Annotated in this window: 95 protein-coding genes and 1 pseudogene (1 of these 96 running past the window's edge); 57 read left to right on the top strand and 39 right to left on the bottom strand. The window is 64.1% G+C overall.

Annotation, left to right across the window (positions count from 1 at the left end):
- The 3 genes from BH683_RS09780 to BH683_RS09790 all read right to left on the bottom strand — a co-directional run.
- Positions 1 to 853 (bottom strand): DUF222 domain-containing protein (locus BH683_RS09780; RefSeq protein ID WP_143696027.1); only part of this gene is annotated, 853 nt, incomplete at its 3' end.
- 448 nt (positions 854 to 1,301) lie between these two features.
- On the bottom strand, positions 1,302 to 2,492 hold the full coding sequence (locus BH683_RS09785; protein WP_168187006.1) for an ABC transporter substrate-binding protein: 1,191 nt from the start codon (positions 2,490 to 2,492) through the stop codon (positions 1,302 to 1,304).
- A gap of 157 nt (positions 2,493 to 2,649) precedes the next feature.
- On the bottom strand, positions 2,650 to 3,279 hold the full coding sequence (locus BH683_RS09790) for a TetR/AcrR family transcriptional regulator (RefSeq protein WP_094647375.1): 630 nt from the start codon (positions 3,277 to 3,279) through the stop codon (positions 2,650 to 2,652).
- A 110-nt stretch (positions 3,280 to 3,389) separates the two neighbouring features.
- On the opposite strand from BH683_RS09790, the gene BH683_RS09795 reads away from it, so the two are divergent.
- The 10 genes from BH683_RS09795 (at position 3,390) to BH683_RS09840 (ending at position 18,676) form a co-directional block, all read left to right on the top strand.
- The gene (locus BH683_RS09795) at positions 3,390 to 4,574 is read left to right on the top strand and encodes a Rieske 2Fe-2S domain-containing protein (protein WP_084836075.1); all 1,185 of its coding nucleotides are present in this window, start codon (positions 3,390 to 3,392) and stop codon (positions 4,572 to 4,574) included.
- A 4-nt stretch (positions 4,575 to 4,578) separates the two neighbouring features.
- Positions 4,579 to 5,346 (top strand): enoyl-CoA hydratase/isomerase family protein, encoded by a 768-nt coding sequence (locus BH683_RS09800; RefSeq protein WP_084836076.1) that lies wholly within the window; start codon positions 4,579 to 4,581, stop codon positions 5,344 to 5,346.
- On the top strand, positions 5,343 to 5,978 hold the full coding sequence (locus tag BH683_RS09805) for a PaaI family thioesterase (protein WP_084836077.1): 636 nt from the start codon (positions 5,343 to 5,345) through the stop codon (positions 5,976 to 5,978). Before BH683_RS09800 ends, BH683_RS09805 begins: the two co-directional genes overlap by 4 nt.
- Positions 5,975 to 7,189, top strand: coding sequence for a CoA transferase (locus BH683_RS09810; protein WP_084836078.1), 1,215 nt, complete (start codon positions 5,975 to 5,977; stop codon positions 7,187 to 7,189). Before BH683_RS09805 ends, BH683_RS09810 begins: the two co-directional genes overlap by 4 nt.
- Before the next feature lie 214 nt (positions 7,190 to 7,403).
- Positions 7,404 to 8,945, top strand: coding sequence for an AMP-binding protein (locus BH683_RS09815; RefSeq protein WP_084836079.1), 1,542 nt, complete (start codon positions 7,404 to 7,406; stop codon positions 8,943 to 8,945).
- 21 nt (positions 8,946 to 8,966) lie between these two features.
- Positions 8,967 to 11,117 (top strand): molybdopterin-dependent oxidoreductase, encoded by a 2,151-nt coding sequence (locus BH683_RS09820; RefSeq protein WP_084836080.1) that lies wholly within the window; start codon positions 8,967 to 8,969, stop codon positions 11,115 to 11,117.
- Entirely contained in the window at positions 11,114 to 13,351 is a 2,238-nt protein-coding gene (locus BH683_RS09825) for a molybdopterin-dependent oxidoreductase (protein ID WP_084836081.1), read from the top strand. The genes BH683_RS09820 and BH683_RS09825 overlap by 4 nt, the downstream gene beginning before the upstream one ends.
- Positions 13,351 to 15,000 (top strand): FAD-dependent oxidoreductase, encoded by a 1,650-nt coding sequence (locus tag BH683_RS09830; protein WP_084836082.1) that lies wholly within the window; start codon positions 13,351 to 13,353, stop codon positions 14,998 to 15,000. The genes BH683_RS09825 and BH683_RS09830 overlap by 1 nt, the downstream gene beginning before the upstream one ends.
- Positions 14,997 to 17,156: a molybdopterin-dependent oxidoreductase gene (locus BH683_RS09835; RefSeq protein WP_084836083.1), complete on the top strand. Its 2,160-nt coding sequence runs from the start codon at positions 14,997 to 14,999 to the stop codon at positions 17,154 to 17,156. Before BH683_RS09830 ends, BH683_RS09835 begins: the two co-directional genes overlap by 4 nt.
- A complete protein-coding gene (locus BH683_RS09840; RefSeq protein WP_084836084.1) occupies positions 17,153 to 18,676 on the top strand; it encodes an AMP-binding protein in 1,524 nt (507 codons plus the stop codon). Before BH683_RS09835 ends, BH683_RS09840 begins: the two co-directional genes overlap by 4 nt.
- Before the next feature lie 99 nt (positions 18,677 to 18,775).
- Here the strand turns inward: BH683_RS09840 and BH683_RS09845 are convergent, their stop codons facing one another.
- From BH683_RS09845 to BH683_RS09860, 4 genes are all read right to left on the bottom strand, one after another.
- Positions 18,776 to 21,511, bottom strand: coding sequence for a branched-chain amino acid ABC transporter permease/ATP-binding protein (locus BH683_RS09845; protein WP_168187007.1), 2,736 nt, complete (start codon positions 21,509 to 21,511; stop codon positions 18,776 to 18,778).
- Complete coding sequence (locus BH683_RS09850) at positions 21,511 to 22,218, bottom strand: ABC transporter ATP-binding protein (RefSeq protein ID WP_084836086.1); 708 nt, start codon at positions 22,216 to 22,218, stop codon at positions 21,511 to 21,513. Before BH683_RS09850 ends, BH683_RS09845 begins: the two co-directional genes overlap by 1 nt.
- A gap of 73 nt (positions 22,219 to 22,291) precedes the next feature.
- Entirely contained in the window at positions 22,292 to 23,482 is a 1,191-nt protein-coding gene (locus tag BH683_RS09855; RefSeq protein ID WP_084836087.1) for an ABC transporter substrate-binding protein, read from the bottom strand.
- 167 nt (positions 23,483 to 23,649) lie between these two features.
- Positions 23,650 to 25,128 (bottom strand): acetyl-CoA acetyltransferase, encoded by a 1,479-nt coding sequence (locus BH683_RS09860; RefSeq protein ID WP_084836088.1) that lies wholly within the window; start codon positions 25,126 to 25,128, stop codon positions 23,650 to 23,652.
- Between the two features lie 420 nt (positions 25,129 to 25,548).
- Between BH683_RS09860 and BH683_RS09865 the strand changes: the two genes are divergently transcribed.
- From BH683_RS09865 to BH683_RS09900, 8 genes are all read left to right on the top strand, one after another.
- Positions 25,549 to 26,418: an SDR family NAD(P)-dependent oxidoreductase gene (locus tag BH683_RS09865; RefSeq protein WP_084836089.1), complete on the top strand. Its 870-nt coding sequence runs from the start codon at positions 25,549 to 25,551 to the stop codon at positions 26,416 to 26,418.
- 7 nt (positions 26,419 to 26,425) lie between these two features.
- On the top strand, positions 26,426 to 26,668 hold the full coding sequence (locus tag BH683_RS09870; RefSeq protein WP_084836090.1) for a ferredoxin: 243 nt from the start codon (positions 26,426 to 26,428) through the stop codon (positions 26,666 to 26,668).
- A gap of 7 nt (positions 26,669 to 26,675) precedes the next feature.
- The gene (locus BH683_RS09875) at positions 26,676 to 27,905 is read left to right on the top strand and encodes a cytochrome P450 (protein WP_084836091.1); all 1,230 of its coding nucleotides are present in this window, start codon (positions 26,676 to 26,678) and stop codon (positions 27,903 to 27,905) included.
- A 113-nt stretch (positions 27,906 to 28,018) separates the two neighbouring features.
- Positions 28,019 to 29,197, top strand: coding sequence for an SRPBCC family protein (locus BH683_RS09880; RefSeq protein ID WP_084836185.1), 1,179 nt, complete (start codon positions 28,019 to 28,021; stop codon positions 29,195 to 29,197).
- A gap of 31 nt (positions 29,198 to 29,228) precedes the next feature.
- Complete coding sequence (locus BH683_RS09885) at positions 29,229 to 30,176, top strand: hypothetical protein (RefSeq protein WP_084836092.1); 948 nt, start codon at positions 29,229 to 29,231, stop codon at positions 30,174 to 30,176.
- Positions 30,177 to 30,244: 68 nt separating this feature from the next.
- The gene (locus BH683_RS09890) at positions 30,245 to 31,408 is read left to right on the top strand and encodes an acyl-CoA dehydrogenase family protein (RefSeq protein ID WP_084836186.1); all 1,164 of its coding nucleotides are present in this window, start codon (positions 30,245 to 30,247) and stop codon (positions 31,406 to 31,408) included.
- A gap of 183 nt (positions 31,409 to 31,591) precedes the next feature.
- Positions 31,592 to 33,109 (top strand): AMP-binding protein, encoded by a 1,518-nt coding sequence (locus BH683_RS09895; RefSeq protein ID WP_084836093.1) that lies wholly within the window; start codon positions 31,592 to 31,594, stop codon positions 33,107 to 33,109.
- A gap of 200 nt (positions 33,110 to 33,309) precedes the next feature.
- The gene (locus tag BH683_RS09900; protein ID WP_084836094.1) at positions 33,310 to 33,915 is read left to right on the top strand and encodes a TetR/AcrR family transcriptional regulator; all 606 of its coding nucleotides are present in this window, start codon (positions 33,310 to 33,312) and stop codon (positions 33,913 to 33,915) included.
- 15 nt (positions 33,916 to 33,930) lie between these two features.
- Here the strand turns inward: BH683_RS09900 and BH683_RS09905 are convergent, their stop codons facing one another.
- Positions 33,931 to 34,734 (bottom strand): crotonase/enoyl-CoA hydratase family protein, encoded by an 804-nt coding sequence (locus BH683_RS09905; RefSeq protein WP_084836095.1) that lies wholly within the window; start codon positions 34,732 to 34,734, stop codon positions 33,931 to 33,933.
- Between the two features lie 146 nt (positions 34,735 to 34,880).
- Here BH683_RS09905 and BH683_RS09910 point away from each other — a divergent pair, with 146 nt between their 5' ends.
- The 7 genes from BH683_RS09910 (at position 34,881) to BH683_RS09940 (ending at position 43,266) form a co-directional block, all read left to right on the top strand.
- On the top strand, positions 34,881 to 35,204 hold the full coding sequence (locus tag BH683_RS09910; protein ID WP_084836096.1) for a hypothetical protein: 324 nt from the start codon (positions 34,881 to 34,883) through the stop codon (positions 35,202 to 35,204).
- A complete protein-coding gene (locus tag BH683_RS09915; RefSeq protein WP_084836097.1) occupies positions 35,197 to 35,628 on the top strand; it encodes a zinc ribbon domain-containing protein in 432 nt (143 codons plus the stop codon). Before BH683_RS09910 ends, BH683_RS09915 begins: the two co-directional genes overlap by 8 nt.
- Entirely contained in the window at positions 35,625 to 36,809 is a 1,185-nt protein-coding gene (locus BH683_RS09920; protein ID WP_084836098.1) for a transporter, read from the top strand. Before BH683_RS09915 ends, BH683_RS09920 begins: the two co-directional genes overlap by 4 nt.
- Positions 36,810 to 36,862: 53 nt before the next feature.
- Positions 36,863 to 38,314 (top strand): aldehyde dehydrogenase, encoded by a 1,452-nt coding sequence (locus tag BH683_RS09925; RefSeq protein WP_084836099.1) that lies wholly within the window; start codon positions 36,863 to 36,865, stop codon positions 38,312 to 38,314.
- Position 38,315: 1 nt separating this feature from the next.
- Positions 38,316 to 40,736 carry a CoA transferase gene (locus BH683_RS09930; protein WP_084836100.1) on the top strand — a complete coding sequence of 807 codons (2,421 nt, stop codon included), beginning with the start codon at positions 38,316 to 38,318 and terminating at the stop codon, positions 40,734 to 40,736.
- Positions 40,737 to 40,928: 192 nt separating this feature from the next.
- Positions 40,929 to 41,753 carry a mycofactocin-coupled SDR family oxidoreductase gene (locus BH683_RS09935; protein ID WP_084836101.1) on the top strand — a complete coding sequence of 275 codons (825 nt, stop codon included), beginning with the start codon at positions 40,929 to 40,931 and terminating at the stop codon, positions 41,751 to 41,753.
- A gap of 13 nt (positions 41,754 to 41,766) precedes the next feature.
- Complete coding sequence (locus BH683_RS09940) at positions 41,767 to 43,266, top strand: aldehyde dehydrogenase (protein ID WP_084836102.1); 1,500 nt, start codon at positions 41,767 to 41,769, stop codon at positions 43,264 to 43,266.
- Between the two features lie 72 nt (positions 43,267 to 43,338).
- On the opposite strand, the gene BH683_RS09945 is transcribed toward BH683_RS09940, so the two are convergent.
- From BH683_RS09945 to BH683_RS09955, 3 genes are all read right to left on the bottom strand, one after another.
- Positions 43,339 to 43,983, bottom strand: a complete 645-nt coding sequence (locus BH683_RS09945; RefSeq protein ID WP_084836103.1) for a TetR family transcriptional regulator — start codon at positions 43,981 to 43,983, stop codon at positions 43,339 to 43,341.
- A gap of 141 nt (positions 43,984 to 44,124) precedes the next feature.
- Positions 44,125 to 44,991, bottom strand: coding sequence for an alpha/beta hydrolase (locus BH683_RS09950; protein ID WP_084836104.1), 867 nt, complete (start codon positions 44,989 to 44,991; stop codon positions 44,125 to 44,127).
- Between the two features lie 39 nt (positions 44,992 to 45,030).
- Positions 45,031 to 45,810 (bottom strand): glucose 1-dehydrogenase, encoded by a 780-nt coding sequence (locus BH683_RS09955; protein WP_084836105.1) that lies wholly within the window; start codon positions 45,808 to 45,810, stop codon positions 45,031 to 45,033.
- A 115-nt stretch (positions 45,811 to 45,925) separates the two neighbouring features.
- Here BH683_RS09955 and BH683_RS09960 point away from each other — a divergent pair, with 115 nt between their 5' ends.
- The 3 genes from BH683_RS09960 to BH683_RS09970 all read left to right on the top strand — a co-directional run bounded on the left by BH683_RS09960 (position 45,926) and on the right by BH683_RS09970 (position 48,416).
- Positions 45,926 to 46,855 carry a PDR/VanB family oxidoreductase gene (locus BH683_RS09960; RefSeq protein WP_084836106.1) on the top strand — a complete coding sequence of 310 codons (930 nt, stop codon included), beginning with the start codon at positions 45,926 to 45,928 and terminating at the stop codon, positions 46,853 to 46,855.
- Positions 46,856 to 46,884: 29 nt separating this feature from the next.
- Entirely contained in the window at positions 46,885 to 47,727 is an 843-nt protein-coding gene (locus tag BH683_RS09965; protein WP_084836107.1) for an enoyl-CoA hydratase-related protein, read from the top strand.
- Positions 47,728 to 47,852: 125 nt separating this feature from the next.
- Positions 47,853 to 48,416 carry a dihydrofolate reductase family protein gene (locus tag BH683_RS09970; protein ID WP_084836108.1) on the top strand — a complete coding sequence of 188 codons (564 nt, stop codon included), beginning with the start codon at positions 47,853 to 47,855 and terminating at the stop codon, positions 48,414 to 48,416.
- 104 nt (positions 48,417 to 48,520) lie between these two features.
- On the opposite strand, the gene BH683_RS09975 is transcribed toward BH683_RS09970, so the two are convergent.
- Positions 48,521 to 49,333, bottom strand: coding sequence for an alpha/beta hydrolase (locus BH683_RS09975; protein ID WP_094647377.1), 813 nt, complete (start codon positions 49,331 to 49,333; stop codon positions 48,521 to 48,523).
- A gap of 229 nt (positions 49,334 to 49,562) precedes the next feature.
- On the opposite strand from BH683_RS09975, the gene BH683_RS09980 reads away from it, so the two are divergent.
- Positions 49,563 to 50,687, top strand: a complete 1,125-nt coding sequence (locus tag BH683_RS09980) for an acyl-CoA dehydrogenase family protein (protein WP_206186620.1) — start codon at positions 49,563 to 49,565, stop codon at positions 50,685 to 50,687.
- Positions 50,688 to 50,697: 10 nt separating this feature from the next.
- On the top strand, positions 50,698 to 51,852 hold the full coding sequence (locus BH683_RS09985; RefSeq protein ID WP_084836187.1) for a CaiB/BaiF CoA-transferase family protein: 1,155 nt from the start codon (positions 50,698 to 50,700) through the stop codon (positions 51,850 to 51,852).
- A 4-nt stretch (positions 51,853 to 51,856) separates the two neighbouring features.
- Here BH683_RS09985 and BH683_RS09990 read toward each other — a convergent pair whose 3' ends face one another.
- Positions 51,857 to 52,597: a GntR family transcriptional regulator gene (locus tag BH683_RS09990; protein ID WP_084836111.1), complete on the bottom strand. Its 741-nt coding sequence runs from the start codon at positions 52,595 to 52,597 to the stop codon at positions 51,857 to 51,859.
- A 202-nt stretch (positions 52,598 to 52,799) separates the two neighbouring features.
- On the opposite strand from BH683_RS09990, the gene BH683_RS09995 reads away from it, so the two are divergent.
- Genes BH683_RS09995 through BH683_RS10005 form a run of 3 tightly spaced genes read left to right on the top strand, consistent with a single transcriptional unit; the run spans position 52,800 to position 55,543 of the window.
- On the top strand, positions 52,800 to 53,645 hold the full coding sequence (locus tag BH683_RS09995; protein ID WP_084836112.1) for a CoA ester lyase: 846 nt from the start codon (positions 52,800 to 52,802) through the stop codon (positions 53,643 to 53,645).
- A 5-nt stretch (positions 53,646 to 53,650) separates the two neighbouring features.
- Positions 53,651 to 54,649 carry a MaoC family dehydratase gene (locus BH683_RS10000; protein WP_084836113.1) on the top strand — a complete coding sequence of 333 codons (999 nt, stop codon included), beginning with the start codon at positions 53,651 to 53,653 and terminating at the stop codon, positions 54,647 to 54,649.
- A gap of 57 nt (positions 54,650 to 54,706) precedes the next feature.
- Complete coding sequence (locus BH683_RS10005) at positions 54,707 to 55,543, top strand: enoyl-CoA hydratase-related protein (RefSeq protein WP_246833288.1); 837 nt, start codon at positions 54,707 to 54,709, stop codon at positions 55,541 to 55,543.
- 19 nt (positions 55,544 to 55,562) lie between these two features.
- Here BH683_RS10005 and BH683_RS10010 read toward each other — a convergent pair whose 3' ends face one another.
- On the bottom strand, positions 55,563 to 56,834 hold the full coding sequence (locus BH683_RS10010) for a benzoate/H(+) symporter BenE family transporter (RefSeq protein WP_084836114.1): 1,272 nt from the start codon (positions 56,832 to 56,834) through the stop codon (positions 55,563 to 55,565).
- Between the two features lie 253 nt (positions 56,835 to 57,087).
- Here BH683_RS10010 and BH683_RS10015 point away from each other — a divergent pair, with 253 nt between their 5' ends.
- From BH683_RS10015 to BH683_RS10030, 4 genes are all read left to right on the top strand, one after another.
- The gene (locus tag BH683_RS10015) at positions 57,088 to 57,978 is read left to right on the top strand and encodes a siderophore-interacting protein (RefSeq protein ID WP_084836115.1); all 891 of its coding nucleotides are present in this window, start codon (positions 57,088 to 57,090) and stop codon (positions 57,976 to 57,978) included.
- A 253-nt stretch (positions 57,979 to 58,231) separates the two neighbouring features.
- Complete coding sequence (locus BH683_RS10020) at positions 58,232 to 59,272, top strand: ABC transporter substrate-binding protein (RefSeq protein ID WP_084836116.1); 1,041 nt, start codon at positions 58,232 to 58,234, stop codon at positions 59,270 to 59,272.
- A gap of 77 nt (positions 59,273 to 59,349) precedes the next feature.
- Positions 59,350 to 60,420 (top strand): iron chelate uptake ABC transporter family permease subunit, encoded by a 1,071-nt coding sequence (locus BH683_RS10025; RefSeq protein ID WP_246833289.1) that lies wholly within the window; start codon positions 59,350 to 59,352, stop codon positions 60,418 to 60,420.
- Positions 60,421 to 60,485: 65 nt separating this feature from the next.
- On the top strand, positions 60,486 to 61,547 hold the full coding sequence (locus BH683_RS10030; RefSeq protein ID WP_210405191.1) for an iron chelate uptake ABC transporter family permease subunit: 1,062 nt from the start codon (positions 60,486 to 60,488) through the stop codon (positions 61,545 to 61,547).
- 38 nt (positions 61,548 to 61,585) lie between these two features.
- On the opposite strand, the gene BH683_RS10035 is transcribed toward BH683_RS10030, so the two are convergent.
- Positions 61,586 to 62,092 (bottom strand): DoxX family protein, encoded by a 507-nt coding sequence (locus BH683_RS10035; RefSeq protein ID WP_084836118.1) that lies wholly within the window; start codon positions 62,090 to 62,092, stop codon positions 61,586 to 61,588.
- Positions 62,093 to 62,224: 132 nt separating this feature from the next.
- Between BH683_RS10035 and BH683_RS10040 the strand changes: the two genes are divergently transcribed.
- From BH683_RS10040 to BH683_RS10060, 5 genes are all read left to right on the top strand, one after another.
- On the top strand, positions 62,225 to 63,577 hold the full coding sequence (locus tag BH683_RS10040; protein ID WP_084836119.1) for an aromatic acid/H+ symport family MFS transporter: 1,353 nt from the start codon (positions 62,225 to 62,227) through the stop codon (positions 63,575 to 63,577).
- 98 nt (positions 63,578 to 63,675) lie between these two features.
- Entirely contained in the window at positions 63,676 to 65,091 is a 1,416-nt protein-coding gene (benA, locus tag BH683_RS10045; protein ID WP_084836120.1) for a benzoate 1,2-dioxygenase large subunit, read from the top strand.
- 2 nt (positions 65,092 to 65,093) lie between these two features.
- Entirely contained in the window at positions 65,094 to 65,609 is a 516-nt protein-coding gene (benB, locus tag BH683_RS10050; protein WP_084836190.1) for a benzoate 1,2-dioxygenase small subunit, read from the top strand.
- A 10-nt stretch (positions 65,610 to 65,619) separates the two neighbouring features.
- On the top strand, positions 65,620 to 68,346 hold the full coding sequence (gene benC / locus BH683_RS10055) for a benzoate 1,2-dioxygenase electron transfer component BenC (RefSeq protein WP_084836121.1): 2,727 nt from the start codon (positions 65,620 to 65,622) through the stop codon (positions 68,344 to 68,346).
- Positions 68,347 to 68,386: 40 nt separating this feature from the next.
- Positions 68,387 to 71,050 carry a LuxR family transcriptional regulator gene (locus tag BH683_RS10060; RefSeq protein ID WP_084836122.1) on the top strand — a complete coding sequence of 888 codons (2,664 nt, stop codon included), beginning with the start codon at positions 68,387 to 68,389 and terminating at the stop codon, positions 71,048 to 71,050.
- A 99-nt stretch (positions 71,051 to 71,149) separates the two neighbouring features.
- On the opposite strand, the gene BH683_RS10065 is transcribed toward BH683_RS10060, so the two are convergent.
- Positions 71,150 to 72,412 carry an alpha/beta fold hydrolase gene (locus tag BH683_RS10065; RefSeq protein ID WP_246833290.1) on the bottom strand — a complete coding sequence of 421 codons (1,263 nt, stop codon included), beginning with the start codon at positions 72,410 to 72,412 and terminating at the stop codon, positions 71,150 to 71,152.
- Between the two features lie 177 nt (positions 72,413 to 72,589).
- Here BH683_RS10065 and BH683_RS10070 point away from each other — a divergent pair, with 177 nt between their 5' ends.
- On the top strand, positions 72,590 to 73,660 hold the full coding sequence (locus BH683_RS10070) for a glycerophosphodiester phosphodiesterase family protein (protein ID WP_246833291.1): 1,071 nt from the start codon (positions 72,590 to 72,592) through the stop codon (positions 73,658 to 73,660).
- A 428-nt stretch (positions 73,661 to 74,088) separates the two neighbouring features.
- On the opposite strand, the gene BH683_RS10075 is transcribed toward BH683_RS10070, so the two are convergent.
- From BH683_RS10075 to BH683_RS10090, 4 genes are all read right to left on the bottom strand, one after another.
- Entirely contained in the window at positions 74,089 to 75,372 is a 1,284-nt protein-coding gene (locus tag BH683_RS10075) for a lipase family protein (protein ID WP_084836125.1), read from the bottom strand.
- A gap of 185 nt (positions 75,373 to 75,557) precedes the next feature.
- On the bottom strand, positions 75,558 to 75,920 hold the full coding sequence (locus BH683_RS28380) for a hypothetical protein (protein ID WP_143696028.1): 363 nt from the start codon (positions 75,918 to 75,920) through the stop codon (positions 75,558 to 75,560).
- A gap of 51 nt (positions 75,921 to 75,971) precedes the next feature.
- Positions 75,972 to 77,264 carry an amidohydrolase family protein gene (locus BH683_RS10085; RefSeq protein ID WP_084836127.1) on the bottom strand — a complete coding sequence of 431 codons (1,293 nt, stop codon included), beginning with the start codon at positions 77,262 to 77,264 and terminating at the stop codon, positions 75,972 to 75,974.
- A gap of 24 nt (positions 77,265 to 77,288) precedes the next feature.
- Complete coding sequence (locus BH683_RS10090) at positions 77,289 to 78,950, bottom strand: alpha/beta fold hydrolase (protein ID WP_084836128.1); 1,662 nt, start codon at positions 78,948 to 78,950, stop codon at positions 77,289 to 77,291.
- A gap of 197 nt (positions 78,951 to 79,147) precedes the next feature.
- Here BH683_RS10090 and BH683_RS10095 point away from each other — a divergent pair, with 197 nt between their 5' ends.
- Positions 79,148 to 79,801: an FCD domain-containing protein gene (locus tag BH683_RS10095; protein ID WP_281492297.1), complete on the top strand. Its 654-nt coding sequence runs from the start codon at positions 79,148 to 79,150 to the stop codon at positions 79,799 to 79,801.
- Between the two features lie 46 nt (positions 79,802 to 79,847).
- On the opposite strand, the gene BH683_RS10100 is transcribed toward BH683_RS10095, so the two are convergent.
- From BH683_RS10100 to BH683_RS10110, 3 genes are all read right to left on the bottom strand, one after another.
- A complete protein-coding gene (locus tag BH683_RS10100; RefSeq protein ID WP_084836130.1) occupies positions 79,848 to 80,846 on the bottom strand; it encodes an NADP-dependent oxidoreductase in 999 nt (332 codons plus the stop codon).
- Between the two features lie 36 nt (positions 80,847 to 80,882).
- Positions 80,883 to 81,728: an alpha/beta hydrolase gene (locus tag BH683_RS10105; protein ID WP_084836131.1), complete on the bottom strand. Its 846-nt coding sequence runs from the start codon at positions 81,726 to 81,728 to the stop codon at positions 80,883 to 80,885.
- A 78-nt stretch (positions 81,729 to 81,806) separates the two neighbouring features.
- On the bottom strand, positions 81,807 to 82,697 hold the full coding sequence (locus BH683_RS10110) for an alpha/beta hydrolase (RefSeq protein WP_084836132.1): 891 nt from the start codon (positions 82,695 to 82,697) through the stop codon (positions 81,807 to 81,809).
- Between the two features lie 128 nt (positions 82,698 to 82,825).
- Between BH683_RS10110 and BH683_RS10115 the strand changes: the two genes are divergently transcribed.
- The gene (locus BH683_RS10115) at positions 82,826 to 83,410 is read left to right on the top strand and encodes a TetR/AcrR family transcriptional regulator (RefSeq protein WP_084836133.1); all 585 of its coding nucleotides are present in this window, start codon (positions 82,826 to 82,828) and stop codon (positions 83,408 to 83,410) included.
- A 51-nt stretch (positions 83,411 to 83,461) separates the two neighbouring features.
- Here BH683_RS10115 and BH683_RS10120 read toward each other — a convergent pair whose 3' ends face one another.
- Positions 83,462 to 84,103 (bottom strand): helix-turn-helix domain-containing protein, encoded by a 642-nt coding sequence (locus BH683_RS10120; protein WP_084836134.1) that lies wholly within the window; start codon positions 84,101 to 84,103, stop codon positions 83,462 to 83,464.
- Between the two features lie 108 nt (positions 84,104 to 84,211).
- Here BH683_RS10120 and BH683_RS28645 point away from each other — a divergent pair, with 108 nt between their 5' ends.
- From BH683_RS28645 to BH683_RS10130, 3 genes are read left to right on the top strand one after another with little or no spacing between them, the layout of a single operon-like run.
- Positions 84,212 to 84,388 carry a hypothetical protein gene (locus BH683_RS28645; protein WP_168187008.1) on the top strand — a complete coding sequence of 59 codons (177 nt, stop codon included), beginning with the start codon at positions 84,212 to 84,214 and terminating at the stop codon, positions 84,386 to 84,388.
- A complete protein-coding gene (locus BH683_RS10125) occupies positions 84,385 to 86,313 on the top strand; it encodes a hypothetical protein (protein WP_143696029.1) in 1,929 nt (642 codons plus the stop codon). Before BH683_RS28645 ends, BH683_RS10125 begins: the two co-directional genes overlap by 4 nt.
- Positions 86,310 to 87,194 carry an oxygenase MpaB family protein gene (locus BH683_RS10130; protein WP_084836136.1) on the top strand — a complete coding sequence of 295 codons (885 nt, stop codon included), beginning with the start codon at positions 86,310 to 86,312 and terminating at the stop codon, positions 87,192 to 87,194. The genes BH683_RS10125 and BH683_RS10130 overlap by 4 nt, the downstream gene beginning before the upstream one ends.
- 79 nt (positions 87,195 to 87,273) lie before the next feature.
- Here the strand turns inward: BH683_RS10130 and BH683_RS10135 are convergent, their stop codons facing one another.
- Positions 87,274 to 87,996, bottom strand: coding sequence for a hemerythrin domain-containing protein (locus BH683_RS10135; protein ID WP_084836137.1), 723 nt, complete (start codon positions 87,994 to 87,996; stop codon positions 87,274 to 87,276).
- 352 nt (positions 87,997 to 88,348) lie between these two features.
- On the opposite strand from BH683_RS10135, the gene BH683_RS10140 reads away from it, so the two are divergent.
- The 4 genes and pseudogenes from BH683_RS10140 to BH683_RS10155 all read left to right on the top strand — a co-directional run.
- Positions 88,349 to 89,251 carry a manganese catalase family protein gene (locus tag BH683_RS10140; RefSeq protein ID WP_084836138.1) on the top strand — a complete coding sequence of 301 codons (903 nt, stop codon included), beginning with the start codon at positions 88,349 to 88,351 and terminating at the stop codon, positions 89,249 to 89,251.
- Positions 89,252 to 89,404: 153 nt separating this feature from the next.
- Entirely contained in the window at positions 89,405 to 90,553 is a 1,149-nt protein-coding gene (locus tag BH683_RS10145) for a zinc-dependent alcohol dehydrogenase (protein WP_084836139.1), read from the top strand.
- A gap of 11 nt (positions 90,554 to 90,564) precedes the next feature.
- Positions 90,565 to 91,131, top strand: a complete 567-nt coding sequence (locus BH683_RS10150; RefSeq protein WP_084836140.1) for a hypothetical protein — start codon at positions 90,565 to 90,567, stop codon at positions 91,129 to 91,131.
- 67 nt (positions 91,132 to 91,198) lie between these two features.
- Positions 91,199 to 91,384, top strand: a pseudogene (locus BH683_RS10155) (P-II family nitrogen regulator); the annotation flags it as partial.
- A gap of 62 nt (positions 91,385 to 91,446) precedes the next feature.
- On the opposite strand, the gene BH683_RS10160 reads toward BH683_RS10155, so the two are convergent.
- From BH683_RS10160 to BH683_RS10170, 3 genes are all read right to left on the bottom strand, one after another.
- Positions 91,447 to 92,142, bottom strand: a complete 696-nt coding sequence (locus BH683_RS10160) for a GAF and ANTAR domain-containing protein (protein WP_084836142.1) — start codon at positions 92,140 to 92,142, stop codon at positions 91,447 to 91,449.
- Between the two features lie 190 nt (positions 92,143 to 92,332).
- Positions 92,333 to 93,826 carry a UDP-N-acetylmuramoyl-L-alanyl-D-glutamate--2,6-diaminopimelate ligase gene (locus tag BH683_RS10165; RefSeq protein ID WP_246833293.1) on the bottom strand — a complete coding sequence of 498 codons (1,494 nt, stop codon included), beginning with the start codon at positions 93,824 to 93,826 and terminating at the stop codon, positions 92,333 to 92,335.
- A gap of 202 nt (positions 93,827 to 94,028) precedes the next feature.
- On the bottom strand, positions 94,029 to 95,081 hold the full coding sequence (locus tag BH683_RS10170) for a ferredoxin--NADP reductase (RefSeq protein ID WP_246833294.1): 1,053 nt from the start codon (positions 95,079 to 95,081) through the stop codon (positions 94,029 to 94,031).
- 194 nt (positions 95,082 to 95,275) lie between these two features.
- Here BH683_RS10170 and BH683_RS10175 point away from each other — a divergent pair, with 194 nt between their 5' ends.
- From BH683_RS10175 to BH683_RS10190, 4 genes are read left to right on the top strand one after another with little or no spacing between them, the layout of a single operon-like run.
- Positions 95,276 to 96,205, top strand: coding sequence for an alpha/beta hydrolase (locus BH683_RS10175; protein ID WP_094647379.1), 930 nt, complete (start codon positions 95,276 to 95,278; stop codon positions 96,203 to 96,205).
- 28 nt (positions 96,206 to 96,233) lie between these two features.
- Positions 96,234 to 97,106 (top strand): SDR family NAD(P)-dependent oxidoreductase, encoded by an 873-nt coding sequence (locus BH683_RS10180; protein WP_084836145.1) that lies wholly within the window; start codon positions 96,234 to 96,236, stop codon positions 97,104 to 97,106.
- A gap of 2 nt (positions 97,107 to 97,108) precedes the next feature.
- The gene (locus tag BH683_RS10185; protein ID WP_084836146.1) at positions 97,109 to 98,035 is read left to right on the top strand and encodes a reductase; all 927 of its coding nucleotides are present in this window, start codon (positions 97,109 to 97,111) and stop codon (positions 98,033 to 98,035) included.
- Positions 98,032 to 99,537, top strand: coding sequence for an NAD(P)/FAD-dependent oxidoreductase (locus tag BH683_RS10190; protein WP_084836147.1), 1,506 nt, complete (start codon positions 98,032 to 98,034; stop codon positions 99,535 to 99,537). Before BH683_RS10185 ends, BH683_RS10190 begins: the two co-directional genes overlap by 4 nt.
- A gap of 227 nt (positions 99,538 to 99,764) precedes the next feature.
- Here the strand turns inward: BH683_RS10190 and BH683_RS10195 are convergent, their stop codons facing one another.
- The 3 genes from BH683_RS10195 to BH683_RS10205 all read right to left on the bottom strand — a co-directional run bounded on the left by BH683_RS10195 (position 99,765) and on the right by BH683_RS10205 (position 105,631).
- Positions 99,765 to 101,429, bottom strand: a complete 1,665-nt coding sequence (locus BH683_RS10195) for a thiamine permease (RefSeq protein WP_084836148.1) — start codon at positions 101,427 to 101,429, stop codon at positions 99,765 to 99,767.
- A gap of 95 nt (positions 101,430 to 101,524) precedes the next feature.
- Positions 101,525 to 103,537 (bottom strand): hydantoinase B/oxoprolinase family protein, encoded by a 2,013-nt coding sequence (locus BH683_RS10200; protein ID WP_084836149.1) that lies wholly within the window; start codon positions 103,535 to 103,537, stop codon positions 101,525 to 101,527.
- 42 nt (positions 103,538 to 103,579) lie between these two features.
- Positions 103,580 to 105,631, bottom strand: coding sequence for a hydantoinase/oxoprolinase family protein (locus BH683_RS10205; RefSeq protein WP_084836150.1), 2,052 nt, complete (start codon positions 105,629 to 105,631; stop codon positions 103,580 to 103,582).
- Between the two features lie 323 nt (positions 105,632 to 105,954).
- Between BH683_RS10205 and BH683_RS10210 the strand changes: the two genes are divergently transcribed.
- Entirely contained in the window at positions 105,955 to 107,058 is a 1,104-nt protein-coding gene (locus tag BH683_RS10210; protein ID WP_246833295.1) for a transporter substrate-binding protein, read from the top strand.
- On the opposite strand, the gene BH683_RS10215 is transcribed toward BH683_RS10210, so the two are convergent.
- The 8 genes from BH683_RS10215 to BH683_RS10250 form a co-directional block, all read right to left on the bottom strand.
- Positions 107,038 to 108,444 carry a helix-turn-helix domain-containing protein gene (locus tag BH683_RS10215; protein ID WP_168187009.1) on the bottom strand — a complete coding sequence of 469 codons (1,407 nt, stop codon included), beginning with the start codon at positions 108,442 to 108,444 and terminating at the stop codon, positions 107,038 to 107,040. The two genes, BH683_RS10210 and BH683_RS10215, sit on opposite strands and share 21 nt — an antisense overlap.
- Positions 108,445 to 108,909: 465 nt before the next feature.
- Positions 108,910 to 110,145: an allantoate amidohydrolase gene (locus BH683_RS10220; RefSeq protein WP_084836152.1), complete on the bottom strand. Its 1,236-nt coding sequence runs from the start codon at positions 110,143 to 110,145 to the stop codon at positions 108,910 to 108,912.
- 15 nt (positions 110,146 to 110,160) lie between these two features.
- Complete coding sequence (locus BH683_RS10225; RefSeq protein WP_246833298.1) at positions 110,161 to 110,724, bottom strand: XRE family transcriptional regulator; 564 nt, start codon at positions 110,722 to 110,724, stop codon at positions 110,161 to 110,163.
- Between the two features lie 89 nt (positions 110,725 to 110,813).
- On the bottom strand, positions 110,814 to 112,163 hold the full coding sequence (locus tag BH683_RS10230; protein WP_084836153.1) for an FMN-binding glutamate synthase family protein: 1,350 nt from the start codon (positions 112,161 to 112,163) through the stop codon (positions 110,814 to 110,816).
- 21 nt (positions 112,164 to 112,184) lie between these two features.
- Positions 112,185 to 112,913 carry a protein glxC gene (locus tag BH683_RS10235; RefSeq protein ID WP_094647381.1) on the bottom strand — a complete coding sequence of 243 codons (729 nt, stop codon included), beginning with the start codon at positions 112,911 to 112,913 and terminating at the stop codon, positions 112,185 to 112,187.
- A complete protein-coding gene (locus tag BH683_RS10240; protein WP_084836154.1) occupies positions 112,898 to 113,797 on the bottom strand; it encodes a glutamine amidotransferase family protein in 900 nt (299 codons plus the stop codon). Before BH683_RS10240 ends, BH683_RS10235 begins: the two co-directional genes overlap by 16 nt.
- 31 nt (positions 113,798 to 113,828) lie before the next feature.
- Positions 113,829 to 115,202: a type III glutamate--ammonia ligase gene (gene glnT, locus BH683_RS10245; RefSeq protein ID WP_084836195.1), complete on the bottom strand. Its 1,374-nt coding sequence runs from the start codon at positions 115,200 to 115,202 to the stop codon at positions 113,829 to 113,831.
- Between the two features lie 47 nt (positions 115,203 to 115,249).
- Positions 115,250 to 115,343 carry the 3' end of an FAD-binding oxidoreductase gene (locus BH683_RS10250; RefSeq protein WP_084836196.1) on the bottom strand. 1,097 nt of this gene lie beyond the right edge of the window, so 94 of the gene's 1,191 nt are visible here — the last part of the coding sequence; its start codon lies beyond the right edge, outside the window — the gene reads right to left on this strand; it ends in the stop codon at positions 115,250 to 115,252.

Raw genomic sequence — 115,343 nt, forward strand, 5'->3', positions numbered from 1 at the left:
CGGCGGCGGCTTCTTGCTCCCGAAGTGCTTCGTCGAGTTGGTCTTTGGTCATGGTGATGATCAACTGCACCGGCAACCCGCGATGAGTCTTGCCGAGCTGTCCGGACTCGAGCAGATACATGAGCATCGCCTTGAGAGCGTCATGATTACGCTGCGACTGCGTACGAAGATCATTGTCCGCCGCGGCCTGCAGAACCGCAGGATCCAGTGCCGGGTCATCGGCAGCCCCCGACGGGGACAACTCATCATCGGGATTGTTCATCCCCGGCGCCGCCCACACCCCCAACATCACTTCCATCAACGCCGTCGTCGTCGGATCCAGATGACCGGCCACCTTCGCCATGAAATCCGTCGCCGGCTTACCCAGATCGACACCCCGCTTCTTCGCGCGATCAACATCGTCAGCGAGTTTGCCGTCGGGATCCAAGTAGTCGACGATCCGCTCACCGATCGTCTTGACCTGCCCCGGCGGATACTTGCGGCACAGATCGGCCAACGCGACCTCGGTGTTCGCGCGCTGCTCGGCATCGATCTTGTGCGGGATATCCGCCATCACCTCGATCACCACCCCGACATGATCGAGGTCGATCACACCCGCGGCCAACAACTGCGCTGTTTCCGGGAACCGCGGACCGATCACCTCACCACTCGGAGTCACCGACGGCGTCAACGCATCCATCGCCTCCACCCGCGCCTTCGCAGCACCCGGGCGCATCCGCGTCATCAACGTCAACACCGCCGCCGGAGACGAACACCCCGCCGTCGAATATGCCCGCCGCACAGCAACTTCCCGCAACACCGGCAACGAGGCTGACTGCAACCGCCGCGCCGCGATCTCCAACCGCTCAGTCAACCGAACACAATCAGAATCAGAGAACGCCGTCAGATCCAACTCAGCCAACTGTGCGATAGCCGCATCAAGCCCTGCCACCGCGCCGACAACCGGCGAATCAACAACAACACCCTCCGACACGAAGACCCCCTCCCCAGGGAACCGAGAAACCAACGCAGACAACAACCACCACAAACAATGAATCGTCGTCAGGAAGTTTCTCTATCACTGATGGTACTCCGAAAAGTCTAATCTGTCGAACGTATGTTCCCCTCTTTTGCGACAAGTGTCGGACGGCGACAGGAAATCGGCCGAAGTCGCAGATCCGGAGACCCTGACTGCTGACATCGCGGCCAACAAGGGCAAGGTTCCCCGCCGCAACCCCCTGACAGTGAGTTGATTACTGCTCGTTCTGGCGAGGCGGCCGCAGTGACCGTTTCGCCAGAACGGGCTTCGTCACTCGAGGCGGCTATTGGACGAACAGCGGACTGAGGTCTTCGAACCCGCCGTCTTGCACGATCTTTCCGTCTTCGACGGTGGTGTAGACGACGTTGCGATTGAACACCCGGTTCAGCTCAGGCGCGGTGAACTCGACGGTGAAGTCGACCGGAGCCATCAGGCCGCCGGCGTTGATCTCCTTGGCGCCCTCCATCGCCTGCGTCACGGTGGCGGCGGTGATGTCGGTGTGGCCTCGCATGACGTCGGCAAGTACCTGATACGAAGCCCAGGTGTCCTGGTTGTAGACGCCGGTCCAGTCGACGTCATCGCTGGCCGACTTTGCGGCATCCCACGCGGGATCGCTCGCGACGACGAAATTGCTGGCCGAAGTCGCGCCGGCCATAGCCTCGCCGGCCTGGGACAACACCGTTTCGTTCAAGGCTCCGGTCAACGGGTAGTAGCGGGTGTCGACACCGACGCTCTCGCCGGCCTTGGCCACCGCGACCACCTGATCATTGGGGAGGCCGAGAATGGCGCAATCCGATTCGCCCGCGGACTTGGCGACACTCGTGAAGTCCGTTGTGGTCGTCGGTACTTTGATGACGTTGGCGGGCTGCCCGCCGGCGTTTCTGATACCCAAGTTGATCAGATCTGTGGAGTGCCCCGTGGCCGGGCTGTCGTACTGCACCGTCGAGATCGTGGAGCAACCATCTTTGACAGCCTTCGCGGCGATACCCGCGAATGATGTTCCGCCGGCCAGCAGCAGGTAAGAGTTCTTGTCCCCGAGTTCATTTGCCGAGAACCCAGGGGCGCCGATCCAGGGAATCCCGGCGTCTTCGAGGATGGGATTGATCGTTGCACCATTGGTGGTGAAGCCACCGAGAACGGCAACAGCCTTTTCCGATACCGCCCGCCGCGCACAATCGGCAGCCTTGTTGGTGTCATTGCCGTCGTTGCAGGTGATCAGCTTCACCTCGTGCCCACCGAGTCCGCCGGCGGCGTTGATCGTGGCGACCGCGGCTTTCGCTGATTCGTGGATCTCGGGCTGATTGATGGCAGCGGTATCGACGGGTGCGATCGTCATCACGGTGACGGGTACCCCCGTGAACGTCTGATCGGATGAGGATTCGCTGCTCGCGGTGTTGTCGTCGCCGCACGCGGTCAGCGCCAGCAGTAGGGCGGTGCCGGCGGCCAGCACAAAGGTTCCGGATTTCATGGACATGGTTTCGCTCCTCGTGACGCGGACGGATCGTCCGACGTGAATGGGCGTCATCTGGTGACGAGTGCGAAGCCTATAGGCATTAGATAAAACCGTGTGGCCGTTTTCGAAAAGCCCACCACGATATGGATTTACAACCGCCGGCAGCGACTACAAGAGGCTAGTGACCAGCCCGAGGGTTCTCGGCCTGACCCCGAGGGAGCAGGGCGGGAACGAAGAACTCTCTGAGCTTGGTCCGAAATCGATCGAGGTCGCCCGCCTCGTCGCCCTGGCTGATGTAAAGCATCTCGAGTTCGGAGATCCACTCGCAGAGCAGGGGTAGGTCCAGGTCGGCGCGAAGGTCGCCGCGCTCCTGCGCTGCGAGGAGAATCGGTTCCCAGAGTTCGCGGGTGAGCTCGACCGCTTTGCCGGACGTCACCAGCAGCGAGTTCGCCAGCGCCATTGCCGCCGGTGAGACCAGCATGTGCACCATGGGGTCCCGGAACCCGCGAGTGACGTTGTGGCAGATGCCTTCTACGATCTGTTCGCCGATGGTCGGCCACGCGGCGATGTGGTCCCGCGCGGGTCCGAAGTTCATCCGGGCGCGCCGGGCAACCGATGCCATGATCAGGCTGTCGCGATCGGAGAAGTAGCGATAGACGGTGGCGCGCGACAGGGTGGCTGCTCGTGCGACATCCTCCATCGTGGTCTTGCCGATGCCGAATTGCTCGAAGCACGATTCGGCCGCCACCAAGATCGTCGTTCGGATCTCGGCCGTCGGGTCGTTCTCCGGCTCCTTGTCGATGGTCACGGCCCTACGGTATCGCGAGTCAGGTCGACGACCATGAGACGAAACACGGAATATGTCTTATGTCGTGTGAAACAATAGACACCAGATGTCTTATGTGCCACTCTCGATGTATGCAACGGGAAGACAAGATCGAACTGACCCAGCGGCTGATCGCGCATGTTGACAACAACTCGACCGACTACGCGGACGACGTTCTGCGCGTGCCGTTCTCGGCGTTCAACGATCCCGAACTCGCGGAGTCGGAACGCCAGGTCGTGCGGCGGTTTCCGCATATCGTCGCGCACCTGGACGAGTTGCAGAAGGCCGGCGACTTCATCACCACCACTCTGATCGGCACTCCGCTGCTGGTTGTGCGGCAACCCGACGGCAGTGTGAAGGCCTTTTCGAATGTCTGCCGGCACCGCGGTGCGAAGGTCGAGTTCGCCGAATCCGGGTGTAAGCGCATCTTCGCGTGCCCGTATCACAACTGGTCATACGGCCGCGGCGGCGATCTTCGAGGAATGCCGCACGCCGAGGGCTTCGAGGGTATGGATCGAAGTGAGTACGGTCTGGTCGAGTTCCCCTGCGAGGTACGCCATGGGCTGGTGTGGGTGGTCCCGACGGTCGGTGCCGAGATGGATATCGCGGCGGTACTTGGTGACAAGCACGACGCGGAGGTCATCGATACCGGAATGGCCGACTCCTACCAGGTGCGCAAGGAAACCTGGAAACTCGACATGAACTGGAAGATCGCCGTCGACGGCGTCCAGGACTCGTATCACCTGTGCCAGCTGCACACCAAGACCGTCTGCAACTACCTCGAAGGCAACATCACAGCGCTCGATGTGGTGGACCGGTCATGGCGACTTGTGGTGGCACGCAAGTCGATCACCGAGGTGCGGGATGCCGATCCGGACAGTTTTGACGTCCGGGACTATTCGCTGGCGAACTACACCGTGTACCCCGGGACAATGCTGGTCACCGAGCCGAACCACTTCGAGATCTGGACCATCGTTCCTGACACCGACGATCCGAACGTCAGCTACTGCACCATTCGGCTGCTGTCCCCGAAGAAGCCGGAGACGCCTCGCGAGGTGCGAATCCTCGAGAAGAACTGGGAGCTGTTGATGGCGACCTTGCACGACGAGGATTGGTTCGTGACCAAGACGATCACGGACAACGCGGCACACGGTCAGGTGAAAGAACTGATCTATGGCCGAAATGAACTGCCCGGGCAGCTGTTCCACAACATGGTTGCGAGCGATGTCGTGGAACTGGAACGAGAGCGTTCGGCGCAGACCGCGTCCACCGGGTAGCGAGATGGCTGTCGACGAACACGGTCCATCACTGCTTGCGGAACGCCCCGCATCGGGCGTGCTCCGCCTGACCCTGAATCGCCCACAGGTTCACAACGCGATCTCGGTTGCGCTGCAGCGAGATCTCGACGACTCACTCCTGGCCGCGGCGGACGACGATGACGTGCGCGCGGTGATCATCACCGGCGCGGGGACAGACACGTTTTCTGCGGGTTACGACCTCAAAGAACTCGCTGAGATGTCATCGGAGCAGGCCGCCTCCGCGATGCTGGAGCGGGATGAGCTGCTCTGGCGTTATCTGACCTTTCCCAAGCCGACTGTCGCAGCGATTGCCGGCGCCGCGTACGGCGCCGGGACCATCATCGCCGCGTGCTCCGACCTCCGGGTCGGTGGGCCCTCGACCCGACTCACCTTGTCGGGCGCGCGGTATGGCGGGGCGAGTCTGACCTGGCTGCTGGACGACCTCGTCGGTGCGGGTCGTGCCCGGGATCTGCTCATGACATCGCGCACCGTCGACGGAGAAGAGGCTCACCGGATCGGGTTGCTCAGCCGCTACGGCAGCGACATCGCCGCGAAGGCACTCCAGGCGGCCACGGAACTGGCCGCGCAGCCGGCAGATGGTCTCCGCGACCTCAAGGCCCTGCTGCTGGACCGGCACGGCCGCGACCTCCGGGCTCGATACGACAGAGAGAACGCTCTCGCACGCAGCGCCCTCGGTAACCGGTCCGTGGCCGAGATGTTTGCGGGCTTCTTCGCCGGAGGCAGGGCGTGAACACGCCTGGCTGGGACGATCCCCTTGTGCCGTCGACTCCGATCGATGACGAGTTCGCCCAGTTGATCGAGGCACTTCGTGACGTTCAGGAGGCCATCACCCGGTCTAACCCCACCGCGTCCGGTGCGGCGGCGGCCGCCGAGTCGCTGCGAACGGTGGCCGCCGGCATGCGTGACTTCGAGGTCGGGGAGGACGAACAGGTATCGGGCAAGCGGTGGGACCTGCCGGGGAGTGGTCGTGCGTTGGGTCCACCTCTGTACCTCGACACCGTCACCGAGAACACTGCAGCGGGGCGAGTGACGGTCGGCCGCTTCCACTCGGGCCGCTATGCCCTCAACGGTGGTATCACGCCACTTGTCTTCGACGAGATCATGGCGAGGCTCGCGAACAGCTCGGGTCGGCCGTGGGCGCGCACCGCGTACCTGAACGTGAACTTCCGGGCGCCGGCGCCGCTGCACGCCGAGCTCTCGGTGACCGCTGAGCTGGTGAGCCAAGAGGGACGCAAGCGTCTTGTGCGCGGTGCCATCCACCACGGCGATGTGCTGGTGGCGGACGCCGAGGGGCTGTGGGTCGAGCTCAAACCTGAACAGACACACAATGTCTCGAACATCACGGAGGTAGGTGGACGATGAGCGGATTCTCGTTGCTCAACGGCGTGCGGATTCTTGAAGTGGCACAACTGGCGCCGGCGTCCCTGGGTGGCCATCTGGCCGATCTCGGGGCCGAGGTCATCAAGGTGGAGTCAGGGCCACTCGGTGATCCGGTCCGAGTGGGCGGAAGTCGTGCGGTCGGCGGGCCCGATGGCCCGGCATTCATGCATCTCCGGTGGAATCGGGGCAAGAAGTCGGTGGCTCTCGATCTGCGCACCCCCGAGGGTCGGCAGGCGTTCCTCGACATCGCCCGTCCTTGTGATGCCGTGATCGAGGGGATGCGCGGAGGCTATCTCGACTGGCTGGAGATCGGTTACGACGCTCTGCGGCAGGTCAATCCGAAGATCGTCCTGTGTACGGTGTCCGGGATGGGCACCGACGGGCCGTACCACGGTCTCGGCAGTGGAGGCCCCATGTTCGACGCATACGCGGGTCTTCGTGAGGTACGCACACCTGACGAACCCCCGACCGAGGGAATGGCCGGTTCGACAACTCCGCCGATTGCCATGTACGCACTCGGCGCGTATGGGGCGATGGGGCTACTCGCGGCGTTGCACAAGGCCGGAGCGACGGGGGAGGGGAGCCACGTCGAAGTCTCCGGAATCGACGTTGCGGCCGCCTGGATGCCCGATGGTGTTGATGCCGAGCTGAACCGAGAGCGTTCGATCCCTCGGCCCACCTGGCTCCCCGACGGTCGCCTACCGGATTGGCCGAGGCTCGAGGCCTACCGGACCAGCGATGGCGAGGCGATTCTCTTCGGATCCCACGTCGAGAAGTTCTGGCATCATTTTCTGATCGCGGTCGATCGAGAGGACCTCGCCGATGTCGACCTCTCGAGTGCCGACCGGGAGGCGCCGGGCCGGGCGAACCTGGTCTGGCGCGAGCTGACCGGCATTTTCGCTCAGCGGACCCGTGCCCAGTGGGTCGAGCTCTTCCTCGAACACGAGATAGCCGGGGGCCCGGTCAACAGCATCCCGGACATGCTCTCCGACCCGCACTTTCGGGCGCGGGACAACACCTATCGGGTCGACCACCCCGACGTCGGCGAGCTGGAGTTCGTCGTCAGTCCGGTGCGGGTCGATGGCGAGAAGTTCGATCCCGCTCTGCCGCCGACGATGGGTGCCGACACCGAAGAGGTACTGCGCACCGTCGCCGGCTACCGCCCGGCGGAAATTTTGTCCTTGGCTGACTGACAGTCGCGCCGAAGCGAAGCACACCCACACGGAAATGACTGTGTGGGTGTGTTTTTGGTGTTCGAGCCAGGAGCCTTGCGAGGCTTTCGAGTGTCTTGCCCCGGTTGCATCTCTTACCTACAGATGTTAGTTTTACCGAAGTGGAAGTGAGCACGGTCACAACCGCAGACGGGACGGCCGGATTGGATCGGCCGATGACGAGGAGTGCGCAGAAATGAACTTGGCAGACCTGACTCGGTTCTGGGGAAAGACGCGGTCTGCACAGCAGGCCATCGTGTTCGGAGACACTGCGCAGACCTGGGCCGAGGTCGACGCGATCACCGACGCGCTGGCTCGTGGTCTGGCGGCGCGAGGTGTGTGCAAGGGCGATCGTGTCGCTGTGATGATGCTCAATCGACCGGAACTCGCTCATGTCATCCTGGCAACTCTCAAGCTCGGTGCGATCAGTGTTCCGCTGAACTTCCGACTCACCGCAAGAGAACTCGCGCCGATGGTGGTCGATTCCGCGCCTCGGGTCGTGGTCATCGAAGACGAGTTCTCGCCCCTGCTCGAAGTCGCCGCGACGCAGACCGATTTCGAGATCTTTGCCATCGGCGGCAGTGCGCACCCGTCATACGACGTATTGATCGACCCCGGAACCGCGCCGGATGTTGCGATCGACGCCGATGACCCGGGCTTCATCTGCTACACCTCCGGAACCACCGGAGTCCAAAAAGGTGCCTTGATCACGCACCGGAACGCGATGACCCCGGGCCTGTCCCAAACCCTCACATTCGGATTCTCCTCCGCCGACCGGGTGCTGTGTTCCGCGCCTCTGGTGTACACCGGTTCGGTGCTGTCGGTCTTCATGCAGTTGGTCGTCGTGCCCGGCGCGACCATGGTGCTGCTGCGGGAGTACGACCCCCAGATCGCACTCGATACGCTCGAGCGCGAGCAGATCACCGCCGCCACAACCGTTCCGGTTATCTGGGAGCGGATGACCACCCTCCCGGGATTCGACGGGCGAAAGCTCGCCGACTTCACCTTCGCGGGAACGGGCGGCGCGCCGGTCAGTCTCGATCTCCTGGACTTTTACCGCTCCCACGGCATTCCTTTGACGCAGTGCTACGGCCTCACCGAGGCGTCGGGGATGGTGACCACCCTGCAGTACGAGGACGCTCGGTCTCGTCCCGGATTCGCCGGGTTGCCGATGGTCGGCACCCACGTCCGAATCGGAGATCCCAGCGTGGACACTCCGTCCGGTGACGTCGGTGAGATCCTCGTTCGGGGTGAGCATGTGTTGCGCGAGTACTGGCGCAAGCCCGAAGCGACCGCGTCCACCTTGGTCGACGGCTGGCTGCGCACCGGGGACCTGGGCCTGAAAGACGACGACGGCTTCCTCAGGATCGTGGACCGCAGCAAGGACATGCTCATCTCAGGTGGACTCAATGTCTATCCGGCCGAGATCGAGAATGCGTTGCACGGGATAGAAGGTCTGGTCGACCTCGCGGTGATCGGTGTCCACGACGACCGGTGGGGCGAGGTGCCGATGGTGGTCTTCCACAGTGACCGCTCCGCCGATGACATCGTGGCCGACATCGCAAAGGTCGCCGGCGAGCATCTCGCAAAGTTCAAGCAGCCGAAGCATGCTGTGGCCCTGGACGAGCCATTGCCACGCACGTTCTCCGGAAAGCTCGCCAAGCCCAAGCTGCGGCAGCGTTTTCCATCGGTTCCGGGTGAGGCGCTCGCGGTCCAGGGTGTACCGACGCAGGCCTGACGGCGTCGCCGAGAGGTCCGAATGCTGCCCAACACATCTCGCCACGTCTCTTACTGCCGACTGTGCGCCTCCTCGTGCGGGGTCCTCGTCGATGTGGAGGACGGGCGGATCGGCCGAATCCTCGGCGACACCCATCACCCGATCTCCGGTGGGTACACGTGTCCGAAAGGGCGCAGAGGCGGCGACCTGACCCACGGCCCAGGCCGTTTGACCACCTCGATGCGCCGAACTGACGGGACATCCTCCGACGGCGGCAGGCACGTTCCGGTTGCAGCGGCCGAGGCGGTCCGCGACATCGCGGCACGCCTCGGCGAGGTAGTCGCCCGGCACGGACCGGAGTCGGTGGCCATGTTCACCGGGACACAGCACAACTTCGCGGCACTCACCCCGTTGATGGCCCGAGCGTGGTTTCGCGGCACCGGATCCCACAAGCTGTTTTCCACGATGACGATCGACCAATCCGCGAAATGGGTTGTTGCCGAAAGAATGGGAACCTACCTGGGCGGCAGGCAACAATTCGAGGACGCTGACGTCTGGCTGCTTGCCGGGACCAACCCGGTCGTCTCGGCCAACGGAGGCGACGGGGATGGCGCTGTGGTCCAGAACCCGTCGTGGACCCTGCGATCGGCCCGGGCGCGCGGGCTCCGGCTCATCGTCATCGATCCGCGGCGCACCGAGACTGCCGCACTGGCCGATATCCATCTGGCCCCACGCCCCGGGACCGATGCGGTTCTCTTCGCAGGATTGTTGCACGTGATTCTCGCGGAGGGGCTGCACGACAAAGACTTCACTGCGCGGTATGTCTCGGACTTTCCTCAGCTGACCGGAACCGTCTCCCCGGTGACGCCTGCTGTCGTCGAACGAATCTGCGCCGTACCCGCCGAGCAGGTCATCGAGACGGCGAGGGTTTTCGCCGGTGGGTCACGGGGGATGGCGACCAGCGGAACCGGAGTGTGCATGGGCCCGCACTCGAATGTGGCCGAGCACCTGCTCGCGGCACTGAACGTCGTCTGCGGTAGGTACCTGCGCGAAGGCGAACCGGCTGACGACCGTGCGGTGCTCACGCGGCAGGTACCGGCGCGCGCAGAGGTCGCCCCGGCCGACCGCGCCTATCGCCGCGGCTTCCGCAGCCGAATCGGCGGGCTGCGAGCGATTCGCGGGGAGCTACCGTCGGGCATTCTCGCCGACGAGATCCTCGAACCGGCCCCCGACCGGGTCCGCGCGCTGATCGTCTCGGGCGGCAACCCGGCTGCCGCACTGCCCGATCGAGACAAGACGCTGCGTGCCTTGCGGTCACTGGACCTGCTGGTGTGTATCGACCCCTGGATGTCTGACACTGCACGACTGGCGGGTTACGTGATCGCTCCGACGACGATGTACGAGCGCGCAGACCACACCATGATCATGGAACCGTTCTTCCCGACTCCGTTTGCGCAGTTCACACCCGCCGTGCTGACGCCGCCGGACGGCGTCGTGGACGACTGGCGCTTCTTCTTCGACCTCGCGGCCGCGTCGGGTCAACCGATCAAGTTCGCCGGTCGCCTGCTCGACCCCGACAACCCGCCGACTGCCGAAGATCTGCTGGCGATGGCGGCCGAACGGGGCCGGGTTCCGATGAACGAGTTGGCGGCCGCGCCTCACGGGCGCCTCGCACCCCGCAGCGATTCGGTCGTCGGCCCTGCCGATCCGGAGCGGGCCGAACATCGCCTGACCCTGATGCCCGACGACGTCGCGGCTGAGCTGCGTTCGGCGTTGACCGAAAACCCCGCCTCCGCGCGGTATCCACTTCTGCTGACCGTACGACGCATTCGCGAGGCGGTGAACTCCACCGGCACCAGAGTTCCCGGGTTGGTCCATGGCGGGATCAATCCGATCTCCGTCCATCCCAGCGATCTGTCTTCCCTGGGGCTCCGCGACGGACAGCACGTCGAAGTCCGATCGTCGTCGGGGAAGCTACGGACCCGCGCGCGGAGCGATTCCACTCTCACTCGGGGGACTGTCACGCTCACACATTGTTTCGGCAATCTCGACAGCGGGGAGTCCGGTGCGAACGTCAACGCTCTCACCGGAGCCAGCAACGGTGTGCAGACCATCAACGCGATGCCCGCTCTGACCGCCGTGCCGGTCGTGGTTGCGGCGGCGCCCCAGTCTCGACGTCCGGAGACTCCGTGAGCGCACTCACCGAAAACACTGTCGGGCACCGGATATGTCCACTCTGCGAATCCACCTGCGGGTTGCTGGTGGAACTCGAGGGCAGAAGGGTCGTCGGTGTGTCGCCGAACGACGATGACCTGCTGAGCGGCGGCCACAGTTGTGCGAAGGGTTTGGGTCTGGGCCGGATCGAGGGCGACCCGGACCGGATCCGGTCGCCGCTGCTGCGCACTGATACCGGTGGGTTCCGGGAGGCCACCTGGGACGAAGCCTTCGCCGAGATCAACAGGCGCCTGCCTGAATTCGTTGCGGACGCCGGCAGTTGCGCCATCTATCACGGCAATCCCGCCGCGCACCACCTCGATGCCACCTTCTATCTGGGTGAACTGATCAGCGCGCTCGGTACCCGAAACATCTATTCGCCGGCCAGCGTCGACACCTGGCCGAAGAACTTGGCGCACATGTTGCTGTACGGCGGCGGACTGGGTCTGAGCCTGCCCGACATCGACCGCACCGACTACTTTCTGGTCTTGGGTTCGAATCCGATGGTGTCGAACGGCAGTACGGTGACCGCACCCGGCATGGAGCAGAGATTGCGTGTGCTCCGGGAACGGGGCGGCACACTTGTGGTGGTGGACCCGGTTCGCACCCGCACTGCAGAGGTCGCTGATCTGCACGTGCCGATCCGGCCGGGCACCGATGCCTTGTTCTTGCTGGGTGTGCTCTCTGCGATCGCGACCGAGGGGCTGACCCGGCGTGATCGGGTGCCGGAGGTGGTGGACGGTCTCGACGAGATGCTCACCCTCACTGCCGATTATGAACCGGATGTGGTCGCGACGGCGTGCGGCATCGACGCGGAGCTGATCCGTACGGTCGCGCGCGGTTTCGCCGGTGCACCTTCAGCTGTGGCACACAGCCGGATCGGTACGTGCATGCAGGAATTCGGAACCCTGGCCAACTGGCTTGTCGAAGTCCTGACCATCGTCACGGGGAACCTGGACCGACCAGGCGGTGCGATGTTCTCGCTCCCGCCGGCAGGCGGTCAGAATACCTGGCCGGTGTCGAGACCACCGAAGCTCATGTTCGACCGGTGGCGTTCGCGGGTGCGTGATCTCCCGGAGGCGATGGGGGAGTTGCCGGGTGTCTGCTTCGCAGAGGAGATCCTGACCCCCGGGCCCGGCCGGACCCGAGCTCTGATCACCCTCGCAGGTAATCCCGCGCGTTCGCTCCCCAACAGCGCCGCGATCGAGCGGGCCCTCGGCGCCCTCGATTTCATGGTGTCGATCGACTGCTATGTGAACGAGACGACGCGCTACGCCGACGTCATCTTGCCGCCGCCGCCGTTGGTGACCCGTGGGCACCACGATGTGACGCTGGCCCACTTCCAGATCCGGAATGTCGCCCGGTACACCCCGCCGTTGCTGGATCTCGCCGACGATGAACGCGCCGAGTGGCAGATCCTGCTGCGGCTGGCAGCGATAGCGAAGGGGACTCCGGAGCGGACGGTCGAGGAGATCGATGACGACGTGGCTGTCATCGCCACCCGCCGGGCAGCGAAGCTCGCCGGCTGCGAACCGGCCGCGGCGGCGATTGCCACCGGCTCACGCCGCGGTCCGCTTCGCCTCCTGGACCTTCGGCTCCGCAGCGGGCCCTACGGCGACCGGTTCGGGCTTGAACCTGCAGGCCTGACTCTCGAACTGCTGGAACAGAACCCGGACGGCATCGACCATGGTCCTCTGACTCCCCGGCTACCCGAGGTCCTGCGCACCCCGGATGGTCGGGTCAACCTGGTCCCGCCGATGATCACCGCCGACCTGCCGAGGCTGCGTGCGTCGATGGCCCGCCCCGTCGACAACCTCTTGCTCATTAACCGTCGGCAGCGGCGGGGGATGAACTCGTGGTTGCACAACGCGCTTCCGCAGCCGGACGGTGGGCAGTGCGCGCTGATGATGGACCCGCACGACGCCGCGATGCGCGGCCTGGTGGACGGTGACCGGGTGGCCGTCACGTCTTCCACGAACACTGTGCACGCCGAACTGCGCGTCGACGCCGCGATGCGCACCGGCGTGGTGAGCATGCCGCACGGATGGGGACACAGCGCACCGGGCCTGCGGACGCCACGATCGGAGGCCGTTCCCGGAAGCAACTACAACGCGTTGGTGGATGACTCCACCGAACTCGAGGCGCTGACCTCATCACCCATCTTCAACGGAGTCCCGGTCAGCGTGACCCGACTGAGCGAGGAGCGATCCTGATGGCCTACGTCGTCACCCAGAACTGCTGCAACGACGCCACCTGCGCCGCGGTGTGTCCGGTCGACTGCATTCACCCCACGCCCGCGGAACGGGACTATTCGCGTACCGAGATGCTCTACATCGACCCGGCCACGTGCATCGACTGCGGAGCCTGCGCAGACGTGTGTCCGGTGGATGCGATCGTGCCCGGGGACGCGATCGCTCCCGACGTCGACCGATACCGGGAGATGAATGCCGATTACTTCCAACGAAACCCACGAGCGACGGGGTCGGGCGCGCATGTGCAACCGCTACCCCTGACGCTCGCGACAGCGGTTGTCGCTGATCCACCCGCACTGCGGGTTGCGATCGTCGGGTCGGGACCGTCCGCGTTCTACGCGGCCGAAGAGTTGCTGGCCAGACGCGACATCGCCGCAGAGGTCACGATGTTCGAGCGGCTCCCGGTGGCCGGCGGGTTGGTCCGATTCGGTGTCGCCCCGGATCACTGGCACACCAAGACCGTGGACAAGGTGTTCAACCGCACCGCGAGGCGAGCCGGCTTCACGTTCCACCTTGGCGTCGACGTCGGACGGGACCTCAGCCTCGACGAGGTCTTGGCCCATCACCACGCGGTGATCCACGCATCCGGAGCATCGGGTGACCGACGGCTCGGCATCTCAGGCGAGGATCTTCCGGGCAGCGGCTCGGCGCGTGAGTTCGTCGCCTGGTACAACGGTCATCCCGACCAGGCCAACGCCTCTTTCGACCTGTCGACGAGGCGGGTGGTCGTCGTCGGTAACGGCAACGTGGCCCTCGACGTCGCGCGAATCCTGGTGTCCGACGTGGACGTTTTGCGGCGGACGGATATCGCCGACCACGCGCTGGCGACGTTGGCCGACAGCGCGGTCGAAGAAGTGATCGTTCTCGGCCGCCGAGGTCCCGAGTTCGCCGCCTGCACCACCCCGGAGCTCCTTGCTCTGGGCTCGCTGCCCGGGATCGACGTCCTCGTCGAGGGGCCGGTGACGGCAGAACCGGACTCGTCGATCAAGATGCAGATTCTCGCCGAGTACGCACAGCGGGAGCCAACACCGGGGAATCGGCGCATCATCATGCGTTTCGGGTCCACGCCGGAGGCCGTGATCGGCTCACAACACATCGAGGCGCTGGAGGTGAGAGCCACCGAGGATGGGTCCTTCGCCCGAATCGATTGCGGATTGCTGTTGCGGGCAGTCGGATACCGCGGGCGCCCGATCGAAGGGTTGCCCTTCGACTCTGCAACCGGCACTGTCGCCAACGTCGCGGGTCGCGTGGTCGAGCCGCTCACCGACAAGGCCGTCACCGGGCATTACACCGCGGGCTGGATCAAACGGGGCGCGACCGGGGTGATCGGCACCAATCGATACTGCGCAGCGGAGACGGTGGCCACCTTGCTCGATGATCACCGCCGGGGACTCCTCGAAACGCCGGAGGGATCCGAGGCTGACCTGGAAGAGCTGGTGCGGCAACGCTGTCCGGACGCACTCAGCGGTACGGATTGGCGAAGCATCGACCGGTACGAGCGAGCGCGCGGCCGGGAGGTGGATCGACCACGTATCAAGATCGTCGATGCGCGCGAGGCGGCAGCGGTCGCCTCTGCAAGCCGATCGTCGTGTCCGTCAGTCGCCGGATGAGCGTGTCCGACCCGGCGCAGGTGCACACCTTTTGCCGCATCTGCGAGCCGGGATGTGGACTGCTCGCCGAGGTGGCCGACGGTGCCGTCGTACGCCTGCAACCGGACTCCGATCACCCTGTGCACAAGGGATTTGCCTGCCACAAGGGTGTGCACTACCTGCAGGTTCACGACGACCCGGACCGGATCGACAGACCCCTCAAGCGAATGAATCCGCGCAGCGAGGAGCGCGGTGTCTTCGAGCCCATCGAATGGGACGATGCCGTGAGGGAGATCGCCGAGAAGCTGTTGCAACTGCGTGGTGATCACGGCCGAAACTCGGTTGGCATCTATCAGGGCAACCCGTCGGCGTTCAATGGCGCCTACTACGCGAACGCGGCGTCGATCGCCCGCGGATTCGACACCCGGATGCGTTTCAGCGCCGGAACGCAGGACACATCCGCCAAGTACGCGGCAAGCGAGGCGATCTACGGGGCGTCGATGGCCCATCCGATCCCTGATCTGCTCCACACCGACTACTTTCTGTGCCTCGGGAGCAACCCTGCGGTGTCGCACATGACGCTGATCCACATCTCGGACCCGATGGCGAAGATTCGGAACGTGAAAAAGCGAGGTGGCACAACCCTGTTCGTCAATCCGCGTCAGATCGAGTCGGCGGGCCCCGAGACCGGTGAGGTGCTGCTGATCAAGCCGGACACCGACTTCTACTTCCTTGCCGGGATCGTGCACGAGATCGCCTTCGGTATCGGTTTCGACCGGGAAGAGGTGCAGCGGCATGCGAAGGGCATCGACGAACTCCTTGATTTCGTGGCGCACTACCCGGTCGAGCGAGTCGCCGAGGTCACCGGAATCCAGGCCGCCCGGATCAGGCAGGTCGCCGCCGAGTTCTGCGCGGCGCCGAGCGCGAGTGTCTACATGGCCACCGGCGTCAACCAGGGACGCCAAGGTGCGCTGGCCTATTGGATGCTGAACATGGTGAGTCTGCTGTCGGGCAACCTCGGACGTCGCGGAGGCAACATCTATTCTCGTGGGGTCGCGGACGTGGTCCAGAACTCGAAACGCAGGCGGGCCGATCCGTTCTTCACCGGACCACTGGGCACGATGCGTACGGTGAGCGGCGATCTGCCGGCAGCTCTGCTGCCTGACTTCATCGACAACGCCGACGACCCGATCCGCGCGTTGATCGTGGTGTCGGGAAATCCGCTGTTGTCGGTGGGCGGGGGAGCGCGTCTGCGCGAGGCCTTCGGCAAGCTCGAACTGATCGTCACCATCGATCTGTACCGCACGGTCACCGGTGAGATGGCGGATTACGTGCTGCCCGCGACCGATTGGCTGGAACGCGAGGACATCAACTTCCTCAACACCATGGGTGTAGCGATAGAACCGTATGTGCAGTACACACCGGCGGTGGTAGTGCCCGCGGGTGAGCGTCGCGACGACTGGTGGATCCTCTCGCGCATACTGCAGGAGATGGGGGTGGCCACACTCCTCGACGATCCGCACCCCGACCCCTTCGCGATCGTCGACGCCGTGATGAATGATTCCGGTCTGTCGGTCGATCTGTTGAAGAAGATGCCTTGCCAGACTGCAGTGTTGCCCGAAGCTGTTCCTTCCCAGGTGTTCAGCATCGCCGTGCAACACGACGACGGTCTGATCGACTGTTTCCCGGCCGTCTTCGAGAGTGCGTGCCGGACTGCAGCAGATATCTACGACGAGCTGGTCGCTGAACCCCTCGGCCAGCTCAAACTCATCACGCGGCGCACCAACTTCATGGTCAACAGCTGGCTACACAACCTGCCGGTACTCAAACAAGGTGTTCATCAGGACAATCCGCTGTGGATCAATCCTGACGATGCGCGCCGGCTGTCGCTGGTCGACGGGGACACGGTCCACGTCAGCAACCGGTACGGGAAAGTCGACGCCGTCTTGGTGTGCGACGACACCCTGAGAACCGGTGTTGTGGCAATGACACACGGTTGGGGGCAAGGCGCCGCTCGGGGTCTGGACGTCGCCCGCCGACACCCGGGTGTGAACGCCAACCAGCTTTCGCCGACCGGTGCCGGGGCGTTCGATCCGCTCAGCAATCAATCGCACCTCACCGGAATCAACGTCGAAGTGTCCCGGGACACTCGTACAGCAGCAGGAGGAAACTTATGAGTGGCACCGTGAACGATGCGCTGACCTATTGGGCGCGGGCCGTGCCCGAACAGGTGGCGATCGACTTCGCCGGCGACGAGGTCACCTACCACGAGCTGGGCAGTTGGATCGACGCAGTGGCACACGACCTCACATCGAGAGGAGTCCGGGTTGGAGACCGCGTCGGTCTCCTCGGGAAGAACTCGCTGGAGTGGTGTGTCGCAGCGTTGGGGGCGATGAGGGTGGGCGCGATCGCGGCGCCTTTCAACCAACGCTTTCTCCCACGCGAACTCGAAGCCCTCGTAGACACGTGTGAACCGGTGGTGGTGTATTGCGACTCAGAATTGCGCACACGGCTCGACGAGGTGCGCACCGTTGGACAGACCTTCGCGGTCGCGGAGTTCGAGCGGGATGTACGGCCGTTCCGGTGGACAATCACTGTCCCATTTCTCACCCCGATGGTCGAGTTGTCGGATCCCACCGCGATCGTGTTCACCAGCGGCACCACCGGCGCTCCGAAAGGTGTCATCTTCACCCACGCCACCATCGCCGGGATGATGCATCAGTGGGCAATGCAGGAACCGATAGAACACAACGCCCTTCGACCGCTGATGGCGATCCCTCTGTTCACGGCCGGTGGGATCATCTGGGGTATCGCTCGCACGGTGCTGCACGGCGGCACGTTACTTCTGCAACCAGGTTTCGATCCTGCTGCTGCCCTGCGCGTGTTGATCGACAGCCACGCGACCACATTCACCGGACCGCCGATCCTCTGGGAGCAGATCTCCCGGGTTCCGGGATTCGACGACGCAGACCTGAGCCACCTGACCACCGCTCACGTCGGGGGTGCGCGTGTGTCGCCGGCGTTGGTCGGCACCTGGTTGGCCAGAGGTGTGCAGTTGCGGCAGCTGTACGGGCAGACGGAGATCGGCGGGTCGGCGACGGTGATGCCGCGTGACGAGGCCGCCGAACACCCGGACAAGTGCGGTTGGGGCGGGATCTTCACGAAGATCCGGGTTGTGGATGCCGACGGCAAGGATTGTGCGCCGCACGAGTCCGGGGAAATCTTGCTGCGAGGTCCGGGCATGATGCCGGGTTACTGGCGCAACGACGAGGCCACGCGCGCCGCGTTCGTCGACGGTTGGCTGCGCACCGGTGACCTCGGAAAGTTGGACGAGAACGGATATCTCACGTTTGTCGATCGCCTCAAGGACCTGATCATCTCCGGTGGACTCAACATCTCACCTGCAGAGATCGAGCACGTGATCAGCCTGCTGCCGGGTGTCGAGGAGGTCGCCGTCATCAGTGTGGACGACGAGAAGTTCGGGGAGACACCGGCCGCGATAGTCAAGCGGGTCGACGGTCTGACCGAGGCCGACGTGGTCGCCCACTGCAACGAGAATCTCGCCGACTACAAGGTGCCCAGATACGTGGTGTTCACCGATGGTCCGTTGCCGCGGATGGCCAGCGGCAAGATCTCGAAGCCGAACCTGCGGAACACGTACTCCAATGTGCCGCAGCTGTACTCGAAGGTGCGGTGACAGTGACGCCGCGTTCCATCCCGTAAACCCATGCGTTCCAGGGACACCCAGGTGTTGGAACACCTGGGTGTACCCGGAACGAGTGGGTTTGTCCGGGAACTACTGGCGGATGACTTCGGCCGTGTCCTCCGCCGCCGCCACCGGCTCCCCGAGATACGCGGCGCGAACCGCTTCGTCACTGCGGATCTCATCAGGTGTGCCCGCGGCGATCGTCCGACCGAAGTCGAGGACGTGCACCCGGTCGGCGGTCCGGAGCACCATCGGCACATCGTGTTCGATGAGCAGTACCCCGATACCCCAATCATCGGCCAGGCGCCGGATGAGATGTCCGACCTCGCGGCTTTCCTCCTCGTCGAGCCCGGCGGCGGGCTCGTCGAGGAGCAGGATCGACGGCCTCGTCGCCACCGCACGGGCGATGGCGACCAACCGCCGCCGCCCATAGGACAGTTCCTCGGCCCGGACGTCCAACACATCACTGAGGCCGAGCTCCTCGATGGCTGCCAGCACGGTGTCGGTGGGACGCGACGGTCCCGGATAGAACAGATTGGTGACGTACGCCAACAGGTCTCGGGAATCCGAGGCCGCCAAGAGATTCTCGCGAACGGTCAAGTCGTTGAACAGCTCCAGGGACTGGAACGACCGCGACAGGCCGGCGCGGGCGCGCCGGTGCGGCGACCAGGACGTCATGTCCTGCTGATCCCATCGGACGGATCCGTCAGAGATCCGGTTGTAGCCGGTTACGGCGTCGATCAGCGTTGTCTTGCCGGCGCCGTTGGGACCGAGCAACCCGACGACCTGGCCGGGGCTGACGGTCATCGACACCTCTGAGAGCGCGGTGAAGCCTCCGAAACGTTGTGTGACACCGATGATGTCGAGGGTGTGCGGCGTGACCTCCGCTTTGACCCCCATCGACCGCACAGGAACTGCTTGCGCCTCAGTTCCACGTCGCCGGGACGGCACTTTCTGCCAGAGTTCGGTGAGCAGGGTCTGCGCCCTATCGACGATGCCGTTCTGACTGCCGATCAAGGTCGCGAGCAGCAGGAATCCGGTGATCAACGGTAGGTACTTGACGAAGCTCGAATCGGCGCTGGTGGTGGCGTCGCCGAAGAAGAGGACACCGACTCCGCCGGTGGCCAACGTTGCTCCGACCATCGGTCCGAGCACGTACCCGGCGCCTCCGATCACGGTGAGGACCAGGACGTTGATCGACATGTCGGACGGGAACAGTTGCTGGTAGAGGATGGTGGAGTAGCTGAATCCGTAGAGGGCGCCACCGAGTCCGGCGATACCCGCGGAGATGGTGAAGGCGTACAACTTCGATTGGAAGACGTTGACACCGACGGCTGCCGCCGCCCGTTCATTGGTGCGGACGGCGAGCAGTCGCCGCCCGACACGGCTGCGGCGCAGGTTTGCGACGACGAGGGCTACCACCACCAGAGCGACAAGGCAGATGGTGCTGTAATTGGCCGGATGCGTCACCGGGTCGACGTCCAGACCGAGGAAGGTCGGGGAGTCGATCTTGGTCTGGGCATCGCGGCCTGTGTAGTCACTGTTGGCGAAGACGAGTTGGTAGATGACGAAGCCGAGGCCGAAGGTGATCACCGCGAGATTGACACCGCGGGTGCGCAGGGCCGGTAGTCCGATGACGAACCCGACGATCATGGCCACCAGGACGCCGGCGATCAGCGCCGGTTCCATCGGCCAACCCTGGGCTGCGGCCAATCGGCCTGCAGCATAGGCGCCCACACCACCGAGCGCGAACTGTGCCAGTGAGAGTTGGCCGGCGTATCCGGTGATGACCACCACCGACAGTCCGACGATGGCAAAGGTGATCGAAACGATGATTGCCGGCTGCCAATCGTCCGGCACGGCAAAACGCACGACGACGAAGGCGAGGACGGCGGCGATCAGAACCGGCACCGGGCGGATCCGGCCGGTGCCGACGCGGGGTAGCCGGTCGGTGATCATGCCGCGCACGGGCAGTCCGCGGCCGCGAACCACCAACACCAGAATGATCACGATGAACGGCACTGCGTCGGCGACGCCGGTCTGGTCGATGTAGCGGGTGGCGAGCGCTTGCCCCATCCCGATCAGCAGACCGCCCACCACCGCGAGTCCGTACGACCTGAATTCGGCGAGGAGCGCCGTGGCGAGCGCCCCGATGATGAGGGCGCTCATCTGGGTCACCGAGATGAAACCGGAGGACGTCGCCGGGAAGAAGGCGCCTGCGACGGCGGCGAGTGCGCCGGCCAGACCCCAGGTGAGGCAGGCGAGCAGGTCCGGCGACCAGCCGAGGGCTGCTGCGGCCCTGGGGTTCTCCGCCGATGCGGACAGGGCCCGGCCGACCTTGGTGCGATTACTGATGGCAGCGAGGGCGAGAGCGCAGACGATCGTGATGAGCAGAAGGTAGATGTTCTGTTTACCGATGAGGACATCGTCGGTGAGGCTGATCGAGTCGGTGGATACCGGCACGTCGACGGTGCGCTGCTCGGCCCCGTACTTCAGCAAGACCCCTTGCGTCACGATCGTGAGGACGCCGAGTGTGGCGATGACCCTGGCGAGTGGGCTCGCCGAGCGCAGGGGACGCATGACGAGGAAGTGCACCAGTATCGCCGCCGCAGCAACGACGACCATGGCCACCACCAGCGCGATATAGAACGGCAACTCGGCCTCGGTGCGCAACTGGAAGACGGTGTACGCACCCAGGAGTGCGAATGCTCCGTGCGCAAAGTTGATCACGCCGGAGCCGCGATAGATCAGGACCAAGCCCATCGCCAGCAGCGCGTAGATGGAGCCGGTCCCCAGTCCGAGAAAGGCAAAAGTGAGTGTGTCCATCATGATTCCCCGGTCAGGTAGTGTTGGGCGATTTCGTCTGCTGAGCCGCGGAGGTCTGCGGCGGGTCCCTCGAGTACGATCCGGCCGCGCCGCAGAACGTACGCGTGGTCGGCGATCTCGAGTGCGTGTCGGACGTGCTGCTCGACCAGGACAACTGCGACGCCGCGGTCGGCGGCCTGCCGTAGGACCTTGAGTAGTCGCTGCACTATCAATGGCGCCAGACCGAGTGAGAGTTCATCGGCCAGCAGTACCTTCGGTTGCCCGGCCAGTACGCGGCCCAGGGCAAGCATCTGTTGCTGCCCACCGGACATCAGACCGGCCTTCTTGCCCAGGTGCTCCCGCAATTCGGGAAAATACTCGAGAGCGGCGTCCACCGACCCTCGACCCAACGAAAGATTCTCGCGCCCGGTCAGATTCATGAAGACACAGCGTTCTTCGGTGAGGTAGCCGAGACCGTGCCGGGCGCGGTGATCGAGACTGCGACGTTTCGAGTCTCCCAGCACCTGGACGTCTCCGCTCATCGGGGAGATCTCGCCGGCGATGGTCAGCAGTGTGGTGGTCTTGCCCGCGCCGTTGGCGCCGAGCAGCGACACGATCTGCCCGGGTTCGACCCGGATATCGAGGTCGTGGACAGCGGGCGTCCCGCCATACCCGGCTGTCAGATGATCTAGATGTACCGCGGGTACTGCGGTGACGGTTGTGCTCATTGGCTGTCTTTCTCTGCTGGAGACGGGATGCGGCCCTGCCGAGATCGGAGGCAGGGCCGCACCGCGGGAAGTACTACTGGCCGAAGAACGGACCCAGGTCTTCGAAGCCGCCTTCTTGGACGACCTCTCCACCGTCGGCCGTGATGTAGACGACGTTGCGGTTGAAGACCCGGTTCAGGCCCGGAACAGCGAACTCGGTGGTGAAGTCGACCGGTGCCATGAGTCCGCCGGCGTCGATGTCTTTGGCGCCGTTCATCGCTGCGGTGACCGTTGCTGCTGTGATGTCGGGTTGTCCTGCCATCACGTCCGCGAACACTCGATAGGAAGCCCAGGTGTCCTGGTTGTACGGACCGGTCCAGTCGACATCGTCAGTGGATGCCTTTGCTTCGTCCCAGACCGGGTTGCTGGCGACCACGAAGTTGCTCGCCGAGCCCGCGCCCTCGAATGCTTTGCCCGCCTGGGAGAGTACCGTGTCGTTCAGGCCTCCCGACAGGATGTAGTACCGGGTGTCGACACCGACGCTCTCGCCCGCTTTGGCGACGGCGACGGTCTGATCGTTGGGTAGTCCGATGATGGCGCAGTCGGCCTCACCTGCAGACTTCGCGACACTGCCGAAGTCGGTGGTTGTCGTGGGGACCTTGATGTTGGTCGCCGGCTGACCACCCGCCGCGGTCAGGCCGAGATTGATCAGATCGACGGCCTTGCCTGTGGTCGGTGTGTCGTACAGGACGGTGGCGACGGACGTGCAGCCGTCCTTCACCGCTTTGGCTGCGATGCCGGCGAACGTGGGGGCGCCGGACAGCAGGGGGAAGGAGTTCTTGTCCGCCAGTTCATTCGGCGAGAATCCAGGAGCGCCGATCCAGGGGATACCGGCTTGATCGAGGATCGGGTTGATGGTGGCGCCGTTGGTGGTGAAACCACCCAGTACCGCGACAACATTCTCGGAGACGGCCTGGCGTGCACACTCGGCTGCCTTGTTCGTGTCATTGCCGTCGTTGCAATTGATGACCTTGACTTCATGGCCGTTCAGACCGCCGGCGTTGTTGATCGATGCCGCAGCAGCTTTCGCTGCGTCGTGGATCTCCGGCTGATTGATGGCGGCGGTGTCGACAGGGGCGATGGTCATCACCGTGACCGGGTCGCCGGTAAAGGATTGGTTGGACGATGTCTGATCGTCGCTCGAGCTGTCGTCTCCGCAGGCGGCCAGCGCCAGGACCAAGCTGGCACTGGCCGCGATGACGAGGGAACCGGATCTGATACGCATGTTCTTCGCTCCTGATCTTCGGACGATGATGTCCGGAGTGGTTTACGTCACCATGTGACGAGAGCGAAGCCTACAGCCATTAGTTTTAAACAATCTAGGGTTTCGAAGAAATTGGCTTGAACTGGTTTTACGTGACTCACGACGATAGGTTTATGGCACTGAGTGCCTCAACCGATCGTCGCCACTCTGCCCTCACCCACTGTGACGCTCGTGCCTGCGGGTTCGGAGTCGAGCATGTGCCGGACCTGGTCTGGATCGACGATCGCGGCAAGGGTCCGGGCGCCCGCTGGAGTCCGCACCGCCACCAAGCCGGTCTTCGGAGAGCCCTCGCGGTCATAGGCGACGGTCCAGGATTCGATCGCGGCACTGCCGGTCCATGTGTGGTCGGCGACCACGGTCGGCAGTCGATCGACCTCGGATTGAGTCTCCGCCCAACGGAATCCGTGTGCTGGTGGTTCAGTGCTGTAGATCCCGAAGGCGTGCTTGGTCAGGTAGCCGCCGTTTGCGGTCACCAAACCGCTGGTCCCAGGATTCTCACGGAGACGTTCTGCCATCGTCGCGATGGAGTGTGAGACGTAGTTGTTCCAGGGCCCGCCTGCGAAGCTGAGCCCGCCGGTGACGGTCAAGGGACGATCCGATTCGTTCAGCGGCAGGCCCAACTCGGCGGCCGCGATCTGGACGGCAGACGGAAAACACGAGTAGACATCGACCAGATCGACGTCGTCGATGCCCAGCCCGGCCAACTTCAGCACCGCTCGTCCCGCGATCCGGATCGCCGGCGACTGGTCCAGCCGCCGGCGCTCACTGATCGCGTACGTGTCGTGAGCATCGGTGCCTGCAACAGGGAAGATCCAGTCTTCCTGTGGCACACCGAGTGATCGCGCCGTCGCGACCGACGTGAGCACCAGGGCGGCAGCCTGCTCGACGGAGTTGTTCGAATTCATCAGCTTCGTGTACGGATCGCAGATGAGTCGATTGGCGGGGGACGGCGTCGCGATCTCCTCGGCGGTGAAGGGAGTGCGGACCCAGGCGTGGTCGTTGTCGACGGCGACCGCGTTGAACGTCGACCACAGCTCGGCGATCGCCCGGGAATGTTCGGCTCGGGTGCGGCCCGAGGAGAGCCTGATCGCCTGTTCGAACAGGGGATACACGTGCGCCGGCCGATCGAGACCGCTCTGCTCCTCGGCGGGACCGTTCATGGGCACCGTACCAACGGTGTTCTGCGCCTTGGGCAGATCGTCCGGTTGCTGTGTCCAATCCGGCCGCAGGCCCTGCTTCTTCAGGCGCATCCTGGTTCGCCAGGTCTCGGCGCCGCCGATCAACACCACGTTCGTCTTGCCTGCGGAGATGTCCATGCAGGCGCGATTGAGGAGGGTCTGAGGCCCGTTGCCGCCGTCGCCGATGTACTCGGTGGTCGTGGGTGAGGCACCCAGTCGGTGGCCGAGAAGCAGACCGGGGTCGCGATAGCGCCATGACAGCATCCGGACGAGTCGGATGGAGTCGACGGATCGCAGCACGGAGTCGGAGGCGCCTGCACGCGCCGCTGCTGCGATGAGGTCGACCGGGTCGAGCAGCGGTGAGGCGTCATCGCGCTGATTCACCTGTCCGTAGCCGATCAGCACCGGGGTGGTGGGGTCGAGGGCCATCGGTCTACCTCCGAGGTCGTGTGACGGGGGATGGCCTGCGCTTGCCATCCGAAAAACTAACGTCATGAGTTTACTTCTGCCGGCGGCTATGGCCGCCGCAGCGCTGGCGCGCCGCGCTACGTTACGTAGAACGAAATATGTCTCGATGTTCGACCAAGTCGGGAGGAATCGCAATCAGCGGACGGGATGGAAGCGTTTGGAGGGCCTTGAACAGGCCATATAAGCAGAGTCGAGCACATGACAAATCGTGATTGACGTCTCAAACCTATGGGAGTAAGGTTTCTTGATGTCAGCCAAAAGTGACCTAGGCCACTCATCGCGGACAGTACTGGCGCAGACCACACGCCCCTCGGCGCCAGAAGTTTCGAAGACCTGGCCCGCGTCGTCGTGGGCCCGTCCCAATGACGGAGGAAACACATCATGAAGCTCGAAGGCAAGGTCGTACTCATCACCGGAGCCGGATCCGGACTCGGTCGGCAGGCGTCACAACTGTTCGCATCCGAAGGGGCGAAGATCGCGGTTGTCGACATCGACGCAGAGCGGGCCGAACACACCGCGAAGCTGGTTGAGCAGCAGGGCGGCGACGCCATCGCGCTAACCGCGGACGTGGCGCAGAAGAGCCAGATCGTCGCTGCTGTCGACAAGACGGTCGAGCACTTCGGAAAGCTGGACGTCGCGTGGGCCAATGCCGGCATCGTTTCGCGTGGCGGTGTTCCCTCGGTTGCCGGTGGTGAGCAAGTCGAGTTCCAGGACCTCACCGAAGACGACTGGCACGCAGTGTGTGGCGTGAACCTCAGCGGTGTCATCTACACGGCGCAGGCTGCGGTCCCGGCGTTGCGGGCCAATGGTGGTGGAACCATTCTGGCGACCTCGTCCGCTGCGTCGCTGTTGGCCTATCACAGCATCTCGATGTACTCGGCTACCAAAGCCGGCGTCAATGCTCTGGTGCGTGGCCTCAGTCTCGATCTCGGAAAGTACGGTATCCGGGTCAACGCGATCGCGCCGACCCACGGGATGTCGCCCAACTTCCTGATGGACGCCGGTGCGCCGGTGGTGGGCCAGTCCTACGAAGAGGTCTCGGGCCCTTGGGATCCCGTGGTATCGCCCATCTCGCTGCGGCTCAACCGTCCGCCATCACTGGTCGACAATGCCAAAGCCGCATTGTTCCTGATCTCAGACGATTCCGCGTACATGTCGGGTGTGGTTCTGCCCGCAACCGATGGCGGGACCCTCGCCCGGGTCGGCATGTGGTTCGACGAGGATCTGCGGCCAGAACCCGTGGAGAACTAGGACGCCGATGCCAGCCGACGATGGGGCGTTCACCCTCGAGGTCGATCGAACGGCGTGCGCAGGTCACGGAATGTGTTACGGCACAAGGCCGGAGCTCATCGACTGTGACGACGAAGGCTATCCGGTGATCCCGGATCCGAACATTGGTCCGGACACCATCGACCCCGCCCGCGATGCCGTCGCGGTGTGCCCCGAGCGGGCGCTCGAACTCGTGCCGCGAAGCACGGCCACACCCCTGCACCGACAATGAGGAACACATGACAACAGTTGAACAAGCGCCGGCCGATCTGGTCGTCGACTTCGACATCTACGACCAGTCCATCGCTGCGCCCGTCGATACCGTGCAGGCTCAAGTCGCTGAGTTGGCAAGCAAAGGTCCTGTCGTGTACTCGACAGCCCACGGCGGCCACTGGATCGTGACGCAGTACCGGGAGATTCAAGAAGTGCTCCGCGACCCGGAGACCTTCTCGAGCTATCCCAACAACCTCGTCACCGATGAGTCTTTCGGTAAGTTCATCCCGGTCGAGATCGATCCGCCTGATCACACCGGGTATCGACAGGCCATGCAGCCCCTGTTCAGCCCCGGCCGGATGAAGGAGCTCGAAGAGAGCATCCGCGTCGTGGTCAACGAACTGATCGACAAGTTCGAGTCCAGAGGTGAGGCCGAGTTCATCGGCGAATTCGCTCACGAGCTGCCGACTCGAGTCTTCCTCGCCCTCATGAACTGGCCGCTCGAGGATGCGGAGGTCTTCACCGAGGCCACCAACGTCATGTTGCTGGGCAAGCCTGGTGGAACTGAAGAGGAGTCGAATCAGGCACGGGCACTCGCGGGCATGGAGATGCTGGGATACTTCCAGAAGATGGTCACCGAGCGCCGGGAGAACCCCAGCGACGACATCACGTCGACGCTTGTCCACACCGAGGTGAATCTCGAGGCCGGTCCGCGGCTGCTCACCGACGAAGAGCTGACCCGGATGTTCTTCTTGCTGCTCATCGGCGGTCTGCACACGGTGCAGGGGTCGTTGGCGTGGAGCATCATTCACCTTGTCAACAATCCTGAGCAACGCCAGGAGATCATCGCTGATTCCTCACTGATCCCTTCAGCGGTCGAGGAGATTCTTCGGATCGAGGCTGCGGTCATCCCGGGGCGGCGTGCCACGAAGGACACGACGCTTGGCGGAGTCAATATTGCCGAGGGGGATCAGGTCATCCTGATGCTGTGTGGCGCGAATCGGGACTCCGAGGAGTTCGACAGCCCGACCGAACTGGACATCCAGCGGCACCCGAATCGGCATCTGTCGTTCGGAGGTGGGCCACACCGTTGCATCGGATCGCATCTCGCCCGCATCGAGCTCAAACTCGCACTCGAGGAGTTGCACCGGAGAATCCCGGACTATCGACTGGTGGACGGTGACCCGCCGATCCTGCACGCGAGCCAGGTCCGCGGGTGTGTTCGATTGCCGATCACGTTCACACCGAGTTCGTAGTCGGACCGTCCGGAGACTTGTCCGCTTAAACTAAAGGCTGTAGATTTAAAGTTCGTCAGCCCAGCCGGCGCGTGCTGCTGCACTCGCTGCACCCCTGCGATCGGGAGGATCACATGACCACTTCACTACCGCGCCAGGACCGCATCCGTCGGGCTCTGGAGTTGTTGCGCAACGAGACGACCGACAAGTTCGACGACATCGTCGACTTTGCGCCCGACGAGTTCACCGATCCACACCTCGCCAAGCAGGAGCGTGACCAGGTCTTCGGGCGGGTTCCGTCCATCGTCGCCCATTCGTCGGAGTTGGTGAAGGCCGGCGACTTCATGACCTTGCAGATGCCGCGGAACAACATCCTGGTGGTCCGGCAGAAGGATGGCAGTGTCCGCACTTTCGTCAATCTGTGCCGCCATCGTGGTGCGCTGCTCGAGGAGCAGGAGAAGGGGCGCTGCCGCATCTTTTCGTGCGCCTACCACCGGTGGTCGTACGACCCTGACGGATCTCTTCGGGCGATCACCAGGGATTCGACCTTCGGTGAGGTCGATCGGTCGGAGCACGGACTGATCGAGCTGCCCACGGAGGAGCGTCACGGCTTCGTCTGGATCGTCGACAACGCCGACGCGGAGATCGACGTGGCGGCCTGGCTCGGTGCGGAGATGGACGAGATCCTGGCGGGTTACGAACTCGACGAGCTGGTGTCGTTCCGATCGGCGGGATTCGACGAACCCGTCAACTGGAAGATCATGCAGGATGCCTTCCTGGACGGCTATCACATCCAGTACGCCCATCCCAACACCGCGGGAAAGATCATCCACACGAACGTGATGGCCTTCGAGGACTTCGGCAGGCACTGCCGCTTCATCGCACCCCGTAAAACCATCGACCGTTGGCTCGAAGAGGATCCCGGCGACGAGTTGCTCGACAAGTACGTCACCGAGACGCACTTCCTGCTTCCCAACAGCACCCTGCTGCGGCAGCCGGATCACTTTCAGCTCTTGACTTTCCGGCCGCATCCGACAGATCCGGGTCGGTCGGTGATGGAACAGCGCCTGATGGTGCCCAAGGTCGAGGTGAGTGGTTTCACCGAAGAGCACTGGAACAAGCGGTGGAACAAGAACTGGGACATCCTGCTGGCCGTTCTGCACCAAGAGGACTTCCCGTTGTTGCGGCAATCCCAGAAAGGCATGGGCAGCGCCAGTGCGGGCAAGATGATGCTGGGCCGGAACGAGGTGGCCAATCAGGTCTTCCGACGCGAGATCAAGAAGCTGATCGCCGACGGCGCCTCTGCGACGTGATGAACGCTCCGAGATCCGAAGGTGTGCGGAGATGATCAGATACCAGTGGCAGACCGAACTCAGCGACTCCGAAGCCGCCGAGGTGCGCAATCTGCTCGAGTCCGCCTCCGGATACGACGCCGAGCCCGAGTTCTCTGGAATCGACTTCGCTGACGTCGAACACGATCTTGCGCAAAGGGATCCCAACCGGCGGCTGCTACTGATTCGTATGCTGGCACGACAAGTGCGGGCAGGCGAGGACGAAGAGCCCGAGTGCCTCGCCGGCGTGCTGCGGATGGTCATCGATCACCACGGCGTCGGCGATGTCCAACTGGTGGTCGCACCGGAACTGCGCTCTCTGGGCATCGTCACACTCTTCGTGGAACAGGCCGGTCTCGATGTCGGGGTCGAGGGCGGCTGGCTCGGGAGCGGTGCGCGTTCGTTACGCGCGTGGGCACAGGGCAACCACCCAGCTGCGGGCCGGCTCTCGGACCGGCACCTCATTCCCCGGATCCAGCGGGTGTGGAAGCTGATTCGTCCGGTCGAGGAACCCGTCGATCAATCCCTTCCTCTCTCGCGGGTGAGCGCCGTCGGTGCCGATGGAGACCGCGCGGGATCCTTGGCTGCCTTCGTCGAACGCGCGGCGGAAACGGCCGTGCCCTGCCCAGGGTTGGTACGCGACCTGAACCACGATCACAAGACAGTGTTGATCGCCGAGGACGATGGCGGCCACGTGGTCGGCGCACTGACGTTGAACACGAACCCGGTGGTGTCGGACGAGTTCGGTAAATGCGGTGTCGTGGAGTATCTCTCGCGAGACCCCGCCAACGATGAACCGGCTTTGACCAGGGCTCTGCTGACGTCGGCATTCACCCAGGCAGCCGAGGCCGGACTCGAAGGCGTCATCGTCTATGTCGACTCCGAAAACGCCGCCCTGGTCAATGCGTGCCGGCTGACCCGCTTCCAGCACGATCGAACCGACGTCCGCTTCGGTCTCTGAACCCACAACCTCCAGGCCGCAGCCCGCAGTCTGAGACAACTCATTTCAGTTTCATCGCAAGGAGAATGATGCAGTCCGATCTGTTCGAAGCCGACCACGAGGCGTACCGCGAAACAGTGCGGGGATTCGTCGACTGCGAGGTGGTGCCCAATCTGGAGCGCTGGGATGAACAACGGCTGATCGATCGCGACACGTGGCGTGCGGCAGGCAAGCTCGGGCTCCTCGGACTGTCGATACCCGAACAGTTCGGTGGCGCGGACGAGCAGGACTACCGATTCCGGGTGGTGGTGATCGAGGAACTCGCGCGGGTGGGAGCGGCCTCACTGCAATCGGGGTTCTCAACCAACGACGACATCGTGCTCAACTACTTGCTGCGCCTGGCCGACGAGGAGCAGCGCGAGCGCTGGTTGCCGGGCTTCGCCTCGGGCGAATCGATCGGTGCGATCGCCATGAGTGAACCCGGTACCGGAAGCGACCTCCGGGGTATCACCACCTCCGCGATCAAGCGCGATGACGGTTGGCTTCTGAACGGAACGAAAACCTTCATCACGAGCGGAATACTCGCCGACCTGGTGATAGTCGTGGCCCGCACCGACCCTGATGCGGGTTCGCGTGGGTTCACATTGCTGGTGGTCGAGGAAGGGATGGAGGGCTTCAGCCGCGGCAGGCAACTCGACAAGGTGGGGCTTGCTGCCCAGGACACCGCCGAGCTGATCTTCGAGGACGTCTGTGTGCCGGCTCGTAACGTCCTCGGACAGATAGGTGGGGGATTCGGGCACCTGATGGACAGCCTTCCGCTCGAACGCTTGGGGATCGGACTGGCCGCGCAGATGTCGGCCGAGGCGGTACTGAAGTGGACGGTCGACTACGTCTCCGAGAGGTCCGCGTTCGGGAAGAAGATCTCGCAGTTCCAGAACACCGGCTTTGTTCTCGCCGATCTGGCGACCAGAATCGATCTGTCGCGAGCGTTCCTCGATCGGGCAGTGCGCCAACACAACCGAGGTGACCTGAGTGTCGTCGATGCGGCAAAAGCGAAGCTCGCGGCCACGGAGTTGCAGTGGGACGTCATCGACGCCGGTGTGCAACTGCACGGCGGATACGGCTACATGAAGGAATATCCGGTCGCCAAGGCGTTCGTCGATGCGCGGATTCAACGCATCTATGGCGGCACGAACGAGATCATGAAGGAGATCATCCAGCGTGATTTGTTTGCCGCTGCCGGCCGTGTCTGACCCGGCAATCGGGCTGTTCACCAAAGCCTGACTCGCGCCTTGACAGTGATCTGGACCACTTTATAAACTATTGACTGTAGTTAAATTCGGGCGCTTCCGGTTCCGGACCCCCGATCCGTGTCGGCCGAATTCGATTACGCACTCTGCGTCCGCGTCGCCGATGCACAACCCTGAGGAGAACACATGGCCGCCACAATCGGATCGGCTCTGCACTGGTGGTCGCGCGCGGAAAGTGATCGGAGCGCGATCATCGTCGACGACGAGTCGGTGACGTACCGCGAGCTCGCGGGCTGGACCAGCCGGATCGCGCGCTCGCTGGTCGACCAGGGTGTCGCACCCGGTGACCGGGTCGGGCTTCTGGGAGCCAATTCACTGCAGTGGCCTGCAATGGCATTGGGCATTCTCAAGTCCGGTGCGGTGCTGGTCCCACTCAACAGCCGACTCAAGCCAGCGGAGTTGCGTAAGGTCGCCGACGACGCGGGAATCACCAAAGTGGTTGCGGCCGAAGACTTGCATACGGAGGCATCCGCCGCCGGCTCGCTGGGGAAGCCGTACGACATCGTTGGATTCGGCGGACTCGCCGAGCTGCGCACAGGCGACCATGATGACTTCCGGGTGGACCTACCCGAGGACGAGCCGACGACGATTCTGTTCACGAGCGGGTCGACGGGTACGTCCAAAGGCGTCATTCTCACCAACCGCACCTTGCTGAACATCGTGCTGGAGAACACCCTGACCGACGAAGGATTCCGGCCGCAGACCACCACGCTGCTGGTGCTGCCGCTGGCGTTCACCCCGGGCCTGGTCTACGGACTGCTCATCACCACCGTCCTCGGCGGGACTCTGGTGGTGGAGAAGGAACTCAACCCGGCGCGGGCGGTCCAGCTCATCGAAAAGCACTCGGTCAAGGCGATCTTCGGGGTGCCGCTGATCTTCGAGGCAATCTCTCGCGCGCCCGAGTTCGCGGACGCAGATCTGAGCTCGCTGAGGACGGCGATCGTGGGTGGAGCGGCGGTGCCCACGCCGTTGCTCAAGCGATGGGCCGACAAGGGTGTACTCCTACGGCAGATCTACGGGATGACCGAAGCCGGCGGCGTCGCCACTGCGACGCTGCGTGACGAGGCGATGGACTACCCGGATCGATGCGGTACCGGGAACATCTTCACCGAGGTGACGGTGATGCGACCCGATGGGACGCTCGCCGATGCAGACGAGCAGGGTGAGATCGTCGTTCGTGGGCCCCTGGTGACCCCAGGTTACTGGCAGGACGAGGAGACCACGGCGGAGGCCATCAGGGACGGTTGGCTACACAGCGGTGACCTCGGTACCCGGGATTCCGAAGGTCGGGTGCAGTTCGTGGACAGGCTCAAAGATCTCATCATCTCTGGCGGCATCAACATATCTCCCGTCGAACTCGAGCGGGTCATCTCGCAGATCGACGGAGTCGAAGAAGTCGCGGTGATCGCGGCGCCGGACGAACGTTTCGGTGAGACCCCGGCGGCCATCGTCAGCGTCACCGGAGACGTGGACGAAGCGGCGATCATCGAACACTGCAACACCCTGGTGTCGGATTACAAGGTGCCGCGGTACGTCGTGATCAGAGACAATCCGCTACCGCGGCTTCCCAGCGGCAAGCTTGCGAAACTCGCAATCCGCAAGGAGTACAGCGACGTGAACACGCGTTTCGACAAGATCAGGTGATCTGAGCCCCTCGCGGGGGGCCCTGAGGAGATTCAGCAAACGGCGAGGCCCTGTCCGGTCTCGCCGTTTGCGTGTCCGCCGGCTGGTGAGGTGCCGGAAATCCGACCGACCAGCTGTCGCGGACCCTCGTGAGATGATGGACGAATTCTGACAGGTGTATTGGAGCGGTGCGAACGCCCGCAGCGAAAGACAGGAGCGACATGGCTCGCCGCAAGACCGGAATCGTCTTGTCCGCTGACATCGATGAGGCCCGGTCGCAAATCCTCATGGCGGCCCAATCGGTATTTCTCCGCTACGGGATCAACAAGACGACGATGGACGACATCGCCCGCGAATCGGGCGTCTCCCGACCGACGGTGTACCGGTACTTCAAGGACCGCGATTCGCTGATCTCGGCACTGATCGAGATGCGCTCGCGGCTCCTGTTCGCTCGCGCCCGGGAGTTCGTGCAGAGCCAGCCGACCTTCGACGACGTCATCGTCGAAGGGCTGATCTTCCTCATCGACAACGGCCGACGCGATCCGATCGTGCGCATCCTGGTCAGCCCGGAGCGGATGGAGTTGGCCACGGCCCTGGTCGGGAGCTCCGACCTCGCGGCCAAGCTCACGCGGGAGATGTGGGAGCCCATTCTGCTCGCCGCTCAGGAGCGAGGTGACGTGCGGACCGACGTGAGTATCGACGAGATCAACGAGTGGTTCGCTCTGCTGCAGTTCATCCTGGTCGGCCGACTCGATTTCGCTCGTGCCGACGACCCTGCGCATCGCAAGCTCATCAGAACGTTTGTCCTTCCCTCACTTCGGCCCTGAGTGCGGTTGTCGGCGTCATCTCCCTGACCAGACCGGGTCGCGCTTTTCGGCGAAGGCGCGCGGCCCTTCGGCCGCGTCGGAGCTGCTGAACACCGTTCGGGCCTCGGCCTTGTTGGCGTCCCAGGCCGCACGCTCATCCGGGATGTCGCCGTCGATGATTCCGCGGGCGAGGCGCTTGGTCGCCTGAACGGCAACGGGGGCGTTGGCAGCGATCTGTTCTGCCAGCGTCGTCGCAGCGGAGAGCAGCTCGTCCGCCGCCACCACCCGGTTGATCAGGCCGAGCTCCGCCGCGCGTGCGGCGTCCATCGACTTTCCGGTCAGCAGGTACTCCATCGCGAGCTTGGGGGGTATCTGGCCGGCGAGTCGAAATGCACCGCCTGCGGCCGCGTAGATCCCCCGCTTGACCTCGGGGAGGCCGAACCGGGCGGTGTCGACTGCGATGGCAAGATCTGCAGCGAGGACCAGCTCTGTACCTCCACCCAACGCAAACCCGTTGACCGCAGCGATGATCGGCGTACTGACCGGATGTTCGACGACGCCGGCAAAGCCCCATCGCCGGGCGTCGCGATCGGTTGCATCTATTCGTTCTCCGGCGGCGAGCGCCTTGAGGTCGGCGCCTGCGCAGAAGGCTGCCGTTCCGGCGCCGGTCAACACGATGGCACGAATGTTGCTGTCGTTGTCGGCGTCATGTAGCGCATTCCCGAGGAGATCGGTGACTTCCCGATTGATCGCGTTGCGTGCCTGCGGGCGATTGATCGTGATGATCCGGACATGATCTCGGGACTCGACCAGTACCGCCTCGGACGACTCGGTGCTCATCGGTGCTCCTTTCGTACAGGTTGTGGCGTTACCGCACTGTACTCAGAACATGCGGACCCCGGTGAGGCGTTGACCCATTTAATCTACAGGCATAAGGTTATCGGAACGGCAATCGATCCGCGGGGCGGGTGCGAAGGAGTGAAGAGGTGAGCGTGCCAGAGTTCAAGGTGCTGTACGAGAAGCATGTCCAGAGTGTTGCGGCAGGTGACACGAAGGCTGCGTTGGCGGACATGGTGCAGGCGAACATCCCCGCTGTGTTCGACGGTGTGCAGGTACCCCGTGGACGTGTGCTCTCGTACGAGGTCGTGGACGCTCGGGCCGAGGGTGACCTCCGGATCGGAGAGGCGGTCTACGTGACGGCCGACGAAGGCACGATCGGTCTGCGGTCGACCTGGGAGCTCCACGATGGTGTCTGGAAGGCCGCGGGCCTGGCCAACTTCGCCGTGACGGGAGTCTCCGGCGATGAGTGACGAACCCTGGGGGCCATCGGCAGACGGCCTCGATCAGCCGTATTGGGATGGCTTGCGGGAAGGCAAGCTGCTGTTGCAGCGCTGCGGGGCGTGCGCACAGTGGATTTGGGGGCCGCAATGGCTGTGCGGAACGTGCCATACGTTCGACCCGCTGTGGGAGGAAGTCGACCCGGTGGGCACGGTCTACAGCTGGAGTCGCAGCTGGTACCCGTTCATCACCGAACTGGCCGACCAAACGCCGTACATCACGGTGCTCGTCGAACTGCCAGGGGCCGGGAACCGTCGAGTTCTGGGCATCCTGCTCGGAGACGAGATGCAAAACGTCCGTATCGGCGACACCGTATCCGGCGAATTCGTTCGCGATGAGGGCTCGACCTGGCCGCTGTTGCGCTGGCGTCGGGCGAATGTGGGGGCAGCTGTATGAGCGCGATTGAACTGCGCGGCGCCGCCGCGGTGGTCGGAATGTCTGAAATGCACTACAAGCGCGGACAATCACCACACGGTGAGTTCCGCATGACCCTCGAGGCCATCGTCGGTGCATGCGCGGACGCGGGGATCTCGCCCCGGGAAGTCGACGGTTTCGTGTCGTACGCCGGGGGAGGCCAGGACGGCGCGATGCTCGGTGGCGCACTCATGGTCGATGACGTGAAGTGGTCGAACATGATGTGGGGCGGAGGTGGCGGCGGTGTCGCGGCAGCCCTGAACAACGCCTCGGTGGCAATCGCAACCGGTCAGGCCGACTGCGTGGTGGTCTACCGGGCCATGTCCCAGGCGGACACGGGCCGACTCGGATACGCCAAGTACTTCTACGGGTCGCACTACCTTGCGCACGGCGTCGGTTCACCGGCCCAGATCTGCGCCCTACGGACACAGCGACTGCTCGAGCATGACGGCGTCCCGCCAGAAGCCCTGCGGGCCTTGGTGTTGGCCGCATACCGCCACGCCCAGCAGAACCCGACAGCGCAGGGGTACGGAGCGCCACTCGACGTGGAGACCTACGAGTCCTCCCGGCTGATCGCCGAACCCTTTCACCTCTTCGACTGCTCGCGAGAGAGCGACGGTGCCGTGGCGCTGTTGGTGGTGTCGGCTGAGCGTGCGGCATCGATTCGTCCCGACGCGGCGTACCTGCTCGCCGGTGCGCAGGGCGCGCCCGGTGGCTATTCATCGATCATCGACAACGACGACCAGTATGTCTCGGCAGGCTTCGCCGGCGCAGGCGGTCGGCCAGGGGTTGCCGACAGGCTATGGCAGAGCGCGCGATTGGGTCCCGAAGACGTTGATGTCGTCCAGGTTTACGAGAACTTCAGCGGACCCGCCGTAGCGGCGCTGATCGACCACGGCCTGGTGCCGAGTGGACCCGCGGCCGGGGACGTGCTGACTGTCGACAACCTGACGGCGGGCATCGGGAAGCTGCCGGTGAACACCAGCGGAGGCAACATCGCCGATTCGTTCGTGAACGGGATGGGCCTGGCAGTCGAGGCGGTCCGGCAGATTCGTGGAACGTCCACCAATCAGGTCGCGGGTGCGCAGACCTCACTCTTCATCGGGGGCCCGATGGCGCCGCTGGTCTCCTCGACCCTGTTCGCGCACCGCGACGTCCTCTGACTCCGATCGCCGAAGCAACGCCATCTCCCTCGCACACCCGAACGGAAGACACATTGAGTAGCAACAGTCTCGACCGCAATCACCTGTTCATCGGCGGCCGGTGGGTGCAGCCCGTACACAGGGTCCGCACCGATGTCGTCGAGGCGGCCACCGAGAAAGTGCTCGGCACGGTCGCGCTCGGCGGGGCCGCCGACATCGACGCAGCCGTCGGCGCCGCGCGGACGGCGCTGCAGGGGCCGTGGGCCACGCTGAGCAACGGCGAAAGGGCCGACGTGCTCGAGGGTTTCGCCGGAGCACTGAAGTCGCGGGCGAAGGCCACGGCCGCACTGGTCAGTCGCGAGAACGGCATGCCGATCTCGTTGTCGATCGGTGCCAACGGGTACAGCCCGGCGGCGATGCTCGACTACTACGCGGGGCTGATCAGAGGAACCGACGTCGAAGAGACCCGGGTAGGCCTGTTCGGTGACCGGACCGTCGTTCGGCGGGAGCCGGTCGGCGTCGTCGCGGCGATCACCCCGTGGAACTATCCGCAGCCGTTGGCGATGATGAAGATCGCTCCCGCGCTGGCCGCTGGTTGCACGGTGGTGCTCAAGCCCGCGCCAGAGACGTCGTTGGACGCCTACATCTTTGCCGATGCCGCGGAAGAGGCCGGATTGCCGCCGGGTGTGTTGAACGTCGTTCCCGCCGGGCGCGATGATGGTGCTCATCTGGTCGCGCATCCGGGCGTTAACAAAGTTGCCTTCACGGGATCGACAGCGGCGGGCCGAGCGATCGGGGAGACGTGCGGCCGGTTGTTGCGTCCGGTGACGCTGGAACTCGGTGGGAAGTCTGCCGCCATCGTCGCCGCGGATGCCGACCTGGCCGAGTTCGCAGCCGGGCTGGCCGAGGTCTCGTTGGTGAACAACGGGCAGACGTGCCACGCGAGCACGCGAATCCTGGCGCCACGCAGCAGGTATGACGAGGTCGTGGACGCGGTCACCGAAACCGTTCGCGCCTTGCGTGTTGGCGATCCACTCGAGAGGAACACCGATGTCGGACCGCTGGTGAGTGCGGCACAGCGCGAACGTGTCCTCGGATATGTCGAGGCCGGACGCGCGGCCGGTTACCGGATCTCGGTGGGCGGCGGAGTACCCGCAGACCAACCGCAGGGTTGGTTTGTCGAGCCGACTGTGTTCGTGGACGTGGATAATTCGGCGACCATCGCGCAGGAGGAGATCTTCGGTCCGGTGCTGACCATCACCCCGTACGAGACCGAAGATGATGCCGTTGCGATCGCCAACGACTCCGAATACGGCCTGGGCGGCACCATCTGGACCTCGGATGAAGCGCACGGTTACGAGTTGGCTGCCCGTGTCGAGACCGGCACAGTGGGCGTCAACCATTACGCACTCGAATTGGCCGCCCCGTTCGGCGGGGTCAAATCCTCCGGTCTGGGAAGGGAGTTGGGGCCCGAGGGGCTGGCTCCCTACTTCCGGTCCAAGTCGGTGTACTTCAAGGATCGCTGACATGACCAACGGCAAGGATCTGCCATTGTCGGGAATCAGGGTGCTCGACCTCGTCGAGGGACTCGGTGAATCGTGTGGACGCTACCTGGCCGACCTCGGGGCCGAGGTCATCCGTGTCGAACCTCCGCGTGGTTCCCGCTCGCGCCGTGCGGGTCCCGTGATCGACGGCGTCAGCATCCCGTTTGCGCTGCGCAACGCGGGGAAGCTCGGGATCACTCTTGATCTGGCGGCGGTTGCCGATCGTGATCAGCTCCGTGACCTGGTCATCGACGCCGACATCCTGCTCGAATCGGCTGCGCCTGGCACGATGGCCGATCTGGGCCTGGGCCCCGATGATCTCCGAGCCCTCAATCCCGCTCTGGTGTACGTCTCTGTCACCGGGTTCGGGCAGACCGGGCCGTACCGTGAGTGGATTGCGACAGAACCAGTGCTCTACGCACTCGGCGGGGTGTTGTCTCGATCGGGCGCGCCGGGTGAGGTTCCGCTGTTGCCGCCCACCGGGCTCGTCGAGGGTGCCGTCGGCGTCCATGCTGCGTGGTCGGCACTGCTGGCGTACTACCGGGGTCTGGAGACCGGCGCCGGCGACCTGGTGGACATCTCGGCGTACGAGGTCGTCGTACACGGTTTCGATCCGGGCTTTGGAACTCAGGGTTCGGCGGCCGCCGGACGGTCGGAAGACTATCCCCGAGGCCGTCCCGATGCCGCGAACTTCTACCCCGTCTTCCCCTGCGCCGACGGGCACGTACGCATCTGCCTTCTCGCAAAACGACAGTGGCGCGGGATGTTCGAGTGGCTGGGAGAACCAGCAGAGTTCGCGGACCCCAAATACGACACCATCCCGGCCAGATTCGCCGCGGCAGACCGGCTCGACCCGCTCATCGCCGAGCTGTTCGCGGCCCACACGCAGGCCGAACTCGTGTCCGAGGGGGCGCGTAGGGGTGTTCCGGTCGGAGGGGTCCACACCCTGGCCGAGGTGCTGGCCACCGAACACTTCGCGGAGGCCGGATCGCTGGTCGATGCCGAGATCGCTCCGGGGGTACGGACCAGGATTCCGTCGGGCTACGTCGGCATCGACGGGCGTCGGGCCGGGTTCGTCCGTCGCGCACCACTGGTGGGCGAGCACAATCGTGCCCTGCCGCCGGTGCCGGGCCTGCGGGTCGAATCGACTGTGTCGACGGATCGCTCGGCGCCGCCGCTGGCCGGACTGCGGGTTCTCGACCTCGGTGTGATCGTGTTCGGTGCCGAACTCAGTCGCCAGTTCGCGGACCAGGGTGCGGACGTCATCAAGGTCGAGAACGCGAATTTTCCGGACGGATTGCGGCAGTCCAAGCGTGGTTCCGCACTCGCGGCGTCGGTCGCGTGGGGGCACCGTAACAAGCGCAGTATCGGACTGGACCTGCGCAACCAGGATGGGCTCGCGCTGTTCAAAGAACTTGCGGCGCAAGCCGACGTGGTGCTGGCCAACTTCAAGCCCGGGACGTTGAACTCGATGGGTCTGTCGTATGACGAGCTGGCGGCCATCAATCCGCGCATTGTGGTTGCCGAAGGCAGCGCGTTCGGTAGCTCGGGACCCTGGCGGACCCGGCTCGGGTACGGACCGCTGGTGCGCGCTTCGTGCGGGGTGTCCGCGTTGTGGCGTTATCCCGACAACGCCGAACTTCTCTGTGACGGTTCGACCGTCTACCCCGATCACATTGCCGCGCAGGTGTCCGCCGTGGCGGTGCTGGCGACTTTGATCGAACGCACCACGTCGGGTCGCGGCCGAGCCATCGAGGTCGCTCAGGCGGACACTGCTCTTATGCAACTGGGCGTTCAACTGGTGACGCAGGCGCTGATCCCGGGCAGGGCGGGCGTGCCGGGCAACAGCGACCCTTACGCGGCCCCGTCCGGTGTGTACGCGTGTGCCGGGGATGATGAGTGGTGTGTGGTCTCGGTGACCGAAGACCTGCAGTGGGTCCGGTTGTGCGAGGTGGCCGGTCTGGCCGATCTCGCGGAGGACAACGCCCTCGATTCGGTTGCCGGCAGAGTGGAGAACAGGCTCCGGATCGATGATGCTCTCGGACAGTGGATGTCAGCGCGATCGCCTGCAGAAGCGATGACGCAGTTGCAGTCCGCGGGCATCCCGGCAGGTGTGATGCGACGACTTCCGGAGCTGCTGGAGGACCCTCAGCTGGTGGCGCGAGACGCCTACCGCCGGCTGGACCACGACCTGTTGCCCTCGGGATTACCGGCGGCCACTCGGGTGGCAAAATTTCGCCACATACCCGATCCGCCGATGCGGCAGGCGCCGCTTGCCGGTCAGCAGAGCAGACAGATCTGTGCTGAGGTGCTCGGGCTCGATGACGGTGCCATCGATGACCTCATCGACAGCGGCGTTCTGCAGGTGTCCGTCGACATCACGTCGACGACACCGAGGTCCTGACCGCTCGGCGCATCTGCGGCAGAAGTCAAGGGCCACATGCGGAGAACGGCTACGGCGACAAGGTGAGAACTTTTTCGGCGAATCGGTCGTAAACCGACAGGCAATAGGTTTACCATCGAAGGAGGCGGCCACGATGACGAGCGTGGACCGCCGGTGGCGACAGGCGCCTAAGCCAGCGAAAGAGGATTCCCCATGACACGACTCGAGGGCAAGGTCGCCTTCATCACCGGTGCTGCCCGAGGGCAAGGCCGGTCGCACGCCATCAGGCTGGCGGAGGAGGGCGCGTCGATCATCGCGATGGACATCTGCGATCAGATCCCGACGGTCTTCTACTCGATGGCAACGACCGACGATCTGGCAGAAACCGAACGGCTCGTGAAAGAGGCGGGTGGTTCGATCGTCACGTCGGTCGGCGACGTGCGCGACATCGCCGACGTGCGCCGCGCGTACGACGCGGGCATCGAACAATTCGGCAAGGTCGACATCGTCCTGCCCAACGCCGGCATCATGCCCGTCATCGGAGACGGCGAGAAGCCGCAGGCGTGGCATGACTCGATCGACGTCATGCTGACCGGTGTCTGGCATGTCCTCGAGGTCACCGTGCCCGGACTCATCGAGCGTGGCGAGGGCGGGTCCATCGTCATCACCAGCTCGGCCGCCGGCCTGACCAGTATCGGGCTGAACACTTTTCCCGGGCAGGCCGGCTATTCCGCCGCCAAGCACGGCGTGGTGGGACTCATGCGGTTGTACTCGAAGCAATTGGCGAAGCACTCCATTCGCGTCAACACGGTGCATCCGACCGGCGTCAACACCCCCATGGTGGCCAACGCCGAATACGGCGCGTTCGTCAATGCACACCCCGAGGTCGCGAACGACGAATCGTACAAGAATCCGATGCCTGTCGAGCTCATCGAATCCGTGGACATCAGCAACGCGATCGTCTTCCTGGTCTCCGACGAGGCCCGCTACGTCACCGGCGTGACCCTTCCCGTCGACGCCGGCTACAACAACCGCTGATCGAAGGAGCAACATGACCACCATCGAAACCCCCACCGACTCCATGCCCGGGATCGCTGACCGAGAGCAGGTCTTCATCGGTGGCGAGTGGGTGGAATCCACCGGCGACGAGTGGATCGACCTGGTCGATCCCTGGACAGAACGTAACGTGGCCAGAATTCGCACGGCCACAGAGGAAGACGTGGCTCTCGCGGTGAATGCTGCCCGTACCTCGTTCGATTCGGGCGAGTGGGCTTCGAAGTCGATGGCCGAGCGCGCAGATGTCATCGACAAGATCGCCGATCGCCTCGAGGCGCGCGCCGAGGAGCTCGTCCCGATCGGGGTGGTCGAAGTCGGTATCCCTGTTGTGGTCAGCACCATGACCCAGCAGATGGTCGGTGGCCTGTTCCGCGCGGTTGCCGCCGAAGCGCGGAACTTCGAGACACGCGAGGACCGGACCCGTGGCGACGGGGGAGTCTCCCGCATCCTCAAGGAGCCGACCGGCGTTGTCGCTGCCATCATTCCGTGGAACGGCCCGATCGGCACGGTGGCCTTCAAAGTCGCTCCCGCGCTTGCCGCAGGATGCTCCGTGGTTCTCAAGACGGCGCCCGAGGCTCCGTTGTCGACCTCGGTCTTCGCCGACATCCTCGGTGAGCTCACGGCCGAGGGATTGATTCCGCGCGGCGTGATCAGCGTCCTGTGCGCCGATCGCGAGGTGTCCGAGTCGTTGGTCACCAACCCCGAGGTCGACCACATCACGTTCACCGGCAGCACCCTTGCCGGCCGACGCATCATGGCTCTGGCCGCAGAACGGGTCGCCAAGGTCTCACTGGAGCTCGGCGGCAAATCAGCGGCGATCATTCTCGACGACGCCGATATCAATGATGTGCTGCAGTCACTTCCGATGGGCGGGTGCATGCAGAGCGGCCAGGCGTGTATCGCTCTCACCCGAGTGCTGGTGTCGAGCAAGCGTCACGACGAGCTCGTCGACGCACTCAGGGCGGCCTACGGCGGCATCCCGATGGGCAATCCGTGGGAGCAGACCAACTTTCTCGGACCACTCGCGATGGAACGTCAGCGCGACCGGGTGGAGAGCTACATCGCCTCGGCGAAAGAAGACGGCGCCACCGTGATCCTGGGTGGGGGTCGCCCGGCCGGCATCGATCACGGGTACTTCATCGAGCCGACACTGATCGACGGTGTCCGCAACGACATGAAGGTGGCGCAGGAAGAGGTCTTCGGCCCTGTGATCTCGATCATCACCTACGAAGACGAGGCCGATGCCATTGCGATCGCGAATGATTCGATCTACGGACTCTCCGGAGCGGTGTACACCACCGACCTCGACCATGGATTCGAGGTGGCACAGAAGATCCGGACCGGAACCATCAGCGTGAATGCGGCGATCATCGACTTCACCCTGCCGTTCGGTGGCTACAAGCAGTCGGGTATCGGACGGGAAGGCGGCGTGGAGGGCCTCGAGGAGTTCTTCGAGATCAAGACCGTTCATATGCCGGCGCCTGCGGCCGACTGAGATCCTCCACGCAAAGAGGCGGTATTCACCCTATGTCGGTGAGTACCGCCTCTTTTGGTTGCGTGGTACCGGCTATGCGGATTCGACGATGTCGAGCTCGTGATCGCGCATGATGCCGTGCAGAAAACTGCGGATCATTTCTTCGAAAAGCTGCTTGGAGTTGTATTCGTTGGCTGCCAGTGCCTCGGTCAGCAGCGGCTGGGAATGCTTGTCGACGTTGGTGAAGATCGTCGAGCGGGTGCTCTGCTTGCGTACGGCTTCCATCATCACCGCGCCGATGGAGATGGTCTCCATGCCGTCCAAGATCTGCACGTGCAGCTCGATCGGGACTCCGGAGTCGAGGAGGAACTGCGCCACCTCCTCGTAGCTTCCGGTGAGGACGTCCCGGGGGAGGTAGTTCAGCAGCAACGGCGCGGCATTACGATGCCGCAGGATCGCGCGACGGAAGTTCAATCCGAGCTGGACGAAATACTCGGGCCAGTTGGGGCCTGGTTTTCGACGAGGCCGGGCGACATCAGCACCGGCGATATGGCGAGCAACAGCCGACAGTATCTCCGACTTGTCCGAGAAATGATGGTAGAGCGAAGGCGCCCGCACGCCGAGTTGCTTTGCGATGCGGGGGAGGCTCAGGGCGTCGAGTCCGTCGGCGTCGATGATCTGCAGCGAGGCTTCCACGACAGTGGCGCGGCTGATGAGCGGTGTTGATGGCCGGGGCATGTCAGATCGATTCCCGCGAGGTGGCGGTGACGCGGACAGATTGCATGTGTACGGATACTAGTCCTCCTACCTCCCCGATCGCGGCAGGACAGTGCCGTGGGAGGGCGGTGAAAACCTTCAGCTGGTAGGTGCCTCGTGGGTTCACGGTCGTGCGGGCGGTACATCGGTGTCGAGGAACTCCACCAGCCCTTGGCTGAGTACGCCGTTGTCGTCGCCGCTGACCATGTGCCCCGCCCCGCCGACGTCGATGTGCTTCGATCCGGGGATGGCCTGGAGTAGATCCTCCGCACCGTCGGCACTCACCACATCGGATTGAGCGCCCCGGATCAAGAGCGTGGGTACCGTGATCGATCTCGCTGCGCCGCGTGCCCTGACCTCGCGTGCCGCGGCGACGTCCGGCCCGTTCTCGCTGTGTTCGAGCAGGCGTGGATCCCAATGCCAGTACCAACGGCCATCCCGGCGGCGGAGGTTCTTCTGTAACCCCTCTTCACGCGGGGGCCGGGAGCGTGTCGGGTTGTAGGCGACCACCGCATCGACGGCGTCTGCGAGCGTGTCGAAACCTCCGAGGCCGGATTCCATGAACTGTCGGATTCGCTCGATCCCGGCGGTCTCTGCCTTCGGGGTGATGTCGACGAGAACCAGAGCCCGGCCGAGCTGGTATTCCGCCTGGGCGGTGAGCGCTGCCATTCCGCCCATGGAGGCCCCGACAAGAACGGGACTCGTATCGAGGGCTCCTGCTACGGCACGGATGTCGCGGGCTTGTGCGGAGCTGCTGTAGTCGCCGTCTTTCGCCCATTGACTGCCGCCGTGACCACGAGCATCGATCGAGTAGGCGGTCCAGCCGTGCTGGGCGAGCCGAATGCCGGTGCTCTGCCACGAGTGCCGCGTCTGACCGCCACCATGGAGCAGCAGGACGTCGCCTCGGCTGACTCCGGCCGGTACCCACCGGTCGGCAGCGAGGTCGACGCCGTCGCCGGGCAAACGCAAGTGGTCGCTTTCTGTCTGCATGTGTTGATCCCCTTGTGTGTTGAGTCCGCGTGCGGTGGGTCAGTGTCCGGACGTGCCGCCGTCGACGGCGAGCGTCGAGCCGGTGATGTAACCGGCGCCGCGGCCCGCGAGAAACACCACTGCTGCGTCGATCTCTCGCTGCGTAGCGGTCCGGCCCAACGAGCAGCCTCGGAGGAACTCAGCGAGAGTGTCCGCATCCATGTCGCTGATCATGTCGGTATCGACAAAGCCGGGCGCTATCGCGTTGACGCGAATGCCCTTGCGCTGCGCCCACTGGTTCGACAGATCGCGGGTCAATCCGATCAGGCCTGCCTTGCTGGACGCATAGGCGGCTTGCGGTAGCGCTGATTTGACCAGACCGAGCATGCTCGAGATGTTGACGATGCTCGATCCTGGTTTCATCACGCGAGCGCACGATTGGGCCATCCAGTACGCCCCGAACAGATTGACCTCCAGCACTTTACGGTAGTCGTCTGGGTTCTCTCGCGTCGCTGGGGCAGCATGTGTGACGCCGGCATTGTTGACGAGGATGTCCAGTCGTCCGAACTCGGCCACAGCGGCGGCGGCGAGGTCGTCACACTGCGCAGGGTCGGTGACGTCGGTCGGGACAACCAAGCACCGTCGTCCCTGTTCGGCAACCGACTTCGCAACCTCTTCGAGCAGATCTCTGCGCCGGGCAGCGACCACGACATCGGCGCCGGCATCGGCGAGTGCGCGTGCGAAACCTGCCCCGAGTCCGCTGCCCGCTCCGGTGATCACGGCGACCGAACCGTCGAGCCTGAACACATCGAGGATCGAACTGCTGCGTGAACTGTGCACTGTGGCGACCTTCCCATCGGCTGCGCTACCATTAAACTAATGACATAAGGTTTAATACCAGACGCGAGGGAAGCGGGGTGAGCCGGTGGTCGACGAATCGAACACTATGCGTCCGATGAAGGTCATCGGCAAGCGTGAGGTGGCCGACGGGGTGGTCACCATCCAACTCGCCGACGCCGAAGGTGGGCAGGCGCCGAGCTGGTCGCCGGGATCGCATATCGATCTGGTGCTCGACGACGACGTGGTGCGCCAGTACTCACTGTGCGGAGACCGGTCGGACCCGGCGTCCCTGACCGTCGCCGTCCTCCGCGAGGCCGGCGGTCGGGGAGGTTCGATTCGCGTCCACGACAAAGTCGAGGTCGGCGACCTGATGACGGTCAAAGGTCCGCGCAATCATTTCGAACTCGTGCAGGCAGATTCGTACCTGTTCGTCGCCGGCGGGATCGGCATCACCCCGATGATTCCGATGGTGCGCGACGTCGAGACCTCCGGTACGCCGTGGAAACTGTTGTACGGCGGAAGGGCCCGCGGCAGCATGGCCTTTGCGACCGAACTGGCGCAGGAGTACGGCGATCGGGTGCAGTTGCGGCCGCAGGACGAGTTCGGGTTACTGGATCTGGTGTCCGAACTCGAGCAGGCGGTGCCGGGGACAGCGGTGTACTGCTGCGGGCCGGAACCCCTGCTGCAAGCGATCGAGGCCGCGTGCTCTGCTCGCTCCGACGTGACGTTGCACCTTGAACGCTTCTCGCCGAAAGCGCAGTCCGCAGACGCCGTCGACGGTGCCTTCGACCTCGAGCTGCGCACTTCCGGCAAGACAATCGCCGTCAGGGCTGATCAAACCGTGTTGGACGCGGTGCTGGACGCCGGCGTGGACGCCGACTTCTCCTGTCGTGAGGGCACGTGCGGAACCTGCGAAGTCGCAGTGCTGGGCGGTCGGCCCGACCACCGGGATTCAGTGCTCGACGAGGATGAGCAAGAGGCCGGCGACGTGATGATGATCTGCGTCTCGCGAAGCCTCGATCCGACACTGGTCATCGACCTGTAGCCAGGAGTTCACGACGTGAGAGGAATTTTGTGACCGAGACGAGCACTGAGAGCGTTGTCGAACTGGAACGGCGGGGTGCTGTCGGGGTGGTGTGGCTCAACCGCCCGGACCGCCTCAACGCGTTCACCCTCGAGATGCGCACGCGCATCATCGAAGCGATCGATGAGTGCGATGCGGACGACTCGATTCGGGTGGTCGTTCTGACCGGTCGCGGGCGAGCCTTCTGCGCCGGAGCAGACCTGGAGGCGGGTGGCGACACCTTTGTCCTCGACGACGACCCCGAGACCGGAGGAACACCCGCAGATTCCGGTGGGGAAGTTGCCCTGCGTCTCTATCGGTCGACCAAGCCCGTGGTGGCCGCGATCAACGGACCTGCTGCCGGCGTCGGCGTGACGATGAGTCTGCCCGCTGACATCAGAATCGCCTCCGAGACTGCGAAGTTCGGCTTCGTATTCACCCGTAGGGGTCTGGTGCCGGAGGCGTGTTCGACATGGTTCCTCCCGCGGGTTGTCGGCATCTCCACCGCGCTGGAATGGGCTGTTGGCGGCAAGATGGTTTCGGCGTCCGAGGCTCTCGAACGAGGTCTTGTGCGGGAAGTGGTGCCTGTTGACCAGGTTCTCGACCGCGCGATCGCGGTGGCAATTGACCTGATCTCGGGCACATCGCCGGTCTCGGTGGCTTTGACCAGGCAGATGATGTGGCGGATGCTCGGCGCCGAGAGTCCGGAAGTGGCCCACCGTGCGGAGTCCGAGGCCATCTACGTACGCGGAACGTCCGACGATGTTCCCGAAGGGGTCGCGGCGTTTCTCGAGAAGCGGGTTCCTGATTTTCCTCTACAGGTGTCGGCCGGACTGCCACGGGTCTTCGACTAGGCATCCCTTGTCGGACCCCCATCTCTACCGGCTTTTCGGCCGCACCGGCTCTGCAACACCGGCGCGTAAAGAGAAAGCCGGTAGGGTCGGCTGCACTGCAGCCCGCCCGAGGAGATCGGCACAGTATGGGAACTCTGAGTTACGCCGCGACAGTGTCTCTCGACGGCTATGCCGCCGACGCTGATGGTGACTTCCAGTGGACCGGCCCGAGCGATGCGGTGTTCGCCGTCCATCTCGACCGCATCGCGACGGTGACGACCGAGGTGCTGGGCCGAAAGACATACGCGGGGATGGACTACTGGGAGACCTACCCTGACGACGCTGACGGTCCTGAGGCCGCGCGGGAGTTCGGCCGACGGTGGCGGGGTATCGACAAGGTGGTGGTGTCGTCGACGCTGACGCCGGACGAACTCCAGTCGGACCGTGCACGTCTCGTCTCTAAGCTGAGCTTGGACGAGTTGCAGCGGATCGTCGACGACGCGGCTGGTGTGGTCGAGATCTTCGGCCCGACCACCGCGGCTGCGGCAATCCGTGCGGGTCTCATCGAAGACTTCCACTTCTTCGTGGTTCCGAAGACGGTGGGCGGCGGTCTGCGGGCCCTGCCTGATGGCGCTCGCCTTGACTTGGATCTTGTCGAGCACAGAATCTTCGACAACGGCATCGCATACCTGCACTATCAGCCGCGCTGAGGATCAACTCCTCGCGCAAACCCACCCGTTCCGGTCAAACCCACGGGGCCGTGACCCCTGGTTTTGACCGGAACGGGTGGATTTGCGGAAGCGACGGACTCGTTCTACAGTCCGTCGTCGAGGAAGTCGATGACCTGAGCCGACACAGAGTCGGCGAATTCGTCGAAGAACCCGTGCCGACCGCCGGTGGTGATCTCGACGTGAGAGTCGCGGATGGCGTCACCGAGGCGGTGCGCGTTGACAACCGGGGCCATGAGGTCGTCACTGCCATGCAGGATCAGTGTCGGCGAACGGATTTCGCAGAGTCGATCGACGGCGTCGTGGCCGCCACTGGTGCGCAGATGGAGTAGCTGCGCACGGGTCGTCATGTGGGGATCTCCGAGCAGGTGGCTGCGTCGCCCCGGGGCGAACCACGCCGGGGTGTACATGAACTCGAGTAGCGCATTGACCCTGGCATGCGAATCCTGTTGTGCCAGTGCGCGACGCACGTCGTTGTCGCGCTCGACCGCGAGCGCCCCGCCTGTGGTTGTGCAGGCGAGGACGAGTTGATCCACAGTCAAGGGGTGGTCGATGGCGAGCATCTGCGCTACCCGGCCACCCATCGAGGTGCCGTATACGTGCGCGGAGTCGACTCCGAGGGTCGCCAGAACCCGAGCGGCGTCGTCGGCGAACAGGGTGGTCGACCAAGTCGATGATTCCTCGGCGCGGGTGTCCCCGGCGCCTCGATAGTCGAAGCTGATCGTGCGAAATCGCTGCTCGAAGTGGTCCCGGATGCCGGTCCACCACCGGTGTGAGTTGGCTTGGCCGGCAAGCAGCAGTAGTGCGGGTCCGGTGTCGGGCCCACCTTCCTGCACGGCGAGCAGGGCCCCGTCGGAGGTCTCGACAGTGCTGCGGCGCAACCCAATTGTTCGGCTCATAGTCATCCGAGAATATCGTGATCCAAATGTACGGCCAATCTGGCGTCGACGGCCCAATCCCACCTCCGATAGTGTGCCCTTTTGGTGGAGTTCACCTGGGGTTTCTTTCGCCAGAAGGGCACATCATCGGGGGTGGGTTGACTTCAGGGGCAGCGCCGAGCAATATGGCCGTACAAAGTTTCCCTTGCTGGAGGATCACGTGAGCTACAACCTGAACGACGAAGAAACGATGCTGGTGCGGACTGTTCGCGACTTCGTCGACCGCGAGGTGAAGCCGTCGGTACGGGAGGTCGAGAAGGCCAACGAGTATCCGGAGAAGTGGATCGAGCAGATGAAGCAGATCGGCATCTATGGTCTTGCGATCGACGAGGCCTACGGTGGGTCGCCGGTGTCGATGCCCTGCTACGTCGCGGTCACCGAGGAACTGGCACGGGGTTGGATGAGTCTGTCCGGTGCCATGGGCGGACACACGGTGGTGGCCAAGCTCATCGCGCTGTACGGCACCGAAGAGCAGAAGCAGAAGTACTTGCCCGTGATGGCCACCGGTGAGATGCGGGCGACGATGGCATTGACCGAACCGGGCGGCGGATCGGATCTGCAAGCCCTCACAACGGTCGCCAAGACCGAAGGCGATGACCTCGTCATCAGTGGGTCGAAGACGTGGATCAGCAATGCCCGTCGGTCGGGGGTGATCGCGTTGCTGTGCAAGACCGATCCCACAGCCCAGCCCCGGCACTCGGGAATCTCGATCGTGCTGGCCGAACACGGACCGGGACTGACGGTGTCGCGGGATCTGCCCAAGCTGGGCTACAAGGGCGTCGAGTCGTGTGAGCTCTCCTTCGACAACTACCGCGTCCCGCAGACAGCCATCCTCGGTGGCACCCCGGGCAAGGGATTCGCGCAGATGATGAAGGGCCTGGAAACCGGTCGCATCCAGGTGGCTTCCCGTGCGCTCGGTGTTGCGACGGCAGCGCTGGAGGATTCGCTCGCCTATGCGCAGCAGCGCGAGAGCTTCGGAAAGCCGATCTGGAAGCACCAGTCGATCGGCAACTACCTGGCCGACATGGCGACGAAGCTGACCGCCGCACGACAGCTCACCCGTTATGCCGCAGAGAAGTACGACTCCGGCGAACGATGCGACATGGAAGCGGGCATGGCGAAGCTGTTCGCCTCCGAGATCGCCATGGAGATCGCGCTGAACGCGGTTCGTATTCACGGTGGCTACGGGTACTCGACCGAATACGATGTCGAACGCTACTTCCGGGATGCGCCGTTGATGATCGTCGGCGAGGGCACGAACGAGATCCAGCGCAACGTGATCGCGGGCCAGTTGGTATCCCGTGGCGGAATCTGACGATACCGCCATGACATCAGCGCAGCCGCTCGCCGGAATCACCGTCGTATCCCTCGAACATGCTGTTGCCGTGCCGTTTGCGACCCGTCAGCTCGCCGATCTCGGTGCTCGGGTCATCAAGATCGAGCGCCCCGGCGTCGGCGACTTCGCGCGCGGCTATGACCGCAGCGTGCACGGACAATCGAGCTACTTCGTGTGGCTCAATCGCGGCAAGGAAAGTCTCGAACTCGATGTGAAAAACGCCGACGACCGACGGGTCCTCGACGTCCTGATCGAGCGGGCAGATGTGTTCGTCAGCAATCTCGGGCCGGGTGCCATCGACCGCCTCGGGCTGGACGCGCGCACCCTGCGGGAGAGCCACCCGGATCTGGTGCACTGCAGTGTGTCCGGTTACGGGACCGAGGGACCGTATCAGTCGAAGAAGGCGTACGACCTGTTGATTCAATGCGAAACGGGGGTGTTGGCAGTCACCGGATCACCGGATGAACCTGCCAAGGCAGGCCTCTCCATCGCCGACATCGCCGCCGGGATGTACACCTACACAGGCATTCTGACCGCGCTCTACCATCGGCAGACGACGGGTGAGGGTGCATCGCTCGAGGTCGCCATGATCGACGCGCTCGGGGAGTGGATGAGTCAGCCGGCGCTGCTCGCGGGCTTCTCGGGGACGACTCCGCCGCGCACCGGCGCACGCCACCAGACGATCGCCCCATACGGCCCCTACGAGTGTGGTGACGGGCAGGCCGTGTTCTTGGCGGTGCAGAACGACAGGGAGTGGGCCTCGCTGTGCTCCACGGTGTTGGATCGCCCTGAACTCGCCACCGATGGGCGGTTCATCCACAACCCGGACCGTGTCGAGAACACCGCGGCGTTGAATGTGCTCGTCTCCGAAGCGCTGCAGCGCAGTTCGTCGGCTGACGTGATCGAACAACTCGATCAGGCCGGTATCGCGAACGCCCGGATGCGCACGGCAGCCGAATTACTCGACCACCCGGCCCTCCGGGAGCGCGATAGATGGCGCGACGTCGACACCGAAACCGGAACTGCCCGCGGTCTGCGATCCCCGGTGAGTATCGCCGGGTCCGATGAGGTTCCGTTGGGGTCGGTACCCCGACTGGGCGAACACAATGATTTGATCCGGCGGGAACTGGGTGTTCAGGTGTGACCGCTCAAGCGCGTTGCAGCGTCACCCGGTAGGTGTAGTGCTCCGGTAGGTAGTGACTCACCGACAGTTCCCGGGCGACACCGGCCGCATCGGTGTAGAGACGATCGATACGCAAGACCGGGTGTCCTTCGGTGCAGCCGAGGTGCGCGGAATCCAGACCGTTCGCGGCATCGACCGTGATGGACTGCGCTGCTTCGGAAATCGGCGAATCGAGATGGGGTTCGAGCAGGCCGATCATGGTGTAGGTGCTGACTGCACCTGCGGCCACTTCCGGCGCATTCAGTACCAACCGTGCGGTGTCCTCGGGCAGGTGCACGGTGGTGAGGACAAACGGGATTTCATCGTGGATGCGCCGGAAGACCATGGTGTAGACGACGTCGCTGTCGAGGCGGAGACGGCTCGCTGCTTCGACGTCGACGCGGCGCGTCAGCGCGCCGACCACTTCCATCGTCGTGTCGGTCGACAGGTTCAGCAGGTCTTGGATCGAGCCTTGCTGACGGAGGTACCGGCCACCGGACTCGTTGACGAAGGTGCCGCGCCCCGGGACCCGGTAGACGATGCCCGCGGCAACGAGGTCTACGAATGCGCGCCGCACGGTTTGCCGGCTGACCCCGTAGCGTTCAGACAGCTCGGCTTCGGTGGGCAGTTTCGCACCGTTGTCGTACATCCCACCGGCGATGTCCTGTCGGAGCTGATTGGACAACACCTGATAGGCGGGTTCGGCCTCGCGCTTCTTACCGGTCATGGTTCCTCAGATGCTATGCAGGTCATGCGCGTGCACCAACCTGATACACACCTCGTGTCGGATCTGGGGGTGATCGGCTGACCTTTGTATTGTACGGCCATATCGGCGCGCGTGCTCCGATTCGAGTCGAAACCTTGACTTTGATGCAGAATCCCGCCAGTATTTGGCCGTACATATCTTTGTCGAAGTGAGGTAGTAGTCGATGCAACGACGCAGATCGGTGTTGGTCGTACCCGGGTCCGACCAACGAAAGATCGACAAAGCTCTGATGCTCGAGGTCGATGAGGTGGTGCTCGACCTCGAGGATGCCGTGGTTCCGGCGCAGAAGGACACAGCGCGGGCACTGGTGATCGAGACGCTGGCGGGCGATGCGTCGCCCAGCGGTCCGTTGCTGTCGGTCAGGATCAACAGCATCGATTCTCCCTGGGCACTTGATGATCTGGCTGCGCTGTCGACGACAGGCTCTGGGCTGACGAGTGTGGTCGTGCCGAAGGTCGAGAGCGCCGAGCATCTCACCGCGGCCGTCCAGGAGTTGGGCACGCACCCGGCCGAACTGCAGGCACTGATCGAAACGCCGGCCGGCCTCACCTATCTCGACGACATCTGCGGCGCTACCGAGCGCCTGGCTGCGATAGTCATCGGTTATGCCGATCTCGCGGCAGCGCTCGGGCGCGAGCGCAACCTTCCGCCGCATCGATGGTCGGCCGTTCAGGACCGAATATTGATCGCCGCCCGTACCGCCGGTATCGCAGCCATCGACGGACCACACCTGTCGGTCGCTGACGACGCGGACTTCCAGGCTGCGACCCGTTGGACGCGCGAGCTCGGGTTCGACGGCAAATGGGTCATCCACCCGGCCCAGATCGCCTTCACAGCGCAGGAATTCACTCCGACAGCCGGTGCTGTCGCCGAGGCAAGACAAATCTTGGGTGCTCTCGCGGAGGCCGAGACCAAGGGCGCGGGAGCCGCGTCGCTCGATGGTCAGATGCTCGATGAGGCCGTCGCGGTGTCCGCGCGGCGGGTGCTGGCGCTGGCGGAAGGGCGCTGAGGACCATGACCGAACCAAACCCCATCGACGTGGGCGGTCCGTACTTCGACGAGCTGGCAGTGGGTCAGGTGTTCGACACCGCGCCGTCGATGACCCTCACGGACGGCGCCGCCGCGATGCATCAGGCCATTCTCGGAGATCGCCTGCGGCTGCCGCTCGATGCGCACCTGTCCGCAGCCGTCACCGGAGGGTCCACCGCGCTGGCTCACCCCGGGCTGGTCTGCGACATAGCCATCGGGCAGTCCACCCTGGCAACCCATCACGTCAAAGCAAATCTGTTCTACCGCGGCCTGCGGTTTCACGCCTTTCCGCACCTCGGAGACTCCCTCTACACCCGTACCGAAGTCGTCGGTCTCAAGGCGAACACCGTCAAGCAGGGTAGGCGCCCGACCGGGTTGGCCGCGCTACGGATGGAGACCGTCGACCAGACCGGCCGCAAGATCTTGGACTTCTACCGGTGCGCCATGATCCCGTTCTCGGATTCACCGCGCGATGTCGGCGAACCGGCGTCCGACGATCTGTCGGCCATCGGACCGGCCGACGAACCTGCGTATGGGATCCCGGAGGGCTGGGATCTCTCGGGGATGCCGGCGACCAGCACCGACCTTGCCGGGGCCACATTTCTCAGCAGCGCCGATGTTGTCTCGAGCGCACCGGAACTCGCCCGGTTGTCGCTGAACATCGCCGCAACACACCATGATTCACGAGTCAACGGGGGCGCCCGATTGGTCTACGGCGGCCACACCATCGGAATCGCGCTGTCACAGGCGACCCGGGCGTTGCCGAACCTCGTCACCGTCCTCGGCTGGCAGTCGTGCGACCACCTCGGTCCGGTGCGTGAGGGCGACACCATCACGAGTCGGCTTCATGTCGACTCCGCCGAAACGATCGACGGCGGAGCAACGCTGCTGCGACTCCGGTCGATTGCCGAGGTCGTGGGCGGCGAAGATGGGCCGATTCCTGTCCTGGACTGGCGGTTCACAGCACTTGCGGCCGGTGGGTAGCGGCGGCGGGTCTACCGTGTGATCTCGAGAGCACGTGGGACCCGAGGAGGAGACATTGTGACCGCATGGAACTCAGGCGTGGTGGAACTGGAGCGCCGGGGGCCGATCGCGATCGTCCGGCTGAATCGGCCGGAGCGCCTGAATGCGTTCACCAGCGAGATGCACGACCGGATCATCGATGCGTTCGACGAGTGCGACGCCGACGACGCGGTTCGGGCCGTGGTGATCACCGGTACGGGTCGGGCGTTTTGTGCGGGCGCGGACCTCGGCGGAGGTGGCGACACCTTCGTACTCGATGACAAAGGATCCGGCGAAGCGCCTCCCGACGAGGGTGGCCAGGTCAGTCTGCGCATCTATCGGTCACTCAAACCCGTGATCGCGGCCATCAACGGTCCGGCGGCAGGTGTCGGGGTCACGATGACGCTTCCCGCCGACATCCGCATCGCCGCGGACAATGCGAAGTTCGGATTCGTCTTCACCCGCAGAGGCTTGGTGCCAGAAGCCTGCTCCAACTGGTTCTTGCCCCGCCTCGTCGGCATCTCCACGGCACTCGAGTGGACGATTGGCGGCAAGATGGTCATGGCCGACGAAGCGCTCGAGCGGGGCTTGGTTCGTGAGCTGGTGCCGGCAGATCAGGTGGTGGATCGCGCCATCGCTGTAGCAACCGAGTTGACAGCAGGTGTGTCACCGGTGTCGGCCGCGCTTACCCGCCAGCTGATGTGGCAGATGCTCGGCGCCGAGAGTCCTGAGGTGTCGCATCGGGCCGAATCCAAGGCCATCTACATCCGCGGCACCTCCGACGATGTGCGAGAAGGAGTTACCGCGTTTCTCGACAAGCGTGTGCCGGAGTTCCCGCAGCGAGTATCCGAGGGACTGCCACCGATCTTCGGGTAACGACTGCGGAGCGCGCGGCTCAACCGCGGTCGTCGAGCAACCGGGTGACGACAACTCCGGCGACCAGCCCCCAGAAGGGGGCTCCGAGCCCTGCGACCTGAATACTCGAAATCGTCACCAGCAGTGTGATCAGCGGGCCCAGCGGTGGACGTTTCGATGTGTCCTCTGGTGAGTCCCTGAACGCTCCGACGAAGGCCCCGCGCAGGGCTTCGAGCATCGCCAGTCCGGCCAGTGCCGCGACGAAACCTGTTGGCACAACGGTGAGCAGTCTGACCAACATCGGGGCACTCAATCCGACGCCGATGGCCAGGACTCCGCACGTGATCCCTGCTGTGTACTGGCGGTGCCGTTCGCCGACCGCGGTGAGCAGGGCGTTGGTCGGCCCGGCCAAACATGTGGAGATCGCGCCAAGGGGAGCCGCGAGCACCGACCAGATACCGCACAGGACCGTGACCACCTTCATCGGTGGGTGGTGACCCGCGGCAGTCAAGACGGCTGCGCCCTGCCCGTTCTGCACAGCGATGACGGTGATCGACAGCGGAACCACCAGCTGTGCGCACGCCGGCCAACTCCACACCGGTGCAACGAATTCTGGAGCGGCGACCAGCGGTAGCGATGACGCCGCCGCCCCGAGTGGTTCGAATCCGCCGGTCGCTGCCAACGCGCCGAGACCGACGACAAGCGCGATGAGCACCGCGGGGACTTTGGCCGCCAACGCGGAGGATCTCGTCACCAGCAGCCATGCCACAACCATCAGTCCGGCGACAAGAACGTCAGAGGTGACCGCGCGGACCAGGCCGGTTCCGAAAGAGAGAAACGCCCCGGCGACCATCGCCATCACGACTCGGTGGGGGATCAGGGCCATGAGTCTCGCGACCAGGCCAGTCGCCCCGAGGACAGTGATCAGGATGCCGGTCGCGATGTAGGCACCGACCACCTCGGGCCACGTCAACGACCCCAGTGCCTGACCCACGAGAACAGTGCCGGGGATTGTCCAGAAGAAGCTCAGCGGCATCCGGTACACCCAGCTCGCGACGATCGTCAGAAGCCCGTTGAGAACGAAGACGCCGAAGATCCACGATGCCGTCTGGGACGCGGTCAGAGAACCGGCCGACGCCGCACCCATTATCACCGCGACGGGTCCGGTGGCGGAGAACAGCACACCGGTCGCGCCCGCCCCGACGTATCGGCCGCCGAAATCGGCGACCAGCTGCCGACGACTTGGCGGTCGTTGCGCCGGACGCTCGAATCCGCCTTCTGTGGGGCGGAGTTCAGCTTCAGTAGAGCTCATGGGTCGTCACCGGTCGTGTGCCAATTCTGTTCTGTCGCTGTAGTAGTGAGGCCCGGGGATGGCTGTGGACCCCGTCGCAAGGGTGTACGCGACGGCTTCGATCGTCGCCGAGTGTGCTCCACATCACATCAGGGTTATGCCTAGGGCTGACCTAGGGGCGAGGCACCCGCGCGGCGCTGTCGTCAGCGGCATTGGGACGCCGCCGATCTGGTTAGCTCAGGCTAACTTTGTACTTCGAAAGGAAAGGTGCCACGTGGCGATCAAAGGAAAGCAGCGCTTCTTCTATGCCGAGGTGGTGAGGACTGCGCGTATCTCGCCCTCGCTCGTGCGTGTCGTATTCGGCGGTGATGGATTGGCCGACTACGCGTCGAACGGCGCCGCTGACGAGTGCGTCTCGCTGTACTTCCCCGGCGAGGGCGAAGACAAGCCGCCGTCGATGATCGAGAAGGACGGCGAATGGGCCTACCGCGACATAGATGAACCCGAGCATCGCAACTACACGGTTCGGAGCTGGGATGCGGCCGCCAAAGAAATGTCGATCGACTTCGTTGCGCACAAGGGCGGAATTGCGGCGACGTGGGCACTGACAGCGGCACCCGGTGACGTCATCGGACTGTGGGGACCGCGCGGTTGGTATGACCCGCCCAGCGGCACGGCATGGCAACTCCTCGTTGCCGACCTCACCGGGCTTCCCGGTCTGTCTCGAGCTGTCGAAGAGCTGCCGGCCGGGTTTTCCGTTCGGGCGATCGTAGAAGTCCTCGACAACGCAGACAAGGTCGCGATCGAGACGAATGCGGACCTGAGCATCACGTGGCTCATCGGCGGAAACGGGCGAGGGCCGTCGGGGCTGGGCGAAGCCCTCCGTGCCGAACCCCTTCCGGATGGGCCTGGCTACGTGTGGTTCGCCGGAGAGGCAGCCACGAGCCGGGACGCGCGCAAATACCTGCGCAACGAGCGTGGCTTCGCCAGCGCGCAGATCGAGATAATCGGCTACTGGCGCGTTCGCGCCGAAGAGTGGCTCCAGAAGTACGAAGCGGTCGAAGATCGGCTCCACAGCGAGTACCAGCGGTTGATCGACGCCGGAATCGAGGAGGCAGAGGCCGAGAACCGGTGGGAGGACATGCTCGAAGAGGCCGGGCTGTAGTTGTGCCCCTCGGCGGGCTGCAGATGTGCGTATCAGGCACCTGCGGCGAGTGGGCTGTTCTGAAGATAGCCTAGCCTTAGCCAGGTTGTGCTAACTTTCTGAGCGGTATGTCCGCCGTGCGAGCAAACCGACCGGTGACTGTCCGTCTCAAGTCGCTGCGCGACGATATCGCGCAGCGTGTGTCCGTCACTTCACGGCTTTTCGCGAACGTCTGACCGACCCGAAACTGTTGAAGTAGACGAGAGGAATATCAATGAATCGGCTTTCCGCGCGTAGGCGCGCGACAGCACTGCTTGCCGGGGCGGTCAGCGTCGGCTTGATGCTCGCAGGTTGCGCGAGCGACTCGTCCGACGACGCCACCAACGGGGCGTCGAGTACCGGTGCGTTTCCGGTCACGGTCGACTCCGCCTACGGTGACGTCACCGTTGACGAAAAGCCTGAGCGAATCGTCGCCATGAGTCTGGACTGGGTCGGGTTGTTGGACATTCTCGGCGAGAAGCCCGTCGTGGTTTCGGGGGAGAAGTCCGATCTCGACGACTACCCGTGGTTGCAGGGGGTATACGACGGTGACTTCAACCCGGACCTCGTCACCGCGGAATACACGGACTCGCCGGAGGCGATCGCCGCACTGGAGCCAGACCTGATTTTGACGAGTGTCTGGGGCGTCGACGAGCAGCTCTACAAGCAGCTTTCGGCCATTGCGCCAACCTATGTGGGTCTGAAGACGCAGGAGGAAGGCGGCGATACCAGCTGGCAGGAAAGTCTGACGTCTCTTGCGGCGCTCACCGGGCATGACGAGAAGATCGTCGAGGAGACCGAAGCCAAGTACGACGCCGCCCTGTCGGAGGCCGCCGCGAAGCTACCTGGGTTGCAGGGCAAGACATTTCAGCTCGGTGTCCTCAGCGCTGAAGATCAGCAGCTGTGGCTCACCGAGTATGCGAACGAGCCCCTCGAGGCCTTGGGCTTGACGCCCGGAGCCGGGCAGCCGACAGGTGAGGGCGACAGTATCGGGGCGAACGCGCCCAAGTACTCGCTGGAGAACATCGACAAATTCACCGCTGACGTCGTGTTCATCGTCACTCACGAGTACGCAGATCCGGGCAACAAGTTCAGGACGGCGTTCGAGGCTGATCCCCGAGTCCCCGAGCTACTCGCCGCGAAGAATGAGACGCTTGTCTACCTCTATGGTCCGCAGTGGCTTGCGGTCAATCCCCCCACTCCATCGAGCGTTCAGTGGTGGGTCGACGAGATCGTTCCGCAGCTGGAGGCTTCAGCGCTCAACACGGGCGCCTAGGTCAGACCTATCGACATCCAGCCGCCTCGTGGCGAACGAGGCGGCTGGATGTGCGTCCGCCACCAGGAGACAGTCGAGTGACAACACGAACCGGTCATGCTCCTCCGCCCGCTGAGACGCCGGAGGGGGTCCGCCGCGCAACAGCAACGACAAGCCTGGGACGACGCGCGCTCGGATTGCTCATCGCGATGGCTTCGCTGATCGCCTTGGTGCTCCTGAGCATCGCCGTCGGATCGAAGGACATCCCGCTGTCGGTCGTGTTCGACGCACTCTTGCACAACACCGGCAAGGGCGACGCGTATGTCGTGTGGGACATGCGTATTCCGCGAACGGCAGTGGGTCTCGCAGTTGGTGTCGCGCTCGGGGTGTCCGGCGCGCTCATCCAGGCGTTGACCCGAAATCCGCTTGCCGATCCCGGCATTCTCGGGGTCAACGCCGGCGCCGAGTTCTTTGTCGTGGTCGGCATTGCGGCGTTCAGTGTGACCACCGCCGGTGGATATGTGTGGTTCGCGTTCTTCGGCGCATTGGTCGTCACGGTCGTCGTCTACGTGCTCGGTTCGATGGGGCGCGGTGGAGCCGATCCCGTCCAATTGACGCTGGTGGGCGTCGCATTCGGAGCGGTGCTGTCGGGCATTGTGACCGGTTGGGTGTTGACCGATCCAGAGATGTTCGATCAGATGCGCGGCTGGTACGCAGGCAGTCTCGTCGATCGAGGTTGGGAGGTACTGCTGCCGGTGCTTCCCTTTCTGATCATAGGAGTGGTGCTGGCCGCGATCGCGGCGAGTTCGCTGAACACCATCGCACTCGGGGACGACCTGGCGAACGCACTTGGTGCGAACGTTGTTCGAACGCGGGCGATCGTGATCATCGCGGTGACGCTGCTGGCCGGCGGCGCGACGGCGATCGCCGGTCCGATCGGATTCGTGGGCCTCATGGTTCCACACGTCGCGCGGTGGATCGTCGGCCCGGATCAGCGCTGGATTCTCGGCTATACGCTCGTTCTCGCACCGTCGCTGGTGCTGGCCGCCGACCTCGTCGGACGCGTCGTCATCCGCCCGGGCGAGTTGCCGGTCGGCGTCGTGACTCCGTTCGTCGGCGCCCCAGTGCTCATCTATCTGGTCCGCCGCGCAAAAGTGAGTGGCCTGTGAGCTGGCGGGGTGGCATCCGGAATGACGAGTCTGAGAGTGACGAGTCTGAGAGTTCAGTTGGCCTCGTGAGTGTTGACGAACGGCGGGTAGATTTCGGACACCGCACGCTCGTGATGCGCAAGGGCGGATGCGCATTACGATGGCACGGCCGCAGCGTCGTCGTATGCGCCGTGCTGGCGGTGGCGACGCTCGTGGTGACGGTGTGGGCCCTGACCCTCGGCGATTATCCCTTGAGCCTCGCGAAGGTGTGGGCAGCACTCACTGGAGACCCTGAGGCCGCTTTCGCTCGCACTGTCGTCGTCGAATGGCGGGCACCGCGGGCAGTCGCGGCGGTCGTATTCGGTGCTGCGCTGGGGGTATCCGGCGCGGCTTTCCAGTCGCTGATTCGCAACCCGCTGGCTTCACCGGACGTCATCGGTTTCACCGCAGGTTCGTATTCCGGCGCGCTGGTCGTGATCATCTTGATTCACGGTTCTTACCTGCAGTTGGCCGCGGGAGCGCTGGTCGGCGGTATCGCGACCGCGGCCGTCGTCTACCTCCTCGCGTGGCGGCAGGGGGTGCAGGGATTTCGCCTGATCATCGTCGGCATCGCGATTTCTGCGATGTTGACCTCGTTGAACACGTGGTTGATGCTCAACGCAAAGCTCAAGGTCGCCTTGAGTGCCGCAGCATGGGGCGCCGGATCGCTCACCGGTACGAGCTGGGATCAAGTGCTGATCGGCAGTGCGGTCATCGTCGTACTCCTCGGCGTCATGGCCGTGTTTTCGCCTGCCCTCAGGCAGCTCGAACTCGGTGACGACGCAGCGAAGGCAACGGGTGCGCGCGCGGAACGTGTCCGCCTCGTCGTGCTCGTGGTTGGTGTCGCGCTCACCGCGACCGTAACGGCTGCGGCAGGCCCGATCGTATTCGTCGCGCTAGCGGCCCCGCAGATCGCCCGTCGCCTGACTTGCAGCCCGGGCATAACTCTCGTGCCTGCGGCTTTCACGGGAGCGTTCTTGCTGGCCGGGGCCGACGTCACGGCGCAGCACCTACTTCCGGTTGCGCTGCCTGTCGGTGTCGTGACCGTGGTCGCGGGAGGCGGATATCTCGTGTGGTTGCTCATCCGAGAGGCGCGTCGTCGACGCTGAGATCTGTGTCCTCTGAGGTGTCGACTCGTCGGTTCCGCCTACTGCGGCCGGTGGAACGCCGCCAACTGAGCACCGGCGGCCATCAGTCCCACCCCGGCCGCGACCGCGGTCGCCTGGCCTGAGCTGAGTTTGGCGTCGACTCCGAGCGCTCGGTCGACGCTGAAGCGTCCCGGTCCAATCGCCGCCAGAGCGATGGCCGCCACGGACAGGTTGGCGACGTACTCCCAGCCTTCGGAAGTGATGAAGAAGCCGTTCGGCTGGTGGACCGACCGCGCTGCGACAGCCATGGTTCCGACAACAGCGGCCGCAGCCAACGGAGTGCCGGCTCCGGCGACGATGGCAGTGCCTGCGCCGACTTCGACGACGGCGGATGCTTGGGCCTGCAGTTTGGGTTGCTTGAATCCGATGGAGCCGAACCAACCGGCGGTGCCTTCGAGGCTGCGACCGTGTTTGACGCCGTGCGCGATCATGGTGCCGCCGATGGCAGCGCGGAGCAGGAGTTGAACCGCGGTGTGGTCGGAAGTCTTCGTGAACAAGCGTGTCATCTTGGAACCCTTCGCTGTGTCTGATGGCCCGTTGCAGAACCCCAGGTCGACACTAGGCAAGACCCTGGTGTGACGGGCAACACATCCCTCCATGATTCGTGAAGCAGCCCACCACAATCAGGAGATCCCGTGATGACCTCACCACCGACTTGGTCCGGACCGGAGCACCGCAAGAGTGTTCTGTGGATCGTCTTCCTCGCCACCGCGGCCATCGTGTTCGACGGATACGACCTCGTCGTCTACGGCACCGTTCTGCCCACTCTGCTCGATGACCAAACGCAACTGGGCAATCTCAGCCCCGGAACAGCCGGCGCGCTCGGTTCGTACGCGCTCGTCGGCGTGATGGTCGGAGCCCTCGCAGCCGGCACTTTCGGAGACCGGATCGGCCGCCGTCGGATGATGCTCATCAACATCGTCTGGTTCTCGGTCGGAATGGCGGTGACGGCCACTGCGCAGAGCATCCTGTCGTTCGGCATCCTGCGCTTCCTGACCGGAATCGGCGTCGGCGGACTCGTGGCCACGGTGGGCGCGATGATCGCCGAGTTCGCTCCGCAGGGAAAGCGAAACCTGTACAACGCGATCGTCTACAGCGGCATCCCGGTGGGTGGCGTTCTCGCCGCGACGCTCGCGATTCTGCTGGAGGACCACATCGGCTGGCGCGGTCTGTTCTGGATCGGCGCTCTCCCGCTCGTCGTTCTGCTCCCGCTGGCGGTGCGCAAGATGCCAGAGTCACCTCGTTGGCTGATCTCACGAGGACGGGTGGACGAAGCGCGAAAGGTCTGCAACGCCACGGGTATTCCGTTCCCTGACGGTACATCCGCAGCACCTGCCACCGACGGTGTCGGATTCGCAGTCCTGGCGACCAAGAAGTACATCACACCAACCGCCCTGTTGGGATTGATGAGCTTTTCCGGTTTGCTACTCACCTACGGGCTCAACACATGGCTACCGCAAATCATGAAGAATGCAGGCTTCAATGCCAAAGGTTCGCTCGCCTTTCTCCTCGTCCTGAACGGTGGCGCAATCGTGGGTGGTCTCATCGCTTCCCGGCTGGCCGACAAACGCGGCCCACAACGGATAGTGGCCACCAGCTTCTGCCTCGCGACGTTCGCGCTGATCTGCCTGACGCTCGGATTTCCGTTGCCCATCTTGCTTGCCGCTGTTGCCGTGGCCGGAACGGGAACGATCGGCACGCAGGTCCTGATCTACGGGTATGTCTCGAATTACTACCCGACCAATGCCCGGGCGGCCGGGGTGGCCTGGTGTGCCGGTTTCGGACGCCTCGGTGGCATCGTCGGTCCGATGATCGGCGGGCTGCTCTTGGGTGCGGGCATCAGCTCAGCCAGCGCGTTCTACATTTTCGCCGGTGTCGCTCTGGTCGGTGCCGGGGTCACCCTGTTGGTGCCCGGCCGGGCCGAGGACAACGTCTCCACCGATGAATCGCGCCCGACGACGTCGTCCCTGACCCCCCTGGGTAGTGACTAGGCATCTGCCTAGTGTGACCCAGGACACTCACTGCCAATCTGGCAAAAGCCCACTTTCTCCCGCTGGCGACGGCGCCAGACCTTTTCAGGAGGTACATCATGAGCGCTCCTACCGCAGACAATCTCAGCCACATCGCGACGGTACTGTCCGACGCAGTCATCGACGACCACGACGCCGGTATCTTCCGCGCGAACCGCCGAATCTTCACCGACGAAGACGTCTTCGAACTGGAGATGAAGCACATCTTCGAGGGCAACTGGATCTACCTGGCGCACGAAAGCCAGCTCCCCAACCCGGGGGACTACTTCACGACCTACATCGGCAGGCAGCCGGTCGTCATCACCCGCGCCAAAGACGGCGAGATCCACTGCTTGATCAACGCGTGCGCACATCGCGGCGCCATGCTGTGCCGACGCAAGACCGACAACCGGATGACGTTGACCTGCCCGTTCCATGGCTGGACGTTCCGCAACGACGGCACCCTGCTCAAGGTCAAGGATCCCGACAACGCCGGCTATCCCGAGACGTTCGATGTCAACGGATCTCACAATCTGACGAAGGTCGCGCAGTTCGACAGCTACCGCGGCTTCCTGTTCGGGAGCCTGAACCCCGATGTGCTCACCCTCGATGAGCACCTCGGCGACACCACCAAAGTCATCGACATGCTCGTCGACCAGTCGCCCGACGGGCTCGAGGTGTTGCGGGGTTCTTCGACCTACACCTTCGACGGCAACTGGAAGGTGCAGGCGGAGAACGGCGCCGACGGCTACCACGTCAGCGCGGTGCACTGGAACTACGCGGCGACGACCTCCCGTCGCGGCACGGGGGAGTCGAAGAACGACACCAAAGCGCTCGATGCCGGCGGCTGGGGCAAATCCGGCGGCGGCTACTGGTCGTACCCGAACGGGCACCTGTGCCTGTGGACCTGGGCGGCCAACCCCCAGGACCGTCCGCTGTGGGATCAGATGGACGAGCTCAAGAAGCAGCACGGCGATGCCAAGGGCGAGTTCATGGTCAAGGGCTCTCGCAACCTGTGCCTCTACCCGAACGTCTACCTGATGGACCAGTTCTCCACGCAGATCCGGCATTTCCGACCCATCGCACCCGACAAGACCGAGGTCACCATTTACTGCATCGCCCCCAAGGGGGAAAGCGACGCGGCCAGGTCCCATCGAATCCGGCAGTACGAGGACTTCTTCAACGCCTCCGGTATGGCTACGCCCGACGACCTCGAAGAGTTCCGCTCCTGCCAGCTCACCTTCCGCGCGCAGGCTTCGCCCTGGAACGACATGAGCCGCGGTGCCGAGCACTGGAAGAACGGACCGGATCCCGTTGCAGAGTCCCTGGGTATGGACGGCGTCATCTCGTCCGGGCTCAAGAACGAAGACGAGGGTCTGTACCCGGTGCAACACGGTTATTGGCTCTCGGCAATGCAAACCGCCCTGGACAACGAACGTCTCGCCGAATCCGACGGTGTCGCGTCTCGCAACGGCACAGCCACGAAGGAGGCATGATCATGACCACCACCGAAACCTCCAGCACCCTGATCACGCAGAATGCGATCGAGCAGTTCCTGTACCGCGAGGCCCGATACCTCGACGATCGGGAGTTCGAGAAGTGGCTCGAGTGTTACGCCGACGACGTCGTCTACTGGATGCCGTCCTGGGACGACGCGGACCTGCTGGTCGAGAATCCGCAACGCGACATCTCCCTGATCTACTACGGCAACAAGGGTGGACTGGAAGATCGTGTCTTCCGGATTCGGACCGAGCGTTCTTCGGCGACATCGCTTCCCGAGCCGCGCACCAGTCACAACATCAGCAACGTCGAGGTGATCGAACGACGCGGAGATTTGGTCGACGTCCGGTTCAATTGGCACACCATGTATTTCCGTTACAAGACCGTCGACCCCTACTACGGGACGTCCTTCTACACGATCGATTTCTCTGGGGAGCAGCCCCTTATCCGGCGCAAGACGATCGTCCTGAAGAACGACTACATCCACCACGTGGTGGACATCTACCACTTCTGAAGGGCGCATCATGACAACCACCCAGGAGGCACCCGCCGATACGGGCGGTCACCAGGTCGCCCTCTCTTTCGAAGACGGCGTCACTCGATTCATCAACTGTCGCACCGATCAAACGGTCGCGGACGCGGCCTACCGTCAGCGAATCAACATCCCGCTCGACTGTCGAGATGGAGCGTGCGGCACGTGCAAGGCGCTGTGCGAGTCAGGTGACTTCGACGGCGGCACTTACCTGTCCGATGCCCTGTCCGACGACGAGGCCGCTGCCGGGTACAGCCTGCCCTGCAGCATGAAGCCGCGGTCCGACCTCGTGCTGCAGATCGCGGCGACGTCAGCCATCGCCAAGACCGAGGCTGCCACGTTCTCCGGGAAACTTACGGAGCTGGAGAGGATCTCGCCGACCACAGTGCGATTCAGTGTCGAGATCCCCAACCGGTCCGATCTGGTGTTCTTGCCGGGACAGTACGTGAACATCTCGGTGCCCGGGACCGATGTCAAGCGCTCGTACTCGTTCAGCAACGGCCCACACGAGGAGCGGCTGACCTTCCTCGTCAAGCTCAATTCCGGTGGCGCCATGTCGGACTACTTGACCGAGCGAGCGGAAGTCGGTGACGCACTGACATTCACCGGCCCACACGGATCGTTCTTCCTTCGCGAAGCAGATCGGCCGGTGCTGCTGCTCGCCGGCGGAACCGGTTTGGCGCCGATACTCTCGATGCTGCGCAAGCTCCGCCGCGAGGGAAGCGAGCGCACCGCCCACCTGATCTATGGGGTCAGCACAGACGACGACCTGGTCGAAACCGCAGAACTCGACGAACTCGCTTCGACGCTCAGTGGTTTCACCTGGGATCACTGCGTGTCCGACAAGGAGACCACCGCGGTCAACAAGGGCTACGTCATGAGCCTGATGAAGCCAGACCATCTGCACGATGGCGACGTCGCCATGTACCTCTGTGGTCCACCGCCGATGGTCGAAGCCGTACGGGCGCATGTCAGGGACGCCGGCATCGACCCGACAGGGTTCTACTACGAGAAGTTCGCCCTCGCGGCAGCGCCCGGTTCGCCCGACACCGCATCAGCGGCAACGGCCGACGCCGAACCTGAGATGGTCGAAGAGCTACTGCTGTCGCCTGATGCCCGGGCGATCGCGGGTCAGGAAGTGCTGCACGTCTCGACCCTCGAGGCCTGGCCGGAGTCGGTCACGGTCTCCGATCACGGTGACGTGGTCCGGCGTATCGCCGGACAGCTGATTTCACCGCGCTTCGTCGACGGCGACGAGAAGTCCTCCGGCCCGGTTGATCCGGACGCCGGCCTCGTCTCCGGTCCCGACACCGGGGCTCGCACCATCGCTGGACAAACGGTGTTCCCGGCAGTCGAGGCCGTCGTCCCTGCACCGCCGGCTCCTGAAGTCACCCCGGCGGCACCGGCCACGTCTGCGGAGACCCCACCGATCACCGTCGGCGACGGCGGCTACGAGATCGGCGAGGATCATCCGGCGGTCCACGAATCCGATGCGATCTTCGAGGCGCGGCGAGCCTTGGAGCTCGGTGCTCTCGAAGTGACCCTGGGGCGGCTGAACAGCAGGCAACTGGCCGGGTACAGGTTGCTCGCCGAATCGACGCTGCCGCACGTAGACGGCGACCACTTCGTGAACGCCGCGGAGTACACCGAGACCAACGCCGCGTTCCACGACTATCTCTTCACCTTGACCGGTAATCAGCATCTGCTGCAGGCGTACACAGCGCTGGGCGTGAAGGGGCGGATGAGTGAGGTTCTCCGAAACGCGACGTGGTGCCACCCACTGTGCGCACAGGACCACATGGACATCGTCTCGGCGTTCGAGGCGGGGGACCGCGACGAAGCTCGTTCGCTGATCGTCGCGCATGCCGATCGCTCGAAGGAGACGATGCGGCGGGCGATGGCGGACAATCTGGCAGCGCAGGCGCCGCGCTTTGTGACACCCGGTAGATTCGCCGGAAAAGTTGTTGTCGTCACGGGAGCGGCGCAGGGCATCGGCGAGCGCATTGCCCGTCGGATCAGCGCCGAGGGCGGCAAACTCGTGGTTGCCGACCGTTCCGAGATCGTCAAGGAGTTGGCCGACGAACTATCTGTCAGCGGCCCCGAAACCTGTCCTGTCACAGCAGATCTCGAACACTGGGAGGGCGCGGACAACCTTGTCCAGCAGGCGTTGTCGGCATTCGGACGAATTGACGTCCTGATCAACAACGTGGGCGGCGCGATCAATTTCAAACCGTTCATCGAGTTCACGGACGCCGAGATTCGAGCCGAGATCGATCGCTCGCTGTTCACGACGCTGTACGCCTGCCGGGCCGTCTTGCCATCGATGGTCGAGCGGGGCGACGGCGTGATCGTCAACGTGTCCTCGGCAGCCACCCGGGGAATCAACCGCATCCCGTATTCGGCGGCAAAGGGCGGCATCAACGCCATCACGGCGTCACTTGCCATGGAGTACGCCGATGCCGGAATCCGCGTGGTCGCGACGGCGCCGGGCGGGACGGAGGCGCCTCCGCGGCGTATTTCGCGCGGTACACCGGAGCCGAAGGACAGCACCGAGCAAGGCTGGTTCCAGGCGCACATCGACCAAACGCTCTCGTCGTCGCTGATGCACCGGTACGGCACCCTCGACGAGCAGGCAGCGCCGATCTGCTTCCTGGCCTCGCCGGAGGCGTCGTACCTGACCGGGACGGTGTTGCCGGTCGCGGGCGGTGATCTGGGCTGAACGCGCAAGTCGGTGGTCGGTCGACGATTAGGCTTGATCGATGAGATCGGCGACGGTGTGTGTCGGACGAGAAGGCGAACTCGCCGCGCTCGCCGGGCACCTGTCGGACGCCGGGACCGGTGACGCCACGATCGTGGCCGTGACGGGCGAGCCGGGCATCGGGAAGAGCTCGGTCGTGCGATGTCTCGCCGAGCATCACAAGGGACCCGTGTGGCAGGCGCGCTGCGCACCATGGGAAACGGAAACCCCTGGCGCTGTTCTCCACCAGCTGTTTCAGCAGGACCTGCCCGGCTCGCCGATGGTTGTCGCCGATCAGATTCTTGATCACCTGGAGTTCGAGGACGGTACGGGCGGCGCCCGTCTCATCGTGATCGAGGATGCTGAGTTCGCCGATGAAACCTCGCTCCACGCGCTGGTATCTGCGGTGCGCCACCACCGGGGCCTGCGGCTGCTGGTCGTGCTCACCGTGGGAGATGCCGAGTCTGCGGCTGCGACGCTCGCGTCGGAGGTCCTTGTGATGTCTGGGTTGGCGGTATCTGGTGTCGCCGAACTCGCCGGGAATCACGGGTACACACTGCATCCGGCGGTCGCTCAAGCCCTCACCGGTCACACGGGCGGGAACCCGGGACACGTGGTCGCATTGCTCGACGAGGTCTCGGACACGGTGTGGACGACGCCGGGGGCGTCGCTGCCGGCACCGAGGCATGTTGTTGCAGACGTCCGCGAGCGGTTGTCGCGGTGCGGTGCGCAGGGACGGGCGTTGGCGATGGCCTTGGCCATCCTCGGTGAGGAAGGCTCGCTCACCGAAGCCTCGCAGCTGGCAGATCTGACGTCTCCACTGGCTGCCATCGATGAGGCTTCCGCGGCTCGTCTGGTGACCCGGTCGCTCGAACCCGGGCGGATCTACGAGGTGGATCTGATTGATTCGATGACGCGCGTTGCACTGGTGGAGCTGATGGGCGCGCACGCCGCAGGGGAAGCGCACCAACGCGCCGCCGACATCGTGATCGACCGCGGACGCAGCTTGATCCACCGTGTCAGTGCGACTCCGACGCCCGACGCCGAACTTGCTGACGAAGTCGAAGCGCTGGCCCGAGAACGTGGTGCCGGTGGGGCCTGGGCCGAGGCGGCCGGGCTCTTCCGGGAAGCGAGTCGGCTCTCGCTCGACCCAGCGCTGCGTGATCAAAGGCTCATCCGCACAGCGGACTCGCTGGTCGCTGCCGGCGACGTCGCGAGTGCGCTCGCCTTGGTTCCAGCCCTCGAGGCATTGCGGGAGACACCGCTGCGGGACGCCGTTCTGGCGTACCTCGCAATCGTGCGCGGCCGGGCCGCCGAAGCGGAACTCCGTCTGGGTCGTGCCTGGGACATCGTCGATCCCGAATCAGATCCCGATTCAGCGGCGCTGATCGCTCAACGGTTCGTCCTGCATTCGTTGAGTCGTTGCCGGAGTGCAGAATTGGTCGAATGGGCCGACAGGGCGCTGCAGCTCGCAGACTACGACTCGCCGGCGGGTATCGAAGCCGCCGCCATACGTGGTCTCGGTCTGGGCTCGTCCGGCCGGCCTGATCTGGCCGCCGAGGCGTATGCGAGCCTGTCCGAACGGGTGCACCACGGAGTCCAGGCTCAGCGGGTGACTCTGGGGCGCGGGTGGCTACAGCTGGCCCAGGATGATCTCGACGGGGCCAGGAGCACACTGGAGACGGCGGTGGCCACCGCGCATCTGGGAGGGTCAGCGCGAATCACATTGTGGGCGTACGGGTGGCTCGGACGTGTGCAGTTCCTCACCGGTGATTGGGATCAAGCTCTGCGGACCGTGGCTGCCGGTCGTGTGCTTGCGGAGTCCAGTGGGATCGTCTTGGCGACGCCGCTCTTGGAGTGGACCGTCGCACAGATCGGCGCACTTCGAGGCACGTGGCAGGACGCCGACGCAGCGGTGCAGAGAGCAGGCGCCGTGACGCAAGACTACGAGATCATGAGAGCGCCGGTGTTCTTCGCGCGAGCACACATCGCCGAAGCGTCCGCCGACTACGGCGCCGTGGTCAGAGCGCTCGACGAAGTCCGCAAGATGTCGTCGACCACGTCTTTGAGACACCCCGGATTCTGGCCGTGGGCTGACATACTCGCCAACGCGCTGGTGGTGGACGGCAAGCTTGATGCCGCCGAGGAGTTCCTGCAGTCTCAAGAATTGGTTGCCGACGAGATGGGCCATCGATCCACCCAGGCGCGGCTCGGCTACGCGCGCGGCAGATTGCTCGGCGCGACAGGCGATCTGGTCGGTGCCCGACGATCCTTCGAGCGTTCACTGTCGCTGCTCGACGGGCTGCCGCTGCGATACGACCTGGCCCGCGTGAACTTCGCCTACGGGCAGACCCTGCGACGAGCGGGCAAGCGCGGAGAGGCCGATCCGGTGCTGACGGCCGCACGCGACATCTATCAGTCCCTCGGGGCGACCACACTGGTGGAGCGCTGCGAGCGTGAGCTCCGCGCGGGCGGCGTCAACGCCAAGCTGCCCCGCGGCGACATCAGCCTCACGCCCCAGGAAGAGGCTGTGACCAGGCTTGTCTGCCAAGGCTTTTCGAACCGCGAGGTGGCCTCGGAGCTGTTTGTGTCAGCAAAGACGGTCCAGTATCACCTGACGCATGTCTACGCCAAGCTGGGGATCCGGTCACGGGTCGACCTGGCTCGGGTGTACGGAACGGACTGACACTCTGCCGGCGGAGGAGCCCGTCACCCACCCGTTTTCGCGCCGCCCACCTGTTATTCCGGCTGGGCGGCGCCACAACGGGTGGCTGGGGAAAGTGACTCAGACGGTGCAGGCGCCGCGGACCGGGATGCCGGCGAGCCGGTCGCGGATGAAGCTCAGCCCGACCGGGTAGTCGACCGCGGACGGCGCCAGGTGATTGTTTCCGCTGCCTTGATTGACGGCCGGTAGCTCGTTGGTGTTCAGGACGGCGGTGCCGCCCTGGGCGCACCAGTCGCGAACCAGTCCGACGGCCTGACCGTAGGGGATGAAGTCGTCGTGTCGGGCTCCGGTCACCATCACCGGTATGGCCGGGACGCGGCGTCCGATGCGCTGCTCGTCGGCGACTGTGCGCGCCACCGGGACGTCGCGGATGACCTCGTCGAGACGGCGACCGTCGGTGGTCCACTCCGAGGTCGAATGCCCGCCGTACTTGCCGCGCGAATCGAGCAGGCACTGAGTCGCGACATCGGCCAGCACCGCGTGACCGTGATCGTTCAGTCGGCTGCCGAGCGGTTCGCGCAATTCGGGATACCGGGCCAGGAAGCCGTTGATCGTATACCCGATTGCGGCAACCAATCCGGTGCCGTCGATGTGCTCCTGCACGGCCAGCAGATCGGCAGGCGGTGAGCTGGCATACCCGGCAACCAGATTCAGCTCGGGCGCGTATTCCGGTCCGAGCTCTGCAGCCGAGGCAACCGCGGCTCCGCCTTGCGAATGACCCCACAGCACCACTGGCTGGTCTGGTGTCGCGGCCGCGCGTGCGCCGTCCAAGATGGCGTGACCGGACTCTGCGCGGTTTACGTACGTATGCGTTCCAGGAGTCCCGAGTCCGACGTAGTCGGTGACGAACACCCGAAAACCTTGCGCCAGGAACGTCGACGCGAAGATCCCCTCGTAGTTGATGGGGGTGCTGGTCCCGGTGTGCTGGAACCCGGTGTCGAAGATTCGGGACGGTGCACATTGATCGCCTTGTCCCTGGGTTCCGGGGCCGATGACGGCCAGTGGTTGTGGACCGGGCCCGCCCCAGCCGACCCGCGGCTCGAGCACTGTGCCGGATACGGGAACCGGTGCGCCGTGAACGTCGGTGGTGGAGTAGATCAGGCGCTGACCCGCGCCTGCGCCTCCTGCCGCCACCAGCGGTTGGGACCGCAGCACTGCGCCGGGAGGACCTGGTACGAGCGAGCTGGTGTCGTAGAAGTGGTCCAGACTCGCCCCGTGGTCGTCGGGTGCTGACGTCGCCATGCCCGGGATGCCGAATCCTATTGCCAGTGCGGTCAATACGGAGACGACGACACTCTTCCTGCGTCTGCTGCTCAGGTGCACGTCAGGGACCCTAACCGCCGTCCGGGTCGTGCTCAAGGGTTCGAATCGGCGGGGTCCTGATAGTGACTGCAGGCTTGCTAGTGGTAACAGGAAGTGAATTCGAGATCGGTGCGGTAGCCCCGTCGGACCGGCCGGGATAGGTTCGCGGTGTCGGGACAACTGCGTGTGGGGAGATGTGTGAGCAAGCGATCTGCGTTGACGATGGTGGCGACGGCGGCTGTGGTGGCCGCGCTCGTGTCGTGCTCGGACGACTCCGGTGACAGTGGCACGGCCGGTTCTTCGGCGTCTGTGGCGCCGGCGTCGGGCGAATCGTTCGATCTCCAGGCTCACCGGGGTGGCCGAGGTGAGTACACCGAAGAATCCCTGGAAGCATTCGACAAGGCGCTGTCGCTCGGTGTCAGCACCCTGGAATTGGACATCGTGCTGACCAAGGACAAACAACCGCTGATCTGGCACGATCCGAAGATCGACGCGACCAAGTGCAGCGACACCGCACCGGCCGAACCCGGCGACCCGCAGTTCCCGTACGTCGGAAAGCTTGTTCATGAGCTGACGCTGGCCCAGGTACGAACTCTCGACTGCGGCAAGGTGCTCGAGGGCTATCCCGATGCACAACCTGTGGCGGGCAACAAGATTGCGGTACTCCCCGAATTGTTCGAGCTGGTCGACCAGCGTGGCGCCGACGCCGTGCGGTTCAACATCGAGACGAAGGTCGAGGGGGAGAACCGCACCGAGTCCGCGACGCCCGAGGAGTTCGTCGACGTGATCCTGTCTGCGGTCACCGCCGCGGACAAGGTCGACCGGGTGAGCATTCAGAGTTTCGACTGGCGCACCCTGCCGCTCGTGCACCAGGCTCAGCCTTCGATTCCGCTGGTGCCGCTCTGGGACGAGACCACCTGGAAGCAGGACTCGCCCTGGCTCGGGCCGGTGGACTACGACGCTGCCGGAGGCGATGTGATCGCAGGTGTGCAGACGATCGACGGTGTGTCGGTGCTCTCGCCCGGTTACGTCGATCCCTACCCGGATGGTCAGGTGCCGCCCGCCGGCTACACCTTGGTTGCGAACCAGGATTTCGTGACCCGCGCACACGACGCCGGATTCACCGTGATTCCGTGGACCGTCAACGACGCCGCGGTGATGAACGCCCAGATCGAGGCCGGCGCCGACGGGATCATCACGGACTACCCGACGAGGCTGCGTGAGGTCATGTCCGAGCGGGGTATGGCTGTGCCACCACCTGTTCGGTAGCTCTCTCCCTCTCTCTCTCTCTCTCTCTCCGAGAAGTCGTGTTACACAGGCGCACTACAGTGCGTCGATGGCCGATGTGGGCTTATGTTCAATGATGAAGCTGAAGCCGGCGTTCCGGTCGCTGAATCCATGTGCATGCCAGGGCTAAGGGGTCGGCGGTGCTCGGTGAACCCGCCGCCACGCAGACGGATGGTCTTGAGTGGTTAGGAGTCGGCGTGCCAGTGCATGGTGATGGTGGCTGCTGACCGCTCGGGTGAAGGCGTGTCGGTGGTCCCGCCGACCTGACGCCAGCCCGCCCACACCACAGGAAATCGTTCCCGGATCGATGGCGCCCTGTGCATCCCCCGAGTCAGCTGATCGGGTGTGGCTTCGCGATGGCACCGCCGAACGACGAGGCAGACCGCACCCCGCGATCGCTGCCTAGAGCGTCACTGCACAGTGGCCGGTGCGAGGCTGTTGCCGACGGGGATGGTGGCGCAGTTGCTGTGGGTGGGCAGCCCAGCGAACCGTGCGGCGAAGAAGGGAAATGCCTGAGCTTCGAACGGCGGGAACGCTTCTTGGTGGGTGAGCCCGTTGTACTGGGCGTAGGTGACGTCGACACCGCGGCGGCAGTATTCGTGGGCCAGGGCTTGTACGTCGCCGGTGATCATGACGGTGTCGCCAATGGCATTGGCGTGCCCGACCGCGAGCAACATCGGAACGTCCGGGGTGCCTTGGCTGCCCATGATGTTGTCATTGATCGCCTCGACCACCTGCGGCACGTCCAGGAGCGAGGTGTAGGGCGCTTTGACCATGTCTGCGTCTGTGAGACCGGGGTAGTCCGAGGCGAATTCGGCGATGCACAGTGAGCTGACTGCGTCGGTGACCTGCTGACCCTGCGCGGAGAGGAAGGTGCTTGTGTCGATGTCGTAGGTGCGTTGGTAGGCGACGACGAGTGCCGGGATGACCCCGGCCCATTGCTTGCTGCCGCTGACGTAGGGAAGGTTGTGGGCCAGATCGACCGGCAACCCTCCGGCGGCCACTCCGACGATGTTGAGTTCCGGCGCGTACGCCGGTGCGATCTCGGCTCCCCACTGCGTCGGTACCGAGCCGCCGGAGTATCCGAGCAACCCGACCGGCGTCGAGGCGGGCACACCCAGGAGAGCTTCGGCGGCGCGAATCCCGTCGAGCGCTGCGTACCCGGATTGGCGGCCGATGGTCCATTCGAGGTTTTCGCCCTCGTAGTCGGGTGCGACGACGGTGTACCCGGCGGCGAGGTACCCGGCGATCACTGCTTGTTCGGCCTCGGCGATGGTGCTGGTCGAGCCACCGCTGAGGACGTACGACGGGTCGCATTGGGACCCCAGCGCGTCGTAGGCCATGTGGTAGGAGATGAGCTTGGTGGGGCCCGGGACCAGCGGTCGCAGCACCGTTGCGACGGTGACCGCGCCGGCGCCGAATTGATCGGTCGTGCGGTAGAGAACCTGGGTGCCGGTGATGGGCGTCGTGATGGTCGGGGTCTGGAACGTCATGGGCCGAGTCCGCAGCACCGCCCCACGGTCGATGTTCGTCAGCGACCCGTCGTAGGTGTAGAAGGGATCTGCCGAAGGTATGGGCGAGCCGGGTCCGGGGTCAGCGTGTGCGGCAGGCACCGACACTGCCGTGACGGACAGGAGAAGAAGGAGCGATACGGCGGCAGCACGAAGGCCTTTGGTCCGACCACGAGTTGGCATAGGAGTATTAGAACACTGACTCCGCAGATAGCCCTGACGTACATGCATACCCATCGAATGGGTGTGTGGCCTCCCTGCGCAGTATTGGCGGCCTCGGCATCGACTGTGGGGCAGCGTGGCGCCCGTCAAGCCGGGGACGTATGTACCGTTGTGCGGCAACGTAACTCGAATTATGGGTGAACGGATCAGATGTGGCGCGTCGCGCGGTCGGGCTTATCCGGGACGACGAACAGGTCGCCGGTGACCAAGGAATGGCGCTGTGTACCGAGCGTCACTTCGCCGGAACCCTCGAACACCTGGAAGATCGAGGATCCGACGTCGCGACGGGTCGCTGTGGTTGTTTCTGGACGCGGGCGGTGGAACTCGCACCGTATCGTCAGGAGTACGTCGCCACCGTCTGCCGGATTCGTGTATTTGATGGCAGCGTGTCCCGGTTCGCGTTGGCGGAACCGCGGCGTCGGATGATCGCTGTGCAGGCTGCGTGAGCCTGTGGCAAGGGCCCTGGACCAGGTGATTGCCTCAGGTCCACGCGGGCGCCCTGATGTCATCGGTCGGACTGAACCCACGCGTCATAGCCGACCTCTTTGACAACTGGCGCTTCAGGCGGGCACCGGCGTTCCGCTGTGGGTTTCTTTGAGTTCGCTGGGTCGGGCTTCGGTGCCGTCGCCCGGATCTTTGTGGAAGTTACCGTCTTTCATGATCCCGACGATGCGGGAGCGGTCTTGCAGGATGGTGATGTCTTGCAGGGGATCGCCGTCGATGAGGATGAGGTCGGCGAGGAATCCGGCTTTGACCTGACCGAGCTGGTCTGGCATCCGCATGATCTCGCCGCCCAGCGCGGTTGCTGCGAGCAGGGCTTCCTTGGGCGTGTAGCCGAGGAGCTCGACGAAGTGCTGTAGGTCGCGAGCGTAGGTGCCGTGTGGGGTCCACGCGAAGCCGTAGTCGCCGCCGGGCAGGACTCGGATGCCGCGCTCCTTCATCTTCTTCAAACCTGCGATGGCGCATTCGAGTTCGTGTTTGTAGCCGGCGGCTTCGGCGGCTTCGGGTGGGTATCCGAAGGCTGCCGCGTCGTTCAAGGTGGCGACGAGCCAGTTCAGGCCGGGCGCGACGAAGACCTCGTCCTTCTTGGCTTCGAGCATGTCGAGGCCTTCGTCGTCGATGAAGGAGGCGTGGTAGATGATGTCGACGCCGTTGCGCAGGGACATCTTCACCGATTCGCCGGAGCGGGCGTGCGAGCAGACCCGCAGACCTCGCCGGCGGGCTTCGGTGGTGGCAGCGAGTGTTTCTTCGTCGGAGAAGTAGTTGTCCTCGGCGTGTTGGTTGCCGGTGATCTCTTCGCCGGACATGCTCAGCTTGACCAGATCGGCACCCATTTCGACGTTGCGGCGCACCTGTTTACGCATTTCTTCAGGTCCATCGGCGAACGCGGTGATCCCGTCGACGAGGGCGCCGCCGGTGACCGCGATCTCCTGGCAGTTGGCCAGGTAACGCGGGCCGGGGATCTGCCCGTCGTTGATGGCGTTGCGGATCACGACGTCCAGGCGTGGCTTGGCCGCAGCTGCGCCGACGCACATGGTGTAGCCGTAGTCGATGTACGTCTGCGCCGACCGCGCACACAGCAGTGTGTGTTCCTCGACGCCCATCGTTCCGAGACCGGGAAGGTCGGCGGAGTTGACCCACGAGAAATGGGTGTGGGCGTCGCACAGACCCGACATGAGGAACTTGCCCTGGCCGTCGATGACCCGGACGCCGTCCCGGGGGAGGTCCCCGGACTTGGGGCGGACATCGGCAATGGTGTTGCCGGTGACCAGAACTTCACCTTCGAAAGGGTCAGAACCAGAGGAGTCGAAGATGCGGACATTGGTGAAGAGGATGGACTGTTCAGACGACATCTGTCGTCTCCTTTCGAGAAGCGATCAGGGCTTGGTGAGGAACTCGGTCAGAAGGCTGGTGACGGTGTCGGGGTCTTCGAGGCTGTGCCAATGTCCGACGCCCTCGAGGACTTGGAGCTGGGCGTGGGGGTAGATCGAGAGGAGGTCGTCGTTGGTGGCGATGGGGCTGACCTTGTCCTCGTCGCCCGTGATCAGCAGGACCGGAGCGTTGATCGATGAGAAGTCGGGTTCGACGGCGGCTGCCAGTGCTTCGCAGGCGTTGGCGTATCCATCGGGACTCTGACCGAGCAGTAGTTCGCGCACTGCTGCCACGCTGAGCGGCCGATCGCTCTTGGTCCTCTCCGACAGTGCGGCGGCGACGATGGTGTCGGCGACTGCGGACATCCCGCCTTCCCGGACCGCACGGGCCCGAGCCCGGGTCGCGGTCTTCGCTTTATCAGGCTGCTGGCGAACTGCTCCGAGCAGTACGATCTTGCTGACCCGGTCGGGATGACTCGCCGCGAACGTCGTCGCCACCAGTGTGCCCATCGAGTGCGCCACCAGGGCGGCCTGGTCGATGCCTTCGCCATCGAGTAACGCCAGCAGTTCGCTGACCCAGCCGTCGATGCTGTTCGGGCCGGCTGCGGGGGAGCGCCCGTGACCCGACAAGTCGTAGCGCAGCACCCGATGTGTTTCCGCGAGTGCTTTGACCTGCGGCTCGTAAATAGTGGTCGCGCCGCCGAGTCCGTGAATCAGGACCGCGACCGGGCCGTCGCCGGATTGCTCGGTGAACAGTCGGTGAGCGCCGGCGCGGGTGAGGTGATCGCGGTCAGCGGGCTCGCCGACGACGTTGCGCAGTACGCCGAGTCCGGTGGCCGAGACGGTGACCTCGTCGCCGATCTGTAAGTACTTGGGTGGGTCGAATCCGATGCCGACACCGACGGGGGTTCCGGTCGCGATCACGTCACCGGGTTCGAGTGTGATTCCGGCCGAGAGGGTTTCGATGATGGTGGGTACGTCGAAGATGAGCTGTGCGGTGCTGGCGTTCTGGCGCTGCTCACCGTTGACATGGGTCTGTAATTGCAGGTCGGTGATGTCGACCTCGTCGGCGCTGACCGCCCACGGTCCCAGCGGGCAGAACGTGTCGAGGGATTTTCCGATGAACCACTGTTTGTGGTCGCGCTGCAGATCGCGGGCGGTCATGTCATTGACCAGGGTGTAGCCCCACACATAGTCGAGGGCGTCGGCCTTGCTGACCTTCGAGGCGCGTTTGCCGATGATGACGCCGATCTCGCCCTCGTAGTCCAGGGCCGAGGTGATGTCAGCATGCGGATCGATGGCGTCGCCGGAGGCGATGATCGAGGCAGCCGGTTTGGTGAAGACCACCGGATGCTCCGGTACATGTTGGCCGTCGGCCGACCCGGTGGCGTCAAAACCGCTTTTGGCGAACTCGGCGGCATGTTCGGAGTAATTGCGACCCACGCAGAACACATTGCGGTGCGGAACGATCGGGGCGAGGAGTTTGCCGGGTTCGGCGGTATCGGCGACGGTGAGTCGCTCAAAGGCAGTCGGACCGCCGGAAATCACCGACTGCAGGTCCCGGACCTGTTCGCCGGTGTCGGCGAAACTGATGGCGCGAGCTGCACCTTCCTCGTCGACGGCACACAGACGTGCTCCGTCCGGGCTTTGAATTCGTGCAAACCGCACTACTACCTCCCATGTCTAACCAATGTGAACCAAATTAGGTGTTTGGTATGTATTGGTCAGAATAGGTCGAGACGGTGTGATCGTCAACACTCATCAGTCGGTGCTGCAATCGCAACTTCTGGGCCGTAGCGCGCTATATTGGTTCGAATTGGTCCTGAGGAAGGGGGCTGGTAGTCGTGACGCTTGCAGTAGGTCCGGTGGCAACAGCGCGGCGCCACCTCGAATCGGTGATCAGCGACGGCGGCTTCGCGCCCGGCGACAAGCTGCCCACGGAGCGGGAGCTCGCTGCCAGTGCCGGGGTCAGCCGTGCGGTCATTCGTACTGCGCTGGACGAACTTGCCGATTCCGGCGTCGTGGTCCGCTACGTCGGCCGCGGAACGTTCTTGGCCCCCCAGACGATTCCCGAATCTTCAACCAATGCTGGATTTCCCAGCCCAGCGGAGATCATGACCTCCCGGCTGGTTCTCGAGCCCGAGATATTGCCGGTGACCGTGTCGGCCGCGACGCAGCAGGACATCGACGAGATGCACCGCTGCCTGCGTGGCGGCGACGCAGCTCGCGCGTCGGAAGACTTCGAACGCTGGGACACGCTGCTACATCACAGTTTTGCTCTCGCTACCCACAATGCTGTGCTGATCAATCTCAGCCAGTTGCTGATCGACAGTCGTAATCAACCTGTCTGGGGCGGACTCAAGCGCCGCACCTTCAGCGCCGAACGGCGCCAATGCTATTGCGATGAACACAAAGCTATCGTCAGTGCGATCGAAGATCGAGACCCGGACGCCGCGCGTGAAGCCATGCGGGTACACCTACGGCACGTGCGCACAACGCTTCTCGGCGACCACGCCTGACGTGCGGGTGACGCCCGGTCCACGTGGTGGACGTCGCACCGGGACATCAGTTGTGGGTGATGACGACTTTCCCGGCTTTTGTCTTACCGGCTTCGACGTAGGCGAGTGCTTCGACGGTCTTGTCGAACGTGAACGTGGAGTCGATGACGGGTCGTAGGTGGCCGGCGTCGTACAGCGCGGCCAGGTCGCGGAGCTGCTCTCCGCTGGGTTGCATGAAGAAGAACGAGTACTGGACGCCGCGTTTCTTTGCGGCGGATCGCACTTTGCGGCTGAGCAGGGACAGGATGACCTTGAAGGGTGCAGGGGCGCCGAGTTGGGTGGCGAATCCGGCGTCGGGTGGGCCGGTCACACCGATGTCCAGGCCTCCGGGGGCGAGGACGGTCAGGGTTTTCATGAGGTTGTCGCCGCCGACGGCGTCGATGGCGAGGTCGTAGCCCGAGTGTACGTCGGCGAAATCGGTGGTGCGGTAGTCGATCACGACGTCGGCGCCCAAGCTGGTGACCAGATCCGTCGACGCGCTTCCGGCGGTGGTGGCGACGTGCGCACCGAGGTGTTTGGCCAACTGGATCACGGTGGATCCGAGGCCGCCGGCGCCGGCATGGACGAGGACCCTCTGACCGGGCTTGATGTGGGCCTTCTCGACGAGCATCTGCCACGCGGCCAGGGCGACGAGGGGGACCGCAGCCGCTTCTTCGAACGAGAGTGTTGTCGGATTATGGGCTGCGTCGTCCTGGTGGATGGCGATGTATTCGGCGAACGTTCCGATTCTCAGGTCGCGGGGTCGAGCATAGATCTCGTCGCCGATGGCGAAGTCGGTGACTTCGGAGCCGATGTCGGTCACGACGCCGGACACGTCGTGTCCCAGGATCATGGGCATCGGGTATTTGAGGAGTTGTTTGAACTCGCCACTGCGGACCAGGTGGTCGAGTGGGTTCACGCTGGCGGCAATTACTTTGACGTAGATGTCGCGCGGTCCGACAGCGGGTGTGGGTACCTCGGCGGCGTGAATCGGGCCTTTGTACGTGTCGATGACGAACGCTTTCACCGGATTCTTCTTTCTCGAGTCGGTTGATTACTGGGGTCAGGTGTTGTCGGGGCCGTCGAGGAACTCGAGGACCTCGGGTACGAACTCGCGGTAGTGCTGGAAGACGCCGCCGTGGCCGGAGTTGGGGTAGATCACGACTTTTGCGTTGGGCAGTCGGTTGGCCAGGTCCACCGAGTGTTCACTGGCGACCATCACATCGTGATCGCCGTTGGCCACCAGGACCGGGTGGGTGATTGCGGTCAGGTCATCGGGTGCAGCTTTGCCGCCGGCGATGATGGCCCGTAGCTGGGCGAGGCGCGCCTGCAGAGAGATGGTGGTGTCGCGGTCGGTGGTGCGTTCGGCAAGCCGGTCGAAATACGCTGCGGCAGCTCGTTTGCCGTCGGGGGTACGTGGAAAGAACAGGTAGTTGCGGGCGTCTTTGCGGGTAACCGCCGCCTTGAGGTAGGCGCCGCCGACGATGGTGGCCATCTTGTCGATGCCGCCGCCGCCACGCGGTCCGGTGCCTGCCAGCACGATCTTGCGCACGAGGTCGGGGGCCTCGAGCGCGACGACCTGGGCCACACCACCGCCAAGGGAGAAACCGAACAGGTCGACCTTGTTCACACCAAGGGCGCGGATGAAAACGATGGCGTCCGAGGCCATGTCGTCGATGGTGGCGGGAACTTTCGATCCGGATCCACCGACCCCACGGTTGTCGAAGGCGATGACCCGGTGTTTGCCGGCGACGCCGTCGATCACCCGGGGATCCCAATCGTCCAGGGTTGCGGTGAAGTGGTGCAGAAACACCACCGGCACACCGCCGGTGGGGCCGAGGTCGCGATAGACAAAGCGGACGCCATTGACGTCGATGTTCTTGGTTGGTGCGTTCTTCCAGTCGGTCACAGGTGAACTTCCTCAGAGGTCGTGTGCAGGTCCGCAGCAGCAGGGGAGTGCGGCGAGAATGGCAGGAGTGCGGTGTGGCTAGGCCGCCAGGAACTCCAGTGCAGCGGGAACGAATTGGTCGTGTGCCTGGAAGATGCCGCCGTGCCCGGCGTCGGGGTAGACGCGCAGAGTGGCGTTCGGCAGCCGGCGGACCAGGTCGTAAGAATTGCTGGTCGGCACCATCCGATCGTCTTCCCCGTTGGCAACCAGCACAGGGTGGGTGATCACGCTCAAATCGGCCGGTGCCGCGGTGCCCCAGCTGTGGATCGCGCGAAGCTGAGTGCGGAAGGCTCGCAGCGAGATCTTCTTGTCGCGGTGGGTTGTCCGTTCACCCAAACGGGCGATGAACTCCCGCGACTGCGCTGTGCCGTGGGCGGTGCGGGTGAAGAAGAGGTTCTGCTTGGGGTCTTTACGCGTCAGCACGGCTGTGATCGAGTCCGCGTAGGTCACCCGGGTGACCTTGTCGATACCCGCGCCGCCGGCTGGACCGGTACCGGCGAGGATGATTCTGCGGACCAGCCCGGGGCGCTCGGCGGCGATGACCTGCGCGATGAATCCGCCCATCGAGAAGCCGAGCAGGTCAACCCTCTCGAAGCCAAGGGCGTCGATGACGGCGGTCGCGTCGCGTGCCATCTCCTCGATGGTTGCCGGCGTTGTACCGCCCGAACCGCCCACGCCCCGGTTGTCGATGACGACCACCCGGTGCTGCGCGGCGATGCCGTCGACGACGCGTGGATCCCAGTTGTCCAGGGTGGCACCGAGGTGGTTCAGGAACACCACCGGGATTCCTTCGGCCGGCCCGTAGGCGCGGTAAACGAAGTCGGTGCCGTCGACCGAGATCGTCTGGTTCGCAACGGTTGTCCACGATGTGGCCGGTGCCACGCCCGGCGATGCCGTGTCGTCCCGGTTGTCAGCGCTGTGGTGTGTCATGTGTGCCTCCGACTGTTGTAAACAGATCTGTGTACTTGCACAGTAGGGCACCCTCGAGCAGATGTAAACAGATCTGTGTACTATTAGTGGGGCACGCAACAGTTCGAGTTGATTGGTCGGTGGTTTCGATGGCAGAGGCAACGCAGGCCGGCAGTCCACGCCGGGGCGGTCGGGGGGCCCGGGACCGCATACTCGCGAGCGCGGCCGAACTCTTCTATGTAGAAGGAATCAATGCGACGGGCGTCGACCTGATCGCGTCCCAAGCTGACGTCTCCAAAAGGACTCTGTACAAGTACTTCCCGAGCAAGACTGTGCTGGTGGAGCAGTACCTGGCGTTTGTTCGCGAGATGGTGACCGACCCTCGGGAGGCTGACGCGAGTGGGCCGCGGGAACGCCTGATGTTGCTGTTTCCGGTCCCTGATCCGGGTGACGGCCTTATGCGCGGCTGCCCCTTCCACAATGCGGCGGTGGAAGCCGCTGCAGTGATGCCGGAGGTCGCGGACTTCGTGCACGTGCAGAAGCAGGCCTTCGCAGCGGCGATCATCGAACTGTGCCGCGATTACGGCGCTGGCGATCCAGAGCTGTTGGGACACCAGATCGCGCTGCTCTACGAAGGCGCCGCGGCACTGTCGACATCGCTCGACGACCCCCAGCCCTGGGTGTACGCACGAACGACCGTCGAGATGCTGCTCGATCAATCGCGACCCGACTGAGCCGAGGCGACGGCAGGACGTGCTCCCTGGAGATGGCCCAAGTCGGCTGGTTCAGCGTGGTGGGTCCACCTCGAGGATACGGTTGACCGCGTCGACGCCCAGGGCGGCGAGCGTCGCCACCAGCTCCCCGCGTTCGAGCGTCACGTCGCCGCGCAGCCAGAGCGCGACCCCCTCGGTGGTACCTCCGACCAGCACGCGGGCGATGAGCTGAGCTCGTGGGTCATCGGCACGATCGTCGGCGAGGAGAGTCAGCAGCTGGCTCACGAAATGGGCCACTGCATGATCTCGCGCTGCGCGGAGCCCGCGGTTTCCGGGCGCCTCGAGATACAGACGTGCGACCCGTGGATCGTCGAACGCGATGAGGATCTCTTCGACCGCGACTTCGATCAGTCGGGCTCTCGACGCGTCCTTGTCGAGTTTCGCGGTTGCCGCGGCGATCCGATCGGCCGCCTGTGAGAGCACGTCGGTCAGTGCCTCACCGGTGAGCTCGTCGAGATTGGAAAAGCTCAGGTAGAGATGCCGTTTGGAGACCGATGCGTGCTCACAGATCGCTCCTACGCTCAGCGATTCGATACCGCCCTCGTGGACGAGGTCGAGGACGGCCTCGATCAGCCGATGCCGGCGCGATAGTCGGCGTTCTGTAGCGCTTTGCCCACCGTAGTGTCGCCCGGCGGGCTCGGTGGTCGGCGTCACGTGCTCATAGTGCCAGTGCCGGTGACCTGGTGTCTTATGCCGGTCCGAACGTTGACGGCGAGCGACGCACCACCTACGCTAACCGAAACCGAAACGACGCGGTTTCAGATGGAGGTTCCGATGCTGTGTTGCACGATCTTGCTGCTGCTGATGGTCGGCCTGCGCAAACTCTTCGTCATCGCCTCGTGCACCGGGCGAGAGGTCTCGTCGGCGACGGCGATGCCGCCGGCCGCACGGCGGGTCGTCACAACAGACGAGCCGGTGTCCGCGGGGTTCGGGCGATGAGCTCGACGCCAGTAGTGCGGCCGGGTGAGCGTGTTCCGGCCCGGTTGTTGCCGAGTTCGCGCCCGGTGTTGTCGCCCGTGACGAGAGGCAAGTTCGGCCGAGTCGCGGTGGTGTACGCGCTGCTGTGGTCCGGTGGTCTGCTGGTCGCCGCCACCGGCAACACGGTTGCCGGGGTTGCGGCCATGGGGCTGCTGCTTCCCGGCGGTGGGCATCTGGCATCAGGTCATATCGCACATGCAGCAATGGCGCTGGCGGCGTTCGGACTCGCCGTACTGGTTTGGTGGATGATCGGCGCGGTCATCGCCCCGATTGCCGTGTGGTTGGCGTTCCTGCTCGAAGCGGCGATGACACATTCCCATTCGCACCTGTCGATCACCTGGATCGCGATCACAGCCGGTCTGGTCCCGTGCATCGTGGTGGTCGCTTTCGCCGTGCATCTGCTGCGTCATCGCCACCAGGTGGTGGTCGCGCGCCGAGTGAACACCGAACTCGCACATGTCACCTTTGTGCAGACCGCGGTGCCGTCGACTCCCGAACCGTCAGTCGGTGAGGCCACGGCGGATGACCTTGCGCATCTTCGCTTTGCGCTCGACCTTGCTTTGCAGCCACTGTCGGAATTCGCGGGCTTCGATCGCCGCGATCAGTTCCGTGAGGCGGCGCTTCGTTACCAACTCTGCGTCCTGGGTTACGCGCTGTCGATGTACCGATACACCGCAGCGCCGGCGTTCGCCGGTTATCTGGCCGAAGCTCAGGAGCAGTCGATCCTCAAAATGGGGGACAAGCGGGTCTGGGGTTACTGGGCACTGGAAAACGCTTGGGGACGCATGTCTCTCGGCCGCGATCCGGTCGACAACCACGACAACGTGATGCTGACCGGATGGCAGGGAGCCGCGGTCGGGATGTACGAGAGCTTCGGCGACAACCGCTTCTCTCGGCCAGGTGGTCTGACCTACACCTGGTCCGACAGCCAACAGTATCGGCATGATTTTCACGACCTGGCGGAATCCATCCACCGCAACATGCGCCGGTCGGCCTACACACTGTTCTCCTGCGAACCACGCTGGATCTATCCCGTCTGCAACACCTTTGGTGTCAACACCCTCGTCGCGCATGATCGGTTGCACGGTACAGACTTCCATGCCGACCTCAGCGAGCCGATCGCGCGAGCGTACGAACAGGAGTTCACCCGCCCGGACGGCAAACTCATCGGTGTCCGTAACGAGACCCTGGGGCTGTCGTGGAACATCTGGGCCAGCGACGGTGTCAGCCTTCCCACGACCTACTGGATGAACGCCTTCTTGCCCGACCAGGCACATCGGGCATGGTGGCTGACGAAGCGGAACTCGCTCGAGTTCGACGGAGAGCGCTATCGGCTCCCGCGAACGGCAGCCAACCGATGCGATGTCGGCAACTACTCGTTCGGTAGCGACTCGTTTGCCCACACCTTCCTGTCGCTGACAGCTCGCGAGATGGGCGATGACGAGATCGCAGACAACGCATTCGCCTACGTCGATGAGAAAGAAGACGTCGAACGCTCCGCCGGCGTCGCTCGGTATGAAGGACTGTCGACGCAAGGCAACTTGTACTCGTTGCTCTCACGCTTCTCCCGGCCGGCCGCCAATCGAGACTTGATCGGCGCGGGCCTACCCGCCCATTGGCTCGCGGGTCCACGTCTTGCCGAGGCCGCGTACCCAGATGTTCTGGTGGCCCGCGCCGTCACCGACGGTCGAGCACTTGATTTGGTCCTCTATCCCGGCGATGGTGGCGTTCGCACGACAGTGGTGGTCGATCAACTCCGGCCGCACCACCGATACGCGGCGCTGGGAACGCTCGATGCCACGGTCGAAGCAGACCGCCACGGCCGGGCACGCGTAGATCTCGACATCGAAGGACGCACCGTTGTCCGAATGGAGCCCACCTCGTGAAACTACGTCCCGGTCACCTCGTCTCCCGACGGATCAACACGTTGGATCCGGTCGCCGACGCCGCCGAAATAGCTCGGCTGTCCCTGGTCACCTTGCACGGCAATCCATCTCTCACCTACGCCCTGTTCACTGTCGCGTTCATGAAACAGGTGGCGGTTCCGACCATGGCCCGAATCCTGTACCGCCGCGGGGGTGGGGACATCATGCAGTTCCCGGCGAGGCGCAACGACGACACCCTGTTGTTCTTCGGGCAATTACTCGATCATGGGCCGACGTCGCCGACCGGGCGTGCATGGATCGCGCGCCTGAATGAGATCCACGCGCATTTCCCGATCCGCAACGACGACTCGTTGTACACACTCTCGACCCTCGCACTCGATCCACACCGGATCACCTCGGACCTCGCGCATTCCCCCTTCACTACAACAGAATTGGAAGCGCAGTGGCGCTTCTGGCGCTCGGTGGCCGAACTGCAGGGTCTCGACGGCCTGCCTGAGACACGCGAAGCGCTCGAGAGATGGGCACGGTCCTACGAGCAACAAGAGTTCGCACCGACCATCGAGGGCCGTGCCGTGGCTCGCTCGCTGATCGAAGCGTTCGCAGAGCGTGTTCTGCCCCAACACCTGAGGCCGTACGCGGACCACATAATCTCGGCGTTCTGTCCACCGAATCTCCGGCAGGTTCACGACCTCCCGCACCCCTCACGGCCCTTGCAACTCGCGACCCGAGTGGCAGTCGCCACGTACGCTGGGTCCACGCCGCTACGCCTGGTCGACCTCGACCGATCCATGGTCAACACATTCGGAGTCCGAAAATACGGTGAGCGAGAACCGTCCGACGTCGGCTATCAGAGGTCACAGCGCGAGGATCAACCCAGCTGAGGAGCCTGTTGCGACGATCCACTGCGGCAGGAGTCGATGTGCTCAGGGCTCGGCGTGATGCAGCCCTGCGCTCAGTACGTCATGCACCCGGGCTGCGGGTGGTGTGAGTGGAGCTGTCTTCACCTCTGGTCAGTGGTGGGAGGTGTTCGATCCGCCCGGCGACGCGGGCACACAACCGGCTCGCCGAGCGCGCCAAGTCCGCGAACCGCGTCTGCGTCCGGGAATGACTGTCGAGCCGGTCGCGGGACCTGTCCAGGATGGTGAGCGGGGCTGCTGCCAAGACGTTGCCCGGGGGCCTGCGGGCGACGACCGGGTGGGGGCGGGTTGGGGCGCTGCGGCGCACCGCTTCCCACGCCAGGCCCAGTCGTACGAGGTCGACGGCGCTCGCGTGCTGCTGTAACCGTGGCAGGAGGTGGTCTTCCTCGTCGCGTACATCCTCACGCAGAAGCTCGGCGATCGTGGCAAAGAGGTCATGGTGTTGCCGGGAGTCGACATCGAGTAGTTCGAGGGCGGTGAACCTTTCGTTGATCTCTTGGTGTTCTTGTTCGATCTGCAGGGTCAGCTGTTCACCGTCGGGCACGTTGCGACGGATGAAAGGCCAGAGCACGGACTCCTCGGCGAAGGCATGGGGAAAGACCAAGCGGCACAACCTGGTCAGCAGCTCTTGACGCTCGTCGCCGTCGGCCAGATCGATGGAACTGATCAGCCGGTCGAGCTCGATGTGGTCTCGTTTTTGGCGGGTCAGGACGCTGCGTGGTCCGCCGAGCTGGGTGTCGGACTGCTGCGAGAGTGAGACATACATGGGTACCTCCTCGTACTGAGTCGGCCACAGGTACGACCAGGTGCCGACGCATTCGAACGCGAGAATGCCACGGCATTTTGTATGGCTGTGGTGTTCATGCCCCTCATCGAGGCGCGATAAACCTTCATGGTTCACGCGGGTTTGAACTCGCCGGGACGGGGGGATACTGGTGACATCCAAGTGGCGGTCGGGGAATCGTCCTGGCGTGTTCTTGGGTGCTTTCGGTGCGCTACGGCGGCCATGGCGCGGGTCTGACCCTGGCTCGCCTCCCATCCATGTACTCGTGTGCACTCTTTCGGTGCCTCCAGTCTGCGGGCACACATTCGGTGGCTATCTTGTGAATGGAGCCAACATGTTTCGTCATACTGACCATCTGCAGTTCGACGTCAAGCCGGAGAAGCCCGACCCGGTGTACGCCCATAAATTGCAGGAACTCATCGGTGGGGCTTTCGGTGAGATGACCGTGACCATGCAGTACCTTTTCCAGGGCTGGAACTGCCGCATGGAGGGCAAGTACAAAGACCTCATCATGGACATCGCGACCGAGGAGATCGGTCACGTCGAGATGCTCGCGACGATGGTGGCCCGGTTGCTCGAGGGTGCTCCGGCGACCGAGTCGAGTAAAGCCGCCGGCGGCGACCCGGTCGTTGCCGCAGTCATGGGCGGCATGGATCCGCAGCAGGCGATCGTCGCCGGCGGCGGCGCTCTGCCGGCGGACAGCAACGGGTACCCGTGGAACGGCCGTTACATCGTCGCCAGCGGGAACCTGCTCGCCGATTTCCGCGCGAACGTGACCGCGGAGTCGCAGGGCCGTCTGCAGACGGCGCGTCTGTACAACATGACCGACGACCCGGGGGTCAAGGCGATGTTGAAGTTCAATCTCGCCCGCGATACCCATCACCAGAACCTGTGGCTGGCCGCCATCGAGGAATTGCAGGCCGACGGTCTGGAAAGTGTTGTCGCGCCGGATGCTTTGCTCGACGAGGAATACGCCGAACACGCCACCGACCTGTGGCATCTGTCCGATGGTGAGTTCTCTTCGACCGGAGGATGGGCGAACCGGTTGGCACCGGATGGGGTCCATCAGATGGGGTTCAATGCCGATCCTCAGCCGCTCGGTGACAAGGCAAGCCCGCCGCCGCCCGACCCGAAGCTCTACGCGACGTATGACGGTGCCAAAGGCACTCCACAGAATGCGCAGTTGGGCACCGAGAAAGGTGTCATGGGCAAGTTGAAGGACGCCATCCCCGACTGAGGCGCCACGTGAGGCGTCGGTGGTGGCGGGCGTGAGTTCGCCGCCACCGACGCGGTACACGCGTCGACGGCGCACATGAGCACAACCCCTCCACGATCCTGACGTACGCCAGGACCACGGCGAGCACACATCACAATCTGAGCGGGAGAGAACATGAAATCGATGGTCTATCGAGGTCCGTACAAGATCAGGGTCGAGGACAAGCCCATTCCTCCGATCGAACACCCCAATGACGCGATCGTCCGTGTCACCCGGGCCGCTATTTGTGGATCCGACCTACACCTCTATCACGGGATGATGCCCGACACCCGCGTCGGAATGACGTTCGGCCACGAGTTCATCGGAATCGTCGAAGCGGTCGGCGGGTCCGTCCAGAATCTCGCCGTGGGTGACCGAGTGATGGTGCCGTTCAACATCTACTGCGGATCGTGCTACTTCTGTGTGCGTGGGTTGTACTCCAACTGCCACAACGTCAACCCCAATGCGACCGCTGTCGGTGGCATCTACGGGTACTCACACACGTGTGGTGGTTACGACGGCGGGCAGGCCGAGTTCGTGCGCGTCCCGTTCGCCGACGTCGGCCCCGCCATCATCCCGGACTGGCTGGATGAGGACGATGCCCTCATGCTCACCGACGCCCTGGCCACCGGCTACTTCGGCGCCCAACTGGGCAGTATCAGCGAAGGGGACACCGTCGCCGTATTCGGCGCCGGCCCGGTCGGACTGTTCGCGGCGAAATCCGCCTGGTTCATGGGCGCGGGCCGGGTCATCGTCATCGACCACCTGGAATACCGGCTCGAGAAGGCGCGGACGTTCGCCCACGCCGAGACCTACAACTTCGCCGAGTACGACGACATCGTGGTCGAGATGAAAAAGGCGACCGATTACCTCGGAGCGGACGTGGTCATCGAAGCCGTCGGCGCGGAAGCCGACGGCAACTTCATCCAGCATGTCACCGCAGCCAAGTTCAAACTGCAGGGCGGATCGCCGGTCGCCCTGAACTGGGCCATTGACTCGGTCCGCAAAGGTGGCACAGTCGCGGTCCTGGGGGCGTACGGGCCGATGTTCAGTGCCGTGAAGTTCGGCGACGCGATGAACAAAGGACTGACGCTTCAGCTGAATCAGTGTCCGGTCAAACGGCAGTGGCCGCGACTGTTCGAACATGTCAAGAACGGCCACATCAAGCCGAGTGACGTTATCACCCACCGTATTCCGCTGGACCATATCGCCGAGGGCTACCACATCTTCTCCGCCAAGCTCGATGAGTGCATCAAACCCGTCATCATTCCCGCCACCACCTAGGAGCCACCATCATGCCGTACACAGCACACATACCCCGGCGCTACTCCAGCGAGGATCTGAGAGCCCGGATCCCCGGATGGGGTGTCGACCTCGACCCCGCCGACCGGCCATCGGTTCCCCAGGAACGATTCGACCCCGACGCCACCGGGGCGCATTGGGGCTTCCCGGACCGCCAACGCGAAACGTGGCCGCGTGAGCGCTCCATCGAACACCAGTCTCTGACCCCCGTGTTCGGGACCTCCACCCCTCCCGCCGGGCTTTCCGGAAAGGTGCGCCGCATCGCCTATCGCTATAGCGAAGGGCGCGCCGCCCACTGGTTGCTGCTGCTGGCCGCCGACCGCGTGAACGCCGCCGAGAGCCACCTCGCCTCGTTCGTGCGCGGGCGCCCGGACAACCCGATCACCGAAACCGGTGTCGCCGGCGAGATCGGACGGGGCGCGAGCGCGCGGACCGGCACGAAGCGGGTGGACAAGAACCACATGTGGCTCGACCCGATCGTGGTGGCAGCCCCTAGGATCACCGGTACGGTGCTCGCCGCCTATCTTGTGCGCAACGCGATCAGACGGCTGGCTCGGTAACAACGCACGCTCCTCCACGGAGAAGGTGATATTCCGGTCAGACATGTGAAAGGAGCAGGTCTTCCCCGGTGCGGAATACACGATCGACATGGTGCCGAAGGTGCGCATCGAGATCGCGGTAGATGACCCTGATGTGGAGACGATTCTGAACACTGTCGTCGATACTGCGCGCACCGGGCGGATCGGAGACGGAAAGATCTGGGTGATTCCCCTGCAGACCGTCCAGCGAGTCAGACCGGTTGCCGACCCGTAGCCTCCGCGCGGGTTCCGCTGCGGCGCGTTGGCGTGACCTACGGCCGCGACGCCGTGGGGTGACTACCCGCCGGTGCCGGCTGATCCGCGTTCGACGAGTTGCACAGCGATCTGCACCAGCGGAACGTTCGAGTCCTGAGATAGCTTGCGCAACAATTCGAATGCGCGTACAGGGTCAACGGCGAAGCGCTCCATGATCATTCCCTTGGCCTGACCTATGACATCGCGGCTGGCCAGCGCAGACTCGAACTGTTCGCTCTTGCGGATGCCGTGCAAGGCGACCGCTGCGTGGGTGCCGAGCATCAGGCCTACTTCGATGTCGGTGGCCGAGAATGCCCCAGCTGTAGAGCTGAACAGATTGAGCGCACCGATCGCGCCGCCGCCGGTGTACAGCTGGAACGACAAGCTGCTGCGAACCCCGGCTGCAATGGCCTGCGGACAAAAGTGAGGCCAGCGGCGTTCGGCGGTCAGGTCGTCGCTGTGGATGATCCGCTCGTCGAAGGCGGCGTCGATGCAGGGGCCTTCGCCGAGTTCTTCCTGGATGCTGTCGAGCCGTACCGGGAGGTCACTGGTCGGGGCGTGGGAGCGGAACTCTTTGCGTTTGGAGATCAGCAAAATATCTGCCGACTCTGCGCCTTCGATCAGGTCGACCGCCGCGGCGGTCACCAGCCGCAGGGTCTCCTCGAGTTCGGGCTTGTCGGCCATGGTCCGAACGAGCTCGGCCAAGGTGGCGGCCAGGTCGGGAACGTCGTTGCTCATGCGCGCGCCTTCGGTCGTCGGTGTGCGCGTGCAAACGAGGGCTCAGCCTACAAACGCAGGTTCACGTGAGCGTACCGCGCAGCGCCCACCCCACCTTCGGGGAACGGTGTTTGTCGATCAGCCGCTCGCGGTACCTGGAACACAGGTTGGTGTGCGGCCATGGCTACATGACCAACTCAGGTGTCCCGGGTTACAAACCATAGCCCGGGGCACCGCCCGGCCGCCTGCGCCGGGCGCCGTTCAGGGATGACGCGATGGCGTTCCGTAGTTGCTCATGGTCATCGAACTGAAGTGTGCGGGCGCCGTATCGTTGGATTGGGTCACTGCCTCTGCCGGCGACGACCAGCGAGTCGTCCGGTTGGGCAATTGCAACGGCGTGTTCGATGGCCGCAAGGCGATCGGGTTCTTCGATGACCTGTGCGCGGCCGGCCCGATGAGCGCCGAGCAAGACCTGTGACCGAATGGCGGTGGGATCCTCGTCCTCGGGGCTCTCGTCGGTCACGATCACCACGTCGGCATGCGACGCTGCGTAGTTGCCCAAGGCTCGCCGCTTGTTCGGGTCGCGGCCGCCCGTGGCTCCGGCAACCACGATGATGCGGCCCGCTGTCAGAGACCTCAGGTACGGCAGCAGTGCTCGCTGACCAGCCGTGTTGTGCATGTAGTCGACGATGGCCGTGAAGGGTTGACCAGCGTGAACAGGCTGGCATCGGCCGGCGATCGCGGTAATCGAGGACATCCCGTCAGCGGCAGCGTCGAGGTCGATTCCGTCAGCCACGAGAGCTGTGAGGGCGACGAGCGCGTTGTCGACTTGAAACGCCCCCATCGTGTGCAGGCGCACGTGTGCGTTGCCGCTGGGAGCATGCACATCGAAGGTTGACCCTGTCGCGTCGCAGACGACGTTGTCGGCGTAGACATCTGCTGCGGGATCCTGTTTTCCGCAGGTCCACACCTCGGCGCCGGCCGCGGCGGCGAGGCGGCGTCCGTACTCATCGGAGGTGTTGATCACGGCCAGGTCGGTACATTCAGGTTCGAACATGGATGCTTTTGCCGCGTAGTAATTCTCCATCGTGCCGTGATAGTCGAGGTGGTCGGGCGCAAGGTTCGTGAAAGCCATTGCGCGGTAACTGATACCGGCGACGCGCCGTTGAGCAATGGCATGTGAGGAGACCTCCATCGCGCACGCGGTGACTCCCGACCGGCGAAAGTGTGCCAAGGTCTGGTGCAATGTTGCCGCCTCGGGTGTGGTGCGTTCTGGTACCCACTGGCAACCGGGCCCCCGGATGCGAGCTCCCGAGATCAACCCCGGCATCTCGCCCGCTGCGGACAGACCCGCGTCCATGAAATGCGCGGTGCTGGTCTTGCCGTTGGTGCCGGTGACTCCGAACACGCGGGGAGAGTTGGATGATGTGTCGTAGAACCACGCACAGAGCGGCCCGACGATCTCCCGCGGATCATTGACGATCACGGTCGGTAAGACGGTCGATGGACGATCGCTGATGATGACCACTGCGCCTGCGCGCGCCGCCTCCGATTCGAACTCCATTCCGTGCCAATTGTTTCCGCGCATAGCGACATACACGTCGCCCGGACGCAGCGTCCGTGAATCGTCCCGGACGTCGTGGGCGACCGCGAGGTGATCTCGCGCAGTCCCGCCCAGTACGGGACTGTTCAAGTAGGCAGACACGTCGGCGACGGTCACACACGGCGCCGGTGTCCGTGAGGTGACCACACGTTCCACCTGCGAGGACTACCCACTCGACACGCGTGCAAACTCCGAGCCCAGCTGAAATGCGGCCGACCGGCCGACGGCACCGCGTGTAACCGACACACGCCGGCGGCGGCGTCAGGCCGGACGCGTCGCTGAGTGAGTCACAGGAGCGAGATGGCTATTCGATGACCATGTCGATGCTGCCGGAGACCGGGACGGACTGGCATGCGAGCCGTACGCCTTTTCCTAATTCGTAGGTGTCGAGCGTGTCGTTGACACGCATTTCGACTTCACCGGCTTTGAGTGTGAAAGCACATGCGCCGCAGTTGCCTTCGCGGCAGACGAAGGGGGCGTCGATGCCGTGGTCGAGCATCGCGTCGAGGAGAACGGTGTCGGGCGGGCAGTGGAAGGTGTAGTCCTCGCCCTCGACCTCTGCGGTGACCGGCGTTCCCACGTCTGTCGCGGTGGGGGGAGCGGCGACCGACGTATGGAACGGGTTGGCCTGGATGGAGGTGAAGACCTCACGGTAGATGGCGTCGGGGGAGAGTCCCGCGGCGACGAGGGCGTCGTGCGCGAGGTCCATGAATACCGCAGGGCCGCACAGGTACGCATCCGAGGCGGGCGATGAAGGCATCAGGTTGCGCAGTCCGGTGGCGGTCGGCATGCCGCGGTCAGACTCGAGCCAGTGGATCACCTCGAGGCGGGTGGGATGACGTTCGACCAGGTCGTCCAAAGTGTCGGCAAACATCACCGATTCGGCCGACCTGTTCGCGTAGATCAGCTCGACCCGCTCGTGGTGGACGGCCAGCGCGGTTTTGAGGATCGACAGGACCGGGGTGATACCGCTGCCTGCCGCGACGAGGACGAGTGGCTTGTCCCACCGCGACGGTACAAATGAGCCCGCGGGCCGAAGCGCCGAAAGGGTCAAACCGACGGCGGCGTTGTCGCAGAGCCAATTGGACGCGTAGCCGCCCGGGGTGCGTTTGACAGAGATTGCCGGACGATCGTCGCAGTCCGGGCTGCTCGAGAGCGAGTAGCACCGCGCTACCGAGCGGTCCTCCTCATGCGGGATCTCGAGGGTGAGGAATTGGCCGGGGCGGTAGTCGAACGGCGCCGGACGGTCGGTGTCAGAGGTGGACAAGACGAGGGTGACGGCGTCTGACGTTTCCTCGATGACGTTCTCGACCTGCAGTCGAAGAGTTCGTGCACTGGTGGCCGAATCGATGGTCAAGAGGCATCCTTTCGTGCATTGTCTGCACTCGGCCAACGCTCGTCGGCTTGCTCCGGTGGAATCAGGTCCGCTGATCTGTCTCCTAAACCGTACCATTGACAAATGGCACAGTTTCCGATGATGCTGTGGTTATGACAACGAGAGGCGCCGTCGTGCCACCGCGAGGATCTCGGCGGTCCCGGTGTGCGGCGCGGATGACTGCGTCGACGCTACGTCCGATCGCGTCCCGGCTTCCGTACGACAAGGGTGGCGTATGGGTGGCGCGCGTACTTGTCGAGGTCGCAATGCGTATGTGCGGCAGACGCTTGCGCGGAACGAGGGTCACAGCGGTCAGCAACGACGGTGTCGTCGGGGAGTGGGTGGATGCCAAAAGATCCGGATTCCCGGACGAGAGTGCGTCGGGCGGAGCCGACGGGGTCGTGCTGTACCTGCACGGCAGCGCCTACGCGATTTGTTCGGCGCGCACGCACCGCGGCCTGGCGTCGCGACTCTCCCGTGAGGCGGGTCTGCCGGTGTTCGTGGTGGACTACCGACTCGCACCCGAGCACCCGTTCCCGTTTGCCGCGGACGACGTCGAGCGGGCGTATCGGTGGCTACTGGGCCGCGGCTATGACTCCGGCAGCATCGTCGTCGCGGGAGACTCCGCCGGCGGGCACCTCGCGCTGGACCTGGTCATCGACAACGCCCGGCGGTCCGTACCTCAGCCCGCTGCGGTGGCGCTGTTCTCACCACTGATCGACCTGACGTTTGATCTCGCCGAGGGTCGAGAGCGCGTGCGGCGCGATCCGATGATCTCCGCTGCCGGTGCGCGGGCGCTGACCACCCTCTACACATCCGGTCACGAACCAGATATCCCGCGCCTGCGACTGGCGGTCGAGGCCGGAACGGTGCTGCCGCCATTCCTGGTGCAGGCCGGTGGCGCCGAGATGCTGGTCGCCGACGCCGAATATCTGCGCGACCTGGTCGAAGCCAACGCGGGTACGTGCACGCTCGAAATCTGGCCCGATCAGATGCATGTCTTTCAGGCGCTTGATCGCATTTGTCCGGAGGCGACGCCGGCGTTGCGGCGGGCAGCACAGTTCGTCCGCGCCGAACTCGGTCACAGCGCAGCCTCCATTGACTAGTCCGCTCCATAAGAGAAATCGAGAAAACATGTTCGGATTCCGATCGACCCCATCGCCGTCCTACGGCGCCGACGCCGTGGTGACAGGCGCGGGAAGCGGTATCGGCCGCGCCTTTGCCATCGAACTCTCCCGGCGTGGTGGCCGGGTCGTGTGCGCCGACATCTCACTCGAACGAGCCGAAGAGACAGTCCGGCTTCTTGCCGGTGCCGGCTACGCAGTGCAGTGCGACGTCGCCGATCGATCGCAGGTGGAAGATCTCGCTTTGTTCGCCGAACTCGAATTCGGTGGCGCCCCAACGCTGGTGATCAACGATGCTGGCGTCGGCATCGGCGGACAACCGGTGGGCAACGTCGGCCTCGAGAACTGGAACTGGGCTTTGAGCATCAACTTGTGGGGCGTCATCCACGGGTGTGAAACGTTCGTTCCTCAGCTGCGTGCAGCCGGGCGCGGGGGAGTCATCAACGTCGCATCTGCCGCCGGCTTCGCCGCAGCGCCGACCATGGGCCCGTACAACGTCGGCAAAGCCGGAGTCATGTCGCTCTCGGAAACCCTGGCGGCAGAATTGTCGGGAACCGGTGTGCGCGTGAGCGTACTGTGCCCGACGTTCGTCAAGACCAACGTCGCCGTCGACGGTCGTATCACCGAGCAGTCGTCTCAACTCGCGCAGAAATTGATGCGATGGACGGGATTCTCGCCCGACCGCGTCGCCGTCGGCACTCTCGACGCTTTCGACAAAGGCCGCCTCTACGTCGTTCCACAGCTCGATGCCAAGGCGATCTGGCTGGCCAAACGACTCGCTCCAGCCCTCTATGCCCGCGGCGCCGGGCTGCTCAACCGACTGATGCCGAATGAGCCGGCCTCGCCCACCATCCTCCAAACCGCTTCAACGACAGGAAAGTGACGATGACACAGAACTTCGATTTCGACGCCATGCTGGACAAGATCAAGGACAAACAGTGGGCCCTGGCCGACATCGACTGGGACGCAACGGGTGCGGAGCTGATCAGCCCCGAGTTGCACGCCAAACTCAAGCCGTTCATGTCGGATCTGATGTGGATCGAAGACGTCGGTGCCCGCGGCTTCGCAGCCATGGCGCGTAAGGCCCCGACCGAGACCCTCCGGGACATCTACCGTCACTTTCATGCCGAGGAACAAAAGCACGCCAACGCCGAACTGGCGCTGATGCGGCGGTGGGGAATGCTCGAGAACGACGAGATCCCCCAGCCGAACGTCAACGTCAAACTGATCATCGACTGGTTGGACAAGTACTCCGATCAGACACCTCTCGCTGTGCTCGGCACCGTGATTCCCATGCTCGAGGTCGCTCTCGACGGCGCGCTGGTGAAGTTCATCGTCGATGAGATCGACGACCCGGTCTGCCAAGAGGTGTTCAAACGCATCAACGCCGATGAGTCACGGCACCTCGCAGTTGATTTCGAGGTCATCGAGCTGCTCGGCCATGCGAAAATGCGCAAGATCATCGTCGAGACCGTCGGCGCCTGGATGCACCCGTCGCTGATCATCGGCACCCTGCGTTACATTCCGTTGCTGAACAAGATGCGCGACAACATCGTTGAGATGGGTGTCGATGAAGAGCGTCTCTACACCGCCATGAAGCGATTCAAGAAGGTCGGTGAACGCACCCCCTTCCCGAAGCGCTTGCCCATGTACCGCTTCATCAGCTGGCACGGCTCCGTCGTGATCAACCGCAACCACCCCTATCACCGCTTCGCAGACGGCATGGTCACGCTGACCGCCAAATACCCCAAACGCTTGCTCCGCGACCAGCCCACCTGGTCGAAGGAACTGACCTACGAGCCCGTCGCATGAGCGGCCGAGAGGTGTTGTCCGTCGCGGTCATCGGCGGCGGATTCGCCGGCGTCGGCGCGGCGATCAGACTCAAACAACGCGGAATCAAAGATATCGCCATCCTCGAGCGTGGCACCCGCCCCGGAGGGACATGGCGCGACAACACCTATCCCGGTGCAGCGTGCGATATTCCCTCACGGCTCTACTCCTACAGTTTCGCACCGAATCCGGATTGGTCACACACCTACTCCGGCAGCGAAGAGATCCTCGCCTACGTCGATTCGATGGTCGACAAGTTCGACCTGGGCCCGTACTTCCGTTTCGAACACAACGTGGCCGATCTGACCTGGCACGAGGACTCGTCCTTGTGGGAGATCACCATCGACGACCGTGAACCGGTCTTCGCTCGCGCCGTTGTCATGGCGTCGGGCCCCCTTGCCAACGTGAGCCTCCCGAAGATCCGCGGCATCGAAACCTACGAGGGCGAGAAGATCCACAGCGCCCGCTGGAACCATGATTATGACTTCGCGGGCAAGAAAGTTGCCGTCGTGGGCACCGGCGCGAGCGGTGTGCAAATCGTGCCGGAACTGGTGCGGGTAGCGGACTCGGTGAAGGTCTTCCAGCGCACACCCGGGTGGGTTCTTCCGCGTACCAACTTGAGCACACGCCGGGTGACGCGAGAGGTGTATCGGCGCCTGCCCTTCACGCAGACACTGGCCCGCAAAGCCTGGTTCTGGGGCCATGAGTCCGTCGCTTTGGGCGTGGTGTGGAAGTCGCCGTTGACCCGCGTGGTCGAGGGGGTGTCCAAACTGCACCTGCGCGCACAGGTGCCCGATCCATGGATGCGCCGTCAGCTCACGCCTGAGTTCCGGGCCGGATGCAAACGATTGCTGATGACCAGTCAGTACTACCCGGCTCTGCAGAAGGACAACTGCACATTGGTGACCTGGCCGATCGCCAGTATCTCGGAGAAGGGCATCCGCACCGTCGAGGGAATCGAGCACCAGTTCGACGCCATCGTCTTCGCGACGGGATTCGACGTATCCAAGGCGGGCACACCGATTCCGATCACCGGACGCGGAGGCCGCGTCCTCGCCGAGGAATGGAGCGCAGGCGCGTACGCGTACAAGTCCGTTGCCGTCTCGGGATACCCGAACATGTACTTCACCTTCGGTCCGAACTCCGGTCCGGGCCACAGCTCGGCGTTGGTCTACATGGAAGCGCAGATCGACTACATCGTCGACGCCATCGCCACTGCGGTGAACCAGGACTTCGTCCTCGACGTCCGCGCGGACGTGCAAGCGCAGTACAACGAAGAACTGCAACGACGATTGACCAAGACCACGTGGAACTCGGGCTGCTCGAGCTGGTACCTCACCGAGGACGGTTTCAACGCCACCATGTATCCCGGCTTCGCCACGCAGTACGTGAAACAACTCGAGACGGTTGTCTTACCGGACTATTCGGTGACGGCCGCGAACACCGCCGGCGTGGGTGGTGATGTGCTGGTCGGGACTATCTGATTCAAACAACTCCGGACGGCTCGACGCGACTTCGCTTGATCGACAGACTCTCCCCGCGAGGGATTCGCCGGCACGTACATCGCCGATTCGCTGTTCTTCCATCGGATCTGGTACTCAACAAGGACGGGCTAGAAGGCGCCTGCCCGCAGCAGGCCAGATCCATTGCCGTCGGCAATAGATCTGGCCGCAGTGCGACGTCGAACCCGGTACTGGCGGACTTCAGAGGTTCACTTGCGGACTGTCTTCGTTTGCGCCTCAGGTGCCAGCGGCTGGTCCGATCTGAACTGCTTGGCTTCCTTGACTGCCGCTCGCTGGAACTCAAGGTCGTCCGATGCGCAGGCCAGGCAGATTGCCTCGTGACCAGCCGCTGGGTCGCGGTCCATCTCATAGGCGATGTAGCTGTCTTCACAGCGGTGACACTTGATCCGCGCCTCCCACGGATCGTCGACTTCAGTGCGGGGGTCGTGAGGGCGAGGCATGGTGAACCAATCTTCACGCCGGAAGGCCAAGGCAGTTCCGTAGATCACGGCGGCCAGCACGAACGACACCGGCGGCGCCCACACGGCACCGATTGATCCGCCGGTGGCGACCATGATGATTCCGAAAGCCGAGGACACGCCCCACGCTGAGACACCGGCTGGGTTCACCGCAGGCACACGGCCCGGGCGGAACTCCAACGAATCGGCGCGGATCGACCGCAGACGCATCCAAGCGATGTGCGTCAACGCGATGGCGACCCATCCGACGATTACCACGCCTTGATATTGGAGAGCCTGCACGATCCACGTCAAAACGTTGGTGAGCATCATCAGGTAGACGAGGACTGCGACCACCACCACCCAGAAGGTGCGAGGCATCTGGAACTTCAGCGTCCGGGCAAAGAAGTTTTGAAAGTTGGTCGACGCCAGGTAGAAGTTGCCGCTGTTGACCCGGGTTTGACTCACCACGACCCACATCAGGCCCCAGATACCCATCATGCCGATGATGCCCAGAATTGCGGACTCCTCGGACAGTGGGCCGGCGATGGTGATCGTCTGTGCCAGGAAAATCCCCACCATCGCGTTGATCAGTAACGTCACGATATAAAACGGGGTGCCGAAGCTGAACCGGGCGTTGAACTTAGCGTCTTCAGGTCGACCGAATCGGGCGTAGTCCCAGGCCATCATAGTCACGACCCACACGCCCATGTAGATTACGAATGCGTACCACCAGCCGGGAACGCCGAGTTCAGCTGTCGACTCAGGTGTGTAGGTGAGCCAGTCGTTGCTGTAGCCGTATTCGATGATGGTCCAGACCACCGAGCCGACGAGACCGATCACATAGAGCGGCAACAGGACCCCGTTGAGCTTGTCGAGCCACGTGGTCACCCCGCGCCACGCCAACGGCGCCTGGTAGAGGACGACGACCAGTGACCAGAAGGCAATCGGCAACGCTCCGAAGTACGCGTGGAGTGCCGACGCGACGATCGATCCCTCGGCGACCACGTAGTACGCGATGGTGATCCCGAAGAGTGCTGCGGCGAAGGCTGATCCGGCACGTCCGAAAAGGACCCTTGAGAACAAGGAAACACTGGTACCGGTCTCGTTCGCTACCTTGGCGGCGATCGAGTTGATGACCCCGTACACGATGACCGACAGGCCGATCCCGATGATCGAGTTGATGGTGCCGACGGTCAGTGCGACGGTGGCGCCGATGACGACGAAGAACATCGCGCTCATCAATCCGAACCACGCCATCGAGACCGATGCTCGACCGGTCCGCCAGGAGTGCGGCACGATGTGCATCGAATAGTCTTCGCTGGCCGCCTTGGCCATCACGTGCGGATCGTCGGTGAATGAGACTTTTAGATCAGGTATTCCGCTGGCCGCTGGTCTGCGAGCTTCTGTGGTCATGACTGGTTCCTAGGTGAGGTGGTGATGAGACGGAAAGGACGGGCCGGGCGCCCCCGCGGCCCTGAGGGGGCGCCCGGTCAGTGAGGCGGGCGAAACTAGACGGTGGCGTAGTCGTGGACTGTCAGCGTTCCCTTGACGTACGGAACGTTGGCATCGTCGGTCCAGTGGACGATGGTGCGACGCTGCAGCATGGCGCGGAACTGTTCGGTGGTCGTCGTCAGCACCTCGCCACTACCCCAGTCCAAGATCACGCCGTACTGGCGCAGGCAGTCCATCTCGTTGATGAGGCCGGACTTGTATTCGGCAGACACCTCGAGGGGATCCCGCGTCATCCAGGCCTGCCGGTTGTTCCGAATGTACTCCCGCGCAGCACGTGTGGCCTCGACATCGACCTCGTACTCGAAGATCTCCGGGTCGATCTCTTTGATGACGACACCGTAGTCCTTCTCGGCCCGGGCGATGGTGACGTAGCCGTCGATCACGTCTTCGAGAATGGAGTCGACGTCGCGTTGCAGGGCGTCGCCGAGACCGCCGCCGCCGGCGGATGGCCGGGTGAACTCGTCGCCCGCCTTGATCGGCACCGCAGCGAAGATCGAACCGAGATACTCCTCGCGATCGGTGCCTTTGTTCAGCCACACGCCGTGCGGAATCGACGGCAGCCCGCCCCACAGTCCCCAGGTGACGGAGCGCTCGCGGTCGCAGCAGTATGACATCACCGTCTTGCTGCTGGCGGTGAGGTAGCCGCCCTTCTCCGCACCGACACCACCGCGGAACTTACCGGGGCCGCCGGAATCCGGGACCAACTCGTGGCGGGTGGTGAGGACTGGAGCCAACCGTTCTTGCCCTTCGAAAGGCTGTGTGCCGTACTGGACTCCGAAGACCGCGGCCGAGGCGTTATGTCCGTCCCCGCCGTTGCGGGCGCCCCACCCACCCATCATCCAGTCGTACCACATGAAGCTCTCGTCGCCGTCCTTCCGTTTGTCACGACCACCGACCAACAGGTATTCCAGGTTGAACGTGCAGGCCATGGCACGATGCGGCTGGATATCGGACCAGATCTCGAAGACCGAGCTCATGATCTTTTCGAAAGGGCCGGAACAGAATCCGGCGCAGGGCGATGGCCAGTCGGCATTGACGACCGAACCGACCGGACCGAGATCCGCGGTGACCACACGGTAGAAGCCCGAGTTCAAGGGAATGTCCGGGAACTGCATCTTGGTGCCGGCGACGATTCCGGCGAAGGACCCGCCGAACCCGGCGTTGAGCATCGAGGCAATCGACGCGTGCGAGCCGCTGAGGTCGTAGTGGCATGTATCGCCGGAAATCGTCATCTTCATGGTCACCGGGATGAGCCCTTCTTCCTCACCCGGGTCCTGGTCGATGTAGTCCTCGGTGTACCAGACACCGTCGGGCAATGCGCTGATCTTGGCGCGGGTCAGATCTTCGACATAGTCCTGGACTTCGGCCATGGCGGTCTTGATGGTCTCGACGCCGTATTTGTCACAGAGACGCTGGATTTCGCGTTCCGCCACGCGGGTGGCTTCGGCCTGCGCCTGCATGTCGCCAATGATGTCGCGAGGATTCCGGGTGTTCTTGGCGATGAGGTACGCGACGTCTTCGAGGAACTCGTCCTTGCTCCACAGCCGGGTCGGGGGGATCCGCAGGCCCTCGCCCATGTGGTCGAGTGCCTTGACGTTGAACGAACCCGGTGTCGCGCCGCCGACGTCGGCCCAGTGGCCGTTGGCCTGCGCGTAGCCGAGCAGTTCACCCTGGTAGTAGATCGGCCGGATGATCCGGGTGTCGTTGAAGTGGCTGCCGCCCTCGTAGACGTCGTTGATGACGAAGACGTCGCCGGGGTGGATGTCACCATCGAATTGCCGGATCACGGCTTTGGCGGTGTAGTGCAGAGTGCCGACGTGGGCCGCGATGTCGCCGGTGCCTTGCATGACGGTGTCCCCGTTGGGGTCACAGAGAGCCGATGAGAAGTCGCGCGAGTAGATGACGAACGAGTAGCAGGTTCGGAGAATCTGTTCGGCCATCTGATCGACGGTGTTGATGAAGGCGTTCTTGAGGACTTCGAAAGTCACTGGATCGAGTGATGTGGGCATGTCATACCTCTAACGGTGGGTGATGTTGTGGTGGAGAAGGAGTCAGACGTCCTGGCTGAGGATCAGGTTGCCCCAGGCATCGACACGGGCGGTGGTCTGCGGCGGGACCACGGTCGTGGAGTCGAGCTGATCGACGATGCACGGACCGGAGAGCACGGCGCCGGCGGGAAGATCGGTGCGGTCGTAGACCGGGGTTTCCAGTCGCGCCGTCTCGTCGGGGAACAGGACCTGACGAATCTCGGTCGGCACCGGGGTGAAATCAGCCGGGTCGATCACATCGGCGGGCTTGGCGTCGACCCGCGGGGTCAATCCGATGGCGCGCACCGAGATCCGGTAGATCTCCACGCCCGCATCGTCGCTCGCGTAGTTGTGCTCTTTGAGATGGGTCGCATGGAATGTCGCGACCACCTCGTCGAGGCCACCGAACGGCATCGTCACCGGCACCGCAATTGCTCGCCACTGACCGTTGTAACGCATGTCCAGGTAGTACTCGAAGACCATGTCGGCGTCGTCGACGTGCTCGGCTGTCAGTCGCTGGCGACCCTCGTCCTGGAGGTCCTTGAACGTCTGCGCGAGGTGGGCGAGGTCGGCATCCGCTGCATCGGTGAGGTACATCCTGGTGATGTCGTGCTGGACGTCCACGAGCATGCAGCCCATCGCCGACGTCACTCCGGGATGCGGCGGGACGATGACGGTCGGGATTCCCAGCTCTTTCGCCAGGTAGGCGACGTGCAATGGACCGGCCCCACCGAATCCGACCAATGCAAAGTCCCGGGGATCGTGACCCTTGCGGATCGAGATCAGGCGCACGGCGTCCGCCATGTTCGCGTTGGCGACCTTGATGATCGACTGAGCCGCGGTCTCCACCTCGAGACCCAGTGGCGTGGCCACCTTCTCGACTGCCTTGAACGCCGATGCGACGTCGAGCTCTTTGACACCACCGGCCAACTCCTTGCCGATGGTTCCCAGGATCAGGTTGGCGTCGGTGTTGGTCGCGAGTTCTCCGGCGGCGCCGTAGCACGCAGGGCCGGGATCAGACCCCGCCGACTGCGGGCCGTTGCGCAGCGACCCGGCGTCGTCGAGGCAGGCGATCGATCCGCCGCCGGCACCGATCGTCAGGACCTCGATGCTCGGAAAGCAAATCGGGTACCCGAACTCGACGCTCCACATGTTGGTGGTTCCCAGAACGCCGTTGTCCGTCAGGGAGACATCGGTGGATGTGCCGCCCATGTCGAACCCGATCGAGTTCTCGTATCCACACTGACGCGCGATGTGTCGGCTGGCGATCGCGCCTGCAGCGATACCGGACGCTGCCAGACGCGCTCCGTACTTCTCTGCCATTTTGGGGGTCATCACGCCTCCGCCCGAATGCAGCAGCAGCACGTCATTGGTGTAGCCGCTCTCCTCCAGACGAGCCTCCAGGGTGCGCGCATACGGTCCGATGATCGGGACCAGCGCGGCGTTGGCGACCGTTGTCGAGAACCGTTCGTATTCAAAGATTTCGGGAAGCACGTCACTCGACGTCGTTACCGCGACACCCGGGAGTTCTTCAGCCAAGATCTCCGCCATCCGGTTCTCGTGTACCGGATTTGTGAATGAGTTGATGAAACACACTGCGATGGTTTCGATTCCACGACGCTTCAGGATTCTGGCGACGTCGCGGGCACCGGCCTCATCCAGCGGCTCGAGGATCTCGCCGTCGTAGCCGACGCGCTCGGACACGGTGAGACGGTGACGGCGGGGAACGAATGGCTTGCCGACCTCCTCGTAGGGATCCCAGGACTCCCGGTCACCACGACGAATCTCGATGACGTCGCGAAAGCCCTCCGTGGTCACGAGCGCGATCTTGGGGAACGTCCGGGTGATCAGCGCATTGGTCGCGATTGTTGTTCCGTGAGAGAAGAACTCGACGTCCTCCCAGTTCACTCCCGCGCGGTCCATGCCGGCGAGAACACCTTCGATCGGATCGGACTGTGTCGGGTACTTCGCGGTGGTGATCGCACCATCACCGTGCTGGACAAAGATGTCGGTGAAGGTTCCACCGATGTCGACGGCGGTGCGGATCTTCCGCGGCCTGCTGATGGCTTCGGTCATGGGTGCCTCCTCGGCGGTTACTCGGACGGTCCATACGAAACCGCGTCGTAGCCACATCAACAATTGGCGCATCACCCAACTGCCGCGCCTTTGCGACTGGACGTTGACACACCCCGCCTAACCGATACGTCTCTGACCTGCAGACATATGTCGACGACGTACGTAACAACCAGATGACCGATACGCGTGCGTTACGTTTGGTCATCGGATCGAAACGTCGCCGAAGTCCGATTTCGCGACTTGACCGCGCCCTCGCGTCGTTCCCAAAGATGCGGCTACAGTGGGCTTGTTCGCTGTCGACAACCACCGAGGGGAGTGCGTGAGTGAAGATCGGCATGCTCTTCTCGTTGACCGGCCCGCAGGCCCAGATGGAACAGTCGATTCTCGACGGTGCCCTGTTGGCCGTCGATGAGATCAACAGGGATGGCGGAATCCGCGGTCAGGAGCTGTCCCCAGCCATCTACGACGATCACTCCGAGGTGTTGTCGAGTGCACGCGGGATCAACCATCTGTGCGAGACCGAGCACGCAAACGTGATCGTCGGTGGCTACACGTCGGCGAGCCGCGTCGCGATGATTCCCGCCATCCACGCCAACCGGGCACTGTTGATGTATCCGACCTATTTCGAGGGCGAAGAAGCCGATGCCCGAGTCTTCTATTGCGGGGCGGCCCCCAACCAATACCTTGCCGACTATCTGAGCTGGGTCGCCGACAACCTCGGCCGGCGGGTTTACATCATCGGGTCGGACTACGTGTACCCGCGCGTGCTGGCCGAGGCCATCGCCCGGCACGGCGCCCACCTCGATGTCGAGACCGTCGGGAGCTGGTACGCCCCACTCGGCGAGACCAACTTTCAGACGGTGCTCGATGACATCCGCCGCAGACAACCGTCGGCGATCATCTGCAACCTGGTCGGATTGGACTCGACCACCGCGTTCTACCAACAGTTTCATCGCGCGGGATTCACCGCCGCGACATTGCCGATCGCTGCCACCGTCACCACCGAAGTCGATCTCGCCCACATGGCGTCGGAGTTGACCGACGGGCATTTCATGACCGGCACCTATTTTTCCGGGGTCGATTCGGACGTCAACAGCGCATATCGGAAGTCTCTCTTGGAAGTTCGGGGACAACGGTGGTCGCATCCGGCTCAGGTCGGTGCGTACAACGCTGTGCATTCGATCCGGATCGCCGCCGAACATTCGAACTCTTTCGATCCGGCCCACCTGTCGGCCGCTCTGCTCGGGGTTCGCTTCGAACGCAATCCCGAGGGGCTACCGTTCTATTTTCTCAACAATCACTACAGCGCCCACCCGTCGTATGTCGCTCGGGCATCCAATGGCGAATACGATGTCCTCGAGGAGTTCTCACCGCGGCTACCCGAGCCCTGGTGGTCCGGAAAACGGTCACTGACCGCTCCCCGGTGACTCGCGCAAACACAGCGCCAGGTAGTAGTCCGAACGGTCGGCCGTGGTGTGTAGTCCGCGACCGGTCAGCCTCTCGATACGTTTGAGCCGGTATCGGAGCGTGTTGATGTGGATCCCCAGTTCCGTGGCGGTGGCGGCCCATTGGCAGTCCAATGCCAGAAACGTTCTCAGCGATTCCAGGTAGCTGGTGCCTTTATCGCGATCGTAGGCGATTACCGGCTGCAGCAACGCCCTGTCTAGAACCGCTGCCAGTTCGGGCTCAGCGGAGAGCAATGTCGCCGCCAGCGGGACCGCCAGCGGGATCGCGTCCATCTCCGCGACTGCCGATCGGGCATGGCGATCCGCGAGCTGGCGTGCGTTGATCAGGCCGCGAACCAGGTCGTCGCTGCCTCGGAGAACGCAGGAACTCACCCCCAGTGACAGCGCCTGCTGGTGGCGGAACTCGAAGAGGTCCGCAAGAACCATCAATTGATGCTCAAACCCGGTGATTTCGTCCGAACTCCCGAATTCGCCGTCCGCCAGTGTAATCAGCGCATACGCACAGTTGCCATATACAGAGGCGACGCAAATTCCGCTGTCGAGCAATCCCAGATCGCGAAGAGCGTCGCCGACAGTCTCTCGTTCCGCGTCCATGTCATCGGGTAAGACTGCTGCGATTGCCCGCACCCGGCTTCCTGGCGCAAGATCGAATGATTCAACCCATGGATCGAGTGTGGCAGAAGCAACGTTGGCCTCGATCAGTTCTCGAATCAGCGCGGCTTCGATCTGCCGGCGAGCGGACCGCTTCACCTCGATGGCTTCGGTATGCGTGTTGATTTCGCGGACGAGACCGTCGATGCGAAGAAGGTTGAGCGCGGAGCGATTCGGATTGGCGATCGCCAGTGTGTGGCCCAATCCGGGTAGATCGACGTTGAGTGTGGTGGCCGCACTCATGCTCTGCTGTAGTGGCGTGGGATTACGGGCAACGATCTTGATCAATTGAGCGACGTCTACAGGCGTGCTGGACACCACACCGCCCTGCATGACGAGCCAGGCTTGAGTTCCTGTGTCCGCGGTGAAACTGTCGAGGGCGTTCCGGATGGCATCGAGGTCCGAGGGTCGGGCGGCCCTGGGGTCGATGCCGTTGGCCTGTTGCGTCAGGGCAGCTCTCAGTTCATCGAAGGTCTTCGACTTCGGCAACAGAAACACTGGTATCGCAGCGTGGACGCATGCCTCCACGAACTCGGGCGGGAGGTTGAGATCATCGTTGTTGACGACGACCGCCAGCGCACCAGTCAACTTCAGTTGCGAAGGAATCGCTTCCGGAGATGGGAGAGATGGCCACGTCGTCGAGGGCACGTAGACCACGGATCCGTGGACGAGGTCCAATGGGCTTTGTGACGTCATTTCCACAACGCTCGTTATCGTGCGCGACAAAATACTGTCGGCGGCCCCCGGCATGAGAGATCTGAGTCTGACGCGTGTGACGAAGTCGTCGACCGTAGTCATGCGACTCCTTACGGTCTCGGGCGGTCACCGAGGCTGGCTCCTACACGAATTGGGCGCGACGCCCAGTGGTGACTCACGGGTGCGTCTCTCGTCTCCAAGGGTAGCGGGACGTGGGCGAGCCCATCGGCCTCCCCGCCCCGTGAGTCACTCTGCGAAGTTGCGGTCAGGGTTGTCTCTGGCACCAGGGGCAGGTTAGCTGCATCACTTATCCATTCGTCGTCTCAGAGACGGCCTCGACCCTATTGAGCCGCGGTGTCGCAGCGTACCGACCTGGCCTGACGCGCGCACCCGGCGATGGCTTGGGGAGTGGGACGATAGTCGGACGCGCCCCGAGGGTGGGTCTCGGATTGCGGGGTGCGATCGTCACTGATCACGTTGCCCGGAGACCCAGTCTGCCATCACATCTGCCAGTGCCTCGGCCCCTCGATGGCAGTCCGCGGCGTCAGCAAATTCGAGGGGTGAGTGCGAGACCCCTGTCGGGTTGCGGACGAACAGCATCGCGGTGGGAACCTTGGCCGAGAGTATGCCGGCGTCGTGTCCGGCTGCGGTCGGGAGGACCGGGATCTCGCCGAGGTGGCCGAGCGCGGTTTGGAGTCGTTGTCGGGTGTCGGCGGGGAATTCGACGATCGGCGTGACGGATTCGGCTTCGATGGCCAGTCCGATGCCGTCGGTCTCGGCGTACTTGCGGGCCTCGGCCGAGATCTGGTCCACCATCGCGGTCAGCGTCGCCTCGTCTGCGGCACGGGCATCGAGCCAGGCCAGCACTTCCGATGGGATCGCGTTGGCGCCGTTGGGTAGAACCCGAACCTTGCCGAAGGTGGCGACGGCGTCGTGCAGTGTCGCGGCGCCACGTGCGGTGTGGACCGACGACGCGAACGCAAGCATCGGATCTCGGCGGTCGACCAGACGGGTGGCACCGGCATGATTGGCCTCGCCGGTGAAGCTGAACAGCCACCGGCCGTGCGGCCAGATCGACGATGCGACTGCGATCGGCTGATCGACGAGATCGAGTCCGCGACCCTGCTCGACGTGCAGTTCGACGTACACCCCGACGCGATCGGTCAGGGTCGGGTCGGTACCGATGTGCGAGGGGTTTCGCCCGGACCGGGTCAGGGCCTCGGCCAAGGTGATCCCGTCGGCGTCGCGAAGTCCCCGTGCGCGCTCAGGTGTCAGGGCGCCGGTGGTCAGCTGCGACCCCACACACGCCACACCGAACCGCGCACCTTCCTCATCCGAGAACGCCGTCACAGCAATCGGTTTAACCGGCACCACTCCGCGCGCCCGCAGGATGTCGACGGCGATGAACGACGACACCACTCCGAGCGGTCCGTCGTAGGCGCCGCCGTCGGGCACCGAATCGAGGTGGGAGCCGGTGACGAATGCGTCGGTCGGGTCGCCCTCCCAGCCGTCCGGCATCCACCATGCCCACACGTTGCCGTTGCGGTCTTCGTCGACGGACATGCCGCGGTCGGTGGCGGCGCCGGTGAACCATTCGCGCAACGTCATGTCGGCGTCGTTCCAGGCGAAGCGGCGGTAACCGCCGGTCGTGGCCCGGCCGACGTCGAGGATCGACGCCCACATGGAGTCGAACGAGGTCATGTCAGTTCCTTACGGTCATTCCGAGTAGTTGTCGGGGTAGGCGGTCACGGCGAGAAACCGGATGGGCAGTCGGGTGAGTGCGATGGGCCCGTGGACGCCTTCACCGTCGAGCAGCAACGAGTCACCGGCCTGCAAGGTGTACTCCGAATTGTCGTGGCCGTAGACCATCTCGCCCTCGAGCATGTGGAGCAGTTCGGTTCCCGGATGCTGGAAGCGCGGTGTGGATGTCGTCTTCTCGCGCAGTGTCACGACGACGGCTTCCAGCCGCCGATGTTGTCCGCGCAACGCCCCGAGCAGTTCGTAATGATGTCCGGAGCGCGTCCCGCGGCCGACGATCTCGGCGCCGGTCCCGGCCCGCGTGAACACCGACTCACGCTGGGTCTTGTCGCCGCGGAACAGGGAGGTGACCGGGACATCCAGCGCAGCCGCCAATTTCGACAACGTCGCCAGACTGCAGGACGTCTGCGCATTCTCGATCTTCGACAGCATCGACTTGGAGATCCCGGTGACTGTCGCCATCTCGCTGACCGAGAGGCCGGCGCTGATCCGCAACCGTCGGGTCTGTGACCCGATCAGCACTTCGAGCGGACCGGCGCCGGCGTCGTCGAAGACCTCGCGCGGAGTCGTGTCCTCCACGACTGCCGGCGAGAAGGCGGACTCGGGCAGGCTCACATCTTCCCGGGGATCCAGGTGGTCCCCGCCAGCGGTACGCGGGCCATCGCCGACGACTCGACGGTCAGGGCCACCAGGTCCTCGGGCTCGAGGTTCCGCAGATGCGACTTGCCGCACGCGCGAGCCAGGGTCTGCGCTTCCATGGTGAGGACCCGCAGGTAGTTCGCGAGACGGCGGCCACCCTCGACCGGATCGAGATTCTTCGACAGTTCCGGATCCTGAGTGGTGATCCCGGCAGGATCGCGACCGGCCTGGAAGTCGTCGTAGAAACCGGCGTCACTGCCGAGCTCCTGATACTGCTTCGCATACCGAGGGTTGTTGTCACCCAAAGCGATGAGCGCCGCAGTACCTATCGCGACGGCGTCGGCACCCAGGGCCATGGCCTTGGCCACGTCGGCGCCCGAACGGATCCCGCCGGAGACGATCAGCTGGACTGATCCACTTTCTCCCCTCGCTCCGCTCGACCCGCGATGCTGGCCCATCTCCTGCAGTGCCTGCACCGCTTGCGGGATCGCGGCCAGGGTCGGGATGCCCACGTGTTCGATGAACACGTCCTGGGTGGCGGCGGTGCCACCCTGCATACCGTCGACCACCACGACGTCGGCGCCGGCCTTCACCGCGAGCTTCACGTCGTAGTAGGTACGGGTGGCCCCGACCTTGACGTAGATCGGCTTCTCCCAGTTGGTGATCTCACGCAGCTCGATGATCTTGATCGCGAGATCGTCCGGTCCGGTCCAGTCCGGATGGCGGCACGCGGACCGCTGGTCGACGCCCATCGGCAGCGTCCGCATACCGGCCACGCGTTCGGTGATCTTCTGGCCCAGCAGCATTCCGCCGCCGCCGGGTTTGGCGCCCTGTCCGAGAACGATCTCGATGGCGTCGGCCTTGCGCAGGTCGTCGGGGTTCATGCCGTACCGCGACGGAAGGTACTGGTACACCAGGTTCTTCGACTGGCCGCGTTCTTCTCCGGTCATGCCGCCGTCACCGGTGGTCGTCGACGTTCCGACTTCACTGGCACCGCGTCCGAGAGCCTCTTTGGCCTGCCCGGACAGCGCACCGAAGCTCATGCCCGCGATGGTGATCGGGATGTCCAGGTGCAGCGGGAACTTCGCGTTGCGGTCACCGAGGACGACGTCGGTGTCGCACTTCTCCCGGTAGCCCTCGAGCGGGTACCGCGACATGGATGCGCCGAGGAACAGCAGGTCGTCGAAGTGGGGGAGTTTTCGTTTGGCGCCCCAGCCACGGATGTCGTAGATCCCGGTGTCGGCGGCGCGCTGGATCTCGGCGATGACGCCGCGATCGAAGGTCGCCGATTCACGCAGGGTCGGGTTGTAGGTCATGGTCATCGCTCCTAATACGCCGGGATGTCAGTACGACGAGGCGTTGTCGACGTGGAAGTTGTAGAGCTGCCGGGCGGAGCCGTAGCGGGTGAAGTCGGTGGGATCGGCGTCGATGCCGGCGGTGGCCAGCAGGTCGGCGAGCTCGGCCAGGTGTTCGTCGTGCATCTGTTTCTTGATGCAGTCGGCGCCGAGGGAGGCGACGGTGCCGCGGACGTAGATCTTGGCCTCGTAGAGCGAATCACCTAGGGCTTCGCCGGCATCGCCGCAGACGACGAGACGTCCGGCTTGGCCCATGAAAGCGCTCATGTGTCCGATGTTGCCGCCGACGACGATGTCGACGCCCTTCATCGAGATCCCGCAGCGTGCAGCGGCATTGCCCTCGATGACGAGGAGTCCGCCGTGGGCGGTGGCGCCGGCCGACTGTGACGCATCGCCGGTGACGTGGACGCGTCCCGACATCATGTTTTCGGCCAGCCCGACACCGGCGTTGCCGTTGATCGTGACCGTGGCCTGCTGGTTCATGCCGGCGCAGTAGTAGCCGACGTGCCCGTCGATGGTGACGTCGATGTCCTTGTCGAGGCCGCAGGCCAGGGCGTGTGCACCCTGGGGGGCGGTGATGACGGACGCTTGAGGCGCCGACGCCGATTGCAGCGTCTCGTTGACGGCGCGGACGGTGGTCGTGTGAAGATCGAAGGTTGCGGTCTCGGTGGTGTCGTTCACCGGGTTGATCGCGGTCTCGGTCACTGACGGTGCCATACGTACACCTCTTCTGGTTCGGGTTCGAAGATGCGGGCGGTTTCGACGCCGGGCAGTCCTGCCAGCGCACGGTATTCGGAAGCCATCGCGACCCAGCGGTCGGTTTCGGCGATGACGGCGGGCTTGCACGAGATGGGGTCGCGGACCACGGCGAACGAATCCTTGTTCGACACCAGCAGCGTGTAGAAGCCGTCGAAGGTCTCGTTGAGCATCAGCAGCGACTTCTCGAGATCGACACCCTCGGACAGTTGCTTGGCGATGAACCGCGCGCCGACCTCGGTGTCGTTCTGGCTGTCGAAGACGACGCCGCCCCGCTCGAGTTCATGCTTGATGCTCATGTGGTTGGAGAAGGAACCGTTGTGTACGAGGCACTGATCGGTGCCGACGGAAAACGGGTGTGAACCCTCCGCGGTGACGGCCGATTCGGTCGCCATCCGGGTGTGGGCGACACCCTGCCAGCCCGAGGCGTTCGGCAGGCCGAAGCGGTGCGCGAGCTCGGTCGGGTTGCCCATTCCCTTGAGCACGGTGACCTCGCTGCCGAATCCGATGATCCGGGCTGCCGGTGCGACACCGCGGACGGCAGCGACGAGCTCGTCCGACGGCACCGCCGCATGCAGGACGGTGGTCGGATCGAGGTCGAGGACCGTCGCCTCGACACCGAGCGCAGAGGTCAGCGCCGCCGCCAGTTCTGGTGTAGACAGCGGGTTCTCGAGGAGGGAGACGGTGGCGTGGCCCTCCGGAGACCACGTGGGGTCGCCGTAGATGGACATGCCGGCCGAGTCGGGTCCGCGGTCGCACATCTGGTCGAGCATGCCGGTCAGCAGCGCGCCCAGTTCGGGATACAGTGCCCGGTCACGTAGGTGCAAACCCACGATTCCACACATGTGAAACTCCTGTTCTTGATGGTTTGGAAGGTCAGAAAGCTGTCAGATACTCGTCGATTTCCCAGGCGGACACCGTGTTGTGCCAGGCGAAGAACTCTTCGCGTTTGCGCTGGGCGAAGTACTCGCTGACGCCGGGGCCGGCGACGTTGAGTGCTGCGGTGAGGACGTCGTCCTTGTCGAGGGCGTCCATCGCGTGCAGCAGGGTCATCGGCAGCATCTCGCTGGGGCTGTCGCCGCTGCCCGGTGTGCCGGGATCGAGATTGCGCTTCACGCCGTCGAGTCCGGCGGCGATGGCACCGGCCGCGGCCAGGTACGGATTGGCCGAACCGTCACCGCCGCGCAGCTCGACGCGGTTGTGGTCGGGCACGCGCAGGTAGTGGGTGCGGTCGTTGCCGCCGTAGGTGGCGAAACGTGGTGACCAGGTGGCGCCACTGCTTGTGGTGGTGGCGCCGGTTCGTTTGTACGAGTTGACCGTCGGCGCAATGACGGCCTGCAGGGCGCAGGCGTGTTCGAGGATGCCTGCGATGAATCCGTAGGCGGTGCTCGAGAGTCCGAGGCCCTTCTCGTCCGAGGTATCGGGGAAGACGGCGCCGGCCTCACTCCACAGCGACAGGTGCATATGCATGCCCGAGCCGGTGCGATCGGTGAACGGTTTGGGCATGAATGTGGCTTGCATGCCACGCCTTTCGGCGATGACCGAGAGCAGGTAGCGGGCAGTGATCACGCGGTCGGCGGTGATCATGGCATCGGCGTAGTCGAAGTTCTGCTCGAACTGGCCGTTCGCGTCCTCGTGGTCGTTGGCGTAATTGCCCCAGCCCAGCGAGTTCATCGCGGTGGAGATCTCGGTGAGGTGGTCGTACATACGGGTGACGTCGCGGGCGTCGTAGCAGGGCTGGCGTTTGGAATCGGCGGGATCGGCCGTGGTCAGAGCACCGGAGGAGTCCTTGTTCACGAGAAAGTACTCGATCTCGGCACCGACGTTGACGGTGAAGCCCAGTTGGGCGGCCTTGCGCAGCGTCTCCTTGAGGATGATGCGAGGTGCGAAGGGCCACGGCTTGCCCTCGACGTGCGGATCGCAGTGCACCAGGGCCAATCCGGGCTGGACGAAGGGGATCGGGGTGAACGACGACGCATCGGGCATCGCGACGAGATCGGAGTCCTTGGGCTCCTGGCCCATCATGCCGGCGGCGTAGCCGGCGAACCCGACGCCGTCTTCTTCGAGGAGGCCAACGGACTGCGCGGGAACGAGTTTGGCGCACGGCTTGCCCGACATCGTCACGAACAGCGCGAGAATGAAGGTGGTTCCCGTGGATTGGACCAGCTCGGTCAGTGTCGGTTCGGCGCTCACCCGGTCTGGGGCAGGTACCGGTGTGGGGGTGAAGGCGTCGGCGGTGTCGATGGCCATGTCGGGCTCCTGGTCGGGGGTTTCGGTCTGGGGAAGGGACGTGGTGGTCATCGCATCTCGCCTGCTCCCTCATAGGGATTCAGGCTCAGCAAGAGATCGTTCTCGGCGAACCGGCCGTACCGGAAGTCGGTCGGTTCCACA

Origin of the sequence: Williamsia sp. 1138 (genome assembly GCF_002095435.2) — a bacterium.
Classification (GTDB): Bacteria; Actinomycetota; Actinomycetes; order Mycobacteriales; family Mycobacteriaceae; genus Williamsia.

What these genes read in the sequence shown, in the direction of transcription:
- BH683_RS09785 (WP_168187006.1), bottom strand. Translation starts at nt 2,492, where the DNA reads ATGTCCATGAAATCCGGAACCTTTGTGCTGGCCGCCGGCACCGCCCTA.
- BH683_RS09795 (WP_084836075.1), top strand. Translation starts at nt 3,390, where the DNA reads ATGCAACGGGAAGACAAGATCGAACTGACCCAGCGGCTGATCGCGCAT.
- BH683_RS09800 (WP_084836076.1), top strand. Translation starts at nt 4,579, where the DNA reads ATGGCTGTCGACGAACACGGTCCATCACTGCTTGCGGAACGCCCCGCA.
- BH683_RS09810 (WP_084836078.1), top strand. Translation starts at nt 5,975, where the DNA reads ATGAGCGGATTCTCGTTGCTCAACGGCGTGCGGATTCTTGAAGTGGCA.
- BH683_RS09815 (WP_084836079.1), top strand. Translation starts at nt 7,404, where the DNA reads ATGAACTTGGCAGACCTGACTCGGTTCTGGGGAAAGACGCGGTCTGCA.
- BH683_RS09820 (WP_084836080.1), top strand. Translation starts at nt 8,967, where the DNA reads ATGCTGCCCAACACATCTCGCCACGTCTCTTACTGCCGACTGTGCGCC.
- BH683_RS09830 (WP_084836082.1), top strand. Translation starts at nt 13,351, where the DNA reads ATGGCCTACGTCGTCACCCAGAACTGCTGCAACGACGCCACCTGCGCC.
- BH683_RS09835 (WP_084836083.1), top strand. Translation starts at nt 14,997, where the DNA reads ATGAGCGTGTCCGACCCGGCGCAGGTGCACACCTTTTGCCGCATCTGC.
- BH683_RS09840 (WP_084836084.1), top strand. Translation starts at nt 17,153, where the DNA reads ATGAGTGGCACCGTGAACGATGCGCTGACCTATTGGGCGCGGGCCGTG.
- BH683_RS09845 (WP_168187007.1), bottom strand. Translation starts at nt 21,511, where the DNA reads ATGGACACACTCACTTTTGCCTTTCTCGGACTGGGGACCGGCTCCATC.
- BH683_RS09850 (WP_084836086.1), bottom strand. Translation starts at nt 22,218, where the DNA reads ATGAGCACAACCGTCACCGCAGTACCCGCGGTACATCTAGATCATCTG.
- BH683_RS09855 (WP_084836087.1), bottom strand. Translation starts at nt 23,482, where the DNA reads ATGCGTATCAGATCCGGTTCCCTCGTCATCGCGGCCAGTGCCAGCTTG.
- BH683_RS09860 (WP_084836088.1), bottom strand. Translation starts at nt 25,128, where the DNA reads ATGGCCCTCGACCCCACCACCCCGGTGCTGATCGGCTACGGACAGGTG.
- BH683_RS09865 (WP_084836089.1), top strand. Translation starts at nt 25,549, where the DNA reads ATGAAGCTCGAAGGCAAGGTCGTACTCATCACCGGAGCCGGATCCGGA.
- BH683_RS09870 (WP_084836090.1), top strand. Translation starts at nt 26,426, where the DNA reads ATGCCAGCCGACGATGGGGCGTTCACCCTCGAGGTCGATCGAACGGCG.
- BH683_RS09875 (WP_084836091.1), top strand. Translation starts at nt 26,676, where the DNA reads ATGACAACAGTTGAACAAGCGCCGGCCGATCTGGTCGTCGACTTCGAC.
- BH683_RS09880 (WP_084836185.1), top strand. Translation starts at nt 28,019, where the DNA reads ATGACCACTTCACTACCGCGCCAGGACCGCATCCGTCGGGCTCTGGAG.
- BH683_RS09885 (WP_084836092.1), top strand. Translation starts at nt 29,229, where the DNA reads ATGATCAGATACCAGTGGCAGACCGAACTCAGCGACTCCGAAGCCGCC.
- BH683_RS09890 (WP_084836186.1), top strand. Translation starts at nt 30,245, where the DNA reads ATGCAGTCCGATCTGTTCGAAGCCGACCACGAGGCGTACCGCGAAACA.
- BH683_RS09895 (WP_084836093.1), top strand. Translation starts at nt 31,592, where the DNA reads ATGGCCGCCACAATCGGATCGGCTCTGCACTGGTGGTCGCGCGCGGAA.
- BH683_RS09900 (WP_084836094.1), top strand. Translation starts at nt 33,310, where the DNA reads ATGGCTCGCCGCAAGACCGGAATCGTCTTGTCCGCTGACATCGATGAG.
- BH683_RS09905 (WP_084836095.1), bottom strand. Translation starts at nt 34,734, where the DNA reads ATGAGCACCGAGTCGTCCGAGGCGGTACTGGTCGAGTCCCGAGATCAT.
- BH683_RS09915 (WP_084836097.1), top strand. Translation starts at nt 35,197, where the DNA reads ATGAGTGACGAACCCTGGGGGCCATCGGCAGACGGCCTCGATCAGCCG.
- BH683_RS09920 (WP_084836098.1), top strand. Translation starts at nt 35,625, where the DNA reads ATGAGCGCGATTGAACTGCGCGGCGCCGCCGCGGTGGTCGGAATGTCT.
- BH683_RS09930 (WP_084836100.1), top strand. Translation starts at nt 38,316, where the DNA reads ATGACCAACGGCAAGGATCTGCCATTGTCGGGAATCAGGGTGCTCGAC.
- BH683_RS09935 (WP_084836101.1), top strand. Translation starts at nt 40,929, where the DNA reads ATGACACGACTCGAGGGCAAGGTCGCCTTCATCACCGGTGCTGCCCGA.
- BH683_RS09940 (WP_084836102.1), top strand. Translation starts at nt 41,767, where the DNA reads ATGACCACCATCGAAACCCCCACCGACTCCATGCCCGGGATCGCTGAC.
- BH683_RS09945 (WP_084836103.1), bottom strand. Translation starts at nt 43,983, where the DNA reads ATGCCCCGGCCATCAACACCGCTCATCAGCCGCGCCACTGTCGTGGAA.
- BH683_RS09950 (WP_084836104.1), bottom strand. Translation starts at nt 44,991, where the DNA reads ATGCAGACAGAAAGCGACCACTTGCGTTTGCCCGGCGACGGCGTCGAC.
- BH683_RS09960 (WP_084836106.1), top strand. Translation starts at nt 45,926, where the DNA reads ATGAAGGTCATCGGCAAGCGTGAGGTGGCCGACGGGGTGGTCACCATC.
- BH683_RS09970 (WP_084836108.1), top strand. Translation starts at nt 47,853, where the DNA reads ATGGGAACTCTGAGTTACGCCGCGACAGTGTCTCTCGACGGCTATGCC.
- BH683_RS09975 (WP_094647377.1), bottom strand. Translation starts at nt 49,333, where the DNA reads ATGAGCCGAACAATTGGGTTGCGCCGCAGCACTGTCGAGACCTCCGAC.
- BH683_RS09980 (WP_206186620.1), top strand. Translation starts at nt 49,563, where the DNA reads ATGCTGGTGCGGACTGTTCGCGACTTCGTCGACCGCGAGGTGAAGCCG.
- BH683_RS09985 (WP_084836187.1), top strand. Translation starts at nt 50,698, where the DNA reads ATGACATCAGCGCAGCCGCTCGCCGGAATCACCGTCGTATCCCTCGAA.
- BH683_RS09990 (WP_084836111.1), bottom strand. Translation starts at nt 52,597, where the DNA reads ATGACCGGTAAGAAGCGCGAGGCCGAACCCGCCTATCAGGTGTTGTCC.
- BH683_RS09995 (WP_084836112.1), top strand. Translation starts at nt 52,800, where the DNA reads ATGCAACGACGCAGATCGGTGTTGGTCGTACCCGGGTCCGACCAACGA.
- BH683_RS10000 (WP_084836113.1), top strand. Translation starts at nt 53,651, where the DNA reads ATGACCGAACCAAACCCCATCGACGTGGGCGGTCCGTACTTCGACGAG.
- BH683_RS10010 (WP_084836114.1), bottom strand. Translation starts at nt 56,834, where the DNA reads ATGAGCTCTACTGAAGCTGAACTCCGCCCCACAGAAGGCGGATTCGAG.
- BH683_RS10020 (WP_084836116.1), top strand. Translation starts at nt 58,232, where the DNA reads ATGAATCGGCTTTCCGCGCGTAGGCGCGCGACAGCACTGCTTGCCGGG.
- BH683_RS10035 (WP_084836118.1), bottom strand. Translation starts at nt 62,092, where the DNA reads ATGACACGCTTGTTCACGAAGACTTCCGACCACACCGCGGTTCAACTC.
- BH683_RS10040 (WP_084836119.1), top strand. Translation starts at nt 62,225, where the DNA reads ATGACCTCACCACCGACTTGGTCCGGACCGGAGCACCGCAAGAGTGTT.
- benA (WP_084836120.1), top strand. Translation starts at nt 63,676, where the DNA reads ATGAGCGCTCCTACCGCAGACAATCTCAGCCACATCGCGACGGTACTG.
- benB (WP_084836190.1), top strand. Translation starts at nt 65,094, where the DNA reads ATGACCACCACCGAAACCTCCAGCACCCTGATCACGCAGAATGCGATC.
- benC (WP_084836121.1), top strand. Translation starts at nt 65,620, where the DNA reads ATGACAACCACCCAGGAGGCACCCGCCGATACGGGCGGTCACCAGGTC.
- BH683_RS10060 (WP_084836122.1), top strand. Translation starts at nt 68,387, where the DNA reads ATGAGATCGGCGACGGTGTGTGTCGGACGAGAAGGCGAACTCGCCGCG.
- BH683_RS10075 (WP_084836125.1), bottom strand. Translation starts at nt 75,372, where the DNA reads ATGCCAACTCGTGGTCGGACCAAAGGCCTTCGTGCTGCCGCCGTATCG.
- BH683_RS28380 (WP_143696028.1), bottom strand. Translation starts at nt 75,920, where the DNA reads ATGACATCAGGGCGCCCGCGTGGACCTGAGGCAATCACCTGGTCCAGG.
- BH683_RS10085 (WP_084836127.1), bottom strand. Translation starts at nt 77,264, where the DNA reads ATGTCGTCTGAACAGTCCATCCTCTTCACCAATGTCCGCATCTTCGAC.
- BH683_RS10110 (WP_084836132.1), bottom strand. Translation starts at nt 82,697, where the DNA reads ATGACACACCACAGCGCTGACAACCGGGACGACACGGCATCGCCGGGC.
- BH683_RS10115 (WP_084836133.1), top strand. Translation starts at nt 82,826, where the DNA reads ATGGCAGAGGCAACGCAGGCCGGCAGTCCACGCCGGGGCGGTCGGGGG.
- BH683_RS28645 (WP_168187008.1), top strand. Translation starts at nt 84,212, where the DNA reads ATGGAGGTTCCGATGCTGTGTTGCACGATCTTGCTGCTGCTGATGGTC.
- BH683_RS10125 (WP_143696029.1), top strand. Translation starts at nt 84,385, where the DNA reads ATGAGCTCGACGCCAGTAGTGCGGCCGGGTGAGCGTGTTCCGGCCCGG.
- BH683_RS10135 (WP_084836137.1), bottom strand. Translation starts at nt 87,996, where the DNA reads ATGTATGTCTCACTCTCGCAGCAGTCCGACACCCAGCTCGGCGGACCA.
- BH683_RS10140 (WP_084836138.1), top strand. Translation starts at nt 88,349, where the DNA reads ATGTTTCGTCATACTGACCATCTGCAGTTCGACGTCAAGCCGGAGAAG.
- BH683_RS10145 (WP_084836139.1), top strand. Translation starts at nt 89,405, where the DNA reads ATGAAATCGATGGTCTATCGAGGTCCGTACAAGATCAGGGTCGAGGAC.
- BH683_RS10150 (WP_084836140.1), top strand. Translation starts at nt 90,565, where the DNA reads ATGCCGTACACAGCACACATACCCCGGCGCTACTCCAGCGAGGATCTG.
- BH683_RS10160 (WP_084836142.1), bottom strand. Translation starts at nt 92,142, where the DNA reads ATGAGCAACGACGTTCCCGACCTGGCCGCCACCTTGGCCGAGCTCGTT.
- BH683_RS10175 (WP_094647379.1), top strand. Translation starts at nt 95,276, where the DNA reads ATGACTGCGTCGACGCTACGTCCGATCGCGTCCCGGCTTCCGTACGAC.
- BH683_RS10180 (WP_084836145.1), top strand. Translation starts at nt 96,234, where the DNA reads ATGTTCGGATTCCGATCGACCCCATCGCCGTCCTACGGCGCCGACGCC.
- BH683_RS10185 (WP_084836146.1), top strand. Translation starts at nt 97,109, where the DNA reads ATGACACAGAACTTCGATTTCGACGCCATGCTGGACAAGATCAAGGAC.
- BH683_RS10190 (WP_084836147.1), top strand. Translation starts at nt 98,032, where the DNA reads ATGAGCGGCCGAGAGGTGTTGTCCGTCGCGGTCATCGGCGGCGGATTC.
- BH683_RS10195 (WP_084836148.1), bottom strand. Translation starts at nt 101,429, where the DNA reads ATGACCACAGAAGCTCGCAGACCAGCGGCCAGCGGAATACCTGATCTA.
- BH683_RS10200 (WP_084836149.1), bottom strand. Translation starts at nt 103,537, where the DNA reads ATGCCCACATCACTCGATCCAGTGACTTTCGAAGTCCTCAAGAACGCC.
- BH683_RS10205 (WP_084836150.1), bottom strand. Translation starts at nt 105,631, where the DNA reads ATGACCGAAGCCATCAGCAGGCCGCGGAAGATCCGCACCGCCGTCGAC.
- BH683_RS10215 (WP_168187009.1), bottom strand. Translation starts at nt 108,444, where the DNA reads ATGACGTCACAAAGCCCATTGGACCTCGTCCACGGATCCGTGGTCTAC.
- BH683_RS10220 (WP_084836152.1), bottom strand. Translation starts at nt 110,145, where the DNA reads ATGACCTCGTTCGACTCCATGTGGGCGTCGATCCTCGACGTCGGCCGG.
- BH683_RS10230 (WP_084836153.1), bottom strand. Translation starts at nt 112,163, where the DNA reads ATGACCATGACCTACAACCCGACCCTGCGTGAATCGGCGACCTTCGAT.
- BH683_RS10235 (WP_094647381.1), bottom strand. Translation starts at nt 112,913, where the DNA reads ATGGCACCGTCAGTGACCGAGACCGCGATCAACCCGGTGAACGACACC.
- BH683_RS10240 (WP_084836154.1), bottom strand. Translation starts at nt 113,797, where the DNA reads ATGTGTGGAATCGTGGGTTTGCACCTACGTGACCGGGCACTGTATCCC.
- glnT (WP_084836195.1), bottom strand. Translation starts at nt 115,202, where the DNA reads ATGGCCATCGACACCGCCGACGCCTTCACCCCCACACCGGTACCTGCC.